Consider the following 115,343-nt stretch of genomic DNA (forward strand, 5'->3'; position numbering starts at 1 on the left):
GGATTTCGGTCATGATTCACCGGCCGCCTACATCATCACCGGCGTGGTGATGATTGGGCTATTGGTGGCGGCATTATTAGCACTGGTCAGTATGGTGACTTAACCGCGAGGAGTGACATCCGCTTTAGGCACATTCGATGCCACTAGGGGGTGGAAGGCGGAAGGAGAAAAAAGTGCCAATAATTCGTCCACTTTATTTCGACCGCTACCATTCCGGCTAATGGTCCGTTTAACTTTGACCACATTAAAAGAGGCGCCACGATACAAACGACGGGTGTAAGGGGTATCGTGATTCGAGATAAGAACGGGGATGCCCTGAGCCACAGACGCGTGCTCGGCATGCTCTGCGAGCAAGGCTTGATCATCCAGCGTAAACCCGTTAGTCGCATAAGTGGTAAAATTAGCCGTTGCGGTCAGCGGGGCATACGGGGGATCACAGTAAATCACATCCCCTCTCCTCGCGCGTGCAAAGCTCTCGGCATAGCCCTCACACACAAAGTCAGCACGCTGGGCCTTTTCAGCGAACATCGCTAACTCTTTTTCCGGAAAGTACGGTTTTTTATACGACCCAAACGGCACATTGAAACCGCCTTTTTTATTGTACCGGCATAAGCCATTAAAACCGTGGCGGTTCATGTACAAAAAGTAAAGCGAGCGCAAGTAAGGGTCCGTGGTAAGGTTAAACTCACGGCGCACATCCAAATAGCGCTCTTTTTGGTTGTATTCTTGGCAAAAGAAGGCGCGCGCATCCGCCACAAAACGCAGCGGCGTTTGCTTAATAATGTTGTATAGATTGATAAGATCTGGGTTGATGTCAGCCAAAATATAATGGTCGTAATCGGTGTTTAAGAATACCGACCCAGCACCGACAAAGGGCTCGATAAGCGTGTTCCCCTCGGGAAGATGACGACGGATGTCATCGACTAGCGAATACTTACCACCAGCCCACTTTAGAAACGCGCGATGCTTTCTCATTGCCCCTGATCTATCTCTGCGGTGTGAAAAGGGGCGGATTGTACCTTATTTTGCCTCATCAATCAGCGGATTTTACTGCCCATTTGCGCGGTTGATTTCGCGATGAATCTGGCTGAATGACTTCACAAAAGGCTGTAACGCACGCACGTTATCTGTCAATGTCAGTTCGGTACGACGCGCCGCTGTGACACTCGCGTAATCACCGAGTAAAACCATGTACCACGTCGTATTGTTCCGACGCGTTTGATAAACCTGTACGCGATCGCCCAGCTGGTAGTCATCGATCAAATCGATTGCATCTTGGCGTGATTGTAATGCGGCCAACTGTAAAGCATAGCGCTGCTCAGAAACATTGAGCAAAGCCTGAGTGGCTAACGGAAGGGCCTCTTGGCGGCTTGCCGTGGATATCGATGGCTCTGCTATCTCGGTCTCTGCCACCGTTTGAGTGTTAGTCGCGACGCCTTCATCGGTCATTTCTGGTGATGCCGGTGCGGGTACTGCCTCACTGATTTCACTGGCAAGCGGTTCATCGACAGCCTGGGTACCATCTCCTCCAACATCTTGCTCATCAATAATAGCGTCAACGACGTCATCAGGTACAACCACACGTTGTCCTTCGTCATTGCGGCCGACCGTTAACCCTTCACCGTTCACTTCTTCTGGTAAATTGGTTTTATCTTCGGTGATCGTTCCTGAGTCAGTCTGCGTCTGCACCGTTACCATCTTGCCTGATAACGTTTCCTCAGTGGCATTGCGCTCTGTGCCGGTAGTTTGTGGATCAATGGTCGCTTGCTGTTCATTCAGCAAATCATCCAAACTCTGCAGGCCCTCAGGCAAGATGCTTTCTGACGACGCGCTGTCTTGGCTGGGGAAAACCCACCAAATCACACCGGCACCCACAATCATCAGCACTACCGCCAAAAGCAGCATTAGGAAGGGTTTATTATTCTTTGCGGGCTTTTTATTGTCTTTACTCACAGCGCCTGTCTCCTGATTATCCTTTTCCATGATAGTGCCGGGGTACACGGTTTGATTGGCAAGTTTGGCTAACCACTGCTTCTTTTTCTCAGCATCAATACGCTGCGTGACCGCTAACACATCGATGAACATCTCTTCTTCACCGTCATTAAGCGGTGAGATTTCCAGTTCTAATGGCTTTTGATCATGGCCATAGGACACCTGACGTAACCACTTGTTCAACTTTCCTGGTAAGGCAAACAACACCACATTGATACGCAAATGGTCTTGATTCTGAGCATGTTGTACCAATGCCCATAATTCAGACAATAGCCCCGGCGTTAAGCGATGCGCATCATCAATCACCAACAGTGCATCGCATCCAGCACCATCTAGCATCATCGTCAAGCTGTCTAGGAGGGGGTCGGCTTCATTAAACACACCGTCTTTGACGACCTGGCGAAGCAGGATAGCGCGACGCTGTGCATCACTTTGTGCCGTGTGGCAAGCCAGGAGTGCATGAACGTGGGCATCCGCCCATTGCTCCATATAACGTTCACTGAGCCACGTTTTACCGGCTCCCTCTGGGCCGGTGACTTGGATCAAGTTAGCGCTAAATCGAGTGATAAATTGCAGTCGAGAAAGAAGCTGGGTTTGGCTTTCCAGATCCAACGCTAAGGTATCAAAAGTGTCTGTCATGCATTCAATGGTTAACCGGCATCAATCACATCAGCAATACACTGATGTGGTACATCTGCAACCACTTGAGCCTGGCCTATCGCTGTCGGTAAAACCAGACGCAACTGTCCTGAAAGCACTTTTTTATCACGCATCATGTGCTTAATAAAAGCATCGTAGTTCATCTCACTCGGGGACTGTACCGGAAGATGCGCACTTTCCAACAAGGCAGTGATGCGGGACACACTTTTTTCATCGAGCAAGCCGTGATGCAAAGCGGTTTTGGCGGCGAGGACTGTCCCTGCTGATACCGCTTCACCATGTAGCCAGTTGCCATAACCCATTTCTGCTTCAATGGCATGCCCAAAGGTATGACCGAGGTTGAGCAATGCACGTACGCCTGTTTCCCGCTCATCTTGAGCAACGACATCGGCTTTGATTTGACAACAACGCCGGATAGCATAACTCAATGCATCCGGAGAAAGCGCGGTCAGCGCCGCCATTTCACTGTTCAACCAATCGAAGAAGGGGGCATCAGCAATCACACCATATTTGATCACTTCTGCCATCCCCGCAGCAAATTCACGACAGGGCAAAGTGCTTAGCACTTGCGTATCAATCACCACCGCTTTGGGTTGATAAAAAGCCCCGATCATGTTTTTGCCAAGCGGATGATTTATCGCTGTTTTACCACCCACTGACGAATCAACTTGCGCCAATAAGGTGGTAGGCACTTGGATAAAATCCACACCGCGTTGATAACAGGCACTGGCAAATCCGACGATGTCGCCAATCACTCCGCCCCCCAAGGCAACGAGCACGACATCACGGTTATAGTTATTTTCTAATAGAAAAGTATTGATGGTGTTGAATGTTTCTAGCGATTTATACGCTTCACCATCAGGTAAGCTCAGGCACGCAACCTCTGCCGCACCCGCCAGTTTGAGTGTCGAGACCAGTGAGGCACCATAAAGCGGCATCACTGTCTCGTTGCTTATAACAGCAACCCGACGCGAATGGACGCCCTCAAATAGGCTAGCATCAGCTAAAAGCCCTTCACCAATCGAGATAGGGTAGCTACGCGCCCCTAGGTTAACGTCTATCCGTTCCATGGTCGGGTCCTGTGGTTGGTTATTGCTGCTCTAACAGCGCCATGATTTGATTAGCCACCACTTTGGCACTTTGATCATCGGTACGCACAACGTAATCCGCAATTTCTTGATATAAAGGATTACGCTCTTCCGCTAACGATTCCAGCACTTCACGTGGTTGGTCGGTTTGTAATAATGGTCGTTTCTTATCGCGTTGGGTACGTGCCAGCTGCTTCTCGATAGTGGTTTCCAAATACACCACTACGCCACGAGCTGATAGGCGGTTACGGCTTTCTTTGCTCATTATCGAGCCACCGCCAGTCGCGAGTACGATACCCTGTTCTTCAGTGAGGTCGTTAATCACGTTTTCTTCGCGTTTACGGAAACCTTCTTCACCTTCAACGTCAAACACCCATGCAATGTCTGCCCCAGTACGATCTTCAATCACTGAGTCAGAATCATAGAATTCCATATGAAGTTGCTGAGCAAGATGACGACCAATTGTGCTTTTACCAGCCCCCATAGGGCCTACCAAAAAGATGTTTCGTTTTTCAGCCATTTTAAGCAATTTTACGCGCGGTTAAATAAGACAACACCGCCCGCAGGCTTAATATAAAAAGCCCGAGGCGCCAATTCCTCACAGATATTTCGTGATCAGATTAAAAATTATCTCAGGACAGTGACCCCTTTGGCAACACCTAACCTACCCTGTGACGATTTTAGGGGTCACAAAGATCAGAAGTTCGCGTTTTGCATGGTCTTTTAATTGGTGCCGAAACAGTCCACCAAGCAAGGGAATATCCCCTAATAATGGCACTTTCGTTTCTTTATTGATCATCGTGTGCTGAAAAATACCCCCCAAGACCACCGTTTCACCATTTCGAGCTAAAACTTGGGTGTTGATGCGCTTGGTACTGATCGACATCGCCTCCCCTTTGCCTGCCACGACCGATTTTTCCGGCATATCCTGAGTCAGCTTTAAATCTAGCACTAAGGTATTATCCGGAGTGATCTGTGGTGTCACCGACAAGCTCAACACCGCTTTCTTAAAAGAAACCGCCACCGCGCCACTGGATGAAGCTTCTAAATAGGGTAGCTCCGTCCCCTGTTCGATATAAGCGGCCTTTTTATTCGTGGTGATTAGCCTTGGGCTAGAGACGACCTCAGCCTTCCTCTCACTTTCAAGCGCAGAAAGCTCCAAATCAAGCAGTAAATCGTTCCCCAGCTTCGCCACTTGAAAGGCCATGCTTGAGGCCGATGGGTTCACCGCCGCCAAATTGACATTGAGGAAATCACCAATCGTGCTGCCCTCATTTGCCGCATCGTTTAAGCTATCCGGCCCTTGTGCCGCCAAATCGCTATCCCACATCACGTTGCCTTCAATCGAAGGGCCTACCGTTGTTGAGCGGTTTCGATTCAATAACCCCCAACGCACGCCAAGCTCATCCACCGACCCCTGTTCAACCGTGACGATGCGCGCTTCGATCTCCACTTGCTTAACGGGCACATCCAAATGCTTCACCAAAGTGCGAATGCGGCCGATATTTTTATCGATATCCCGGATAATAATGGCGTTGGTCCGCGCATCAAGTGATACCGCTCCCCGCGGAGATAATAAACTCACTCCCTGACCTTGTCCGCGGATTAACGCCGCCACCTCACTGGCTTTGGCATAATTCACAGTGATCACGGCAGACGACAAGGGCAACAGCGTCTCAGCTTGTTGAGCCATTTCCAAATCTTGTTTTTCTCGAGCCATCAATTCGTTGCGAGGAGCCACCAGCATCACATCACCGCGTTGACGCTTATCTAAACCCTTCACTCTCAAAATGACATCTAGCACATCTTGCCAAGGCACACCGTCAATCCGCATCGTTACATTGCCCTGAACACTGTCCGAGGTGACTAAATTGAACCTATTTTGCTCAGCAATCAGCTGAAGCACCGCCCGTACGGGAATATCTTGGAAATTGATTGAGATCGGCGCATTACGATGGGTTGGCTGAGAAGACGCTGTGGCCTGTTCCGATGCGAGTACGGTCACGACTAACTGTTTTCCTTGTTGGTGATAGTCGAACTCCACCGCGTGCTCCGACTGAATGCGGAGTTGCGCATATCCAGACGGCTGAGAAACGTCGATAGCCATCACTGGCGTGTTGCTCTCTCGGGTATCCATACGCTGGATCAACACTGGCGAGACCTTAACTTGCGGTAAACGAATGTTCAGTTGGTCTGGGGTAGGCTGACGAAAGTCCGCCATTATTGCCGGATGGTCAAAGTCCAAAACTAATTGCGCCGCTCCCTGTGCTGAGCGCGTTATATTCACATTTTTCAGTGTCACAACCGTAGATGCCTGCACCGGTACACTGACCATGGCGCTCCAAATAACCATCAGCATCATGACAGCTCGTACCCTGCGCATACCAAACGCTATTGGTGCAGTGGAAATGATCATAATAGTACTCCTTTTACGACAAGTTTGGGGCGATTGATAGGGTAACGGTGCGCTGCTGCCAGCAACCCAAACCGTCGGGTAGTACTTGCTTTATCGCCACGTGATCGTGGTTAACCGCCATCACCCGCCCATGATGTTGACCCAGTCGGTCACCTTGAGCGACTTGCGTTACCACACCATTGGGTAAAGCGATGAGCGCATGCTTTTGTCCCCCTTTAGTTAAGCTCCCCTTCATGGCCAGTTGCTCTAGCGATAATGTTGAAAGCGGGGTCTCACGCCAGTAAAAAGAGGGCTGCCAACAGTCTCCGGGAGACACCCGTTGTTGGCCTGACGCAGCAGGAAGTGCAAACGGATCCCGATGATCATGCACAAATGCCACAGAGTGATACTTAGGGGGCGGAGGGATCCGAGTGGCAGTGACTGCCGCTTGTCCACGTACTTGTTGCATAAAATGGCGAATATCGCTGTCTTCGCCCTGACAGCCACTTAATATAAACAGTAAAACCCATACACAGACTCTGAACATCATGTGGCCCTATTCCCTATTGTGCGTGCTTTTTCGGCGTGGTACGGCCAGTGAAACGATATGTAGTCGCGGAGACAGAGAGACGTAATAGAGGAGATGATCGTTCTGTCTCCCGCGTAAGCACAAAGTCTTGCAGAGACACCAAACGAGTCATTGCCGCAATATCGGCACTAAAGGCACCAATGTCCTGATACTGACCTTGGAGCACAATGTTCATGGGGATTGCGTCTAACCAGCTACCGTGTATTCTTGGTTGCCACGCCAGCGTTTCGAATTGCAGCTGATGGCGCATTCCTACCTCGTTGACCCCCGCGAGTAGGCCTGCCAGCTCCTCTTCTTCCGGTAATTGCGCGATAAGCTGAGTGTATTGTTGGTTCAGCGCGACTAACTGCTCGTCTACATCCGGTAATGCTGCCACCTCGTAGGCCCGCTGCCGGTAACGCGTTTTTAGTTGCGACGTGTGCTCTTGAGCTTGCAGTAACGCTGCATGGTTGGGCTGCACAATTCCGACCCAAGCCACACTCCCAAGCACCATGATGACTATTCCCCATAGGCTTAATTTCACCCACAAAGGCGCAAACGGTAAGCGCCGCCAATCCCAGTCCATCATGACTCTTCCTCCTGGTCTCCTGGCAGCTGCGGTGCGACATAACGCGTCAGCGAAAAGTTTAATTTAAACCGCTTGTTGGGCCCGCTTACCTTTTCATCGGTGATCACGGTGTCAATGTTTAACCCAGAAACGTCACTCTGTTTCTCCAAGGCGGCCAACAGGCGGGCAAGCTCAGCGTTTGAGGTGACCCATCCCTCTAGACTGATCTGGCCTTCTTGTTGCACTAAACGGGTTAAATAGGCGCCTGGTGGGATCACCGTCGGTATAAAATTGAGCACAGCCGTCACATTGTTACGCTGCTGCTGGAGGCGGTTAACGAGCCCGAGACGAGATTGCAACGCCCGCCGTTTTTCATCTTGCTGTGCAAATCTCGCCAACGTATGTTCAAACTGCTCAATACCTTGCTCTAGTTGTTGGTGGCGGCTTTGCTGCTCATGGAGCCAATGCTGCTGCCATTGAGTGATCATCAACACTGTGATCAACGCACACACTACGACCATGAAAGTTTGCAAGATAAAAACACGCTCTAGGCGACGCTGTGCTTGCGCTCGCCATGGAAGTAGATTAATCCTCATGGCCTTACCCCACGAAATGCGAGACCCAGCGCTGCACAGCTTTGGGCACACAGAGAAGCCTGACCAAATGCCTCGCCAGGATGGATAAACGTGCACGATGTCGATGCCGGGCTAGTGACATGTGTGGGCCAATCCCCGCTGAGCCAAAGCGGGACAACTGAATGGGGGTGGTGGGTACCGTAACGTTGATACGCTTGGTCAAGATGTTGTTGCAGTACGCGAGAGCGCCCGAGGTCTCGTTCTCTCACCTCCGGGTTTGCATCCATCGTCATTGTGCTAACTGTCAAACGATGTTGATACAGTTCTCCATCAGGTAAAGCGCAGATGACCGACAGTGTCCCCGCGCTGAGGTGTAACCATAATGGTGCACTATCAGGCTGATAATGCTGAACCAACGCATGATAAACTTCTTGTAGCCCTTGTTGTTGCGTATCCACAATGCTGACATTCAGGCCTCCCTCTTTAAACGCCGCGAGTAAGGGCATCAATGCTTGTCGGCGGCACGCCACAACCTCGTAGGACACCTGCCCAGATTGAGGACACGATGAGCGCTGCTTCATAAAATCAAAAAATAGACCACTCATGTCCATATTAAGCGCCACACTTAATGCTTGGCCAACAACCACTTCCTGCTCGAGTGGGTCATCAATGTCTGCTGCTGTCAGGGTTTTTCTGATCACCGTTTCATCCTCAACCCCAACGACTACGGTTGGCGAAAACCGTTGATGCCAAGGCAGGTGGGAGAGCAGTGTTTTTTTGAGTGTTTTTATCGTCTCAGGCAAAGTGTCTTTATTATCACACTCAAAGGTATGATAAGCAGAGACAGTCAGGGTTGATGAGGCAGGGCGAACTGCGACAGCGTGGCTTATCTCTTGGCCCACAGCGATACCTAAAACTGCCGAACTTGGGATCATTTCGTGTTAGGCTCCAACGTCAGCGTAAGGTCAGTATTTATAAAACTGACCTCATCACGGGTTATTTTTAATGCTGGTGCCTTTATACTACTCACGTATGATTATTGAACGGCTCAACGGCAATAGAACGGGAAATTTCAGGTGAAGTTCATAAAGCGTTTGCTTATCTTTGCACTGGTTTGCACAGTGCTTGGAGTCACTACAATCTTTGGGTTTTACCTGTATGTGAAACCCGACCTCCCCGATGTGGCAACATTAAAGAATGTCGAGCTACAAACGCCGATGCAGGTTTATAGTGCAGATGGTGAGTTGATCTCGCAATTCGGCGAGAAGCGTCGCATTCCAGTCAAGCTTGAGGATATTCCTCAACCGATGATTGACGCCTTAATTGCTACCGAAGATAGCCGCTTTTATCAACACCCAGGTATTGACCCAATCGGTATTGTCAGGGCTGCGGTGGTGGTGGCGATGTCCGGTAGTGCCAAGCAAGGGGCGAGTACCATTACCCAACAACTGGCACGGAATTTCTTCCTCTCCAATGAAAAACGGATCATGCGCAAGATAAAAGAAATTTTTATCGCGGTGCATATCGAACAGTTACTCAATAAAGAAGAGATCCTCGAACTCTATTTCAACAAAGTCTTCTTAGGATACCGCGCATACGGTGTGGGCGCGGCCGCACAAGTGTATTTTGGCAAAACCCTCGATCAACTGACTTTGAGTGAGATGGCGGTGATTGTCGGTCTCCCTAAAGCGCCATCCACCATGAACCCTCTTTATTCACTCTCGCGCTCAACCGAGCGTCGAAACGTCGTGTTGGGGCGAATGCTCAAAGAAGGCTACATTTCCAACGCAGAATACCAGCAAGCGAAAAATGAGCCTATTGTCGCGCGCTATCATGGTGCTGAAATTGAACTCGCTGCGCCTTATGTCGCTGAAATGGCACGTGCCTGGGCAGTAGAACAATTGGGTGATGATGCTTACACCTCTGGGGTCCGTATTTTTACCAGTGTGAATGCCGATATGCAGCGGGCGGCCAATGACGCTGCGATGGATAACATTCTTGCCTACGACCGACGCCATGGTTTCCGGGGGCCGGTTGCAATACTTTGGCAGGCGTCTAGCGCACGCTGGCAACATCAACGTATTGTCGATCACCTTGCCAAGCAACCCAGTTATGGTCCACTGGAACCCGCCGTTGTGACTGACGTTCAGGCACAATCTGCCCAAGTAGTGGGTCCCAATGGTCGTGAAATATCTCTCCCTTGGGAAGGCCTAGACTGGGCGCGCCCTTATATCACCGATAGTCGCCAAGGCCCGGCGCCTCAGCGTGCTGATGAATTCCTCGCCAGTGGTCAGCAGGTGTTTATTCGCCAGGTCGATGACAGCTGGCATTTAGCCCAAGTCCCCAACACCAATACTGCACTGGTTTCCATGTCTCCATCGACGGGGGCCATCAAAGCACTGGTGGGTGGCTTTAATTTTGTCCACAGCAAGTTTAACCGCGCCACCCAATCAGTGCGCCAAGTGGGTTCGAGTATCAAGCCGTTTATTTATTCCGCGGCGGTGAATGAGGGCATGACACTTGCCACTTTGATTAACGATGCCCCCATTAATCGTTGGGATCGTAGCCAAGGGGTCGCCTGGCGGCCGAAAAATTCGCCCCCGCGCTATGCAGGACCCACCCGTGCACGACTTGGTTTAGCCCAGTCTAAAAACGTGATGGCAGTGCGCGTGCTACGTCGAGTAGGACTGGATGATACCTTAGATTATCTCACCCGCTTTGGCTTTAAACGCGACGACCTGCCTCGTGCCGAAGCCATCGCCCTTGGGGCGGGAAGCTTAACCCCGGTTGAAATGGCACAAGGCTTTAGCGTATTTGCCAATGGCGGCTACTTCATGGAGCCCTTTATCATTGATCGGGTCGAAACCCCATTCGGTGAGGAAATCTATCGCGCCAATCCACCCATCATTTGTGATAACTGCGAGCAAAAAGCCGACAAGTCCGATCCATTTAACGAGCAGAATTTGCTAGAGAACAACGACACCACCACACAGCGTCATGCCAAACAGGTCATTGATGAGCAAAATGCATTTTTGGTGCGCGAAATGATGCAAAGCAACATCTGGGGTGGCGGTGATTGGCGCTACGGGACAGGCTGGAATGGCACCGGTTGGCGCGCACAAGCACTCAAACGACGGGATATTGGCGGCAAAACCGGGACCACCAATGACTCCAAAGACACTTGGTATACCGGCTATGGCCCAGGCATTGTGACTACGGTGTGGGTCGGTTTTGATGACCACTCTCGCAAGCTTGGCCGCACCACCCGCAATGCCAACTTAAGTGACGAGCGCCAGCCTATCCGTGGTGCCGAGTCTGGGGCAAAAACGGCCGAACCGGCTTGGATTGATTTTATGCAGCATGCGCTCGCGGATGTGCCAGAGCAGAGTAAAGCCGCGCCACCGGGCATCGTCAAAGTGCGCATTGACCGCGAAACGGGCCTACTCACACGGAAAACCGATCATACTTCGATGTTCGAGTACTTCGTGAAAGGCAGCGAGCCCACCGAATATGTGTCGTCACAATCGGATGGCAACATTTATGAGTCAGGCACAGAGTCGCTGTTTTAACTCTGTTACATCGTCAATAGCCGCATAAAATCAAGACGCCCGCATTCACGATGCGGGCGTCTTTTTATCTACGCGTCACGCGCCGCTCTAGTGACGAGTTCGATCATTCATCACGGCAGTCATTTGTTCATGGATGGCGTCAGCCAACTGCTCATAACGGCCACGTAATGGCGAGCCAGGACGGTAGTCGAGGGTGATTTGTCGCGACGGCGTCGGCGAGGTGGTCGGAATATACACCACGCCATCTCGCTTATCAGCAGGCACAGACAATTGAGGCAACAAGGTGATCCCACTCCCCGCCGCCACCATGTTGCGCAAGGTCTCTAAGCTGGTGGCGCGAAAGCGCTGATCTTCGCGCGCGCCCACTTTAAAGCAAAAGCCCATCGCTTGGTCACGTAAGCAATGGCCATCGCCGAGCATTAATAAGGTTTCGCCTTGCAATACATCTAACGCCACCTCGGCACAATCGGCGAGGCGGTGTTTTTCGTTCACCGCGAGCAACATCGGCTCGTTGTAAAGTGGGAGCTCTTTTAAATGCTGAGCCTCTTCCACGGAAGCCAGAATAATACAATCGAGCTTGCCCTCTTCCAGCTGCTGCACCAACTGTTGCGTCTGCCCTTCGTGAATAAACAGCTCCAGATCCGGGAAACGATCACGCAGTAGCGGGATAATTTTAGGCAGCAGGTAAGGCCCGACCGTAGGGATCAGACCGATATGCAAAGGGCCGGTCATGCTTTCCCCTTGCTCACTGGCCAATTCGGTCAAAATTGTGACTTCCCGCAAGACGTTACGTGCCTGTTGTACTAACCTCATACCGGCATCGGTGAACAACACACGACGGCTGGTTCGCTCTAACAAACTCACACCCAGCTCATCTTCCAACTTGCGAATTTGCCCGCTTAAGGTCGGCTGGCTAACAAAGCAGGCTTCGGCCGCTTTACGAAAATGTCGATGTTCGGCCAAGGCGACCAAGTACTCCAAGTCACGAATGTTCATCTTTGTCTCTTCTATAGAGGATAACTATCAAAACCATAGCATTAAGCGATTAGAGCTATCAATCGCAATCGGTAATACTGATCCCATCAAAACGCGGCGAAGCACTCGCCCACTCACTTGAAGCAAAACTTGAATCAAAAAAGGACATCACCATGACAGCAACAAAAGAAGGTCAGCCAGTACCACAAGTCACCTTCCGTACACGCGAAGGCGACCAATGGAAAGACGTTAGCACCGATGACATCTTTGCCAACAAAACCGTGATTGTATTCAGCCTGCCAGGTGCGTTTACCCCAACCTGTTCATCGTCGCACCTGCCACGCTATAACGAGCTGTATCCGGTGTTCCAACAGTACGGCGTCGATGACATTGTCTGTGTGTCCGTCAACGATACCTTTGTAATGAACGCGTGGAAAGCCGACCAAGACGCTGACAACATTCATGTCCTACCTGACGGCAACGGTGAGTTCACCGATGGCATGGGGATGCTGGTCGACAAAAACGATCTTGGCTTTGGCAAACGCTCATGGCGCTACAGCATGCTGGTGAAAAACGGCGTGGTCGAGAAAATGTTTATCGAACCCAACGAGCCGGGCGACCCGTTCAAAGTGTCTGATGCCGACACCATGCTGGGCTACATCGCCCCTGAGCACAAACTGCAAGACTCGATCACTGTGTTTAGTAAGCCAGGCTGCCCATTCTGTGCCAAGGCCAAACAAGCCCTGATCGATGAAGGCCTTCAGTTTGAAGAAATCATCCTCGGTAAAGACGCCACCACGGTTTCTTTGCGTGCGGTGAGCGGTCGCGCCACCGTGCCACAAGTATTTATCGGTGGCCGTCATATCGGTGGCAGTGAAGAGCTCGACACCTATCTAAATCAGTAATCCGCTGTTTGGGCGGCCTCTTTGCCGCCCGTTATTTTCCCAGGAGAAAGCAATGAAAACATTAACGGTTGATGTGGCTGTGATTGGTGGCGGAACCGCCGGACTCGGTGCTTATCGCGCAGCCAAAGCGCATACGGATAACGTGGTGATGATTGAAGGCGGCCCCTATGGCACCACGTGCGCGCGGGTTGGCTGCATGCCTTCCAAACTGTTAATTGCGGCGGCTGAAGCGGCACATCATATCGACAAAGCCCCCGGCTTCGGTGTGTATCCCGGCGGCACCACGGAAATTAATGGCCGTGAGGTGATGGATCGGGTGAAACGCGAGCGTGACCGCTTTGTCGGCTTTGTACTGGAAAGTGTCGATGACATTCCCGCCCAAGACAAAATTGATGGCTATGCGCGCTTTATCGATGATCACACCTTAATGGTTGACGATCACACCACCATCCATGCTGATCGCATCGTGATCGCGACAGGTTCGCGTCCAAGCTGGCCGTCCGCTTGGGATCACCTTGGCGATCGTTTAGTGGTCAATGATGATATTTTTGAATGGGACGATTTGCCCAACTCAGTCGCCGTGTTTGGCCCGGGCGTGATTGGCCTTGAGCTCGGACAAGCGCTGCATCGCCTTGGGGTCGAGATGACCATGTTTGGCGTCGGCGGCCAAGTGGGCCCGCTGACCGATCCGGACATCATGGCCTATGCGGATAAAACCTTTAGCGAGGAGTTTTATCTCGACGCCGATGCCAAGGTGGAAGAGATGGTGCGTGAAGGCGATAAGGTGCAAATCTGTTATCGTGATAAAGAGGGCGAAAGCCAACTGCGCTGGGTCGACTATGTGGTTGCCGCCACCGGTCGTCGCCCTAATGTCGACAAGCTAAACCTCGATGCGACCAGTATCAAAGTGGATGCCCGCGGCGTGCCGGTTGCCGATAGTTACACCCTGCAAACCACGGCATCGCACATTTTTATTGCCGGTGACGCCAGTAACCAAATTCCGTTGCTGCACGAAGCGGCTGACCAAGCGCGCATCGCCGGTGACAATGCCGGACGCGGCAAAGATATCCGTGCCGGATTGCGCCGCAGCAAGCTCTCCGCAGTCTTCTCCGACCCACAAATCGCAATGGTGGGCGAAAGCTACAAAGCGATTACCGACCGTCTCGGCCCCTGTGGCTGCTTTGAAACCGGCGTGGTGTCGTTTGAAAACCAAGGCCGCTCACGGGTGATGCTGCGCAACAAAGGCTTGTTACACGTTTATGCCGAACAAGGCACTGGTCGCTTCCTTGGCGCCGAAATGATCGGGCCGAACGCCGAGCACTTGGCCCACTTGTTGGCATGGGCACATCAAAACCAAATGACCATTTCGCAAATGTTGGATATGCCCTTCTATCACCCAGTGATTGAAGAAGGGGTACGTACCGCGCTGCGGGATGTGAATGCCAAGCTCAAACTCGGCCCTGAAATGATCAAACACTGTTTGGACTGCGGCCCAGGCTGCTAATCCACTGCTCTTTTCGCCGACCTTCGGCGCTTTACAGGCGCTGCCTGTTGCTTCCCCAAGCACTTGCTTACCTTTTTTGCCCTCCTGATTGGAGGGCTTTTTTTGTATCCGGCGGCCCACTGCGCCACAATAGCGTATCGCCATCACCGACCAAGAGAAACCGCATGGCTTGCAAATACTGCCAGTCCGCGATTTGGCAACAAAAACTGGGACGCTGTACCCGTTGTATGAAACAACTGGCCGCCATCTGCGCGCTACTTTGGCCGCTTTGGTGGTGGGGCTATGCCGACACGCCACGGCAAGTGGAGTCGATTGCCTTGTTATTCGCCGCCGGCAGTGCCAGTGTGCTACTCACGCTGCATGTGGTGATTTATCCGTTTCGGCGCAATAAAAAACCCGCGCCGGGGCGCGGGTCATCAGACACACCAGACGATTAATCAGCCAGATCCGTGGCTTCGTTAATCACGTGGAAAATGTAGTTTTGCTCCACGGCCCCTTGGAACAACCACGCCATCGGACCACGCGCCATGATGGCCACATCTTCGCCGGAGTGGGTTTCCGAACCGAGCTTAATCAAAGATTGCTGTTTGTAATCCAGCTCACGCACCTGCCCTTCTTGCAAGTTTTCACGCTCACCTTTCACCGCACCCGGGCCGTTGCCATAGGTGATCGTGGTATAGGTTTTACCAAAATCATCCTGATTCAAGCGCCCTTTTTGGCGCGATAAACCGAGGATCGGATTGCCCCGCTCTGCGTAACCGTTCATCACCATGGTATGGGCGTGGTCCGCAGTAACGATCACTAGGGTGTCTTCTGGGTTAGTTTTCTCTAAGGCCACTTTAATGGCATCGTCATAAGCCAGCGTATCTTCTAACGCTCGCGCGGCGTTGCCCGCATGGTGGGCATGGTCGATACGTCCAGCTTCCACCATCATCACATAGCCATCTTTGTCACGGCTGAGCATATCAATCGCTTTGCTGGTCATTTGCGCCAATGACGGCTCATCTTGGCTTTCGCGGCGATCGGCTTCGTATTTCATGTGGCTGCTTTCAAATAAGCCGAATACCCGAGAGGTGTTAGCAGCGTCGATGGCATCAAAACCGGACTGATTAAAAATGTATTGGCCATCAGGATGGCGTGTTTGCCATTCTTCAATCAGGTTGCGTCCATCTTTACGCTTGCCCTTTTTGCCTTCAGGGTCGACGCTATCGGCAGGGATGAACTCACGGCGTCCACCGCCAAAGGCCACCTGAAAACCCTCCCCGGAGTCAAAATCGACAAATTGGCTGGCGATATCGGTACAACCTTGGTTTTTGGCAATGTTGGGCAACTTGCTATCGTTCTCCCAATTGCGATCTGCACTGTGCGCGTAGGTGGTGGCTGGAGTGGCATGAGTTAAACGGGCGGTTGATATCACGCCAAGGGCCTTACCCTTCTCTCCTGCCATTTCGAACAAGGTTTTTGCTTCATTACCTTTTGCGGTGCTACAAAAACCACGCTGGACGTTATCGTCAACGCTGATGATCCCCGCTTTGGTTTTCACCCCGGTGACCATGGCTGTCGCGGTCCCTGCCGAATCAGGCGTTTGCATGTCAGTATTATAGGTTTTTGCTAGCGCTACATGCGGCAAGCTTTCCATGCCGAGACGATTTTCTTCACCGGTTTTACCCTGTTGCTGTCCTTGATAGATACGTGCTGCCGTGACTGTCCCTACGCTCATGCCGTCACCGACAAAGAGGATCACATTTTTGGCTTTACCTGTGATAGGTGGATTGGCTTTGGCCGCCGCCAGTGCCGCTTGCGCGTCTTGATACCAAACATCATTTTGTTGAGGCACTGCCGCGTGTGCAGTCGCCGTTAATAACGCTGAGGCCACCGCGGCCGTAAGGATTGTTTTCACTACAAAATCTCCATCATTAATGAGAAACGCAGGCATGGTGACCACTGAGCGTGACGCTTCTGTGACAAACCGTACAATGTAACAACTTGTAAGCCACTCAATTTGATGAAGTTTTTATGACAGAGGTAGGTAAAAAGGCTGCAGCTTAATCCACTCGCAGCCTTAGGGGGCGCAATGACGACACGGACGCCGTCACGCGATCGACAGTGTCACCCTACTCCAATGCAGAGAAGGTCGATATTGTGGCCGGCCCAGCAATACTGTAGGTCAGAGCCACTTCGTCACAGGCGTGAAAACGCGGACAGATTTCACAATCTTTCATCACTTTCTCTGGCAGTTGCGATTTTGACACTGGGGTAAAGCCTAATTGGGTGAAAAATTCTGGCACTCGGGTGAGGACAAAGACTTGCTCAATCGCCATTTGCTTGGCTTTTTTAATCAAGTGCATCATCAACGCCGTGCCGTGTCCTTGGCGCTGCCAGCCCGCTTCTACGCCTAACGAGCGAATCTCTGCCAATCCTGAGTCGTAAATATACAGCGAGCCGCAGCCGGTCAAATCGCCTTGATGCTCTGAGACCGCAAATAGGCCAATATTGCGCACCAGTTCATGACGATCACGGGGTAAGTTCTCCCCCAATTTTGCCCAATACACCACCATGCCTTCGATGGTATCGAGGTCAGTGAGCCTTGCCGAGCGCACCGTGACTTTGGGGGTAAAGCGCTTATCTAAACGCTTTTGCGCCTCTTGAATGGCAAAGCTGACCTGTTCAGGTGCCACCCCACCCAGCGCCCGACGTTGGGCCAAGCAGGATTCAATCGTGAGCATCGCATACACATCGTCTTCAATCACCGGTGAGAATTGCTGCAAGGTGGCAAGCGGCAGCGCTTCTAATGCACAACCTTGCTCAATGGCGGATACCACCGCCACGCCCACAATATGGTGTGCTTCACGGAACGGGATCCCTTTACTCACCAAATAATCGGCCAGCTCGGTGGCATTGGCATGACCTTGCTGCGCCGCTTGCAAGGTTTTATCTTTATGGATGGTAATGCCTTCAAAGCACAGGGCAGCCATGTCCAAACAATCGTGCCAAGTGTCCATGGCATCGAAGAGTCCTTCTTTGTCTTCTTGCATGTCCTTGTTGTAGGCCAGCGGCAAGGCTTTCACTGTCATCATCATCGCCGACAAGGTGCCATACACACGGCCAGTTCTGCCGCGGATAAGCTCTAACGCATCGGGGTTTTTCTTTTGTGGCATCAACGAGGAGCCTGAGGTGACGGTATCCGCCAATTCAATAAAGCCCGATTCACCCGAGTTGTAGAAGATCATGTCTTCGGCCATCCGTGAGAGATGCAACATCGACATGGATGCGGCGGACATCATCTCCATCACATGATCGCGGTCCGAGACCGAATCCAAACTATTACGGGTGGCCCGTTTAAATCCCAGATTTTGTGCCAAGGCATCGCGGTCAATTGGATACGCGGTGCCTGCCAGCGCCCCCGATCCGAGTGGGCAGGTATCCAAGCGACTGAGCGCATCTTGCAAACGCGTGGTATCACGCTCAAACATCTCCAGATAGGCCAGACACCAATGGGCAAAGGTCACCGGTTGTGCACGCTGCAAGTGGGTGTAGCCAGGCAGCACGGTACCATGGTGCTGACCCGCCACATCCACCAGCTGCTGCTGAAGCTTGTCGAGAGACAGTAAGATTTGCTGGCCTTGCTGGCGACACCAGAGCTTGAGATCCGTGGCAACCTGATCGTTACGCGAGCGTCCGGTATGCAGCTTTTTGCCCAAATCCCCGACTTTCTCGATCAGTTGCTGCTCAACCCAGCTGTGAATGTCTTCGGCCTCTGAGCGTAAGATTTGCTTCGGGTTTTCCATCACCGACAGCTTGAGCTCATTAAGCGCGAGCTCCAATTGCTGTTGCTCGTCTTCACTCAGCACGCCCACTGAACGCAAGGCTTTCGACCAAGCAATGGAGCCCACAATGTCTTGCTCTGCTAGGCGATAGTCAAAGCGCAGCGAATCATTAAACGCTTGAAACCGTTTGTCTGCTGCTTGACTAAAGCGTCCGCCCCATAATGCCATGCTGTCTCTCCTTACTGCTCACGATGCTTTTTTAATTAGGATTGTTTTTGTTTGTTCAGTGTCCGAATCCGGCTCGACAGCGAATACAAACGGATAAAGCCTTCGGCGTGGCTGTGATCGTAGACATCATCATCCCCAAAGGTGGCAAAGTCTTCCGAGTACAAGCTATTGGTCGAGCGCTTTTGTACCACCGCCGCTTGCCCTTTATAGAGCTTGATTACCACCTCGCCCGTTACCGGCGCGGCGAGGGAATTGGCCGCGGCAACAATCGACTGACAAAGTGGCGTAAACCAACGCCCATCATAAATTAGGTGAGACGCTTTTAAACCGAGCTCCTCACGGAACTGATAACTCTCTTTATCCAATACTAATTGTTCAACACCGCGCAGCGCTTCCATGATGATGGTGCCACCTGGGGTTTCATAGCAGCCGCGGGATTTCATCCCCACCAAACGGTTCTCAACGATATCAATCCGTCCCACGCCATGTTCGGCACCTTTATCGTTCAGCAGCGTCAGCACGTCATAAGGCGACATGGATTCACCATCGACCGAGACCACTTCCCCGCTTTGTACCCCTAAAGTGACAAATTCGGGCGTATTGGGCGCGTCTTCTGGTGCGACGGTCCATACCCAGCAGTCTTGGTTAGCCGCGGTCCAGGTATCTTCCAGCACTCCGCCTTCGGTCGAAACGTGCCAAGCATTGGCATCACGTGAATAGATTTTCTCAAGGCTCGCTGTACAAGGAATATCACGGGCGGCCAAGTAGTCGAGTAAGGCTTCACGACTGGTGAGATCCCACTCACGCCAAGGTGCAATCACTTTAAGCTGCGGCGCCAGCGCGGAGAAGGTGCTCTCAAAACGAACTTGGTCGTTCCCCTTTCCGGTACAGCCGTGGCAAAGTGCATCCGCTCCAACTTCAAGGGCGCACTCGACCTGCGCTTTGGCAATGATCGGACGCGCCATCGAGGTGCCCAGAAGATACTTGCCTTCATACACCGCACCGGTTTTCAGGCTGGGGTAAATATAATCCGCCACCATTTCGTGTTTCAGATCGGCGATAAAACATTGCGATGCCCCGGAGGCGAGCGCTTTTTGCTCAATGCCTTCTAGCTCTTGTTCGCCTTGACCGACGTCGGCGACAAAGGCGACGACTTCACAGTCATAGTTTTCTTTTAGCCATGGAATGATGGCCGAGGTATCCAATCCACCCGAATAGGCCAGTACCACTTTGTTGATTTTGCTCATCTTGCTCTCCTTAAATCCTGAAATGACGGTTTGCGTCGCGTCGTTATACGTTTTATTAACTGGCGCTAAACCGGGTGCCGATTTGCTGGCCATCGAATAATTGCGTGAGTTTTTCTGGGTAACGCCAGGTGGCAATCTCCACCGGTTTACCTAGCTCGCGGGCGGCGGCAAACGCCGCGTTAACCTTGACCACCATGCCATCGGTGATCACGCCTTTTTCTATCAGGTGTTGCGCATCCAGCTCGGTCAGGCAAGGCAGTAAATGGCCTTTGCCATCTAACACACCACTGACATCCGACAGCAGCACTAGCTCCGCCCCGAGGGTGGTTGCCACCGCCACCGCCGCTTGGTCGGCATTAACGTTCATCAGTTCCCCTTGGTCACTGATACCAATCGAGCTAATAATCGGCACACAATCCGCGGCCAGTACCGCCTGCAGCAGGCTAGGATCACCGGCGCTGGCCTCGCCCACCGCCCCCAGATCAGGGTCCAGTTGGCTGACCTGACACAAGCCACCATCGGCCAAGCTCAAGCCACAGCTTTTAATCTTCGCCTTACGCGCCTCAGCTAACAGTAGCTTATTGGCCGTCCCGGCTAAGGCACCGGTGACATAATCAATCTGGTCAGCCGGCGTGATCCGTAATCCTTGTTTTTTCACACTGGTGAGGGCGAGCTTTTTCAGCAGATCATCAACCAAGTAGCCGCCACCGTGCACCAGCACTAGCGGACGCTCAGCCTCACTGCGATAGGTGTTTATTGCGCCGAAAACCTTGGCGAGAGTCTCGCTGCAGCTCAGTGCCGCGCCGCCTAATTTAATCACTAATGGCGTTTTCATCCGTTTCTCCTAGACAATCGCTGTGGTTTCGGCAAAGCCAAACTTAAGGTTTAAACATTGCACGGCTTGGCTGGCCGCGCCTTTCAGTAAGTTATCAATCGCACTGGTAAGGATCAGATGCCCATGCGCGGCCTGATAGCCTATGTCGCAAAAGCCGGTGTATTGCACCGCTTGTAGCTTGGCCACCTCACCGGCAGGAAGTACCCGTACCAGCGGCGCATCTTGGTAAGTCTGGGTCAGTGCCTGCCCCACCTCCGCCTCACTAACACCTGGCGCTAATTTGGCGGTAATGGTGGCAAGAATACCGCGTTTGTAACTGCCAAGGTGCGGGGTAAAAATCACTGGTGTATCAAGGTGCGCAGCAATCTCTGGCTGATGACGGTGAGAAAACACCCCGTAAGCATGCAAGCTCACTTCGCAAAAACTGTTGGTCAGGCTCGCTTTGCGCCCCGCGCCCGTCACGCCGCTGGTGGCATTGATCACCGGCCACATTTGTTTATCCAACAAGCCTGCATCCAGCACAGGTTTGAGCGCTAATTGGCTGGCGGTCGGGTAACATCCCGGCACGGCGACCAGCTGCGCTGCAGATAATGCTTCCTGTTGCCACTCCGCCAAGCCATACACGGCTTGCGCCAGCCATGCCGGTGACTGGTGCGAAAAGCCGTAATTGGTAGGATAAAAATCAGCTTGATTGACCCGATACGCCCCCGACAAATCAAACACCACGCAACCTTGAGCCAGAAAAGTCGGCGCCAAGTCATGACTAACCGCATGCGCAGTGGCTAAAAACACCACATCGGCTTGCTTGGCCACATCCTGTGGCGAGGTCAAAGGCATCAGTGGCATATCCACTACACCACGCAATTGGCCGTGCAACGCGCTCACGGGGAGGTTGGCGTCTTCACTGCCTGCCGAGACATATAAACCGGCCAAGTGCAGTTGCGGATGGCGATGGACAAGGGCGACAAGCTCGGCTCCTGTGTAGCCACTGGCACCGACAATAATGGTGTTACGTGTCATGGGTGTCTCTCTTTATGGGTGTTTACGGTGTGCTGCGGGGCAGCAGAGTATCGAGGGCGTAGCCAATAGCCACGCAAGGCAGGCTAGCGTCGTCGAGCAGAAAGGGCGTTGTGTTTGGTGGCGAGTGGCATCATGGGTCAACTCTCAAAAATATTTTTATTCATAAATAGTGAATGGTTATTTTTTATCGTATTCCCGTTTAGCCGTCAAGCCCTAAAAGCGTAAAAAGTCACTTTTAGTGTCTATTCATTCATATTAGAGCAGAAATTCCATTTAACCATGCAAATAACATAGTCGTCATTAACCGCGACATCACGATATCGCAGGCGCAGAGACGCTCTCTGGAAGTTGGCAAGCATGAAAGCTGAAACTTTTTTTCATCTTTTGGGGTGGCTCTATGATAAGCATCAAATCCGATGGCCAGTTTTCGCGCTAACTTGCGGTAAAGTTGACCCGATCGCGCAATATTCGCTAGATTGGTTCTTTACAGTCACAGTAGGATGTAACTTTGTTACAGAATGGATACGCTATGAACGAAAAGTACTCTGCCTTAAAAAGCAATGTCAGTATGCTTGGCCGTCTGCTGGGTAACACCATCCAAGATGCCCATGGTCCAGCACTCTTAGAAAAAGTTGAGGAAATTCGTCAGCTCTCAAAATCGGCTGCCGATGGCAATCAGGACGATCATGCTAAGCTGAAAACCGTGCTGCAAAACTTGCCGGCTGACCAACTGCTTCCGGTCGCCCGCGCCTTTAGCCAATTTTTGAATCTGACTAATATCGCCGAGCAATATCACACCGTCTCGCGTCAATGCGACGCGTTGGAGTGCAGCCCGGACGCTATTGACGATTTACTCCGCCGTGTCAGCCAAGGTGAAATAAATGCCAATGACGCGCAAAAAGCGATCGCCGATTTAAAAATTGAGTTAGTCCTGACCGCCCACCCGACCGAAATCGCGCGCCGTACCACCATTCATAACTTGGTGCAGATTAATAAATGCTTATCGAAATTAGAGCTCAGTGAACATTTGGGTGCCGGTGAGCGCGCCAAAACCGAGAAACGTCTCGAGCAGTTGATCGCCCAAGCGTGGCACACCGATGTGATCCGCCAAGAGCGACCAACCCCGCTTGATGAAGCCAAGTGGGGCTTTGCGGTGATTGAAAATTCACTGTGGCAAGCAGTGCCCGCATTTTTACGTCAATTTGATCAGCAGCTTGAGAATCACCTCGACATCAACTTGCCTATTGATGCCAAGCCGGTACAGATCTCCTCGTGGATGGGTGGCGATCGCGACGGTAACCCGTATGTCACCAGCGAGGTTACCCGTGAAGTCATGCTGTTATCACGCTGGAAAGCCGCAGATTTGTACTTGCGTGATGTGCAAGATTTGATCAGTGAACTGTCAATGACACAGTGTGATGACACAGTGCGTGAAATGGCCGGCGAGGCGCACGAGCCGTATCGCGCCATCCTCAAAACCATGCGCAGCCAGCTAACTCACACCTTAAGCTATTTGGACGCCAAACTGAAAGGCGAACGCGCCTCATCACAAGGGATCCTGACCGACACCCAGCAATTGTGGCAACCATTACTGGCGTGTTACCAGTCTCTCCATCAATGTGGCATGGGCATTATTGCCGACGGCAAGTTGCTTGACTTGCTCCGCTGCGTGCAATGCTTTGGCGTGCATCTGATCAAGCTCGATATTCGCCAAGAAAGTACCCGTCATGCCGATGTGCTCTCAGAAGTGACCCGTTATTTGGGGATGGGCGACTACGCCCAATGGAGCGAGCAAGACAAGCAAGCCTTCTTAACCCGCGAGCTGGCCTCTAAGCGTCCGCTACTGCCACGTGATTGGTCACCGTCGCCTGAGGTACAAGAAGTGATCGATACCTGCAAGGTGATCGCCGAACAGCCGCGCGAAGCCTTGGGCGCCTATGTGATTTCGATGGCTCGCACCGCCTCCGACGTGTTGGCCGTGCATTTATTGCTAAAAGAAGCTGGCTGTCCATTCCGTATGGACGTGTGCCCGTTATTCGAAACCTTGGACGATCTGAACAATGCCGAGGCAGTGATTGGTGAGCTACTGGCCATTGATTGGTACCGTGGCTTTACCCAGAACGTTCAAATGGTGATGATCGGTTACTCGGACTCAGCCAAAGATGCTGGAGTGATGGCCGCGGGTTGGGCGCAATACCGCGCCATGGAAGCCTTGGTCAATTTGTGTGATGAACAAGGGGTTAATCTCACCCTTTTCCATGGCCGCGGCGGGACAGTTGGCCGCGGCGGCGCCCCTGCACATGCGGCCCTGCTCTCACAACCTCCTCGCAGTTTGAAAGGTGGCCTACGCGTGACCGAGCAAGGGGAGATGATCCGCTTTAAATTGGGGCTGCCTGGTGTCGCAGTCAACAGCTTAAACCTGTATACCAGCGCCATTTTAGAAGCGAACTTGCTGCCACCACCTGAGCCTAAGCAGGAGTGGCGACAGCTGATGGACACCTTGAGTGATATCTCTTGCCAGGCCTACCGTGATGTGGTGCGTGGCCATGAGCAATTTGTGCCTTACTTCCGCTCCACCACCCCTGAGCTTGAATTAGGCAAACTACCGCTGGGATCGCGCCCTTCTAAGCGTAACCCGAACGGCGGTGTCGAAAGCTTGCGCGCGATTCCTTGGATTTTCGCGTGGAGTCAAAACCGCTTATTGCTGCCGGCTTGGTTGGGGGCTGGACAAGCGATTGACCACGCTATTTCAAAAGGCCACAAAGCACAGCTGGAAGAAATGTGTCGTGAGTGGCCGTTTTTCTCAACCCGCCTCGGCATGCTAGAAATGGTGTTTACCAAAACCAACCTAGACATTGCCAAGTACTATGATCAGCGTTTGGTCGACGAAAGCCTCTGGCCGTTGGGTGAATCCTTGCGAGATCAGTTGCGCCAAGATATTCAGGTGGTGTTAGCGGTAGAAAACAGCGATAACCTGATGGAGCAAAACCCGTGGGGTGCCGAAGCCATCCGCTTGCGTAACATTTATGTTGAGCCGTTAAACATGCTGCAAGCAGAGCTATTACACCGTACACGGCAATCGGAACAAGGGGATCAATCGCTCGACGATGCCTTGATGATTTCCATCGCGGGGATTGCCGCGGGGCTGCGCAATACCGGTTAGTCCTTGATAGTCGAGCCGTACCCTTGGGTGCGGCTTTTTTGTCTTGGCACATGAACGACGCTGAGGAAATCCTGACCACAGACTTTTTTATGCAAAGCCGCAGCTAATGCTTGCTGTTGCATTGATAATATTATTACTATTGAAGGTCGCACTGACGCGACCCTACAACGCAAAGGAATTGCCATGAAAGACGAAACCCTCTCGATTCATCACGGCTACCAGACCGACCCCACCACCAAATCGGTGGCAACGCCTATCTATCAAACCGTCGCTTACGAGTTTGATAATGCCCAACACGGCGCTGATCTGTTCAATCTCGATGTGCCAGGCAATATCTACTCACGGATCATGAACCCGACCAACGACGTGTTGGAACAACGGGTGGCGGCATTAGAGGGGGGTATTGCGGGACTGTGTGTCAGTGCCGGGGCGGCCGCCATCACCTATGCGATTCAAACCCTCGCCAAAGCCGGTGATAACATCGTCGCGACCCCACAGCTTTACGGCGGTACTTACACCTTGTTTGCCCACATGCTCCCCGAGCAAGGCATTGAGGTCCGTTTTGCTACGAGTGACGACGCCAGTGCGATTGAAGCGCTGATTGATGACAACACCAAAGCGGTGTATTGCGAGTCGATTGGCAACCCCGCTGGCAATATCGCGGATATACCCGGTTTTGCCAACGTCGCACACGCGCATGGGGTGCCTTTGGTGGTCGACAATACCGTGGCCACACCCGTTTTGTGCAAACCCATTGAGCATGGTGCCGATATCGTGGTGCACTCACTCACCAAATACATTGGCGGCCATGGCACCACCCTCGGCGGCATGATTGTCGATGGTGGCACCTTTGATTGGCTGGCGCATCAAGCGCGCTTCCCGCAATTCTCGCAGCCCGAACCGGCCTATCACGGCGTGGTCTACAGTGACACCTTCGGTCCGGCGGCGTTTATTGCGCGTGCTCGCACGGTGCCACTGCGTAACAGCGGCGCGGCACTCTCACCGATGAACGCGTTTATGTTGATGCAAGGATTAGAAACCTTGAGCCTGCGTATGGAGCGTCATTGTGAGAATGCCCAAGCGGTGGCGAACTATCTTGCCCGTCACCCTGCCGTCGCGTGGGTGAACTATGCCGGTCTTGAAAATCACTCGCATCATGCGCGCGCCCAATCCCTCATTCGCGGTGGACTGCCCGCGTCACTGCTGTCATTCGGCTTAAAAGGCGGCTTTGATGAAGGGGTGATGTTTTATGATGCGCTGAATCTGTTTAAACGATTGGTGAATATCGGGGATGCTAAGTCATTGGCATGTCATCCCGCCTCGACCACCCATCGCCAATTGAACGAACAAGAGCAAGCGAAAGCCGGGGTGACGCCAGAGATGATCCGTCTTTGTGTCGGCATTGAGCATCTCGATGACATCATTGCCGACTTAGAACAGGCATTGGCGGCGGTGAAATAGCCCAAAGAAGGCTAATCGTCCCCCATGCTAAACAATCGTTGTACAATAAAACTGTGGATATAAGAGATGTCACTCCCCCATGTAATACTGACAGTGCTGAGCAATTGCGAAGCCACGGGTTATGATATTACCAAGGCGTTTTCCACCAGCATCAGTAATGTGTGGAAAGCCAGCCATCAGCAGGTATATCGTGAACTGAATAAACTCGCCGAGCGAGGGGCTGTCACTTACCGACTTGAGCCGCAAGTCGGTAAGCCTGATAGAAAGGTCTATGCCATCACACCTGTTGGAACTGAGGTGCTTGAAGCGTGGTTTATTCAAGCCCCCAAGTTAGCCCCACCACGTGACGAGTATGTCGCCAGGTTACTCAGCTGTGATGTGCTCGACCCAGCGCCCATGCTCGACCATGTTAATAACTTGATTGTCGAGTCTCAGCAGCTGCTTAATCATTACACCCTGCTTGAGCAGCGTGAATACAGCCAAGGTGCCCGGCTCACATCACAACAACGTTTAATGCGCCTCGCACTGCGACGCAGCATCCATCAACGTCGTGCATGGATGGCATGGGCTGAGGAAGTACGCGACGAGCTAACCCTGCTGGCCGCCAGCGCCTAAGCGTTACAACAAACACAACACGTAACCCAATGCGCCCCGTCTCATCGGGGCGTATTTTTTTAGGGGGCAACCGCGAGCGGACGAACGCCTAAGGTATGACACAGTGCGTAGGTCAATTCAGCACGGTTGAGAGTATAAAAGTGAAAATCTTTCACGCCTTCGCGGCTTAGCACCCGCACCATATCAAGCGCAATGGACGCGCCCACCATCTGGCGCGTGACAGGATCATCTTCCAACCCTTGATACTGCTTGTGCATCCACTGTGGTACACGCACATGGGTCATTTTGGCAAAACGCGACGCCTGCTTAAAGTTAGACACGGGCAAAATCCCAGGCACAATCTCAACATCAATGCCGGCGGCGACGCAGCGATCACGAAAGCGTAGATAGCTTTCAACATCGAAGAAAAACTGGGTGATCGCCCGGCTGGCACCGGCATCCACTTTACGTTTGAGGTTAATTAAATCCGCTTGCGCGCTTTTCGCTTCAGGATGCACCTCAGGATAAGCAGCGACGGAAATATCAAAGTCATGCTCTTCTTTTAGCAGGCGCACCAAGTCCGAGGCATACATATCCGGCTTTTTCTCCGGTGACGGCAAATCCCCGCGCAATGCTACAATGTCCCGAATGCCATTCTGCCAATAGTCGCGGGCAATATGACGAAGTTCGTCTTCGCTGGCATCAATACAGGTTAAATGCGGCGCCGCGGCGATACCGGTCTGATCATGAATACTTTTCACGATGTCATGGGTGCGATCGCGCTCACCCGAATTGGCACCATAAGTCACCGACATAAACTTAGGTTTGAGCGCTTTTAAGCGATGTACTGAGTTCCAAAGGGTTTCTTCCATACTTGGGGTGCTGGGAGGAAAAAACTCAAATGAGACATTAATATCACCGTCTAAGTCGGCAATGTTTTGATTAAGTGCATCAATGTGGCCTGCATGCGTGTAGCTCATATCCTCTCCCTGACACCGAACGACGCGGTTAATAATGCCTGTGTCTGCTGTGTTTTCATTTATACGTTTAGACGTCCATATGTCTAAATGTTGTCGTTATACGGCTAAAATGTCAACGATTTCGTCCATGAAAAAAAATCATGGTGTTATGAAGATAGGCAAAACAGGCATAAATACCTGCTTTTAGGCATAAAAAAGCTGCCTAACCAACGTTAGGCAGCTTTAAACGGCGTAATGTCGTCTCTCAGTGAAGCCGCCCAATCAAACGGTTAATGTCGGATTGAATCGCTCCAGCCGTGACATCACGGCCTGCACCGGGACCTCGGATCACCAAGGGGTTTTCACGGTACCATTGGCTTTCTATGGCAAAAACGTTATCACAAGGCAATAAGTGTGCAAGCGGGTGCTCACTCGGCAGCGTTTCTAGGCTGACATTGGCTCTACCATTAGCATCTAAACGTGCCACATAACGCAACACAGCACGATCTTGCTTAGCTTTTTCCAGTCGTTCTTGTAAACATTGATCCATCTGGTACGCGTTATCAAGAAAGGCGTCTAGAGACAGTGACTGAAGCGCCTTAGGCACCAATGACTCTACTTTTACCTGCTCCGGCTCCAAAGGCATCCCTGCCTCTCGCGCCAAGATCACCAGTTTACGCACGACATCGGCACCAGACAGGTCATCACGCGGATCAGGCTCGGTTAAGCCTTGCTGCCAAGCTTGCTCGAGTAACGCACTGAAAGGCACCTCACCGGTAAATTGTAAAAATAGCCACGATAAAGTCCCGGAGAAAATACCGGACAAGGCTAAGATAGTGTCACCGCTTTCACGCAAGTCTTGAACCGCATAATTCACCGGTAAGCCCGCTCCCACGGTCGCGTTGTATAGCCAGTGACGCCCCGTTTTGGCGAAGGCGTGTTGAATCGCATAATATTGCTCTGCCGGCGCCGCACCCGCTTCCTTATTCGCGGAAATAAGGTGAAAACCGTGCTCCGCCAAACGGGGGTACAGCTCCGCCAATGAGACACTGGCCGTTACATCAAGGATCACGACGTCATCATATGGATGATTGAGTAATCGTGTTAACCACTCATCGTTAAAATAGGGGGCTCCGTTCTCGTCAAAATCATCCCGCACCTGAACTGGATCGATGCCCGCAAAGTCCAACCATTGGTTGCGGCTATCCACCACCGAAATCAGCGACACTTCTTTGCCATGGCGTTTTTCTAATTGCGCTTTTTGCTCGGCAAACAGGCTGAGCCAGCGCGCACCGATATTACCTTTACCCACTAACACCAAGCCAATACGACGTTGCGCTTGGAATAAGGCATCATGCAAGCTGGCCACCAGCGCCTCCGTTTGCACTTCACGCAAAATCGCCACCATACTCAAGCCAGACGCAGACTCACTGATAAATTCGACAGGCTGCGACTTCAGCTGTTGATAGAAACCGTGACAATGCACTGGGTTATTGACCACACCCGCCCCCACCGCAGCCACCATGGTAAAGCCTTCCCGCAATTTCAATTCGGCGGATAAACCGGTATCTTGGATCTGAGCCATCACTAAGGCGACAACCTCAGCAGTAAACGCAAGCAAAATACGGTACTGATCATCTTGATAATCCGTCGCCAGTGGCTGCACCTTAAGTTGAGACAATATCCGGCTGAGTTCTTGTTTAATCGCCTGAAAGTCTTGTCCTTTGGCAACGTCAAACTGCAACAAGCAGACGTCATCCAAGGACGTGATAATTTTGGCTCCACGCCCGGTGGCTAGCACACGCTCTATATGGGTAGATCCACTGTCTGGGGCCTGAGTACAGCGTAATGTCAGGTCTGTTGCACTTTGTGCCACTGGTTGTAAAGTTCGGCTGTGAAGGACTGGCGCGGCAAGGCGGGCTAACTCTCCCGCTTCATCAAGACGAATTAAGGGCAACAGGCAGGCGTTCTCCACATGCCGTGGATCAGCGCTGTACACCCCAGCAACATCACTCCAAATGGTCACACGACTCACGCCTGCGAGCGCCCCCAGAACGGTCGCCGAATAATCAGAGCCATTGCGCCCTAACAGCACCGTCTCTCCCGCTTGGTTTTGTGCCATAAAGCCGGTGATCACCACGTGGGTATGGCCATGTTGTGACAGCTGGCTTTGCAGCAAAGGCCAAGAGGCACCGCGATCCACTTCTGGCTGAGCCGCACGCTCGGCGCGTAAACACTGACGTGAATCTAACATCACCGCGGCACGTCGGTACTGATTCAGTAGCTGGGCTAACAAACGCGCAGACCAGACCTCCCCAAAGCCTTGCACGTAGGCTTTGCTGCTCTCGCTCACGCCGTTATCCCCCAGCGAGGCGATGGTGGCAATATCTGCATATAGCGCATCCACCAGCTGTTGCTTTTGCTCACCATCTATCAAATTCTCAATCAGGTCTTGCTGGAACGTACGCACACCTTGCAAGGTCTCGTGCGCAACACGCCCATCTTTACCTAACTGCGTCAGCCACATGATCAGCTGATTGGTGGTTTTACCCGCGGCAGACACCACAATGAGGTCTTGCGGGCTCGCATGCGCGATCAATACATCGACCACGCGACGATAGCAATCTGGGCTCGCTAAACTGCTCCCACCAAATTTATGCAATTGGCGTTGTGACTCGGGGGACGTCTCCGTCGGTTGCACGTGCATGACAAGGTCTCTCTTGATCTCAATAAATATCAGTAAAGCAAAGTGCGACGCTAAGTGGTTGTTAAAACGACAGGTGCACTTCATCAGCTAAATGGGCAAAGGCCTGAGCCAAATCAGTGACGAGATCCTCAGCATCTTCCAGCCCGATAGAAAAACGTAGCAAGGTTGGAACAATACCCGCTTCCGCCTGTGCTGCATCACTCATTGCACGATGCGTCATCGAGCCAGGGTGCGTCACTAAACTTTCAACGCCTCCCAAAGACTCAGCCAATGCAAATAAGGATAAGCCCTCAATAAATCGCGCCAAGCCTGCTTGGTCAGTCTCCAGCTCGAGACTCAGCATGCTACCAAACCCCGCTTGCTGGCGTGCCGCAATGGCATGGCCAGGGTGAGACGTCAAACCGGGATAGTATATTTTCCGTACCGCCGGCACCGTTTGTAGATAGCGAAGCACTGCTTCAGTATTTTGCTGGTGTTGTTTAACCCGCGCGCCCAATGTGCGCAAGCCTCTTAATGTCATATAACTGTCAAATGCATTGCCTGTGGCCCCTAAACAATTCCCCCACCATGCTAACGTGTCGGCAAGTTCTTGGGTGCCAGCAATCACAGCACCGCCCACGATATCCGAATGACCATTGATAAACTTAGTGGTGGAATGCACTACCATATCGGCGCCAAGCGAAAAGGGCTTTTGCAATGCCGGCGATAAAAACGTGTTATCCACGACGACCCAGGCGCCCACTTTATGGGCTTTTTGACATATTTCCGCGATATCGACCACGCGTAGTAGTGGGTTCGATGGGGTCTCCACCAGCACCAGCTTTGGCTGCTCAGCCAGGGCGCTATCCAAGGCATTATTATCCGATTGATCGACAAAACTCACCTGCCAAATCCCTTGTTTAGCACGTGATTCCAGCAATCGGTAGGTGCCGCCATAACAGTCATGTGGTGCCACAACCTTGTCGCCAGCATTCAACAGGGACAGCACCAAGTTTATCGCCGACATGCCGCAGTTGGTCACCACCGCCCCCGCGCCCCCTTCTAAATCGGTCAACGCCTGCTCTAATTGTGCACGTGTTGGGTTCCCACCCCGTGCATAATCGTAGGTCGGCACATCACCAAACGCGGGAAAGCGGTAATTGGTCGACAAGTACAAAGGCGGCACCACCGCATGATGTTGCGTGTCGGTGCCAATGCCTGTTCTCACGGCAATGGTATCGGTTTTTTTACGTGTCATGCTCCATCCTTGCTATTCTGAGGTGGGTGATCTCACCGTCATCATCCCACCTTACCTTGCACTTTTTGGGACGTCAACACTTCTAGACGTCTATACTCCTTTGCATGTGGCGGTTAATATAGCTAAAATCTCCGCAGCATCATTCTGGGTATTCCATAATCAAGATAGGTGAGACATGGCGCAGTGGAACGGCGATTACATTAATCCGTATGCCGAACATGGTAAAAAGAAAGAGCAGGTAAAGAAAATCACCGTCTCTATTCCATTAAAAGTACTAAAAATTCTGACTGACGAGCGTACTCGCCGTCAGGTTCATAACCTGCGTCACGCGACCAACAGTGAGCTGTTATGTGAGGCATTTTTGCATGCTTATACCGGTCAGCCTCTGCCAACCGATGACGATATCCGCAAGGATAAACCCGACAGCATTCCCGCCGAAGCGCGTCGGATCATGGAAGAGCTTGGTATTGAGTTCGACGATAGCGAATACTAAAAAAACCCGCCAATCGGCGGGTTTTTTTATTGTTTTCGGCATCAGTCGGCCTACTCACTCGGCTTTATAACATGTAGTTTTCTGGCATTTCGATACGAGCCACGCCAGTTTCAACTGCAGCCAACGCCACGGCTCTTGCTACCTTGGGCAATAAGCGCGCATCCATTGGCTTAGGGATGATGTAATCCGGCCCAAAGCTCAGTGAAGACAAGCCAGCCGCCTCCAACACCGTTTGTGGCACAGGCTCTTTCGCCAGGCTACGTATCGCATCGACGGCGGCCAGCTTCATGGCATCATTGATTTCACTGGCACGGACATCCAATGCACCACGGAAAATAAACGGGAAACACAGCACGTTGTTGACCTGGTTCGGATAGTCAGAACGTCCAGTCCCTATGATCAAGTCGTCACGCACCTGATGCGCAATGTCAGGATTGATTTCTGGATCTGGGTTTGAGCAAGCAAAGACGATGGGCTTGTCTGCCATGAGCTTAAGTGCATCAGGCGACAACAGATCAGGGCCAGACACACCAACAAACATGTCTGCGCCCTCAATCACCTCTTCGAGGGTGCGTTTATCGGTGTTATTGGCAAACAGCTGCTTATACTTATTGATGTCGTCACGACGCGTGTGAATCACACCTTTACGATCCAGCATGTAGATTTTTTCACGTTGGGCACCGCATTTGATCAATAACTCCATACAGGCCACGGCAGCAGCACCCGCGCCTAAACAGACGACGGTGGCCTCGCGAATATCTTTGCCTTGTAGCTCGAGCGCGTTAAGCATGCCAGCAGCGGTGACGATGGCAGTACCGTGTTGGTCATCGTGGAACACCGGCACTTCGCAACGCTCAATCAATTGCTTTTCAATTTCAAAACAGTCTGGGGCTTTGATATCTTCGAGGTTGATTCCGCCAAAGGTATCGGCAATATTGGCAACGGTATCGACAAACTCATCGATGGTGCGGTGTTTCACTTCAATGTCAATCGAGTCCAAACCTGCGAAACGTTTGAACAATAATGCTTTACCTTCCATGACGGGCTTAGAAGCCATAGGGCCTAAATTGCCTAGTCCCAAAATCGCGGTGCCGTTTGAGATCACCGCGACCATGTTACCTTTACCCGTGTACCGGTAGACGGCATCCGCATCTTGGGCTATCTCGCGCACTGGCTCGGCAACACCTGGGCTGTACGCCAAGGCCAGATCCGCCGCTGAATCGGCAGGCTTGCTCAATTCAACAGAAATTTTTCCGGGAGTAGGGTATGCATGATAATCCAGCGCTTGCTGGCGTTTATCGTCCGACATGTCGTATTCCTAGTTATTATCGTGAAGGGATAACCAATATCGACAGGGAAGTGTCACCGATATTAGCCAAACACTCTACAAACCACACAGGGAAGGTTTGTATAAGAGAAAAGATGGTAACGCAGGGAGCAAACGTCCACCAGTCTTAACCCCCTATTCGCGACGATGCTCGGACCTGTTACCCGAACACCAGAACGGTACGATCAAAAAAAGGGACGCGAATGCGTCCCTTCTCTGTATTCGGTCAATAGCGGCTTATTTTTTGCTGCTAAGGGCACCGAAACGTTTCTTAAAGCGGTCAACACGGCCACCGGTATCAAGGATACGCTGCTTACCAGTGTAGAATGGGTGACACTTGTCACACACGTCTAGGTTGATATCTTTACCTAGGGTGGTGCTGAACGCGAATTCGTTACCGCATGAGCATTTAGCATTAACGGCTTTGTACTCTGGATGGATACCAGCTTTCATAGGGATAACCTCATTTTAAAGGCCGTGTCGCTCTCCCGATCCTAAGCCGGGCACCACACGTCGTTAACAAACATTTTCTAAGGCGCGCAATTCTAATCAAGCGACCTCGATTTCGCAACTTTTTTGTGCAATCAAAAGAGCCCCTCACCCTGTAACAACGCTTTGCCAACCCAAGGCGAACCGTTACACTGGCATTCCTTACTGGTCAATAAGATGTTGTGATGGAATCATTTGCTCAGGTGGCCTTACCGGTCCCATTGGCGAAAACCTTTGATTACCGAATTGCTGACGAGCAACGTCCCGTTATCGGTGGACGCGTAAAAGTCCCTTTTGGTCGCCAGCACAAAGTTGGCATTGTCATGGGCCTGTCCTCAACCGCCAGTGTCGAGGCCAACCAGCTCAAAGCAATTGATACCGTCCTGGATACTCAACCGGTCTGGAGCCCTGGCGTGTATAACCTACTCCAGTGGGCCAGTCGCTTTTACCACCATCCTCTTGGCGATGCGATGGGAGCGGTAATGCCTACCCTACTTCGTAAAGGGCGCCCAGCGACATTGCAGCAACAAAAATGGTGGCAAATCACCGAAGCAGGACAAAACCAACCCCTATCAGGCCTGAGCCGTGCGCCCAAACAAGCCCGGGTATTGCAACTGCTCACTCACGGCCCTACCACTCATGCCGATTTAATCGAACAAGACATTGGCGCGCCGGTGCTAAAAACCGTGGCAGAGAAAGGCTGGATCGCGCCCTACTCGCCTCCAGTGCAGGCGAACGGCTGGGTGCGCGACTTTGCCGTGACCGAAGAAAAACCGACCTTAAATCACGAGCAAGCGATGGCCGTTGCCACCATCAATGCCAGCGATGGTTTTGCCTGCTCATTATTAGAAGGGATCACCGGCTCAGGTAAAACCGAGGTATATCTCAATGTACTAGAACCGGTGCTCGCGCGAGGCCAACAAGCGTTAATTCTGGTACCAGAAATCGGCCTTACGCCGCAAACCATTCGCCGCTTTGAACGCCGCTTTCATGTCCCAGTGGCCGTAATGCATTCTGGGCTCAATGACACCGACCGACTCAAAGCATGGCTTGATGCTCGAGAAAACCAAGCTGCGATCGTGATAGGGACACGCTCTGCCCTTTTCACCCCGATAGCTCATCTAGGCATGATCATTATCGATGAAGAACATGATCCGTCTTATAAACAGCAAGATAGCTTCCGCTATCATGCGCGTGATCTGGCGGTCATGCGGGGTCATGAAGAACAGGTTCCGGTGATTTTGGGCTCGGCAACGCCGTCGCTGGAAAGCTTACACAATGCAAAGACCGGCAAATACCAGTACCTTAAACTCACTCAACGTCCTGGTAACGCGGTCACCGCTCGGCAAGGCATACTCGATATAAAAGGTCATCACCTCGAAGCCGGCTTGTCTGCCCCACTGATTGCCGAAATGCGTCAGCACCTGCAACAAGGCAATCAAGTGATGTTGTTTTTAAATCGCCGCGGTTATGCCCCTGCCATGATGTGTCATGAATGTGGTTGGCTGGCTAATTGTCAGCGTTGTGACGCTTACTACACGCTCCACCAGCAGCATCAGGAGTTGCGCTGTCACCACTGCGGTCACCAAAAACGTATTCCCCATCAATGTGGTGACTGTGGCTCAACCCAGCTTATCAGTGTAGGGGTCGGCACCGAGCAACTCGAAAGCCAATTGGGGACACTGTTTCCAGAGTACAGCACCGTACGCATTGACCGCGACAATACCCGTCGTAAAGGCAGCTTAGAAAGCTACTTGGCCGACATTGAAAAGGGTGAGTATCAAATATTACTCGGCACTCAGATGCTCGCCAAAGGCCACCACTTTCCCAACGTCACCCTCGTCGCTTTAGTCGATGTTGACGGCGCGCTATTCAGCAATGACTTCCGTGCCCCAGAACGTTTAGCCCAACTGATGGTGCAAGTCGCCGGTCGAGCTGGACGCGCCAGCAAACCAGGGACGGTGCTATTACAAACTCACCATCCCGAGCATAGTCTGATCCAATCGCTGGTTCATCAGGGCTATCAAGCCTTTGCAGAATCAGCCCTCACTGAACGTCGCCAAGCTTGGCTTCCACCTTATACGTTCCTGAGTTTATTCCGTGCCGAAGGTCACGAAGAAGACAGTGTGCAACAATTTCTACAACAAATTCGCCAAACGCTCGCCGCCTCTCCGATCCAACAGGATGAGAGCCATATTATGGGCCCTATGCCTGCAGCAATGGCCAAACGGGCAGGCCGCTATCGCTGGCAACTGTTGATCCAGGCACCAAGTAGAAAAGTCATGCAACAGTGGCTAGCCGTCGCCCTTCCCGCGATCCATCAGTTACCACTGTCACGTAAGGTTCGTTGGTCGCTAGATGTCGAACCGCAAGACCTTTCTTAACATTCCCTTGCAGTAAAGCGACACTAGTCACACTTTCATTGCAATAAGTGTTAGCTTGTCCGTATTTAAATGGGGCAAGGCTAGGTAGAATAAGGCCGCGATTGGCTAAGAAAACAGGTCAGATGAGCTAATAACTGTTTGATCTAACAATATAGATAACAAGAGGACTGTCATTATGGCGACAATGAAGGACGTTGCCCACATTGCCGGTGTATCCACAGCAACCGTATCGCGCGCGCTGATGAACCCAGAAAAGGTCTCAGCCACGACCCGTAAAAAGGTCGAGCATGCTGTGGTAGAAGCCGGCTACTCCCCCAACTCACTCGCACGCAATTTGCGCCGTAATGAGTCAAAAACGATCGTCGCTATCGTACCAGATATTTGCGACCCCTATTTTAGTGAAATCATTCGCGGCATTGAAGAAGCCGCAATGGAACACGGTTACCTTGTCTTATTAGGTGACAGCGCACAGCAACATCACCGCGAAAATTCGTTTGTGAATTTGGTCTTTACCAAACAAGCTGACGGCATGCTATTGCTAGGGTCTGATGTGCCTTTTGATGTCAGCAAGCCGGAACAAAAGAACTTGCCACCACTGGTGATGGCCTGTGAATACGCACCTGATCTCGAGTTACCGACCGTTCATATCGACAACCTCACTGCGGCGTTTGAGGCAGTCAATTACCTGACACAAGTCGGCCATACTCGCATTGCCAACATCACTGGGCTGCCAGAGACGGCGCTGACGCAATTCCGCTCACAAGGCTACCAACAAGCATTACACCGTGCTGGCATCACCATCAATCCCGCCTATAGCGTGGTCGGTGATTTTAGTTTTGCATCTGGGGCGAGAGCGATGACCAGCTTATTATCACTCCCCGAACCCCCTACAGCCGTGTTCTGTCATTGCGATGTGATGGCGGTCGGTGCCATGCAACAAGCCAAACGCTTGGGGATGCGCGTTCCGCAAGATATCTCTATCGTTGGCTTTGATGATATTCAATTCGCAGAATATTGCGATCCACCACTGACCACCGTTTCCCAACCTCGCTACGACATTGGCCGCCAAGCCATGTTGATGCTACTCAACACCTTACAAGGACGAGAAGTGAATGCCGGATCGCGGCTATTAGATGCCAAATTAGTGATCCGTGAGAGCGTCGCTCCACCGTCTCGCTAGTAAGACTGGTCAGCACGGGCCGAAGCCAGTAACATGACCACTTTACTGGCTTCTTGATTTGATTATTTGCTGTGGCAACTCGTGATTACGTTAAACGTGGCAAAGCACCACGTAAAAAAAATACCCGTCGCCAACCCACGAAGGGCCGCACTGGGCTCCCATTAAAATGGGCGCTACTTGCAGTCGTACTGGTGGGGGCTTTCGGTTATGGCCTCTATTTGCTAAGCAAAACAGAGGCACCCACGCCTGAACCAACGCCCACCACGAAAGCCAAACCAGCGAGGCAAAACCAAGGCGAGAGTCTACCGAAAAAGCCTGAAGAAAAGTGGAGCTATATCGAAGAGCTGGAAAGTAAGAAAGTGGAGGTCAAAGCCAAAGCGCTGCCGCAGTCGACCCGTCCTTATTTGATGCAATGTGGCGCCTACCGGAGCCAAGGACAGGCAAACGAGCGCAAAGCAACGATCGCGTTTCAAGGCCTAGAAAGCCAAATAAAGGTCAGTCAAGGGGAAAAAGGCACTTGGCACCGTGTGGTATTAGGCCCTTATCCACGTAAGCGACAAGCTGAGCGTGATCGCAACATGCTACGTCGTGCGGGCATTGAACCTTGTGCTATCTGGTATTGGGAATAACGGTTAGTAAACATATCGATAACGAGGCCAAGAGCACAGCTCTTGGCTCATCCTCGCCTTGAAATCACGCCCCTCCCCTTGAAAAACCAGCGTAAAAGCCCAACCTTTTAGAGTAATCACCCATCTGGTGCACCAGACACAAATAAAGAGGTTTCCGTGACTACAATTGTCTCCGTCCGTCGCGAAGGTAAAGTGGTTATTGCTGGCGATGGCCAAGTCTCGCTTGGCAATACTGTCATGAAAGGTAATGCCCGAAAAGTGCGTCGCTTGTATAACGGCCAAGTATTAGCTGGTTTTGCCGGCGGTACGGCTGATGCCTTTACCTTGTTTGAGCGCTTTGAGCGCAAACTTGAGCTCCACCAAGGGCACTTAACCAAAGCGGCGGTAGAGCTCGCCAAAGAATGGCGAACCGATCGTGCGCTTCGTCGCCTTGAAGCCTTGTTGGCCGTCGCTGATGAAACCGCGTCATTGATCATTACCGGTAACGGGGATGTGGTTGAGCCAGAGAACGATCTAATCGCCATTGGCTCCGGTGGCAACTTCGCGCAAGCCGCCGCCGTTGCCATGCTAGAGAACACAGCGTTAGATGCCCGCGAGATCGCAGAGAAAGCGCTCACCATCGCTGGTGATATATGTGTGTTTACCAACCAACAGCACACCGTTGAAGAACTCGACAGTAATAAACAGGATTAGTGATGTCTGAAATGACTCCACGCGAAATCGTGCACGAACTTGACCGTCATATTATTGGTCAAGACAATGCCAAACGTGCGGTGGCGATCGCACTGCGAAACCGCTGGCGCCGAATGCAGCTCCCCGAAGACCTGCGTGCGGAAGTTACCCCTAAAAACATCTTGATGATTGGTCCAACCGGTGTGGGTAAAACTGAGATTGCCCGCCGTCTGGCGCGACTTGCCAATGCGCCTTTCATCAAAGTCGAAGCGACCAAGTTCACCGAAGTGGGCTATGTGGGTAAAGAAGTCGAAACCATCATTCGTGATCTTGCGGATGTGGCGATGAACCTGACCCAACAACAGGCGATGGAAAAGGTCAAATTCCACGCAGAAGAGCAAGCGGAAGATCGGATCCTCGATATCTTATTGCCGCCCGCTCGCGATGCCTGGGGCCAAAACGAAGAGAGTCAAGACGACTCCTCAACACGCCAAAACTTCCGTAAGAAATTACGCGAAGGCAAGCTTGACGATAAAGAAGTGGAAGTCGATGTCGCCGCCCCACAAATGGGCGTGGAAATCATGTCACCACCAGGCATGGAAGAAATGACTAACCAGCTTCAAAGCATGTTCCAAAACCTCGGTGGCAACAGCACCAAAAAGCGTAAGATGAAAATCAAAGACGCCATGAAAGCGCTGACCGAGGAAGAAGCCGCCAAGCTGGTCAACCAAGAAGAAATCAAAGAGCAAGCCATCCACATGGTGGAAAACAACGGTATCGTGTTCGTGGATGAAATCGATAAGATTTGTAAATCCGGCAACACCAGCGGTGGCGATGTGTCGCGCGAAGGGGTGCAACGCGATCTCTTGCCTCTGGTCGAAGGTAGCACAGTGTCAACCAAACACGGCATGATCAAAACCGATCATATCCTGTTTATCGCCTCGGGGGCCTTCCAGGTATCACGTCCATCCGACCTGATCCCTGAGCTGCAAGGTCGCTTGCCGATCCGCGTTGAACTTGAAGCACTCTCAACCAATGACTTCAAGCGGATCTTGACCGAGCCAAATGCCTCTCTCACCCAGCAATATTCCGCGCTGCTAAAAACCGAAGACATTGATCTGACGTTTGAAGAAAGCGGTATTGATGAGCTAGCCTCTGCGGCATGGCGCGTCAACGAGAAAACCGAAAACATCGGTGCCCGCCGTCTGCATACCTTGATGGAACGCTTGATGGAAGAAGTTTCATACGACGCCTGCGATCGTGCCGGCCAAAGCGTGACAGTCAATGCTGAGTACGTACGTAGCCATCTCGAAGAGTTGGTTGACGACGAAGACTTAAGCCGCTTTATTTTGTAAAGCTGCGTCACAAACCAGATTAAGGGCAGCAAACGCTGCCCTTTTTTGCATCAAAATTTGAGCTGACGCAATAGGACGTCGGATTTCGACCGGGAATCCGTTACTCCTTGTCCTGCTTGCGTAATAATAGCGACATTATTTTTTTGTCTTGAGGATCGCTATGCTGCACTCCACCCTCGCTATTTGGCTTGATGCTGCGCGACCCAAAACCCTGCCACTGGCGGTGACATCGATTTTATCTGGCAGCGCCGTTGCCGCCTCCCAAGGCAGCCTGTCTTGGTCAATTAGCATCATGGCACTGATCACCGCTTTGTGCTTACAGATCCTCTCCAATCTCGCGAACGACTACGGTGATGCGATAAAAGGGACCGACAATACCACCCGTTTAGGCCCGATGCGCGCCATCCAATCGGGCAAGGTTAGCCTGACAACCATGCGTCGCGCTTTAGTCTTCAATACAGGGTTAACGCTTTTGAGTGGTAGTGCGCTCATTGCGATTGCCTGCCAACAACCCACCGATATTATTAGCTTTTTGCTGCTCGGGCTGATGTCGATTGTCGCCGCCATCACCTACACCGTCGGCAATAAACCCTATGGATATCGAGGGCTGGGAGATTTATCGGTCCTGATGTTTTTTGGTTGGCTTGGCGTGGCGGGCACCTTCTACCTGCAAGTCGGGCATATCGATTCGCTGGTGATCTTACCCGCGACGGCCTGTGGCCTACTCGCCGTAGGTGTGCTCAACATCAATAATTTGCGCGACATTGATAACGACCGCGCCAGTGGTAAACATACGTTGGTGGTCCGCTTAGGGCCCCACCGTGGACGACAGTACCATGTTATTTTGCTCGCAGGGGCGATTATCTGCTACGCATTATTTGCTGCCCTCACCTTGCAAGCTTGGCTTGGCTGGTTATTTCTCGCCAGTGTGCCCTTACTGGTTCGCCATGGACGCGAGGTGTATCAAGCAGCCAGTGCCACCGCGCTGCGCCCAATGATGGGCAACATGGTTCGCTGCGCTTTAGTCACTAACGGACTGTTTATGACCGGTATGCTATTAGTGTAATCAGGCCACAGATTGTCCGCTTTTGCATTGCAAACCCTTATTGCCCCGTTATACTTGGACTAGCCATGTTGGCAGCGTAAGCTAGCCAGCCTTTTTCTGCCTCAACAAGAAGTTAGACTATGGAATACAATACCTCGGAACTATGCGACATGTACCTCGATCAAGTGGATGTCGTGGAGCCAATGTTTAGCTCTTATGGGGGCCGCAGTTCGTTTGGTGGCCAAATAACCACGCTAAAATGCTTTGAAGATACCGGTTTGATTCGCGAGATGGCCGAACAAGACGGCGAACAGCGGATTATGCTCGTTGATGGCGGCGGGTCGCTACGTCGTGCTCTGATTGACGGCGAGATTGCGCAGCTTGCCGCTGACAACGACTGGGCTGGCATCATTGTTTATGGTTGTGTCCGTGATGTCGATACCATTGATGAGATAGATATTGGTATCCAAGCCCTAGCGTCTATCCCTGTGGGTGCCGACGAGCAAGGCACAGGGGAAACAGACGTACCTGTGAACTTTGGTGGGGTCACTTTCTTGCCTGACGACCATGTCTATGCCGATACCACAGGCGTTATTTTATCGCCCGATCCTCTCAGCATGACCGACGTAGAAGAAGAGGACGACGAGGACTAAGTCCTCATCGATACCTAACCAATGAAAAACAGAGCCATTTGGCTCTGTTTTTGGTTTATTCGACGTTCTCAATCTTACCCAGCAAGTTACGAATGCGATCTTGCCATGCCTCTTGCTCTTCACGGAGCTTGGCATTTTCTTGCTCTAGCTGCTCACGGCGTTCTTTTTCAGCCACTGTCTCTTGCTCCAGCGACCCATTCTTTTCTTTGAGCTCTTCAATTTCCATTTGTAGCAGCGAAATGGTATCCACCGCCATTTGTACTTTAGCTTCGAGTTGTTCTAATACTTCCAATGACATCAAGGCCACCTTATTTCTGACGATTGATCCCGTTACTACCCAGAAGGCAGCAACCCGTGCAACTGGATGTGCACCCCGACTTTATTGTACTCAGGTGGTGCCAGACTGCCACTGTTCTAACCACCTGTTAACGTACAAGTGCGCAAAAATGCAGCGTCTTAGCGGTCTATTGCTCTACACATCCCAAAACCATCCATTACAGCACAACGCAAACGTTTTCTATTTCTGGTAGACTTGCGCGAAAATTGGGCGGCTTCCGCCCGAGTGGCTGATATTTCCGGAGTACTGATGAAACGTGATCTTGCCTTGGCTTTCTCTCGCGTCACCGAAGGCGCTGCTTTAGCTGGCTATAAATGGCTGGGCCGAGGCGATAAAAATGCGGCTGATGGCGCAGCCGTTGAGGTAATGCGTACGCTGCTTAACCTCACCGACATCGAGGGTGAAGTCGTCATTGGAGAAGGGGAAATCGATGATGCCCCCATGCTCTATATTGGTGAAAAAGTCGGCCTTGGTGGTGAAGCTGTCGATATTGCCGTGGATCCGATTGAAGGGACACGCATGACAGCAATGGGCCAAGCGAATGCCTTAGCCGTCCTCGCCGCCGGTGAAAAAGGCAGTTTTTTGAAAGCGCCGGATATGTATATGGAAAAACTGGTGGTTGGCCCTGGCGCTAAAGGCGTGATTGATCTCAATAAACCTTTGCTTGAGAATCTCGAACATGTCGCCACCGCGCTCGGTAAAACACTCGATACCTTAGTCGTCGCCACCCTCGCTAAACCACGCCATGACGAGATGATTGCCAATATGCAGGCACAAGGGATCCGGGTGTTTGCGTTCCCTGACGGCGATGTCGCCGCCTCCATTTTAACCTGTATGCCAGAAAGTGAAGTGGACGTTATGGTTGGGATCGGGGGCGCACCAGAAGGTGTGGTATCAGCGGCCGTGATCCGTGCATTGGGGGGCGACATGCAAGGACGCTTGCTACCTCGCCATGAGGTTAAAGGTGATACACCAGATAACCGCCTACACGGCGAACAAGAGATCGCACGTTGCGAGAAAATGGGTATCCAACCCCATCAAGTATTGGCACTCTCGCAGATGGCGAGCAGTGATCATGTTGTCTTTGCCGCTACCGGAATAACAAAAGGTGACTTACTTGATGGCATCAGTCGAAACGGAGACTTGGCCACAACAGAAACCCTGGTCGTCCGTGGCCAGTGTCGCACCATTCGCCGCATTCGCTCCACCCATTATTTAAGCCGTAAAGATGACGCGATCAAACCACACATCGTATAAGATTCGTCACGATGAATGCAGTCGCTGACTAGTCAACTCGACGGATTTCGATTACCCTTTTATAAATGCTTTACTTTATTTATTAGTAGATAGGCGATTGGGGGTAATCGGGATCCGGACTATGAAATCCACAGACCGCATTTTGGACACCATTAAACGTGAAGGAAGCGTAAGTGCAAAAGCCTTGGCTGACCAGCTAGGAATGACCACCATGGGCGTGCGTCAGCATTTACAAAGCCTTGAGCGGGACGACTTGGTGGATTTTGAAGATCACCGCGCCAAAATCGGACGCCCAACACGCCACTGGTCACTGACCGCCAACGGACACCGTCGGTTTGCTGACAGCCACAATGACTTATCCGTGACTCTCATCGATTCAGTACAGGAAGTGTTTGGCGATCACGGTGTTGCCAAAGTCATCGCGCAACGTGAAGCCGCAACCTTTGCCCAATATCAAGCGGCGCTCAAAGATTGCGATAATTTAGAGGCTAAATTGCAAACCTTGACGTATCTTAGAGAGAGCGAGGGATATATGGCCGAGCTCCACCGGGACGGCGCCGACTATATTTTGATTGAGCATCACTGCCCTATCTGTCACGCAGCGAAAACCTGTCCGGCGCTATGCCGTTCTGAAATCCAGTTATTCCAACATCTACTGGGCGATCACTATCGGATTGAACGCGAAGAGCACATTGTGTCCGGACAACATCGCTGCACATACCGCATTGGAGAAAAAACGTGAGGAGGTAATATGGCCACTTGGATCAAGGCTGACGTCGTGGAGAACCAACATTGGACGAAGGATCTCTTCAGCCTGGTGTTATCCGCCCCTGTCGCGCCGTTTACGGCAGGTCAGTTCACAAAACTAGGCATGGAAATCGATGGAAAACTGATCCAGCGCGCCTATTCGTTTGTGAATCCTCCTCAGAATAGATATTTAGAAGTCTATGCCACGCGTGTTGCCGATGGCTTGATGTCACCCCGACTCCATGCACTCGAACCGGGCGATAATGTAATGATCACCCAAGATCCTGCCGGTTACTTTACCCTCGACGAAGTCCCACAAGGCCAACACCTGTGGATGTTTGCTACAGGGACGGCAATCGGCCCTTACATCTCACTCATGGAACAAGGTGACGTCTGGTCGCGCTTTCGTAAAATTATCTTGGTCCATGCGGTGCGTTTTGCGGCTGATCTAACCTATCAAGCTCGCATTAACGCGCTAGAAGAAAAATACCCTGACCAGTTGGTGATACAACCCTTCGTCAGCCGCGAACCAACAGCAGGCGCGTTATCAGGGCGAGTGACCCATGCACTCGAAGATGGGCTACTCGAACGTGTAGTTGGCTTACCTCTCACCCCAGAACATAGCCAAGTCATGTTGTGCGGTAACCCCGCGATGGTGAAAGAAGTAAAAAGCTTACTCGAAGGCAAAGGACTGAGTAAAAACTTACGCCGTAAGCCGGGAAATGTCACGACTGAGCACTATTGGTAAACATGCTCCCTGCTTTTCTGGTATGCATACGGTAAAGCAGGGCATTTTTATTGACAATAATTAACCAAGAAAAGTGGTATTGATTCAGTTGATTGTTCGCCAGTGCGTCTGCATCTCCATTCAGCACGCCAATTTAGCCAGACAGCCTGAATTTGATCCCCCACACACTCCGACTCATAGTTAACTTAACGCTTTGGTAACACGGTCAGACGACCGACGGCGTGTAAGGAGTATGCTATGAAGACCCTACCTTCTTTTGATGAGTTAGCAGCCTTGGCTCAGTCCGACCCTCATGCATTAGAAGCCCTCCGGCTGAAAATGAGCGAAGACGTGATTGCGAATGCCTCCCACGCCACCCAGCCGCAACTTCATGCCATGTTGAGCCATATCAATAGGATGATCGACCATGGGAAAAATCCGTTGCACGTTAATATGATGCTATTCCAAGCACTCAGCCGCCAGTACTCGCGTTTTGCTATTGCGTTTACAAACCCAAATGCATTGCGCAGTCATCAGGCCGATGTCATGGATTTTAGAGTCGGACAAGCAGCCCGAGCGGCCTCCAATGTCACCGAACGCTCATAGACAAAACTGGCGCAACGAATTACATCGCTTGGTTTGAACCAACCCACTTGCGATAACTGTTGGTATCCATGTCTCGTATTTCGACCGTTAGGCTGCTCACATGGCCCGCATGCTCGCGCAATGGCTGGGTCAGTGCGTCACTGATATATTGTTTCTGTTGGTCACTGCGTCCGGCAAGTAACCTAAATTCTACATGAACAAACTCACCACGATCCGATTGGGCACCAACACGCCAAACCCCACAGGACACTGCACGCGATTTTAGTGCTTCTGGATCAAAACAGTCTGTTGCGATGGCGGCTCGATGGAGATCGTCCACCAGCTGATCGATGTTAACCCGCTCAGCCAACGCTTCGGTGTATTCCATCACCAAATGGGGCATACTTTCACTCCGTTGAAAACATAAACCGATATCGTGCCGGAATATGGCGTTCATCACGAGTGTTCCTGTCACACTTTTTGCGCCCGTCTCGGTCTCATTATGATGAAAATTTACTACGTGAAGGTTCCCTTTTAAACGTAAAACGGGTAAAAACGAAGGCATTCTCGCCATTCTATGATTTTAAACAGAGAAGGCCGCGCTACAATAGACTACCTTCTTTACATCTTTTGACTTCAAATCAACTAAACCGCGGAGGAATTCCTATGCGCCGTCCATTGGTAATGGGTAACTGGAAACTCAATGGCAGCAAAGCCATGGTCACTGAACTACTTAACGGCCTGAACGCTGAACTCAAAAGCGTTGAAGGTGTAGACGTGGCTGTCGCGCCACCAGCCATGTACCTGGCACAAGCCGAGCAACTTCTGGCAGACAGCGCCATTAAGCTTGGTGCGCAAAACGTCGACACACACAACAGCGGCGCATTCACCGGTGATATCTCTGCAGAGATGCTGAAAGACTTTGGTGCGACCCATATTATTATCGGTCACTCAGAGCGTCGTGAATATCACCAAGAGTCTGACGAGTTTGTGGCGAAGAAATTTGCCTTCTTGAAAGAAAATGGCCTGACCCCTGTGCTATGTATCGGTGAATCAGACGCGCAAAACGAAGCAGGCGAAACCCTGGCGGTTTGTTCACGCCAGCTAGATGCGGTGATCCAATCACAAGGCGTTGAAGCACTCGAAGGCGCCATTATCGCCTATGAACCTATCTGGGCCATCGGCACCGGTAAAGCAGCAACGGCTCAGCAAGCGCAAGATATCCATGCAGCGATTCGCAAGCACATTGCGTCGTACAGCGAAGACGTAGCAAGCAAGGTCGTGATCCAGTACGGCGGCTCTGTAAAAGCAGGTAACGCGGCAGAGCTATTCGCCATGCCTGACATCGACGGTGCGCTAGTCGGCGGTGCCGCGCTTGATGCAGCCGGCTTCGCAGCCATTGCTAAAGCCGCTGCAGAAGCGAAACAAGTTTAATCGATTGAAAAAGCTAATTGGCTAATAAGAAAACGCCCCCTCAGCCTAGCGAGGGGGCGTTTTTTGTTCTGCCTGTCGGGTTTTTATTAAGCGCCCTCAAACCCTAATTGACGCCAAGCTTCATAACCAATAATGGCCACCGCATTGGATAAATTAAGGCTGCGCGCATTGGGTTGCATCGGAATACGTAGACGTTGCGCGTCCGGTAACGCCTGGATCACATCGTGAGGCAACCCCCGTGTCTCAGGCCCGAATAACAGTACGTCCCCAGGCCTAAACTCGGCATCTGTATGAAACTGACTCGCTTTGGTCGTGCAAGCAAAAATGCGACGTCCCGCCATCGCATCGACAAATGCAGCATAATCCGCATGACGCGTGACCCGCGCTAGATCATGATAATCCAACCCCGCTCGGCGCACTTTTTTCTCTTCTAAGTCGAAGCCCAGTGGTTCAATCAAGTGCAAATTGGCACCACAGTTGGCACATAATCGAATAATATTGCCCGTATTAGGCGCAATTTCTGGTTCATAGAGCGCAATGTCAAACATGGTCAGTTACCACAGTGATAATCAGGCGCTTATTGTCGCAACCGCGGGAACCCAGCGCAATATTAACTGATCGGCCAACGGAGGGTGACGACCAACCCACCTGTCGGTCGATTTTGTGCCACGACCTGTCCACCATGTTGCTGAACCGCTTGAGCGGTGATCGCGAGCCCTAACCCTGTCCCTCCTGACTGCCGATCTCGAGCAGCAGAAACACGATAGAAAGGGCGAAAAATATCCACTAACATCGACTCAGGTACACCCGGGCCATCATCGCACACGCAGATCAAGAGCATGTTGCTGTCAGTCTGAACGTCAATCACGATGTGCGCGTCAGCGTAACGGATTGCATTACGCAGCACGTTGTCTAAGGCGCTGCAGGCCAACCGCACATTCACGCTCAGCATTGCGGATGGCCATGTGTTGACTGTTACCTGCTTCCCCTGCTGGTTAGCTTCAAAGCACGCGTCATCAACCACCGGCTGCCACAGTGACTCGGCGCTAACAGACGCCCGTTCAAGCTGTCCTTGTGCTTGCAGTTTGGATAAAGTGAGAAGCTCTGCAATTAAGGCTTCAAGCTGACTCGCTTCACGTTCTATCCTGGCCAAGGTGTCACTCTGCCCTAACTCTCGCTCAGCCAATGCCCTCGCCATCTGTAAACGCGTTAATGGCGATCGTAATTCATGAGAAATATCGGACACCAATTGCTGCTGTCCCGTCACCATTTGATTCACGGCACGGATCATATGGTTGAACCCCTTCCCTGCTTCACTAAACTCACGCGGTCCGCGTTCTAACTCTGGATCGGTCACCAACTCACCACTAGCAACCCGGCGACTGGCAGCCTCAAACCGGCGCGCGGGACGTGTCAGAGTATGCGCTAACCACAATAACAGGGGCGTACTGACCAGCATGGTGACAATCAACAAATGCTGTGGTTTTTCTAATATTTTCAGTACAAAAGGAAGCCTAGGCTGCCAACGCCGAGCATGATAAAGAGCACCTTGCTCCTTCTCGGTCATCACTGGAAACGGACCGGCGAGCATGGTTCGACGCACTAAACGTTGCATCGGCTTGTCAGCTTCAGTGGTTTGGGACATAAAGCGACGTAACTCTGAGGGAAAATCATCGAGCCGGGCCGCCTTTGGCACCCAGTAAAGCGTGTTCTTTCCACGGTTATGGCGGTGACCGCGATGTTGATTATGTCGAGCTACTACGGTCGCAATCGGAATATCTCGTGCCGCGGCGATGGCGACTAATGGGTTTAACTGGTCGGTAATGTGCGCTTGTTCTGAGATAGGCACGGGATGCAGTGAGCGAGGGTCACCACGCTGGGCCCAGATCACGGCGGCCAAAACCAGCAATAAGGTGAGCCAGAAAATCACAAAAACACGTCCATACAAACGGCTAAAAAAAGGGAAGCGAGACATGGCTTGCCAAATACGCTGACGACTGCGCCCTAGTCGACCCATAGATATCCCTTCCCTCGCAACGTTTTAATTCTGGGTTTTCCATCGAGACGCTCGGGTAACTTTTTACGTAAGTTAGAAATATGCACATCAACAGCACGATCAAAAGGCATCAGGCGTTTACCCAAAACGTGATCACTCAGGTGCGCTTTACTCACGACTTCTCCCGGGTGCGCCAATAAACACGCCAACATTTCTGTCTCCATCCCAGTAAGTTCAACGAGTTTATCTTGGCATAGCGTTTCCAGTCGCCGTGGATAGACGCAGACATCGTGATGCGCCAAGACAGGCTCTTCCTCTTGGGAAGGCGGCTCAGGATCCGGTAAACGCGTACGCCGCAAAATAGCCCGCATTCTGGCTAACAACTCCCGATCGCTAAATGGTTTGGCCAGGTAATCATCCGCCCCAAGTTCGAGCCCCATCACCCGATCTACTTCCTCGCCACGCGCCGTTAACATCAGGATTGCCACATTCGAGGTAGCGCGCAGTTGGCGTAAGGTTTCCATACCATTAAGCACCGGCATCATGACATCGAGCAAAATAATATCTGGCGGTGACGCATTGGCCATCTCCAAACCCACTTGGCCGTTATCCGCACAGCGCACCGAAAATCCCTCCAAGGACAGCAGTTCGCTCAGAAGGTCCGTTAACGCTGTGTCATCATCAATAATTAAAACCTGATGCATCGCCAGCCTATGTCTCCACTTAAAATAACCTACCCTGTGGGCTCTTTTTATCACAGCCACGCATTACCATAAGTGACTTTACCCATCTTTACATCGCATAACGTGACTTTACATCCCCGTCGTTAAGCTAAAAGGGTACACACTCAATCACGGAGAGAAAGAATGAAACGCTTAACCCTTGGCTTAGCAGCCGCGCTCATTGCGATTCCCGCCTTGGCTGCCCCGCATTTCGGTGGCGACTCCAACCGCGGGATCTGGCAGGATCTTGACTTAACGGCAGCACAACAATCACAACTCGACACCCTACGCGAAACCTATCGCGATCAGCGCCTCCAGGCGCGTGACGAATTCCGGCAGAAAATGGGGGCACTGCTGACTCAACCTGAATTTGATGAAGCGGCGGCCACCGAGCTATTCAATGCTATGCCACAACATGGCCGACAGATGAACGACCAAGGTATCGAGCGCGCTCGCCACATGCATGCCATGATGCAAGTGTTGACGCCAGAGCAGCAAGAAACCTTTTTAGATAAGATGCATGACCAACGCCAACACGGCAGCTGGAATAAAGAAACAGGCAAGCGCGGCCAAGGTCACCATGATCGCCGTGGCAATTGTTCACGATAAATCTGCGCCGAGTCATACGCATACCGTAAACAACCTATATACTAAGGGCTGCGTTTAATGACACAGCCCCTTTTATGAAAAAACAGTATGCTTTTTGGGTCGAAGCCGCAGCGTGGGCAGCGACTGCGGTAGCCACCACCTTACTGCTCGCCAAACTGATCGCATGGTGGCTGACGGGCTCAGTCAGTGTTCTTGCCTCGTTTGTCGACTCCCTGCTCGATTTACTTGCCTCGTTAACCAACTTGGTGGTCGTGCGCTACGCAGTCCAACCCGCCGACAATGAGCACAGTTTCGGTCATGGCAAAGCAGAATCCCTTGCCGCACTCGCACAATCGACATTTATCGTCGGCTCTGCTTCTTTTTTACTTCTCAGCGGCCTTGAACGTTTGTTCAAGCCAATGCCGATTGCATCACCAGAACTTGGTGTTGCCGTCAGCCTAGGGGCTACGGTCGTCACGTTCGGGTTAGTACTATTCCAAAAATGGGTGATCCGGAAAACCGCCAGTCCCGCCATTGCGGCTGATGCCCTTCACTATCAATCTGATTTATTGATGAACATCGCTATTGTCGTGGCACTGGTGCTAAGTTGGTATGGCTGGGTTCACGCTGATGCTTGGTTTGCGATCGGCATCAGTGTATTCATCTTATCCCAGGCAATAAAAATGGCTTACGAGGCGATTCAATCACTGCTCGATAGGCAGTTACCGCTTGAAGAGCAAGAAAAAATTGCCGTCCTCTCTAGTTCAGTGGTGGGTGTTCATGGCATTCACCAATTACGAACACGCCAAGCGGGCATGACCAAATTTATCCAACTGCACATAGAGCTTGAAGACGAGCTACCCTTAGTGGATGCACATACCATTGCCGATGAGGTAGAAGATAGGCTGTTGGTCGCCTTTCCTGGCGCCGATGTCATGATTCATCAAGATCCGAAATCCGTGGTAGCACGAGAAGCAAAGGCGTGATGAATGACATGAACAAAAGCTCGTCGGTCTGACATGTATCAACTTTTTTACTACAGCAATTGTAATACTATTACAGAAGTAGGAAAATTACAGTTTAAGCAATCGTCATTGCGGGTTCACTGGGGCAAGCAGGTTGCCATTACCGCAATCGGCACGAAATAAGTGACGAAGAGTCAGAGGGTAACCATGGTTAGAAAAATTGGTGTTTTGACCAGTGGCGGTGATGCGCCAGGTATGAACGCAGCCATTCGCGGCGTTGTTCGCAGCGCATTAAGCGAAGGCTTAGAAGTGTATGGTATTTATGACGGTTTTCTTGGCCTACACCAAAACCGTATCGAACGTCTCAATCGTACAAGCGTCTCTGACGTGATTAACCGCGGTGGCACATTTCTAGGTTCAGCCCGCTTCCCCGAATTTGCTGACGAAAAAGTCCGTGAGCAAGCGATCCAAAACTTAAAGATGCACGGCATTGATGCGCTCGTCGTGATTGGTGGTGACGGTTCATTCATGGGCGCAAAAAAACTGACCGAGATGGGCTATCCATGTATTGGTCTACCAGGGACCATTGATAATGACGTCGCCGGTACTGACTATACTATCGGCTATATGACGGCGTTGAACACGGTGATCGATGCTATCGACCGTTTACGTGATACCTCGTCGTCGCACCAGCGGATCTCGATTGTCGAAGTCATGGGTCGCCACTGTGGTGATTTAACCTTAATGGCATCGATTGCCGGTGGTTGTGAGTACATCATCACCCCAGAGATCGGTTTAGATAAAGACAAGCTGCTGGCCAAAGTCAAAGAAGGCATCTACAAAGGTAAAAAGCACGCGATCATCGCGATTACGGAGCTGATGACCGATGCCAATGAGCTGGCGAAGTTCATCGAGACCGAAACCGGTCGCGAAACGCGCGCAACCATCTTAGGCCATATCCAACGCGGTGGTCAGCCTGGTGCCTTCGACCGTATTTTGGCTTCACGCATGGGTGCTTATGCCGTCGACCTGCTGCAAAACGGTGAAGGTGGTCGTTGTGTGGGGATTCAGGATGACAAAATGGTGCACCACGACATCATTGATGCGATTGAAAATATGAAGCGTCCATTCCGCGACGACTTGTACGAAGTCGCAGAAAAGCTCTTCTAATTATCCGGCCAATATACCCATAATAAAACGGAGCCCTTTGGCTCCGTTTTTTGTGTTGTCGCATCACTTGGCGCAAGCGGTGATCGCATGACGGTCTCTTAGAAAGCGTTCTCGCTTATATCCCATCGCCAGAGATAAAGGTTTTATGTGAGCCGTTAAATTCTTGGTCCATATCCAGAGAAGGCATTTGCGAGCTCGGACGGCCGACAATTTTGGCGGGCACCCCCGCCACCGTGGTATGGGGAGGGACAGGATTGAGTACCACCGAGCATGAGCCGATTTTCGCACCTTCACCAATGTCGATATTGCCGAGAATTTTAGCACCGGCACCAATCATCACCCCAGTGCGGATCTTCGGATGGCGGTCGCCGCCCTCTTTGCCCGTTCCGCCCAAGGTGACGTCTTGTAGAATCGATACATTGTCCTCGATCACGGCCGTTTCACCGATCACGATACCCGTGGCGTGGTCAAACATAATGCCACGACCAATACAGGCCGCGGGGTGAACATCCACTTGGCTGGTCACAGAAATTTGATTTTGTAGGTACGTTGCCAGCTCTTTTCGACCTTGGTGCCAGAGCCAATTAGCCACCCGAAAGCCTTGCAGTGCATGGAAACCTTTTAGGTACAGCAACGGGGTCGAGTAAAGCTCCACCGCGGGATCCCGCTCTACCGTGGCACAAATATCACAGGCCGCATATTCAGTCACAGACGCATCACTGGCATAGACTTCTTCGATCACTTCTCGCACTGCCATGGATGGCATCGACGGCGTCGAAAGCTTATTAGCCAAAATATAGCTTAATGCACTGGCAAGGTTGTCGTGCTTAATGATGGTGGCATGGTAAAAACTCGCCAACATCGGTTCGCGTTCGGAATGCTCGCGTGCTTCCTTTTTCACCGCTTGCCACACACGGTACTGTTGGCATTCTTTTCTGGCCTGATTCACTGCCTTCATCCTTATCAAAAACAACCTACAACCAAGACGACTCAACGCCCGATGCCAGTGTATAAAAAAACGCGCGGTTCTCACCCGCGCGTTTATCCTTTATCTTTGCTATCACTCTGATTTTTTATCACGGGCCAGCAAATCTCGCGCAGCATGCTGGGCAAGTTTACCCTGATATAGAACTTGATAAATCTGCTCAACGATAGGCATCTCGACGCCCGCGCGCTGGGCGAGTGCCCATACTTCTTTGGTGTTGCGAAAGCCCTCGACCACTTGACCGATGTTGTCTTGCGCCACTTGCACATCTTCACCTTCGCCAAGCGCGAGGCCAAAACGTCGGTTGCGCGATTGATTATCGGTGCACGTCAGCACCAAATCACCTAAGCCGGCCATCCCCATAAAAGTGTCTCGGGAGGCACCCAGCGCTTCACCCAATCGGGTCATTTCCGCCAAGCCTCGCGTGATCAACGCCGTACGTGCGTTGGCGCCAAAGCCGATACCATCGGAAATCCCCGCACCAATCGCGATCACATTTTTCACTGCTCCTCCGAGCTGCATTCCAATGAAATCATGGTTGCCGTAAACACGGAAGCTATGTTGGCAGTGAATGGTGTCTTGCAAATCGCGTACAAACTCAGGGTCCGGAGAGGCAACCGAAATCGCAGTGGGCATGCCTGCCGCAAGTTCTTTTGCAAACGTCGGGCCAGATAGAACCGCTAACGAACGGGATTCACCCAACTGCTCGCGCGCGACATCTTGCAACAAGCGCCCAGTTTCGGGCTCAAGGCCTTTAGTGGCCCAACATACACGTGAATCTGCCCGTAAGTAGGGGCGAATTTGGCTCAATACCTGCCCAAAAACGTGGCTAGGCACGACCACTAACAAATCACGACTGGCATTCACAGCCATGGGAAGATCGGCGCATACCACGAGTGAGTCGGGGAAAGTGACGCCTGGCAAAAAGGCTTCATTGGCGCGATCCATTTCTAACTGCGCGATATGACCAGGATCGTGCCCCCATAATACGACGGTGGCACCGTTTCTCGCCAATGAAATTGCTAGCGCTGTTCCGTACGAGCCAGCGCCCAATACCGCAATGGCTGCGTCTTGAGTGGGAGCAAGATCCGTCATCATATCCTCTTAGGCTTGAACGTCTTCGCCAGATTTTTCATCGGCCTGCTGTTGCAGGTAGTTCATGAACAGGGCATCAAAGTTCACTGGCGCTAGGTTAAGCTGCGGGAAGGTGCCTTTTACCACTAGGCTAGAAATCGTCTCACGTGCATACGGGAATAAGATATTAGGGCAGAAAGCCCCCAAGCAATGCGCCAGTTGCGGCGATTCCATACCGGTCACTGAGAAAATGCCACCTTGTTGTACTTCACACAAGAACGCGCTGCTTTCTTGGTTTTTGACCGTCACGGTCAAACGTAGGATCACTTCGTAAATCCCTTCACCTAGCTCACGGCTTTGTGTATCCAAATCGAGGTTAACGTCTGGCGCCCAATCTTGTTGAAAAACATCGGGGGAATTTGGCGCTTCAAAAGACACGTCCTTAAGAAAAACGCGTTGAATGGCAAAATTTTGCTCGGCTTGTTGGTTGTTTTCGGCTTCAGCCATGATGGTTCGTCCTTATTTAAAAAATTGCTAATGCGCCAAGCACATTAAAAAATGCGAGCCACCGCGTCATGCGATCGCTCGAGATTTGGGTGAGGGATCACTTTTTCTTTTTGCCTTTGCCTTTGGCACTTTTTGCGCGCACCAGCGGCATTTTGGCATCGTTCCAAGAGGTTAATCCGTCTTTAAGAACATAGACAGATTCAAACCCCGCCTTGGCAAGCTGGTTGGCACTCTCTGCCGCGGTTTGACCTGTTTTACATACCACGATGATGGGGGCATTTTTGTGTTTTTCAAGTTCGCCAAACGACTGCGACTTAATTTCACTAGGCAATAAGTTAACCGACCCTGTGATATGACCGGAACGAAACTCGTCATGGCTACGAATGTCGACAAACACCCCGTTCTCACGGTTGTTAAGAATGGCGGCATCGTTAGGCGTAACCACTTTATAAGCGGCGGTTTTCTGTTTGATTAGCGACATTAATAAGGCGGCAACCAAGCCAACCCATACCAGTGCCATAATCATGTTGTTGGAGACAAAATCGATATATTCCTGCATAACCTTTGCTCTATACTGCTTGTTTGTCCCGCATGGCGAGAGTCCATCAAGGGGTGAAAATGGTGTCGAGTATAACCTGCTCGCCAGGGTTTTACAGCCTGCCAAGACGAAATCGCGCGCTTGCTCACTCGCCGTATTCAGTCAACGCTTTTTCTCCCCCCTCAATAAGTTGAAAAGAAAGAAGGTTTCATCAATCGCAAACATCGAGTGAAGCCATTCGCGTATACCGACAATCTTCGCCATAATGAGGGGAGTCAAGGGTCGAAGGCAAGTAAAGCAACGCTTGCTGGTTAACTTGCCAGCTGGGATAATTGATCTTAGCCTACTTATCTTTGCGTAAAATGTTGTAAAATTACGCACACTGCACCACTGAGGCCTGATGCTAGCCAAATCTCTGGCACCAAGCCTCAGTGGCTGCTCCATGACATACAATGTCAGTGGCATCCAATGTCAGTCTTTAGCTTGAATTAAGAGGACGTAATATGTCTGCGAAAAAACCACTTGCTCTGGTGATTCTCGATGGCTGGGGCTATCGTGATCCACAAAGCGATAACGCCATTACCAATGCGAACACCCCTGTGATCGACAGCCTGATGGCCGATAATAGCACCTTGATTTCAGCATCAGGTTTTGACGTTGGCCTGCCTGACGGGCAAATGGGTAACTCTGAAGTGGGTCACGTGAATATCGGTGCAGGTCGCGTGGTGTATCAGGAGCTCACACGTATCACCAAATCCATCGCCGATGGTGAATTCAACCAGACCCCTGCGCTCACTGCTGCGGTCGATAAAGCCGTCGATAAAGGCAAAGCCGTACATATCATGGGCCTGATGTCACCGGGTGGCGTTCATAGCCATGAAGATCACATTGCTGCCATGGTGGAGTTGGCTGCTGAACGTGGCGCAGATCAAATCTATCTTCACGCCTTCTTGGATGGCCGAGATACGCCACCACGTAGCGCAAAAGCGTCACTTGAGCGTTTCGACGCCCTTTTTGCCAAGTTAGGAAAAGGACGCACCGCCTCGCTAGTGGGACGTTACTACGCGATGGACCGCGACAATAACTGGGACCGTGTTGAACGCGCATACGACTTACTGACTTTGGCTCAAGGTGAGCACCGTGCAAACAGTGCCGTTGAAGGTCTAGAAGCGGCGTACAGCCGTGAAGAAAACGACGAGTTTGTGGCACCAACAGAGATCCATCGCGACGGCGATAATAAAGCGACGATTAATGATGGTGACGCGGTCGTCTTTATGAACTTCCGTGCCGACCGTGCGCGTGAAATGACCCGTGCCTTTATGCCTGATTTTGATGGTTTTGCGCGTAAGAAGTACGCGGAACTGTCTGATTTTGTGATGCTGACTGAGTACGCGGCAGACATCGATACCACGGTAGCCTTCCCACCGACAAGCCTGTCTAACACCTTGGGTGAGTGGCTATCGAAAAAGGGGAAAACCCAGCTACGTATTTCAGAAACTGAGAAATATGCGCACGTGACCTTCTTCTTTAACGGTGGCATGGAAACGGTCTTTGAGGGCGAAGAACGCTCTTTGGTGGCGTCACCAAAAGTCGCAACCTATGATCTTCAGCCAGAAATGAGCTCGGAAGAACTCACCGACAAGCTGGTCGATGCGATCAAATCAGGTAAGTTCGACATGATCATCTGTAATTATCCAAACGGTGATATGGTTGGCCACACTGGGGTGTATGACGCGGCAGTTCAAGCTTGTGAAGCCGTCGATCATTGCATCGGCCGTGTCCTGGAAGCGATCAAAGAAGTGGATGGTCAAATGCTGATCACCGCCGACCACGGTAACGCCGAGATGATGGTTAACGAGGAAACCGGTGGTGCATACACCGCGCACACCAACTTGCCCGTTCCACTGATGTATGTGGGCAGTAAGCCAGTGCGCTTGAAAGATGGCGGTAAGCTATCTGACCTAGCCCCAACCATGTTGTCGCTATCAGAGATGCCTATCCCTGAAGAGATGACTGGCAAGCCACTGTTCGATCTGAAATAATCACCCCCATGCGGGAGATACGAACACGCTTAGCTCAAACCCTCCGCGCCAGTGCTTTATGCACTGGCGTTTTTCTGTGTCTGTTGGTTAGCCCAGTCCATGCCAACTCTGAGCTAGAGGGCGTGAGCGATGAAATTGCACGTCAACAATCACAACTGGCTGCACATAATAAGAAATTAGACGCGCTCCAAAGTGACTTAAAAGCCCAGTCCAAGCGTATTGATGCCTTATCCAAACGTATCCGCCAAGCACAACGTACCCTGAAACACACAGACACAAAAATCGCCCGCCTGACCCAAAAACAGGCTCGACTCAAGCAAGAGGTGATCGCCCAGCAAGCACGACTGGGGGAGCTACTCGACGCCCAGTATCGTCAGGGAGAGCATGACCAACTCAAACGCCTACTTAGCCAAGAGTCACCCACCAAGCTCGACCGACTCACGAAGTATGCTGAAGTGCTAGCAAGCACCATGCAGGAGGCGATCGAATCATTAGCTGCGACCCGCACCGATTATCAGCTCACGGCCCACCAGCTCAAGCAGCAACGTAACAAACAAGCGAGCCTCGTGGCTGAATTAACCGACAAAAAACGAGATCTTGAGCGTGAGCAAACCTCGCAAAGCCAGACTGCGAAAAAAATCCGCACCAAAATTGCCAGCGATAGTGCGTATTTGGCGGAACTAAAAGCCAATAAACAACGCTTACAAGAACAAATAGCGGCTGCAGCACGACGAGCGCAAGTAAACATGGCCGGTATTGGCCACGCTAAAGGAAAACTCGGTTGGCCAACCCCTGGGAAGCTGCTCCACCGTTTTGGAGAGCGTCAATCCGGTGAGGTAACCTGGAACGGGATTGTGATCAGTGCCAAGCGTGGCACCGAAGTGAAGGCGGCTCATGCGGGGAAGGTGGTGCTTTCTAGCTGGCTGCGCGGCTATGGCCTTTTGATTGCCGTAGACCATGGCAAAGGCGACATGACGTTGTACGGCTATAACCAAGCATTACTCAAAGAGGTAGGTGACACAGTGACTGCCGGTGAGCCCATCGCATTGGTCGGCGACAGTGGCGGACAATCGCAACCGTCGCTTTATTTTGAAATTCGCCGCAAAGGCAATACCACCAACCCCATCCCTTGGTTGGATTAAAAACGCCCACCACGTTGGCGGGCGTTATCACGCAATGACACGCAACGGGTTATGCTTGCCAGTCGAGGATAACCTTGCCAGATTGCCCCGAACACATCATCTCAAAGCCTTCTTGGAAGTCATCCACGCGGTAGTGGTGAGTAATGATCGGGGTCAAGTCTAACCCTGATTGGATTAACGAGGCCATCTTGTACCAAGTTTCAAACATTTCACGGCCATAGATACCTTTAATCACTAGGCCTTTAAAGATCACCTGATTCCAATCAATCCCCATATCACTGGGTGGGATCCCAAGGAGCGCAATGTTGCCGCCATGGTTCATGGCTGTCAGCATGCTATTAAATGCCGCCGGTACCCCTGACATTTCTAGACCAACATCAAAGCCTTCTGTCATTCCCAGCTCTTCCATCACCGATTCCAGCGAGGTATTGGCGACATTGACCGCACGGGTCACGCCCATTTTGCGGGCCAGTTCGAGGCGATATTCGTTCACATCGGTGATCACCACATGGCGTGCCCCGACATGGCGCGCCACCGCAGCGGCCATGATCCCAATCGGGCCTGCACCGGTGATCAGCACATCCTCGCCCACCAAATCAAATGACAGTGCCGTATGCACGGCATTGCCGAATGGGTCGAAAATCGAGGCTAAATCATCCGAGATCTCATCGGGGATTTTGAACGCATTAAACGCAGGGATCACTAAATACTCCGCAAATGCGCCTGGGCGATTCACCCCCACCCCTTCGGTGTTACGACAAAGATGGGTGCGCCCACCTCGGCAATTACGGCAGTGTCCGCAGGTAATATGCCCTTCGCCAGATACGCGATCACCAAGCGAAAACCCTTTAACTTCTTGGCCAATGCCCACCACTTCACCGACGTACTCGTGGCCGACCACCATAGGGACAGGAATGGTATTTTGCGACCACTCATCCCACTTATAAATATGCACATCGGTGCCGCAAATGGCGGTTTTGCGAATTTTGATCAGCAGATCGTTATGGCCCAGCTCAGGGAGCTCGGCCTCTGTCATCCAGATCCCAGGCTCGGCTTTTAGCTTCGCTAGGGCTTTCATGGTTGTTTGTGTCATGACATTACCCAATCAGTTGCATTTCTTTACCGACCTTGATGAAAGCATCAATGGCACGATCCAGTTGCTCACGCGTATGCGCCGCCGACATCTGGGTACGGATACGTGCTTGTCCTTTCGGTACCACCGGGAAGGAGAAGCCCACCACATACACGCCTTCTTGCATCATCCGCTCGGCAAACTCACTGGCCACTTTGGCATCGCCGAGCATCACGGGAATAATGGCGTGATCAGCGCCCGCCAGTGTAAAACCAGCGTCGCTCATACGCTTACGGAAATGGGCGCTGTTGTCCCAGAGCTGAGCACGCAAGTGATCACTTTCGGCCAGCATATCCAGTACCCGGATCGATGCCGACACAATCGCGGGCGCCAGAGAGTTGGAGAAAAGGTAAGGACGCGAACGTTGACGCAACCAATCAATCACCTCTTTTTTCCCTGAGGTGTAGCCTCCTGATGCACCGCCCATGGCTTTGCCCAAGGTACCGGTGATGATATCGACACGATCCATCACTTGATGGTATTCGTGCGTGCCTCGACCGTTCTGGCCCATAAAGCCGACCGCGTGAGAGTCATCCACCATCACCAACGCGCCATATTGCTCCGCCAGATCGCACACAGCCGGCAAATTCGCTACCACGCCGTCCATCGAGAAGACACCATCAGTCACAATCAAGATATTCGCCACACCGGCCGCTTTCGCCGCTTTTAACTGGGATTCCAACTCGTCCATATCATTGTTGGCATAACGGAATCGCTTGGCTTTACACAAGCGCACACCATCAATGATCGACGCATGGTTGAGCGCATCAGAGATGATCGCGTCGTCAGGGCCGAGGATGGTTTCAAATAAGCCCGTGTTCGCATCGAAGCATGACGAATACAGAATGGTATCTTCCATTCCCAAAAAGTCAGAGAGTTTAGCCTCAAGGGTTTTATGGGCGTCTTGCGTGCCACAAATAAAGCGCACGGACGCCATGCCAAAGCCGTGCTCATCCATCCCCGCTTTGGCAGCTTCAACCAAGGCGGGATGATTGGCTAAGCCTAGGTAGTTATTCGCGCAGAAGTTGAGCACCTGTTGCTCATGATTAACGGCCACACTGGCCGATTGCGGGGAAGTAATAAGGCGTTCACTTTTGTACAAGCCATCAGCTTTTACTTGCTCAAGCTGATGACGGATTTGCTGATAGAAGGCAGCCGTCATCGCAATCTCCATGCTGTGATGATTACTTTGGGAAGGCCGCCGTACATAAAATGTACGGCGAATGATTGGTGGCTATCATGGCACGTTCATGCGTTCTGTGCCAACAGGGGGCGCGAGACAGTGATTCATATCGTGTAATCACTTCTCTGCTGGGCGAATATCGCGCAACGCGACACCAGCCTAGAGAGATAGCTTAGTTCAATGTATCCAGCGATCGTGAGTCTTGGCGAACTAATTGCTGTTCATAATGGTCTACTAATGCATTGATGGCCGTTTGTCCCTGTGCCGATGTCAGAGGGTGGAGCAATGCCAGCATCTGCAAAACGCCTTTGTAAATCACTCCCGCATGGATTTGTGTTTGTGGGGCTTGTGCACTTTGGTAGAAAATCCAGCTTGACGCCACCTGCTTAAGCGTTTCTCCGACCGCAGATAAGGCACTGTCATTAAGGCTCAGCCAACCAGCTTGGCGATAATGGAGCAAGATGGTCATCAAGTTGGTTTGCAGTTGTTGCTGTGCTCCCAAGTATTTTTGCTGCAGCGCGTCATCACGGCGCAAAATGTCCGGCAGATTGGCGTAAAAAAACCGGTAGCGCCACATCAAGCTAAAGGTCGCGTCTAAGTAATGCTGCAACAAGGCTTGGGTATCGTCGCGAGGCTGACTAGGATCAAAGGCAAGAGCAAGATCTTGCGCGTATTGGTCGAATATACTGTGTATAATCGCCTCTTTATTACGGAAGTGATAGTAAAGGTTCCCAGGGCTGATCCCGAGATCTGCCGCGATATGGTTGGTGGTGATATTCGGCTCACCGTGTTGATTGAATAAAGCCAGTGCAGCATGGATAATTCGGTCTCGGGTTTTCATGTATGGTTCAGTCCTCTGCCCGGTTGATGCTCAACCATACTATCACAGTCAACAGTAATGGCGACGGGGTCGGTCGCCATATAGAGATGAATTAGGTAACGATATGATTTTTGTGACTGGTGGTGCTGGCATGATTGGCAGCAACTTAGTAAAAGCACTGAACGCGCAAGGCTACCGTGACATCGTGGTGGTCGATAACCTCAAAGATGGCACCAAATTCGTTAACCTGGTTGACCTCGACATCGCGGACTACATGGATAAGGAAGATTTTCTTACCCAAATCATGGCCGGTGAAAACTTCGGTCCTATCGAAGCGATATTCCACCAAGGCGCCTGCTCGGCGACCACTGAGTGGGACGGCAAATACATGATGCTCAACAACTACGAGTACTCGAAAGAACTGTTGCATTATTGTATTGACCGCGATATTCCCTTTCTCTACGCCTCGTCAGCAGCCACCTATGGCGGCCGCGACAGTGACTTTATTGAAGCGCCAGAGTATGAGGGCGCGCTGAATGTTTATGGGTATTCCAAGCAGCAATTCGACAACTATGTCCGTCGTGTGCAAGAAGATGCCAAGGCCCATGGTGAGACACTGCCACCGATTACTGGCTTCCGTTATTTTAATGTGTATGGTCCTCGCGAACAGCACAAGGGCAGCATGGCGTCAGTGGCTTATCACCTCAATCAACAAATTCTAAAAGGCGAAAATCCCAAACTTTTTGAAGGCAGTGATACCTTCAAGCGTGACTTTGTCTATGTCGGTGATGTTTGCGCGATGAACATTTGGTTCTGGCAACAACAAATCAGCGGGATTTACAACTGTGGTACCGGCCGGGCCGAGCCCTTTAGTGCGGTTGCCAACGCAGTTATCGACTTCCACGGTCAAGGAGAGATTGAAGAGATCCCCTTCCCCGAACACCTAAAAGGTCGCTACCAAGCGTACACGCAAGCGGATCTGACCAAAGTGCGTGAAGCGGGATACACCGCCTCCTTTAAGACAGTGGCGGAAGGTGTTGCCGCTTATCTAGCCGAAATCAATCGCTAATAAAAGCAATTCGTCCTCCTTGATGGTGGGACGCGAGAAAGAGCAATGACAAAACAGCGACACGATTACGACACGCACGCGTATAACCCAGAGTTCTCGCGTGCTTACTTAGCGCCCAAATACTGGGGCACGTGGCTGATGCTACTCATCGCAATGCCCTTCAGTCTTCTGGTGCCGGCGCGCGGTAAGCATCGCTTCGCACAATGGGTGGCGCGCAAACTGGTTAAAAAGAAAAAAGGCACGATCCTTAACGCCTGGCTTAATCTGGAAGCCTGCTTTCCCGAGAAATCGGTGCAAGCACGCGAAGCCATATTAGTCGACACCTTGACCACCGCAGGGGCCTTTTTGCTGAGCTTTCCGCTGATCACCTTGCGCAGTCGCCAGTGGTTTCAACACCACTGTGATGTGACTGGCATGGAACATATCACTCGGCACACTGATAACGACGAAGCAGTGATCCTCTTTGTGCCCCATACTTGGGCCATCGATGCAGCCGCGATTTTATTTGCCTCGCAAGGGCTCCCCGTGGCGGCATTCTCAAAACGACAAAAAAACCCGCTACTAGACTGGCTGATGCATCGCCAACGCGTACAATATGGCGGTAACTGTTATGAGCGCGAGGCAGGGATTAAGCCCTTTATCCGTGCAGTTAAGCGCGGATTTTTGGGCTACTACTTGCCCGACGAAGATATGCGAGATGAGAGCAGCGAGTTCGTGCCGTTTTTTGCCACCACCAAAGCGACCTTGCCGAGTCTAGGCAAGTTAAGCAAAGTCACCCGCTCGCATATTGTCCCTGTGCTGTCAGGCTTTGATGCCCAGACGGGTCGGTTCGTCATCGAGGTGCACCCTGCGTTTAACGACTTCCCAACGGGAGACAGTCGCACCGACGCACGCATGATGAACCAGCAAATCGAAACCATGCTCGACGGTCAGCTGGATCAATACATGTGGATCTTGCAGCTACTTCGTACTCGCGAGGACGGCCGTAATATCTACCAAGAAGCAAAGAGGAAACGGGCATCATGACCAGCGTATTAATCATTGGCCCATCATGGGTCGGCGATATGGTGATGTCGCAGTCTTTGTATAAAACCCTCAAGCAACAGCACCCGGATGCCAAGATTGATGTCATGGCACCCGCTTGGTGCGCGCCGATTCTCGCGCGCATGCCCGAGGTTAATCGCAGCATTGAAATGCCACTCGGCCATGGCGAATTGGCACTGGGTAAGCGCTACCAACTGGGGAAACGCTTAGCAAAGTACGGTTATGATCGCGCCTACGTGTTGCCTAATTCCGCTAAATCCGCACTGATCCCGTGGTTTGCGGGGATCCCGACGCGTACGGGTTGGAAAGGTGAAATGCGTTATGGCTTGCTCAACGACCTGCGTCCCAACAAGAAAGCGTTTCAATACATGGTTGAGCGTTATGTTGCCCTCGCTCACCCGCGTACCGAGATGCAAAGCTATGCCTCGCTGGGCGGGCTCGACAACCTCCCTAAGCCGGCGCTAGACATCGACCCAGACGCCCAAACGACTGTCATCGCCAAACTGGGATTAAACCAAGACAAACCCGTGATTGGTTTATGCCCGGGTGCCGAGTTCGGGCCGGCCAAAAAGTGGCCTGAGCAGCACTATGCTGAGGTCGCACGCCAAGCGCATCAACAAGGCTACCAAATCTGGCTATTTGGCTCGGCGAAAGATGTTGAAACCTGTGAAAAAATTGCCGCTCTCGCAGAGCATGCGCCTAATATTCATGTATTGGCAGGCAAAACCAACTTAATCGAAGCCGTCGACCTTTTAGGCGCATGTCAAACCGTGGTCAGCAATGACTCGGGGTTGATGCACATCGCCGCGGCAGTCAACTGCCAAGTGATCGCCATCTACGGCTCGACATCCCCTGATTACACCCCGCCGCTGACCAGTAAGGTCGATATTGTGCACACGGATATCGAGTGCCGTCCTTGCTTCCAGCGCGAATGTCCCCTAGGGCACTTAAAATGTTTAAACGATCTCGCCCCGAGCCGAGTTGTAAAAAGGATTCTACCGTGAGCACCAATAGTACGACACCATCCGTATCTCGATACTTTAGACATCAGTTGTATTACCAAATCACCCGTTTTTTCCTGTTCGGTTATGCCTTGTGTGCAATCGCATTTCCTGACGTGGGTGAAGTCTTCCGCGCAGGCTTTTTGTTGTTAAGCTTACCCTTGCTTTATACCCATTGGCCTCAACTGAAAAAAGACCCCATTATGTGGGCCTTGTTCGGTGTCATTATTGTCCAATGCCTGAGTTGGGCAAATAGCTTGATACAGATCCCTGATATTGCCAATGCCTATCCACATGTCGACCGGCTGGCAAAACTGTTTTTGTTCGTCCCCATCGGCCTCGCCTTGCAAGGGCGAAAAGACACCGTGATTGGGCTCGCCGCCTGCTTTGTTCTGGGCGTGTTCATTGCTTGCTATACACAAAGCGACTTCTCAAACCAAATTCAGCAACTGCTCCACACGCACCGCGTAGACTTTGGCTTAAAGAATGCTCAATACACCTCCATGCTGGGCGGTGTGATCGCGATTATTTCGGCGTTTAGCTTTTATCTCGTCGACAAAAGTCGCTGGACGCTTCGCGCGTTCTTTGCACTTTCAGCCATCCTAGGCCTCGTATTGACACTGGTCAGCCAGTCGCGACAAGTGTGGCTTGCCCTCGCGATCGTCAGCGCATTAACGCCGATACTGCTGTTCTTTGTGGGCGTCATTGAGGGAAAGAAGAAGTTGCTCCTAGGCTATGCGTTTGTCGTCGTCACCCTGTTTGCAGTCAGTCAATCTGACTATATTCAAAACCGCGCGCTAAAAGAGAGCGCGGTTATTTCGAGCGTGGTCCAGGGCAACCTCGATAACATCCCGATGACCAGTGTCGGTGTCAGGCTCAACTCTTGGTTAGCCGCTTGGGATGTATTTCAAAAGAGTCCCTTGGTAGGCCTGGGGGAAAATGGTATCGGGCATGTTATCTCTTCATCTGAAAAGCTATCTGCATTAAAGGAGAATACTCCTAGATACAAAAACCTATCTCATTTACATAGTAGCCATATTGAATCGTTAGTCGCATATGGCTTAGCAGGCTTTGCGTTGATTTTGTTTACCTACTTCCAGCTTGCTAAGCGTTGCTTTGTCGCTCGCGATACGTCGGAGAACGGTAAGGTAGTCGCATTCTTCTCTATCGCCTTTTTTATCTACTGGCTAACGATCAATGCCTTCGAAACCTTTAACAGCCGAAGCCTTGGCGTATTTGCTTTTGTGATTGTGTCAGGCTGTTTTTACTCACTAGCAAACATAAAAAACAACACACAGGATGAGCATTGATATGCGTGTCGCGATTGTCGTCAATTGTCTGAAACTCGGTGGTATGGAGAGAGTCGCGGTTAATTTATCCGGTGCATTCGCCGCCAATGGTGACGATGCCACGTTAATCTATCTCAAAAATCGACCTCAAGATATAAAGCCGACGTCGGATGTTGACGTCCGCCTTTTTGATCTTAAGAAATCAGTGTTAAAAACTGGCATAGGTGCGCTTTATTATTTGATTTGTAAACTGGTTAATGCACTGGTCAGCAAAACCTTCCCACTGCTATTTGCCTATCCCAGTGCTTTTTTCTTCAAGCGAAAATTACGGCAGCTCGAAGCGGAAAAAGGACCGTTTGATTTGGTCATTTTTCGTGGCCAAGGCACCTTTGAACAACTCTGGCCGCTGCATGATGACCGCTTTGTCTATGTCTGTGAAAACATTATCAAGCCACAGCAATATGGCGTTTTATCCGGTGTAGTTTACCGAGCGCTGTTCGATAAGAAACGTATTGTCTGCGTCTCAGATGGTGCCTACAACACGTTCCAATCCCTGACTCAAACACATGTCATCACGCCGTCTCAAGCTAGAGTGATTAGCAACCCTAACAACGACGTGTATATCCGTGAGCAGGCGGACAAGGTAGAGCCCGATATGCACCCTCGACCTTTTATTCTTGGCCTTGGGCGACTCACTCAAGTAAAGAACTTTACATTACTGGTCGAAGCATACGCGCACCTTGTTAAGACATATGATATCCATCACGATCTGGTTATCGTGGGTGAAGGTAAAGATAGAGACAATATCGAGGCGTCAGTAAAAGCACTCAAGATTGAACATCGCGTGTTTTTCAAAGGCGCACGTAAAAACCCCTTCCCATGGTTTAAACACGCCGATCTTTTTGTATTGAGCTCAAGGTTTGAAGGGCTCGGCATGGTATTACTTGAAGCTCTGGCCTGTGGCACACGCATCGTCTGTACGGACTCCCCTGGCGGTGTTCGTCAAATAATGAATGGCGAATTAGAGAAGTATCTGTGTAATCAAGAGCAAATATCGATGTCAGATTGCATGAAAAAAGCACTCGATACCGGCTGGTCTACGGAAGAACAAGCATACGTTCACGATAAACTCGCTGAATTCAACCAAGCCACGATCGTCCAAAAGTACAAAGAGCTAAACCAAGATGTCTTTCAGAGCACAGATAACAAAGGATAAACTCATGATCACAGGCGTCGTCATTACGCTCAACGAAGAAAAAAACATCAAAGCTTGTATCGAGTCGCTCCAGAAGGTGTGCTCTGACATTGTGGTGGTTGACTCGCAAAGCACAGATCGCACGCTTGCCATTGCAAAGCAACTCGGTGCCACCGTAGTCACTCAAGCTTACCTCGGTGATGGCCTGCAAAAAAACGTTGGCTTAGCGCACACTGACAATCAATGGATCCTGAGTATTGATGCTGACGAACGTCTTACCGAAAAAGCAGTGCAGCAAATCCAAGCGCTAGATTTGGTCAATACAGCGCATGATGCCTTTGCCTTTCGCCGTCGTAACCATATTGGTAGCCGCTGGGTGAAACAGTGCGGCTGGTATCCAGACTACTGCATTCGCTTGTATAACAAATCAAAAACTCGTTTTGCCGAGGTTAAGCAACACGCGGCAGTACAGGCTAAAAATCCTAAACAGCTTGATTGCGATCTCATCCACTACTCCTTTGAGAACATCGGACAGCTCTTTGCCAAGCCTGGGCGTAACTTTAGCGGCCGTGCCGCGAAAATCATGTATCAAAAGGGCAAGCGCGCCAACGCATTCTCACCGTTTATACACGGACTCAATGCATTTATTCGCAAATATCTGTTTCAGCGGGGCTTTTTAGGCGGTGTTGACGGGATGACAGTCGCACTGAGCTCAGCCGTCAATAGCTACCTTAAGTATGCCAAACTCTTGGAGTTTCAACGCGATCCGAAAGTATTGGAAAACGAAGACTTCAATAAGGTGTGGTGACAATATGCACATTTGTCACGTCAATCTCGCGTCAGGTTTTAGCGGTGGTGAACGTCAAACCCTCACCTTGATACAGCAACAAGCCCAAATGGGCTATCAGCTCACCGCAGTGGTGAACCCCAAAAGCCCGCTGGTCCACGAACTTCGTGCGATACCTCAATGCCAGATCGTGCTTTGTCCGCACTATACTCGGCGACACGGGCGCTCAATCACCGCAACATGCGATCTGGTCCATGTCCACGAAGGCCGCGCCATTTATTGGGCGTTGCTTCAACACCTATTGCATCGTGTTTCCTACATAGTGACACGCCGTATTGATAACCCTTTAAAGAAAAAGTGGTTATCTCAACTTGCTTACCGCAAAGCCAGTGCGCTGGTCGGCTTGAGCTCGGAAATTATCCATCAACTAGAAAAACGCCATCCCGATGCCAAGTTAGTCAAAATTCCTAGCTCTCCTGTCACGTACCCTGTATCGCAAGATAAAGTTGAGCAAATCAAAGCGCACTTTCGTGGGAAATTTTTGGTCATTCATGCCGCCAATATGTATGCGCATAAAGGCTTTGATGTCACTATTGAAGCTGCACGCTTACTTGCTGACACATCACCTGACATCCAGTTTTGTTTACTGGGTGATGGCAAAGAGCGCGCGTCACTCGAGGCGCAAGCTCAAGGGCTCACGAATGTGCATTTTATGGGTAAACAAACCAATATGGGAGATTGGTTTTCGGCGGCAGATCTGCTCGTTCACCCGTCCTATACCGAGGGGTTGGGCTCAGTCATTTTAGAAGCAATGGCAGCAGGGCTACCCGTGATAGGCGCTCGAGCCGGCGGGATACCTGATATCATTGAAGACAGCATCAGCGGCTACTTAATCACACCAGGCGATAGTGCATCTCTCGCCGCGAGGACCCTCAAAATCAGCAAAGATGATGTCATACTTTCCCAAATAAAAGAAAACTCCGCAGCTAGAATAAAACAGTTTGGCATATCTGAGTGCGCTAAAAAATATGAAGTCTTATATAAAAAAGTAAAGAGTTAACCTTTCAACTGGTCGAGGCCATTAGAAGCCCAAAACGCTTTTGCTTGAACGGTTCTTTGAAAGATTTCTTTGTTAGTTGACGGCCTCGGTAATTCGTGGTGATACATGTGTAATAACGCCGCACCAAATTTGATAGCCTTGGTTCGCACGCCCACACCTTTCAGCCTGAATTCTATATCAGTATCTTCACCCACTGCTGGCGCCTCATAGTTCATATCAAAACCGTTTATTCTTTCTAAATCTTTCTTATATATGGAAAAATTACATCCTATAATCGATCTTGGCTTCGAGGAAAGGCTCGTTAAACGTTGCAACCAAGGCAGACACAGGCCATTTTTAAGGTGTTTACCCGTATACTCTGTCGTGTTTTTCTCATATCGATTACCTAGATAGTCGACCAGCATGGAGAGTATATACTTATGACTAAATGTAGACTTATTATTAGCTTTCACCAGTAAATCCGTGTACTTCTTAGACAGCTCAACTCTGCGCCCACAAGCGACAACACCCGATTCAGCAGCCTGTAGATGATCTCTGACAAATCTATTTTGAGGAACGCAATCGCCATCAATAAATATTAAGTAGTCGCTTTTGGATGCAAGTACAGCCTTATTAAGAATTCTATTTTTCCTAAAACCCTTATCTTCATGCCAAACATGTGTAACAGAAAATGGCAGTTGCTCTACTCTTACAGATAACCAGTCTTTCACTTCTTCTTTCGAACCATCATCGGCTATCACGACATTAAAATCATGATTCCATTGCTCAATCAATGATTGAAAGATCAGTTCCAAAGCGTTTTTGTTATTGTAAAAAGAAATAATCAAGGTTGCAGATGTCGTTTTCATAGCAGTCGTTGTTCATAAAATGCTGCGGTAACTGTATCATATCATTCCTATGTGTGGTCGGTATGAGGGCCTACTTGTGCGCTGGATATATACACTATTACTCACGCTTTCCGCCCCTTTTTTGCTTGTCGGACTTTATCGTAAACGGCCTGGTAAGCCTGCTGTTGGCGAGCGATGGCGTGAGCACTTTGGCGGTACGCCCAACGTAGACGGTCAGCCTATTTGGCTCCATGCGGTGTCGGTGGGAGAAGTACTCGCGGCAAAGCCGGTGATCAGCGCACTGCAACAAGCCTATCCAGACGTGCCGATCCTGGTCACCACCACCACCGCCACCGGCGCAGAGCAGGCCAAGCATCTTGATGGGATCATACACCGCTATATGCCGGTTGATTTTCCTTTTTCGGTAAAAGGTTTTCTCCGCGCGGTGTCACCACGGGTGTGCGTGATCATGGAAACTGAGCTTTGGCCAAATACCTTGCATCATGTGGGTCGAGCGGGCATTCCCATTACGGTTATCAACGCCCGGCTTTCTCAAAAAGCTTGCCAACGCTATCAGAAAATCGCACCGCTCTTTCAAGCCATGAGTAAACATATCGACTTAATCGTTTGTCAGCATCAAAACGACCAAGCGCGCTTTGCAAGCCTCGGTGTCGCTGACGACAAGCTTGCGGTGGCTGGCTCGGTGAAATTTGATATTAAAGCCGTGGATCCGGCGTTGGGTGCCACACTTCGCCAAGCGCGCGGTGATCGCCCTTGCTGGATAGGTGCCAGTACTCACGCGGGAGAAGACACCACCTTGCTCGCCGCTCACAGTGTATTACTGCGCGATTATCCAGACGCGCTACTGATACTGGTCCCTCGCCACCCTGAACGTTTTGATGATGTTGCCCAGCAAGTGGCTAGCCAAGGCCTCAGTGTGCAGCGACGCACCGAGGGTGAGCCGCTGGCACTCAGTACTCAAGTTTATCTTGGCGACACCATGGGAGAGATGATGACCTACCTTGCTGGCGCAGATGTGGTAGTGATGGCGGGTAGCTTTCTGGGTACCAAAGTAGGTGGGCATAACCTGCTTGAACCCGCGGCGTTAGGCAAGCCCCTTTTAACGGGCCCAAGCTATTATAATTTCCAAGTGATCGGCGATGCGCTGATTGACGCTGGCGCCCTACAGGTGTGTAACGACAGCCAAGATCTCGCTGCCAAAATCGGCGCCTTTTTCAGTGCCCCATCCCTTGCCGCACAGGCCGGCAACGCTGGGCTCTCTGTGGTAGAGCAAAACCGCGGCGCGGTCGAGCGCACTTTGCAGGCGATCGCGCCCTGGCTTAATCATCCACGCTAGTGCGCTACTTACGGATATGATTGTAGCCTTTTAATACGGCAGCCCAATCTTCGGGTTGCCAACGGATCTGACGCTTCTCTTTTTCTTTTTTAAACGAGCGGTGGAGGCGGGCAAGGTTATCCTCTTTCCACTGCTCTCCATCACGCTGCTGGCACTTATCGAAGTCAATCAACCACAGCTTTCCTTTTCTATCACGCAGGATGTTGTGGATATTCAGATCGGTATGACACACGCCGGCGTCGTGTAGGCGGCGAACCAGCCGACCAATGGCACGGTAATCATGGGTAAGTAAGCTATTCTCACTCAAGACAGCAACTAGATCACGCGCGCCTGGAATTTTCTCCACTAAGATATCGGCACGGTAGGTGCGGCCATTTTTTATCGCGCGCGCGGCGACAGGGCGAGGAACAGGCAGCTTTTTCTCGCGCAGATAAGCCAGTAAGTTGAGCTCCGCACCACAACGGGTCGCCTCCCATCCTTGAAACCAGTACTGATCTTTAACGAATTTACCAAACAAACCACCGCGATAGTAATGACGTAACGCCATCTCCATTTTCGGTCCTCGGATAAAAAACGTGGTACCGCGCCCTTTGGCTGAGCCAGTGACCGCCGCTTGCTGGTGCCAAAAATGAATATCAAAATACTGACGAGGATCGCCTTCCACCAAGGCAGAGTCATACCAAATACATTCGTTCTCGCGTTGCTCGACTTCTATACTCACGATTTTTCCTGTTTGCACACTGACGCTGGCGCGCATCAGTGTACCTTGCTCGTCAATGGATTCACAGACAAGACCTCGCGGGGTTGCAAGAACAATGCGTGATGAACAAGGATTTGATAACCTCTTCCCATAACAACGTTTTTAAGGATAAACCAGTGACACACAAACAGCATACACGCGTGATTTATCCGGGCACATTTGACCCCATCACCAATGGCCACCTGGATCTGATTGAACGTGCGGCACGAATGTTTGATGACGTGATTGTGGGGATCGCGGCCAGCCCGAGCAAAAAACCATTGTTCGATCTGGATGAGCGAGTGGCACTCACCCAAGCCGTTACCGCACATCTTCCCAATGTTTCTGTGGTTGGTTTTTCAGGGTTACTGGTCAATTTTGCCAAGCAGTACCAGGCCAACATTCTGGTGCGAGGCTTGCGCGCGGTCTCCGACTTTGAGTATGAATTCCAACTCGCCAATATGAACCGCCGGCTGATGCCCACACTGGAAAGCGTCTTTCTTACCCCATCAGAGGAGCATTCGTTTATTTCCTCTACTTTGGTCAAAGAGGTCGCGTTGCACGGCGGTGATACCCGTGAGTTTGTCGCGCCTAGTGTGTTGACGGCCTTGCAGGCCAAGCTGCAAGGCAAGACACCGTCATAAGGGCTGGCATTGCGGGCAAAATACGGTTGCCCGCTGGCCGATAATGATACGTTCAAGCGCCGAACCACACACTGGGCAAGGCTGGCCCGACTTGCCATAGACACGCAGCTCTTGGGCGAAATAACCCGCTTTACCGTCTACCTGAGTAAAGTCTTTCAGCGTCGTGCCGCCTTGGGTAATTGCCGCCGCTAGCACCGTTTTAATTTCGTCCACCAAGCGCGTTGCTTCAGCTAAAGAAAGGCTACCTGCGGGGCGTTTGGGGTGGATCCCGGCACAAAAAAGCGATTCATTGGCGTAAATATTCCCCACGCCTACCACTACCGCGTTATCCATAATAAAGCTCTTCATCACCATTTTTTTCCCTTTCGCTTTCGCTAACAGGTACTCGGGATCAAACGCATCCGTTAATGGTTCAGGGCCTAATTTGCCTAAAACGGCATGAGGCGTCTCACCCTCTTGCCATAACCAAGCGCCAAAGCGGCGTGGATCATGATAACGGATCAATCGTCCGTTACTAAGAATGACATCAACATGATCGTGCTTCTCAGGTGGTTGTGACAGGGGGAGGACACGCAAGCTTCCCGACATTCCCAAATGGACAATCGCGGTGCCTACGTCAGTTTCCAGTAATAGGTATTTGGCGCGACGGGTCACCCGGCGGATCACCTGCCCTTTAAGTTGCTGCAACGTATCAGGAATGGGCCAACGCAGCTTAGGCTGACGAATCGTTATGTCGGTCACCGTTTGTCCTTCGACATACGGTATGATGCCTAAGCGGCTCACTTCCACTTCTGGTAATTCTGGCATAGGGATGGCTCTGGGTTCTCACGATTTCGATAACGGGAAAAGATACCGACTATCAACAGAAACTGCTAGCCATTGGCCTTGCTCATTTTGCATTAACCAAAACTGGGGTTGCTGATAATAGGTAATGCGGATCGGCTCTTTCTCTGGGCCAAAGGTCAACTCAAGCGTACGCGGAGCCGTTAATTGGAGGCGCAATGACTGTAAGGTGGTTTCATCCACTTGTGTCCCCGTTAATCCAAGCCAGCGCTGAGCCAGCTCCGTCGGACTAATCACGAGAGCCTTGTCGGTTTGCCAACCATCCAGAGTGCGGGTCAAGGTTAAATGCGCAAAACGTAGTGACAGGACCTCACTACGCGATTCCACCAGCGCGATCACCCCCTCAGGCATAGCATGGGATTGACGCTGATGACGTAAATAATCGGGTAACAGCATTAAGCCAAAAAAAACCACCACTGAAAAAATCAGGATGTTGTTCCATGTCTGCCGTTTTAGCTTCATGCTTATCCACCCACCGATAATGCCATGCTTACCTTTCGCAGTATAACCGCAAACGCTGGCAGATTTTAGTTATAAAAAAACCCAGCCGAGGCTGGGTCTTTTTCAAAGCATCCATCAAATTACTTGATTTTAGCTTCTTTATACATAACGTGCTTACGAACTACAGGATCAAATTTCTTGATCTCGAATTTACTCGGCATGTTACGTTTGTTCTTATCTGTAGTGTAGAAGTGACCAGTACCCGCTGAGGATACTAGACGAATCTTCTCACGAACGCCGCTTTTAGCCATTCTCTAATTCCTCTTATACTTTCTCACCGCGGGCACGCATATCTGTCAGTACAGATTCGATGCCTTTTTTATCGATGATGCGCATACCCTTAGTGGACAGGCGCAGTTTAACGAAGCGTTTTTCGCCTTCTACCCAGAAACGATGAGTTTGCAGGTTCGGCAGAAAACGACGCTTGGTGGCGTTCTTAGCGTGAGAGCGGTTGTTACCAACTACAGGACGCTTGCCAGTTACTTGGCATACTCGTGACATGAAAGTCTCTCCAAAATCGTTTCGGCTCGATATCAACCTTGTCCGCCAGTCCTGCAACGTTAAGGTCAGGTCGAAGGTCAAGGCTATCAAAGGTGGCGCATTATACTAACAGAATTCAGATTGCTCAAGTCCCGAGCAGATCCTTTTATACGCTTTTTGATCGTTTTTTTCGCCAAAGGCGATCTTTAGGGGGATAACAACCAACCTCTTTCGGCGAACGATACCACATCTCCATCCCCAACCACCAGATGATCTAGCACGCGAACATCCACTAATGACAAGGCATTGGCGATTTTATCGGTAATGTGTCGGTCCGCTTGACTCGGCTCAGCAACCCCAGAAGGATGATTATGGGCCAAAATTAACGCCGCCGCATGCAGCTCCAACGCGCGACGAACAATTTCTCTCGGATAAACACTCGCCGCATTATGGGTTCCTTCAAATAATTGCTCATCCGCGATCACCCGATGCTGGTTATCAAGGAATAATACATAGAAGGCTTCACGCGGTCGGTCGCGAAGTAACGTAGAGAGGTAACGCCGAGTGTGATCGGGGCTGGTTAGGGCATCGGTTTTACTCAAAGTCTCTTTTAAATAGCGCCGACTGAGCTCAAGCACGGCTTGAAGCTGCGCATATTTCGCACTGCCTAACCCCTTCCGCTGGCAGAAGACGGATTGCTCGGCCCCCATCAACGCTCGCAACGAACCAAAATCATTGAGTAAGTGGTCAGCCAATGCGACGGCACTCATTCCCGTCACGCCCGTGCGTAAAAATATCGCTAACAGCTCAGCATCGGACAAGCTGTCTGCGCCACGCGCCAATAAGCGTTCTCTTGGGCGGCAGTCTAAGGGCAAGGTTTTTAAGCTCATTATTATTCCTCTTCAACGTTGCCGCCAGTTAAAGTAAGCGTCTACCATGCCGCAATCTCTTTTCCTTTTAACTGCGGCGCGCTCGTGGTTTTATCATGTGCCACCGTCAACGCTTTCAGCCACGCGCTAGCCATATCACATGCAACGCACGTCACACCCCATGCGGATTCATGCGCTCAAACAAGCTTTTTGCGCTAAGGATTATGGTATGGTTTCGTCATTGTCGTTCAAACACACAGAGCATTATGGCCAATAGTTCACAGCAGCCAGCCCAGACGCTGGCCGGTAAACGTATTCTGCTTGGCATGGGTGGCGGGATTGCCGCGTATAAGTGTGCCGATCTCACCCGCCGCCTCATCGAGCGTGGGGCCACCGTCAAGGTGGTGATGACCCATGCCGCAAAAGAGTTTATTACACCATTGACCATGCAAGCCGTTTCTGGGCATCCCGTGTCTGATAGCTTGCTCGACCCGGCTGCCGAAGCCTCAATGGGACACATTGAACTGGCTAAATGGGCGGATCTCGTGCTGATTGCCCCGGCAACTGCCGATTTGATGGCCCGGATCCACGCTGGCATGGGCAATGATTTGCTCACCACCGTATGCTTGGCCACCGATGCGCCTCTGGCGATTGCGCCAGCGATGAACCAGCAAATGTACCGCGCCCAAGCCACCCAGGCGAACTTAAGCGGGCTGCGGGCTCGTGGCTGCCTGATATGGGGGCCCGATAATGGTGCGCAAGCCTGTGGCGATGTCGGCCCAGGGCGCATGCTCGAGCCTCTGGCCTTAGTGGCCGAGTGTGAGCACTGGGCAGGTCCCAAACCGCTTTCTGGCAAACGAGTGATGATTACCGCCGGCCCCACCCGAGAAGCGCTGGACCCTGTTCGTTATCTGTCTAATCATAGCTCTGGGAAAATGGGCTATGCCCTCGCCGAGGCAGCCGTAAGTTTAGGGGCCGACGTGACCTTAGTCTCTGGCCCAGTCGCGCTGTCAGCGCCGGCAGGTATCACGCGTATTGATGTCACCAGCGCCCAACAAATGCATGATGCGGTGCATGAAAGCATCACCGACCAGGATATTTTTATCGGCTGTGCCGCGGTCGCGGACTACCGTCCACAGACCATGGCCGAGCAGAAGATGAAAAAGCAGGCTGATAAAGACATGATGACCGTCACCATGGTGAAGAATCCCGACGTTATCGCCTCGGTAGCGTGTCTCACCCAGCATCGTCCGTTCACTGTCGGCTTTGCTGCCGAAACCCAGGATGTCGCAGCCTACGCGCGCGATAAACTGGCGCGCAAAAAACTGGATATGATTTGTGCTAACGATGTGTCTCAATCCGATCAAGGCTTTAACAGCGATCGCAATGCCTTGCATCTGTTTTGGCCTGGGGGAGACAAGGCCCTGCCTGTCGCGGAAAAGCGCACATTAGCCCACGAGGTGATGACGCACATACATGCACGCTATTTACAGCAAACCATCCAGGATGAGCATTGACGCGGGTGAGAGGGGCAACCTACTTATCGCCAAAATACAAGTTCAAAAGCGTGCGCCATGGCCACGCTTTTTGCTTTTAATACAGAGACCTCGTCGCTAAGATAGCCATAAAGACTGACACTCGGCGGCACCTCTCCATGATGCCTCTTTTAAACGTCGCCAGAGTGATAGATAAAAAGACAAAGGAATCGCATCCATGGCAGCCCCAAAAAAAAGTAATCGCCGCGAAGAGATCCTCCAAGCATTAGCGCAAATGCTGGAGTCAACCCAAGGGAGCCAACGCATCACCACCGCCAAGCTTGCCGAGCAAGTGGGTGTATCAGAGGCCGCGCTTTACCGTCACTTTCCCAGCAAAGCACGCATGTTCGAGGGTTTGATCGAGTTTATCGAAGATTCACTGTTATCCCGTATCAACCTGATCATTGAAGAAGAAAAAGACACCTTGGTCCGCCTCAAGTTGATTCTGCAATTACTGCTGGTGTTTGGTGAGCGTAATCCGGGGCTAACACGCATCATGACAGGTCATGCATTGATGTTTGAGCAAGATAGATTGCAAGCGCGTATCAACCAGCTGTTTGAACGCGTCGAGGCACAGCTTAAGCAAGTACTGCGCGAGCGTCGTTTACGTGAAGGAAAGGGGTTTCCATTGGATGAGGCGGTGCTTGCCAGTCAATTGATTAGCCAAGTGGAAGGCGGCTTTTGTCGCTACGTACGCTCGTCATTTAAACAGCTACCGACCGCCAATTTCGAGCAATACTGGCAACTGCTCACCAATCAACTGCAGTAAATAGCAGTGCAACGAGCGTAGTGCAGCTGGCGCACTCAAGCCAGCCAGCTGCACACGTGTGACTTAAATCCCGTAGCTCGCCTGGTACGCTTTCACCGCCGCTAGATGAGCCGGATCCGCTTGGCTTTGCTCCAAATAGGCGACCAAGTCCGACAAGCTGATAATGGAAACCACCTGGCAACCGAAGTCACGCTCCACTTCTTGAATCGCCGACAACTCTCCTTGGCCACGCTCTTGGCGGTCAATCGCCACCAACACCCCAGCAAGCTGCGCCCCTTGCGCCTGAATCAGTGTCATTGACTCACGAATAGCGGTACCTGCAGTGATCACATCATCCACCAACATCACACGGCCACTCAGCGCGCTGCCTACCAAGTTACCGCCCTCACCATGGTCTTTGGCTTCTTTACGGTTGAAGCAATAAGGCGTATCCACATTATGGTGCGCAGCAAGCGCTACCGCGGTGGTCGTTGCAATCGGGATCCCTTTGTACGCAGGACCAAACAACACATCGTAATCAATCCCTGCATCCATCAACGCGGCCGCATAAAATTCACCCAGTTTTGCCAAGTCTCGCCCAGTGTTAAACAAGCCGGCATTAAAAAAGTACGGACTTTTCCGCCCTGATTTAAGGGTAAACTCGCCAAACTTTAACACCTCACGCTCTAGGGCAAACTCAATAAACTGGCGCTGATAGGCTTTCATTCGTTCCTCTCTTGGTTGTCTTGGTGACACGCCACATGTCACCCGGGGTCGGATAGATAAAAAAATAGCCCCCGATGTGGGAGCTATTCAATCTGTTATGCGTCGGCGAGTGCCGATTTTTGCGCGACGACAATGTCATCAATGCCCTTACTGGCCAACGCGAGCATCGCGTTCAGCTCATCTGGCGTAAACGGCTCCGCTTCGGCAGTGCCTTGCACCTCAATCATGCGGCCATCTTCGAGCATCACCACATTCATGTCGGTATCTGCCGCCGAGTCTTCCACGTATTCGAGATCGCAAATCGGCGTTTGCTGATAAATGCCCACCGACACGGCGGCCACATGACCACGCATGGGGTTAGCCGCCAGCTTGCCATTACGTACCAGTGCATTAAGCGCGTCCGCCAGTGCCACACTCGCTCCAGAGATGGACGCGGTACGCGTGCCACCGTCGGCTTGAATCACGTCACAGTCAACCGTAATGGTGCGCTCACCTAAGGCTTTTAAATCCACCGCGGCGCGCAAACTGCGGCCAATCAAGCGCTGAATTTCGACGGTACGGCCACCTTGTTTGCCGCTTGACGCTTCACGGCGGTTACGGGTGTGGGTCGCACGTGGCAACATGCCATACTCGGCAGTCACCCAACCTTGGCCCTTGCCTTTTAAAAAGCGCGGCACGCCCTCTTCAATCGTGGCGTTACAAATCACCTTGGTATCACCAAAGCACACCAACACAGAGCCTTCTGCGTGGGCCGTAAAACCGCGGGTAAAGCTAACGGGACGGATTTGGTCGAGTGCTCTTCCACTTGGGCGCATGCAAGTTACCTTATTGACTGACAGAATGTGGTCGCGATTATACGTGTTTCTCCGCTCGCTTGCGATCCCTGTCCGCCCCTCACACCAAGACAGCTGACGCAAGAAGAGCAGATGCGTATACTCTTAACTATTCACTCTAAGCACACAAAGCAGGTACACATGATCCACAGTATGACCGCCTACGCCCGACAAGAACTTAAGGGCGACTGGGGCAACGCGGTTTGGGAAATCCGTTCCGTTAACCAGCGCTACCTCGAAACCTACATTCGCATGCCTGAGCAGCTACGTAGCCTTGAGCCTGTGGTACGCGAGCGTTTTCGCAAGCGCCTTGCCCGCGGCAAAGTGGAATGCAACCTGCGCTTTGATACCTCACAAGCCAGCCAAGATAAGCTCACTATCAATGAGGCGCTGGCCAAGCAAGTGATTCACGCCGCCAAATGGGTAAAAGAGACTGCAGGTGAAGGCAACATCAATCCGTTTCAAGTACTGAATTGGCCGGGTGTAATGGAAGCGCCGGAGCAAGATACCGATGAGTTGCACCGTGTTTTACTCGAAGGTTTAGATGACGGACTAGAGGCCTTTATTGCGGCTCGAGCCAGCGAAGGCGAGAACATGAAAGCCCTGATTGAACAGCGACTCGATGCCATTAGCGCCGAAGTGATCAAAGTGCGTGAAAAGATGCCCACCGTGATTGAGTGGCAGCGTGAACGCTTAACCACACGTTTGGAAGAAGCCAAAGTGGAACTCGACCCAGCCCGCGTTGAGCAAGAAATGGTGATGCTGGCGCAAAAAGTGGATGTTGCAGAAGAGCTTGACCGCTTGGACTCACACGTTTCAGAAGCACATAAAATCCTCAAAAAAGGTGGCGCTTGCGGCCGACGCTTGGACTTTATGATGCAAGAGTTCAACCGCGAAGCCAACACCCTCGCCTCCAAATCAATCAGCACCGAGATCACCGCCTCCGGCGTCGAGCTCAAAGTGCTTATCGAACAAATGCGCGAGCAGATCCAGAATATTGAGTGATAAATAGCGGTTCGCGGCACTTAACTATCAGTCATATAAAGACAGCTCGGCTCTACAGGTCGGGTTGTTTTGTATTGCCTATAGCGTTATGCGAGTAGGCCCCTTTTGCGGGAGCGGTAAAGCAAATCTGTATTAACCGCTTGTGTTATCCCGCTTTTCACTGTTTTGACTCATTTTTTGGATTTTTAGGCTAAGCCCGCACCACGCGAATACCGCAGTAAAAAATAGCCAGAGCCCAATCAATGCCCACGTATTCTCAGTCATAGCTTGCTCTACCCTCCCACATTATTCATCCAACCAGTGTCTACAAAAGATTCGCCATCCCCTAGCCTACCGCCAACTTCGCCGCTTGCTGCCACATAAAGTTTGGCATCGGAGTGATTAGCTCCCACGTAATATCCATCGGCTGAGATCCAGTGTGGGAGATATAATTCACTTCGCCAAAGTTCACAAATCCCATGGTACGCCCGTATTCATCCTTGGTTTGCTCACGTACAAACAAAAACAGGCGCTTCCCTATTTTTTGATGTTGAATGTAATCTTTGCCTCGGCCTTTATCAGGACGCGAGCTGTTTTGCGATTGCCAGTGAAAGCGTGACGCGTTGATCGCATAATCGTGATACATGGTTGTCGGGGAAAATTGCTTTTCATTTTTATCCAAGGTGACAAATAGCAACTCAATGTTTTGATCTTTAAGCGCATAAAGCCCCTCTCGTGCAGGTGGCTGCCGCTCAAAGATGGTAGCGCCAAAGCCAACTAGAATTTGCTCACGCGAATATCGCGCATGAAGCCGCAATGGCACATCAGGCAAATCGTCCATCCGCGACTGCTCGTGCTTGGTTTGTGATAGTTTCCAGTCCACCACATCCACTAATTCTGCTTTGATGCCCAGCCGCCTTAACGCGGAAAAGCTTTGCGCAATGGATGAAAAGCCAAGTGCTGGCCCTGTTTGTTGCCAAACATCATAATGACACATGAGTCGATGCCGTTCGCTACCCGTATCAGATGAAAAATCTGTTTGGCAAAGCTGCTGTAAAAACTGTAGATACGCATGATCATCCGTAGTTAAAATCCGCTGAAAAATCGCCTTTTTGATTGTTTTAAGTGCACTTTCATCAAAAGGAGAATCATTGACCTGTAGATCTGCTTTGAACACCAATTCTGACCAACAGCCTCGCTTATATAGTTCGTTCAAATCAATATGCGGATACAAGGTTAGGAAGTTCGCTAGCGTCAGCGGCAGGTGGGTGTGCTGAGGATATTGCCGAACCATTGCCACTAAGCGCCTTAGCGTTAGCGACGCTTTGCGGATGTTATCCAAGACCATTTCTTGGGTGCGCTTAGTAAGCTCAATACGACAGCCCAAAGGCGCATGGGGGAAGCCTTGTTCAATCTCATGGTTAATCGCTCGAGCGCTCTTGCCCACCAGCGCCCGAAACTTGTTTGCAAAGTCATACTCGGGACGCGAATGACCGACAAAGTCGAGGACGGTGCAGCACTCCTTGTCCTCAGCTAAACGTAAACCGCGGCCTAGCTGCTGAAGGAAAATGGTTAAACTCTCGGTAGGACGTAGAAACAATAAGGTATCTACTTCAGGGATATCGACCCCCTCGTTGAAAATATCAACCACACAAAGCACATTGACCTCACCGGCGCGCAGCGATTGCTGCTTTCGCTGGCGCTCATGCCGATTGTCGCTGGTTAACACATCCGCCTTAAGCCCTTGCAGTGAAAACTGTTGAGCCATGTATTGAGCGTGTTCTTTACTCACACAAAAAGCGAGTGCTTTCATACGGCTAAGATCCGTGATGATCTCGTTCATGCTGAGTAATATCTTATCCACCCGTGCTTGGTTGGAGGTATAGAGGTTAGTCAGCTGTGCAATATCATAGCGGCCACGCTGCCAAGGAATGGTCCGTAGATCGGTATCATCATCAATACCAAAATATTGGAATGGGCAAAGATGACGACGGTTAATCGCCTCTGGCAACCGAATCTCAGCCGCAATAACACCACCAAAATCCGCGAGAATATCGCCGCCATCGTGACGCTCGGGTGTCGCCGTCAGACCCAGTAGTATTGACGGCGAAAAGTGGTGCAAAACCGCTCGATAACTGCTCGCAGCAATATGATGCACTTCATCAATCACAATGTAGTCATAGTAATCGGCCGTCAAGTTGAGCGTATCGAGCTGGTTGTTCAATGTTTGAATCGAGACAAATAGCTGCCGGTAATGATCTGGCGTGAGACCACCGACCCACAGCTCGCCAAAGGTACTGTTACGTAATACGCCTCGATAGGCCGCACGCGCCTGCTTAAGGATTTCTTCACGATGAGCCACAAATAAAAAGTTGGCATCAGGGTGTTTTTTCAAAAAACGGGCGAAATCAAACGCAGAGATCAGTGTCTTACCAGTGCCTGTTGCCGCCACCACTAAGTTGCGAAAACGTTGATGCGTCTGACGCTCAACCGTCAGCTGCTCCAAAATCTCCTTCTGGTGAGGGAAAGGAGAGAGATCGAAGAAAAACGTAGTACCATCTTCTTCGCCACCGCGCTGCTGCCGAAGGGCTTGATTCAGTTTTTCGGTACTTTTTGCATCTCCGTCAAATCGTTCAAATTCATTCGACGCCCAATACGTTTCAAAGGTGCTGTGTGATTTATTGATAATGTGGGGAATTTCTTGCGAGGTAATTTTGAGATTCCACTCCAACCCATTCGTCAGTGCAGAATGAGAGAGGTTTGACGATCCGATATAACCGGTGTGATAGCCGGTCTCGCGTAAAAACAAATAGCTTTTAGCGTGAAGGCGCTCGCGCTCAGTATTGTAGCTTAACTTCACCTCGGTATTGGGTAGACTGGCTAAATACTCCACCGCTTTCGCATCTGTCGCGCCCATGTATGAGGTGGTGATGACCTTTAACTCGCGACCACTGCGAGTAAAGGCTTCCAGCTCTTTACGGAAAATTCTTATCCCCGCCCACTTGATGAATGATACCAACCAATAGATTTTGTCTGCGGATAAAATCTCTCTTTTCAGCTCTGACTCCAATGAAAGACCCGCATTACTGCCACAAAAAAGCTCACTCTGCGTTAAGCCGGTGAGTGGGAAAATATCTTGCACATAGCGCGCTAAATCAGATGCTATCGGGTTTTCAAACTCATAAAGGGCCGTCAGGATTTTTCCCTGACTCGCGAGCAAATTATCGTCGATAATGTCTTTATCGTGGATCTGGGTTTTCAGCCACAGCAAGAATTGGTTGGATAGTGTGATTTGCTGCTCTAGGCGATCATCACTGGCAGGCACGGCGTCGAGTACATGGTGCAAAACATGCGATAAAAAACGAGACAACCAAACTGACGCCTCGTTGCTGGTAAGCGCTCGCTCGCCAACATAGAATCGCTCTCGATCAATACGGCTCTCAATAAGCTGCGTTACCAGCTGCTCATAAATTCCGATCTGCTGCATTTTTCCTTCCACGCTATGAGCCTGCATCACCTTACAAACCACGGGGTGTAGGCGCTATGAAAGGATCACTTTTCTATACTTTTCAAACAATAGCAACAAAGAGTTAAGTCAGACTCTCATCTGGGGTCTACACAAAGTGACTTAATAGGTAACAATGTGTAGACCTAGTGGCGGACATAAAGGCTTTCAACCAATCAAAACTCAACAATATTTTTTGCGAACAACGCTTCACGACGGCTATTGGCTGCTACAAAGCGCTTAAACCGCAATTAAAAGAACGCAGAATAATCGTGCAGCTGATGCAAATAGCGTGATGCCGCATCATCGCCACTGGGGCAAGTCTGATTTGCTTACTCGTACGTTTGCTGGCAGCCATACTCACGCTAGCGATAAATAGCGGTTAACGCGTTCGCAGACAACGCCTCATCGCTGTGTCATGATCCCTGCCTCAAATACTCTCCCCGTGTTCGATGCGGTAGCCAAGATCGATGTGGCTCGGCCAGGTGTCGGCGCCGCGGAGTCGGGCGATAAGCTCGGTGGCGGCGACGCGGCCGATTTCTTCTCGAGGGGTGATCACTGTCGCCAGTTTGGGGAGCATGGCTTGGCTGATGTCGTGGCCATGAAAACCGGCAATCGCAATGTGTTCCGGCACCTTGATCCCGCGTCGTTGGCATTCATATAAAGCGCCAATCGCCAAATCATCGTTGGTGCAAACAATGCCATCCACCTCGGGATGTAATTCAAGGATCTGGCCGAGTAACTTGGCCCCTAAGGTAAATGACGAGGCGTCTTCAGTTTGCAGGCTGATCGGCGTTTGCTGGGTTTGAGCAATCGCTTGATGATAACCATCAAGCTTTAACCGCGTGCGCTCATCCATACGGGCGGCAAAATACGCAATGCATCGGCGCCCTTTTTCAATCAGGGCGTTGGTCATATCGCGCGAGGCTTTGGTGTTGTCAAAGCCGACCGCTTGCTCGAGGCGTGGCGACACGCTGTCCATGATTTCAATCACCGGAATCGAGGCGGTTTGCAGCATTTTACGCGCTCTATCGGTATGGACATTTTCGGACAAAATGATCGCATCGACGTTATACGAGAGCAAAGACTCAATGCTCTGCTCCTCAAGCGCGGCGCTGTAGCTGTAGTGGGCAATCATGGTTTGATAGCCCTCTGGTGAGGTAACGGATTCAATCCCGCGGATCACTTCGGCAAAGACTTGGTTGGTCAGGGAAGGTACCAGTACGCCAATTGCATGGGATTTTGCATTGGAGAGAATATCGGGGGCGCGGTTGGGAATGTAACCCAGCTCCTCTACCGCCAATTGGATTTTTTCACGGGCGGCGTCCGAGACCATCGCCGGATCGCGTAAACAGCGGCTTACTGTCATTTTGGTGACGCCGACTCGATCGGCAATGTCTTGTAATGTCGGTCGCTTTTTCTTATTCGCCATCTGGGTCTTTCATTGATGCAGTCTTGTTTTGGCTCCATCATACCCACTCTTTGGCCCTTTTTGTTGTTACGTGTAACAAAAAGGCGCGCCCATCACAGCGCGCGTTGGCTTATCGTGTTTGTTGTCGCTTTGGTTGCTCACTCCAGGTCAAATGGTACTGGCGTGACCCATCATCATCGACACGTGCATAACCATGGGCGCCAAAATAGTCGCGCTGAGCCTGAAGCAAGTTAGCGGGTAACACCTCGCTATGAAGAGCATCAAAATAGCTCAATGACGCCGCCATCGCGGGAATAGGCACCGCCGCTTGCGCGGCACTGGCAACGGTCGCACGCCAGCCGGGAGCTTGGCGGCTCATCGCCTCGGCAAAGGGCGCGACGAGAAGTAAGTTAGCAACATCTGGCGTCTGTTGATACGCACTAGCAATCTCGCTTAAACATTGTGCGCGGATAATGCACCCTGCGCGCCAGATCTTGGCAATTTGCGCAAAGTCTAGTGTCCAGCCTTGTTGCTGCGCGGTGGTGTTGATCAGATCAAACCCTTGGGCATACACCGATAATTTGGCGCAATACAGGGCGTCGTGGAGGTTTTCAAGCTGTGTATCAATATCATCATACGCAACAGACGCTGGGTTGATGCGAGTTTTCGCAGCCGCCACTCGCACCGCTTTTAAGCCACTTTGGGCGCGTGCAAACACCGCCTGGGCAATGGTCGGGGCTGCGACACCGGTTTGCAGCGCATTCACTGCCGTCCACATGCCTGTCCCCTTTTGGCCGGCTTTATCCAGTACCACCTCGACGAACGGCTTACCTGTGATAGGGTCTGGGGTTTGTAGGATCTCGGCGCTGATTGCCATCAAGTAGCTATTGAGTGGCCCTTGGTTCCAACGAGCAAAACATTGGCCAATTTCCACCGCCGACAGTCCTAATGCTTGCGACATAAAATGATACGCTTCCGCAATTAACTGCATGTCCGCATATTCAATGCCGTTATGTACCATCTTGACATAATGACCCACGCCCGCCCCGCCGAGATAAGCGGCACACGGCTCCCCCTGCTCAAACTGGCCCACAGGCTGACCGGTGTGATCCACTTTTGCCGCAATCGCCAACCACATGGGTTTAACCTGCGCCCACGCTGACGCATCGCCACTGGCCATCAGCGAGGGGCCGGTACGCGCGCCCACTTCCCCACCGGAGATGGCGGTGTTAAAAAAGCGCAACTGCCCTTGGTAGTCGCGGGCGCGCCGCTCACTATCTGTCCACAGGCTGTTGCCGGTATCGATAACAATATCGTCAGGTGCCAGGCCCGCCGCCAACAACTCATCGATCACCCGATCAACAACCTCGCCGGCGGGCACCGACAAGGCGATAACACGCGGCGTTTGCAAACTGGCCAGCAGCTGAGATAGCGAATCGACCACCGTTAGCTGGCCTTTTCCCGACGCCTGATTCAGGGGTAGCGCGGCCTCATGCGCCGCTTGCCGGTGATGCGGATCAATATCAAAGCCTGCGACATTAAAGCCATGATCGACAAGGTTTAAAGCCAGGCTTTTCCCCATCACACCTAATCCAACCAGACTTATCTGTGATGGCATCATGACTCCATCTCCTTTATTTGTTGCAACGCGTGCCCGACCACGGTGTCGACGGGGTAAGAGATATCGACAAACAAGGCCTCTTCAGCGCTGGGCTCGACCAAGGCGTCAAATTGGCTACGCAGCATGGCTTCACCATGAAAATAGTGGTTAGCCCGTTTTTGTAGCCGCGACCAAATCGTAGCGTAGTCACCCTGCAGGTAAACAATCACTAACTCTGGGTTGTTTTGTCGTAGAACGTCGCGGTATTCCGACTTTAATGCTGAGCAGGCAATCACCGCCGCCTCGTTGTCGGTATACAGGCGGTTCAAGGTACGCAACCAGCCACTGCGGTCAGCATCAGTCAGAGGGATCCCTTTCCGCATTTTTTCTACATTGTCAGCGGGATGATAGTCGTCACCGTCATAAAAAGGCAGGTCGAGCGCACGGGCAATTTCACTGCCAATCAGGCTTTTGCCGCACCCTGAAACCCCCATGATTAATAGTTTTTTTACTTTCATTGCACACCACAACCCTTAGCCAGGCCACACGCCAGCGATAACACCTTGAGAACTCGATATTGCTGTTTTAATATCATGATCATTGCCACCACATTGCCAACTCAGGGAAGATAATCACCAATGACAGCACGAACACTTGCAGGGCGATAAAAGGCAGGAGTGAGGTAAAAATCTCACCAAGACTAATGTCTTTCGGGGCGACCGATTTAAGGTAGAAGGCAGCGGGTCCAAATGGTGGCGAAAGGAACGACACCTGCATGTTGAGGCAGAACACCACCCCGAACCAAATGGGGTCAAAACCAAGCCCGGTGATGATGGGCACAAAAATCGGCATGGTTAACAGCGCCACCCCGACCCAATCTAAAAACATCCCCAGCACGAGCAAAATAGCCATCATGATGAGTAAGGTACCTATCGCACTGCCGCCACTTAGGCTCAGGATCACTTGTTCAACAAAATCAATCCCACCCATCAGGTTGTAAATCCCGACCAATGCGCTGGCACCAATGCCAATCCACATGATCATCCCGCAGGTGCGCATGGTGGCAATCGCACTCTCTTTAAGCATCGAGAGGTTCATTTCACCGCGGACAATCGCAGACAGCATAATCCCCACCACGCCAAGCGCCGAGGCTTCGGTGACCGAGGCCACCCCAGTGTAGATACTGCCAAGCACTACAACCACCGAGAAAAGGGGGAAAAACAGCGCTTTAAAGTAGCTCACTTGCGGTGCGTCTTCTTCGCCGCTGTCGCTTGGGAGCGGCGCCAGCGACGGGTTTAACTTACAGCGAATCAACACATAAGCGATGTAACAGGCAGCAAGAATAAAGGCAGGGAGGAAAGATGCCTTGAACAAATCGCCAATCGACACACTGGCGGTCATGCCGTAAATAATCAGTACGATACTGGGCGGCAACATGGTCCCCAGCGCGCCCCCGGCACAGGTAGTCCCGATCGCCAGTTTGCGATCATAACCAAGGCGGAGCATTTGCGGTAACGCCAAAATCCCCAGCAACACCGTCTCACCGCCAATTACGCCAGACATAGAAGCCAGCAGCACCGCGACCAAAATGGTTTGAACTGCCACCCCGCCTCTCACCTTGCGCCCTAGGGACTTCATGGCATCGAAAAGATCTTTGGCGATGCCTGATCGGTCAAGCAGTGCCGCCATTAATACGAACATCGGCACGGCTAAAAAGACGTAACCGGAGGCAAAACTGTAGGTACGACTGGCAATTAACGGCATCGCCTCGGGGCCAAACCAAAAGAGGGTAAAAAAGATCGCCACAAACCCAGAGACAAACGCCAATTGCATTCCAGTGAGTAGTAGCCCAATCAACATCACCAACATGAGGAGACTTCCCCACGCCAGTCCAATCGAAGATAAATCAAACATCATCTTTATTCCTCAGTCCCATCAGCTCTTGGATGAGGTGCAATACAAACTGGATCACGAGAATACACAGCGCGATAAAAATCAGCCCTTTAAGCAGCGCCGGATAGGGAGCATTGAGCACGGACCCTGAGGTCTCAAGCCGCAATTCTCCCCAAGGTGCAAACCAGGCTTCTTTGGCCAACAGGTACGCGGCATAGGCCAGCATGCTGGCAAACGCGAGTCCGACGAGGTGATGAACCAGGTTGAGGTACTTGCGCGTTTGTGACGACACTGCGTCGTAAACCAGGACCACACGCACATGACGATTGGCCGCGAAAGCATAAATGCCACCGATAATGAACAGTGAACCGCCGATAAATGAGGCCGTTTCATGCACCCAGGTGGTAGGCGAATCAAACACGTAGCGCATCACTACTTCATAAAAAGAGATAAAGACGGTGGCGATAAATAACCAACTTAATAGGTGGCTCGCCTTAATGATTGCCTTGTCGAGCACGTTTCTTGGGTGCTCTTCGGGCTCGGGCGGCGTATGAGGCGTTTGTTCAGTCATAAAATAGGTCCACAATCAGGAGGGCAACGCCCTCCTATCACTGACAAGGGGTTAGTACTTACAACAAGCCATTGGTTTCTAAGAACTCGGTGACTGAGTCATACACCTTTTGCGCATTCGGTGAGCGCTCGGCAAACACCTTCCATTGGGTTTTGGCGATTTCACGAAACTTCTTGCGTTCTTCGTCAGACCAATCGTGGATAGTGATCTCTGGGTTGGCTTTGGCCTCTTTCACGGCTGCCATATCTGCCATTTTCAGTTGGGTGGTCATGTCGTAAGAAAAGTCACGAACAGAGGTTTTCAAAATGGTCTGCAAGTCTTCCGGCATCTTGTCCCATTTTTTCTGCGCAATAGAGATATCAATCAGTGGCAATGAGTGGAAGCCTGGCTGCACCGGATGCGAGGCAATATCGTTCATCCCCGCTTTTTGGTTGGTGGAAAACACGGTGTAATCGGCTGCATCAATGACGCCTTTACTCAGACCGGTAAAGACTTCCGAGCCCGGCAAGTTAACCGGTGTGGCGCCGGCGGCGGCAAACACTTGCTGCACCAAGCCTTCTGGGGCACGCAGCTTGAGTCCTTTCAGATCAGCCACGCCATCAATCGGTTTTTTAGAAATAAACGACTCAACGCCTGTGGTCGATGCGCCTACAAACTGCACACCATACGGGGCGTAAAGCTCGGTCATCAGCTCATTCCCGCCACCGTAATTCATGTATTGCAGCAGCTGGGTGGTATCGGACCAGGCACCGACCATATTACCAATCAAGCCAAAGGCCGGATCTTTGCCCGAAAAGTAGCCCGTGGCGGTGACATGGCCGTCCAGGATCCCCATTTTTATCGCCCCAAGGGTCTCGGTGTGTTTCACCACAGAGCCGACAGGCAATAAATCGATATTGATTTGGCCATCAGACATGGTCTCAACACGATCCGCCCAGCGCTGCTGAACCTTAAAGTTGAGATCACCTGAGGGATCAGAGGATTGGATTTTCAGATTAAAATCCGCCGCCATCGCTGACACAGAGAACAAGCCAGAGATAGAGGCAGCGAGCAGGGTTTTCGTTATTGCTTTCATCGTAGTAGGTCCTTGTTTTATTTCCATTTGTTCCGCGTTATTGGAATGCCGATTAACCCGAACACTGGATGTAATTGTTATGTTACCAGCCTTCCTTTCACAAAAGTTACCGGTAACACTAAGCAATGAACAGAGATCAAACTCACAGTTATTGACTAACTTGTCACAAGCGATAACGGGAAGGAGGGAAATGTGAGGCAAGCCACATGATGGGCTCACCGTTTACTTGGCTCTCATCAAATCATTAGACATGAAAGGAGCCCCACCCTGAAATTGGGTAGGGCGACACTTAACCGATAGTTTCAGGCTTTTTTTCGGCCACCGGTTGCTCGGCGCGGCGTTTGTGTTTGCGGTATTTGGGATGGGTGATCGGAATCGCGGAGAGTAGCGTTTGCGTGTACTCGTGCTGCGGCTGATGGTAGACGGTTTCGGTCGGTCCTTCTTCCACCACATGACCAAAGTACATCACCGCCACCTTATCGGAGATATGACGGACCACCGATAAGTCATGGGAGATAAAAATCATCGCCAAGTTCATCTCTTGCTGTAACTTCAGCAGTAAGTTAAGAATCTGTGCCTGCACCGACACATCCAAGGCAGAGACGGATTCGTCACAAATAAGCAGTTTCGGTTTAAGGGCGATCGCCCGCGCAATACCAATCCGCTGACGCTGGCCGCCCGAGAACTCGTGCGGATAGCGGTTGACCGCATCGTGGGGCAAGCTGACTTTATCTAGCAGCTCAAGCACCCATTGGCGGCGTTCTTTCGCACTACCAACACCATGAATGATAAAAGGCTCTTCTAAGATCCCACCAATGGTATGACGCTGGTTTAGCGACTCGAGCGGGTCTTGAAAGACAATCTGCATATCTTTACGCAGTGGACGCATCTGACGTGGCGACAAATGCGTGATGTCTTTACCTTCAAAAAAGATCTTACCTTCGGTGGGCTCAAACAGCTTAAGTATGGTGCGGCCAAGGGTGCTTTTGCCACATCCCGATTCCCCCACCAGCCCGAGCGTTTCACCTTGTGACACCGAGAGCGATACGCCATCGACGGCTTTAATGGTGTAGCCTTGACGAAGCAGGCCTTTGCCCGAGACAAAATACTGCTTCAGACTTTCTACTCTGAGGACTTCCTTGCTCATCTCGTTCTCCTGCAACTACGTGGATGATGGCGCGGCATCAAAGTCTTCCAACGGCCGAATATCAATCATCTGTTTGGGTTGATGAGTACGCCCCGGCATTAATCCCAACAGCCGCTTGGTATACGGATGGGATGGGTGATCAAAGAGTGTGAAAATATCGGCCCGTTCGCGAATTTGCCCGTCATACATCACCGCCACATCGTCACACACCTCGGCGACCACTCCCAAATCATGAGTGATAAAAATCACCGCCATACCGGTTTCTTCTTGCAGCTCGTTAATCAGATCCAAAATTGAGGCCTGCACCGTCACATCTAGGGCAGTGGTTGGCTCATCACAAATCAAGAGGTCAGGCTTGCAGGCCAGTGCCATCGCGATCATTACCCGCTGACGCATCCCGCCGGATAGGTTATGCGGATACTCGTTCAGTCGCTTTTCTGGCATCGGGATTTTCACCTTAGCCAGCATATCGAGCGCACACGCCGCACGTGCTTTTTTGTCGAGCTCTGGGCGGTGTAGCGTCAAGACTTCATTGATTTGCCGGCCAATGGTGTGCACAGGGTTCAGCGCCGTCATCGGGTCTTGAAAGATAATCGAGATCCGATTGCCGCGCATCGCATAGCGCTCTTTGGCGGGCAAGGTCACCAAGTCGGTCCCGCGGTACAAGATTTCACCGCCCGTCACCTGCCCGTAAGGCTTAGGCAGTAAGCCCATGATCGACATCGCTGTAACACTTTTGCCGCTGCCCGACTCGCCCACTAAGCCGAGCGTGCGCCCGGCTTTCACCTCAAAGCTTACCCCGTGAAGTACCTCACGGGGGCCATCGTCAGTGGTAAAATTAACGGTCAAATCCTTAACCGAAAGAATGACATCCTGGGTCATAACCGCCTCTACAGCTTGTATCTGTCATCAATGATGGTCACCGGCTCAAAGGCTTTGTCCTCGTCCATGGCCTCTTCGGTGGCGTCTTTCATTTCTTCATCAATCCAGAAGGTGCCAAAGCCCATCACGCGGCCGCTGGTCACCATCTTCTCGGTGCGCTTGGTCATCGCGTTATCTGGGATTTGCACATAACGCCAAAAACCTTGACGCACATAGGGCACCATGTACCCGGGCACAATCACACTGGCTTCTGAGATCTTAGCGCGGATCTGGTGCGACAGCTGGTATTTCTTCGCCATGTCGAACTCGGTCTTGTACGCCATGATCAGCTTATCCAGCGCCGGGGAGCTATAATTGGTGTGGTTATTGGTTTGCTTTTTATTGGCGTTATCCGAGTGGAAGTACTCCCAATAGGCCGGGATTTCTGAGGTGCCCATATTAAGAAACGCTAGCTGATGCTTTTTCTCCAGCACGTATTTAAACGCCGATGAGCCATCAACCAGGTGAATGGTAAAATCCAACCCCGCTTGCTTCGCTTGCTCTTTCAAATAGGCAATACGCGGCGTGTGATGCTGATACCCATAAGTGATGGCAAAGCTTAAGCGCTCACCTTTGTCATTAACACGAATACCGTCGGGCCCCACTTGGTCAAAGCCGGCTTTTTCGAAATAGCTGATCGCTTTTTCAGGGTCAAACGGTGGTGGCGTCGCACCATCGTTGTCGTACTCACCATGACCATGTCCCATTGCATGCGGCTTGCGTGAGTAATCACCGCGGGTAATGTTTTCAATCATGCCATCAAAGTCGGTGGCATAGATGATGCCTTTGCGCACATTGATGTCATCGAGCAGCGGCATGGCGGTATTCATCCATAAACCACCCGCGCCAACCGGCACCTCGTTGTGGCCCCAGAATTTGGTGATATAGCCTTTTCTATAAGGTTCAGATTGGGTTTTGTCGTGCCACACATCCGGTAATAGCAAGTCGAACACATCCAAGTTGCCTTTTTCAAAGTGCTTCATGGCGATATCGTTATCCCGGATCACACGCAGGCGAATTTTGTCGACGTTATAGCGGTGCTGATAATAGGGGTTGGTGTAGCCCCACCAGTCATCGACATGCTCAAAGGTGACGCTGCGGCCTTTTTGCACCCGCGCTAATTCGTACGGACCCAGGGTGGGCGTCGCTTTGAAGTTATAACGACGCACAAAGTCGTCGGCAATGCCGTCTTGGTTTTCATCTTTACGCGGATTGGCGTAAAAATGCGCGGGACGTGGGACCAAACTACCCAAGGTGTACATCAGATCTTCGTCACTTTTCTCTATCGCGGTCGATATCGCAATGGTGTGTTGGTCAATTTTCTCTACCCCACCAATGGTGTTGGTGTAGTAGTCGTTGTACCAAGGGGCAACAATGTCTTTCGAGCGGTAGAACTGCATCATAAAGACAAAATCATCAGCGGTGACGGGCTCGCCATCCGACCAGGTCGCCTCTGGGTTAAGCTTAAAATAGATGGTTTTATGGTCGTCGCCATAGGCCCACTCGTTGGCCAAATCCGGGATCCATTCCAGCGTGTCAGGGTGGCGCTTTACCAATGAGGGCATTTCATCGAGAAAATAGCTGCGCAGGCCTGAGTTGGAGTCTGGGCCTACCGTGCGCAGCGTCTGGGGAAAGGAGCTTAAGTGTGAGCGCAGAACGCCGCCGCGCTTGGCGTCGGGAGAGCCGATTTTAGGCGCATCCCAGTTGGTTTGCCAATTGAGGTTTTCAGGCAAATCCGCCGCCCAGCCAGTCAGGCTAAACATTGAGATTGAGGTCGCAAGGATCAGTTTTTTCATCGTGATTTCCTTATCGTGATTCAAACATTGCACATTGTGTTTAACGTTAGTCGTAACGGGTGAATTTTTTCGGGTCGAACGCGGCGCGCACCGCTTCACCAATGAAGGTCACCATCACCAATACCACCACCAGTGAGGTCACCACGGACGCAACAATCCATGGCGCGTCCAAATTTGATTTGCCTTGCTGCAACAGCTCGCCCCAACTTGGCGTCGGCGGCATCAGTCCTAGGCCGAGATAATCCAGCGCCGTTAGCGCGGTAATATTGAGTGCGATGGTAAAGGGCGCCAAGGTCACAATCATCACCATGGTATTGGGCAAAATATGACGGAATAAGATCCGGCTGGTCGAGGCACCGAGTGCACGCGCGGCCATCACATAATCACGCGCTGACTCTTTATAGGTCATGGTGCGCATATACCAAGTAATCGCCATCCAGCCAAACAACACGTTAATCCCCACAAACAGAGAAAAAGTGGGCTGGAGAATCGAGACCAAAATCATGATCACGTACAAAAAAGGCACCATCGACCAGATTTCGATAAAGCGTTGGAAGAAAAGGTCAAACTTGCCGCCCCAAAAGCCCATCGCACAGCCGACAGCCGTGCCAATCGCATAGGAAGCGGCCATGGTGAGCAACGCAAAGCCCATGGCGATACGAAAGCCGTACACCAAGCGGGCGAGGATGTCGCGACCAATCTCATCCGTGCCAAGGTAATGCTGATGCTCAGCACTGGGCGCTGTCGGCGGGAAATCACCGCTAAAGTCTTGCTCAAGCGGGTTCCACGGCACTAGGGGCATCACCACATAATTATCGCCACCTTGCGCGGCAAAGGCTTTGGCGAGCTGACGATAGTTGGCCTCACTGGTTCCTACCTGCCCAAAATCGCTCGCCAAGTGCACATCACTCAATACGGGGAAGTAGTAATCGCCGTTGTACTTAACCATTAATGCTTTACTGTTGATCAACAGCTCGGCAAACAGCGACAACACCAGCATGGTGGTCAAGATCATAAACGACCAGTAACCGCGTTTAATTTGCTTAAAGCTGCGGATTTTCTTTTGAGTTAAAGGGCTAAGCGTCAACATATCAAGATCCAAACTTCACGCGAGGGTCAACCATAGCAACACAGATATCAGAGATAATGTTGCCGGCCAGCAGTAAAAGCGCATTGATGGCGACAATGCCCATTACCACCGGATAATCGCGCTCCATAATGGACTCATAGCCAAGCAAGCCAATGCCGTTGATATTAAAAATCACTTCAATCAAAAACGCGCCAGTCATAAAGAACAATAGAGAGTTGCCAAAATGGCTAGCTATCGGAATTAAGCTGTTGCGCAGCGCGTGCTTGCGTACTGCCGAGCGGAACGGTAATCCTTTGGCGATGGCAGTACGGATATAATCGGCAGATAAATTTTCCATCAGGTTGTTTTTCATCGTCATGGTCAAAGTAGCGAAGTCACCAATCAGATAACAAATCAGCGGCAGTACCGCATGCCACATCACATCTTTGGCGCGCTCCCAAAAACTGGTGGCGTCGTAGTAAGCGTCCCCCACAAAGCCCCCCATCGGGAACCATTCGAGGTGATAGCTAAACAAGGTGATCAGCAATACCCCCACCACATAGCCGGGTAAGGCAAACCCAATAAAGATCAGCACAGAGGAAGAGGAGTCAAACACCGAACCGTGTTTGAGGGCTTTGTAATAACCAAGCGGAAGAGAAATAAAATAACTGATAAAGAAGGTCATCCCGCCGTAAAACAGCGAGACGGGCAGACGCTCGGCAATCATATCGGTGACCGGCTCGTAGTAGCGGGTCGACTCGCCCAAGTCCAAGTTGGCCAGTTTGCCGAGCCAATCCACATAGGCCTCGAGTACGGGTTTATCGAGGCCGTAAAATGCCTTGAGTTCAGCAATCTGATCGTCTGATAACGCTGAGCTATCGCCAGCTCGCTGCAAGCTCGAGCCTCCATCGGCCTGTGCCTGCATTTGCGTCATCATCCGCTCGACGGGCCCCCCGGGCACGAGGCGGGTGATACCAAAGATCAAAATGGTAACGCCAAGAAACGTCGGCACCACCAACAATAACCGGCGTAAAAAGTACGACAGCATAGTCCACTACTCCCTGTCCACTGTCTGATATTTTTGCAGACCACTGCGCCTGCCGTTGTGCTCTCTTGGCCATCCTAAGCACTGAAAGCAACACTACGTATTACACACTTACATAAAGTGGTCTATATTTATCTTGAATCTTGGTCACAATCAACGATAACAACCTGTCAGAAGTGATTTTTTTGCTACAAGACGATGAACATCACCCCGTACATTTTACCGCGTTGTGCTAACTTACTTATCACCAAAAGCAATAAATATTTCACTCAATAGTCAAAAAAGTTTGGTTTAAAATGCAATAAAACTGACATTTAATCTATCTATCATATCCAGCAATGTCTTCTCTCATTAATACCCCACCACTATGCCTGCCTTGTTTAAAAGACAGAAACCTCCGACTTAAATGCGCATGTCCATATCCATTCATCAGGCTCATCGCGTAATAGATAGTGACTTGTCCGGCAGTAACCTCAAATAACCAGCATTAATCACTAGCACTCATCGTTGTTTGCGGTTGAGCGCTTTATCACCACCCAGCCGCCAAGATCATGCTGATTCCTTCAAGCACGGAATACCCGCATTTATTAGGGGTTGGTAATTTTTAGCAATCCTCTACAATTGGTTGGGTCATGCCGAGCCTCTCCCTGCTCGGCTTTTTTTCATCCTATTAAGCAAAGAGTGCCTGATGGAGTCTGCTTCTCGCGCCAAACGCCTGTTTTCTACCACCCTGCCCATGCTGTTCGGGGTGCTGTCACTGATGAGTTTTCAGCTCGTTGACAGTGCATTCATTGGTCAGCTGGGTGTACTCCCGCTCGCCGCACAAGGCTTTACCTTGCCGATTCAGATGATCATTATTGGGCTGCAAGTTGGACTCGGGATTGCCACGACCGCTGTTATCTCTCGGGCGCTTGGGGCAGACCAGTGTCGCTATGCCAAACAATTAGGCGGCCTGATTTTATTTATTGGCACCACAGGCGTTGCTTTGTTTGCCGGCTTGCTTTATGCCTTGCGCCATCCGATCTTGATGTTGCTCGATGCACCGGACAATGTCTTTCCGGTGATTGATAGCTATTGGCCAATTTGGTTAGTCAGTGCTTGGGCAGGCGCGGTGCTGTACTTTTTTTATAGCTTGGCACGCGCCAACGGGAACACCATGCTACCCGGCTCCATGATGGTGGTCACCAGCTTATTAAACCTCGCCCTCGACCCGGTGTTTATCTTTTGGCTTGATTGGGGACTCAATGGTGCCGCCGTCGCCACCTTGATTGCGTTTGGCTCTGGCATCGCCATTGTCGCGCCTCGCGTGTTCGGCAAAGGTTGGATCGCTTTTGACTGGCATGACGTAGACATCAAGCAAAGTGTGGGCTCGATTGCCCACATTATGGGGCCAGCGATGATCAGCCAGCTGCTGCCACCCGTGTCATCCATGCTCGCCACCAAATTGCTCGCCAGTTTTGGCTCAGCCGCGGTGGCCGCCTGGGCACTGGGCTCGCGTTTTGAGTTTTTCGCGATTGTCTCGGTGCTGGCGCTAACCATGTCGATGCCCCCCATGGTGGGCCGCTTGCTGGGTAAAGGCGATTTAACCGAAGTAAAGCACTTGGTGAAACTCGCATGCCAATTCATTCTTGGCTCTCAACTTCTGATCGCCGTGGTCACTTGGCTTGCCGCCGCTCCCTTAGCGGACTTGATGACCAGTGATCAACAAGTCACCGATATCTTGCACACCCACCTTACCCTGGTCCCCTTTAGCCTTGGCGCGCTTGGTGTGTGTATGTTGATGGTGTCGATTACCAATGCATTAGGCCGCTCATACACCGCACTGACCATTTCTGCGCTCCGTCTATTTGCTTTTTTCCTGCCCTGCCTCTGGCTGGGGGCACAAATTGGCGAGCTGTTTGGCCTGTTTGCTGGCGCCTTAATCGGTAACCTCCTTGCGGGCGCAGTGGCTTATACCATGTACCGACGTACGCTGGCTAAACTGATGGCGCACCAGCCCCGCTAAACTGAGTCGATACTCACTGCTATCATCGACTGGATTCGCTTAGCAGACCCTCCGCGCCAAGGATGGCGCGGCGGAGCCTCCAGGGATGGATTAACGGCGTGTCTGCGTGCGACTCCAGTCGATGCACATAACTAAAAAAGCCCGCTAATAACAGGCGGGCTCAAAAGGTAAATACAGTTAACGCGCGGGGTTAATAACCCAGTTGCGTTAAGGTCGCTTCAATGTCCTTGCCGTCACTGTCGGTTAAGGCGGTGACTGCCACGTTAGGACGGTTGGTAAAGAAACCATCCACGCCGCGCTCACGGTAACGGATCAAATCTTCGCGATCGTCCAAGGTATACATGTGCATCAGCAAGCCTTTTTCATGGCTCATATCCACCATCCAAGACTTCGCCAAGTCCATATAGCTAAACTGGCTTGACCAAGCATCATCAAAGTTGGCTTGGGTGCCCGATGGCCCCACACCGATGGCACCGTGCTCCCTGGCATAATCCAACCATTCTGCGTAGCCCGCTTTCGAGGCCACTTCTTGACGCGCGTAGTACTGGGCGTAAGACTCATCATCCGCTTTCGGCGCGCTGTCTTTGGTCGGAATGTAGCCATCGCCTGCCCATAGCAGCAAGATTTTTGGCACATTCGGCATCACATCTTGCAGTGCTTCAAGGCTCGATTTATTAAAGGTCTGCAGGATCACTTTGCCTTTGGCGTCCTCATCCAACCAACCATGCTCGGTCAAGTCTTGCTTCAAATCCTTCTCAATCCCCGGGAAGAACTCAGGCACCTTGGTTTCAATATAAAGCCCTGGCTGGTGCGCACAGTCTTCAGCAATTTCACGTACCTGATCCAGCGTCACTAGCTTCAAACCGCGGAAGCTTTCACGCGCACGCTCTGGGTACGCTTGGTTATACCAGCTGCCTGCATCCAGTTTTTCCAGCTCTGTCCAGGTAAAGGTGTTGACCGGATCGTCAGCACGCTCAGGATAGACCGTCTCAATATTGGTGTTGCGCTTAAGGTTGTCGTCATGCACGGCGATCAGTTTGCCGTCTTGAGTACGTTGCAAATCAAGCTCGAGATAATCTGCACCCACTTCACAGGCAAGCTGATAAGCCGGCAAGGTAGATTCTGGTGCATTGTAGGAATCACCACGGTGGGCAATCACGGCGTGATCGGCAATGCCAAGCTGTTCACTTAACGCACTGTCACTGGCTTGGGCAAAAGAAGAGAAAGATAGGGCACTGGCCACGCTCAGGGCAGTAACAGTTACGCTCAGGGTCGCGTTCGATGATGTGTTCAACGGATACTCCTTAATGTCGTTGAAATTGGCGAGATAATTGAATGCTTGTTCAATTATCGAGACAGCATAGCAAAAGCCTGATTTAAAGAGAAAACAAACTAAAAACGCCCACAAGCATGTGGGCGTCAATCTCGCTACGAGGCCAACGGCCAGAGTGACTCAACCGCCTGTAAAGGCCGATGATCAGGGTTAGATAAATAGTGGGGACGCGGTGGCAAACCGCTATATGGCTTCCCTGTTTTATTCTCCACACTGTTATAAACAAACATTAAAATTGAGCGTGGATCGTTGGCAATATTATCCGGTGAACCATGCATTAAGTTGCAATCATGGAACACCAATGTACCGGCTTGTCCCGTTACAGAGGCAATGCCATTGTCTTCTAACAATGCCTCCATGGTCTCCGGCTTGGGCACACCCAGCCTTTGCTTTTTCAGTGATTGCTGATAATTCTTCTCGCGGGTGTTGCCTTCACAAGACGCATAGTGATGGTGCGAGCCTGGGATCACATACAAGGGTCCATTGTGCTCGGTGTTATCGGTGAGCATCAGCCAAACGGTAACTGCTCGCATCCGTGGCATTCCATCCTCAACGTGCCAAGTCTCGAAGTCAGAATGCCAAGGAAACGACTGACCTTTAAACGCAGGCTTAATATTGATGCGCGACTGCATCAAATACGCGTCCGAGCCCAAAATTTGCCGGACTTTATTCAAAATGCGGGGATCACGAGAGAAACGATCAATGAGGTCACTATAAGCAAACGGCTTAAAGATCGTGCGCAACTCGTCGCTATCCGACTCGGTATAAAGCTCTTCACAGCCGGCCATATCATCGCGTAAACGGGTTATTTCGCGTTTAAGCGGTGCCACCATTTCCGGCAGGTAATTGTCCATCACCAGAAAGCCGTGACGCTCAAAGTGATCTAACGCGTCCAGGCTCAAACTATGCGGGATGTTTGGTTGAGCGTTGCCGTAAACAACAGGATCCAAGCGGGGAGATAAGGTTTCTTGTCCATTGACGCGTGAGGGATACAAATCAGGTGTACCTTCCATTATTGACACCTCCTTCATGTCGTTCGTTTTTTGGTGATATCTTCTCGCTGTTTGAGGCCCTAAAGGGGCGTGAATTGAACACAACACAGGTGTGGGAGGCTAATCAAAAATCACCCCCCAACGCGTGCTATGCATCTTCTTGGATAACTGCGAGCTACCCTACCAGCTCAACATCGAACAGTGAACCTTTGTAAAATAGAGGAAATTTTTCTTACGCGGATAAGGGTCATGCACTTTCCCCTTAATCTCGTTCAAATTCCGGCCGGTTCATGCTAACCTGCACGCCTCCCACGGGAGACAAACATCTATTCGTCGTTCGACGCCTGTACGTGTACGCTATACTGCGGATGGGCATCAGCCAGTGAAAGTGATCAATCCATGAGCCAAGGTACGCTTTATATTGTTTCCGCCCCCAGTGGTGCGGGCAAATCCAGTCTGATTTCAGCGTTGCTGAATGATAACCCTCGCTATGACATGAAAGTGTCTGTGTCTCACACGACGCGCGCCATGCGTCCGGGTGAAGAAGATGGCGTGCATTATCATTTTGTCTCGGTAGAAGAATTTCAGTCACTGATTTCACAAGAAGCGTTTTTAGAGCACGCACAAGTGTTTGGCAATTACTACGGCACCTCGCGCGTCTGGATTGAAAAAATGCTCAATAATGGCGTCGATATTTTTCTCGATATCGATTGGCAAGGCGCTGAGCAAATTCGCCAGCAAATGCCAAACAGCAAGAGTATTTTTATTTTGCCGCCGAGCCGAGAAGAGCTTGAGCGTCGTCTCACCACTCGTGGCCAAGACAGTGATGAGGTCATAGCCAAACGCATGCAAGAAGCACGTTCGGAGATTTCTCACTATGCTGATTATGATTACCTGATTATTAATGATGACTTTGACGTCGCATTAATGGATATTAAAGCCATTATCCGTGCCGAGCGGATGGGTCAAGCCAAACAAGCCAGCAAATATCATGCAATGATCGACGAACTGCTGGCCGATTAACCACCACATTAAGACGTGGCCGGATTGCAACAGCCAAGGCTGGCAATAGGTCGCGGCCTTTTGTATACTTTTCGGTCATTTTTAATGACCTGTTTATTACATAGCTGGAGTCCTTCATGGCACGCGTAACTGTTCAAGACGCCGTTGAAAAAATTGGTAACCGTTTCGATCTCGTTCTGGTTGCGGCTCGCCGCGCCCGCCAACTACAAACAGGTGGCAAAGACGCTTTGGTCGCAGAAGAAAACGATAAGTACACAGTGATCTCTTTGCGTGAAGTTGAAGAAGGACTGATCAACAAAGAAGTGCTCGACGCCCGTGAGCGCAAAGAAAAACAAGAGCAAGAAGCCGCCGAAATGGCCGCGGTGAGCACCATTTCTGGTCAACGTTAAACGCGTCATTTATCAGGGACAGGCCGTTTGTACCTATTTGATAGCCTGAAAGAAGTCGCTAGTCGGTATTTGCCGGAGTCACAGCTTGAAGCACTCCGGCAAGCTTACTTGGTGGCTCGGGATGCCCACGACGGGCAAACACGCTCGACCGGCGAGCCTTACATCATTCATCCCATTGCGGTGGCACGGATCCTAGCCGAAATGCGCTTGGACTGTGAAACCCTGATGGCAGCCTTGTTGCATGACGTGATTGAAGACACGGAAGTGACCAAGGATGATCTGCAGCAACGCTTCGGTGATGTGGTGGCCGAGCTGGTCGACGGGGTATCCAAGCTTGATAAGCTCAAATTCCGCGATCGTAAAGAAGCCCAAGCGGAGAACTTCCGTAAAATGGTCATGGCGATGGCCCATGACATCCGCGTTATTCTGATCAAGCTCAGTGATCGGACCCATAATATGCGAACACTGGGTGCATTACGCCCAGATAAAAAGCGCCGCATTGCGCGTGAAACGCTAGAAATATTCGCCCCTCTCGCCCACCGCTTGGGTATTCATAATATTAAAGTCGAGCTCGAGGAGCTGGGCTTTGAAGCCCTCTACCCAAATCGCTACCGCGTCCTTAAAAAAGTCATCGCGCAAGCACGGGGTAACCGCAAAGAGATGATCCAAAAAATCCATGCGGAAATTGAAGGTCGTTTGGAAGATGCCGGGATTAACGCGCGTGTGCTGGGGCGAGAAAAAAACCTGTATTCCATCTATAACAAGATGAGAAACAAGGAACAACGCTTCCATACCATTATGGACTTGTATGCGTTTCGCGTCATTGTGGGTGATCTCGACACTTGTTATCGCGTTCTTGGGCAAATGCATAATCTGTATAAGCCCCGACCTAGTCGCGTCAAAGACTATATTGCCGTCCCCAAAGCCAACGGCTATCAATCATTGCATACCTCTATGATTGGCCCCCATGGCGTGCCCGTTGAAGTGCAAATTCGTACCGAAGACATGGATCAGATGGCGGATAAAGGGGTGGCCGCACACTGGGCGTATAAAAACGGTTCCGATCGTCCATCAGGTACCACGGCACAAAAACGTGCTCAACGCTGGATGCAAAATATTATCGAGCTGCAGCAAAGTGCAGGGAGCTCGTTTGAGTTTATCGAAAGTGTTAAGTCCGATCTGTTCCCCGACGAATTATACGTGTTCACGCCCAAAGGGCGGATTGTCGAGCTGCCTGTTGATGCCACCGCGGTCGATTTTGCCTATGCTGTCCACACCGATGTCGGCAACACCTGTGTCGGTGCGCGGGTTAATCGCCAGCCATACCCACTGAGCCAACCACTGAAAAATGGTCAAACGATCGAGATCATTACCGCGCCGGGCGCACGCCCTAATGCGGCATGGCTCAACTATGTGGTGACCGCTCGGGCTCGGACAAAAATCCGCCAAGTGCTAAAAACCATGCGTCGTGAAGAGTCGGTGACCTTAGGTCGTCGCCTACTCAACCATGCACTTGGAGATAAAAACCTACCAGATATCGACGCTGAACGCCTTGGTGCTGTGCTAGGTGATCTCAAGCTCAAAACCAGCGATGACCTATTAGCGTCCATCGGCTTAGGTGAGTTAATGAGTGTGGTAATTGCTCGACGCTTACTCGATAAAGACCCAGCCGCACCGACAGAAGGTAAAATGGCCATTCGTGGTGCCGATGGCATCTTGGTCACCTATGCCAACTGCTGTCGCCCCATTCCCGGTGATCCGATTATTGCCCATGTCAGTCCCGGTAAGGGCTTGGTCATTCACCGTGAAACCTGTGCCAATATTCGTGGTCATCGCCAAGAGCCGGACAAATATATGCCGGTAGAATGGGCGGATGATTTTGAACAAGAGTTCAGCACACGAGTGCGGGTGGATATGCAGAATCATCAAGGCGCATTGGCGGATTTAACCAATACCATTGCATCAACCGGCTCCAATATCCAAGGGCTAACCACCGAAGAGCGTGATGGCCGCTTGTACACCATCTTTGTGCGATTAACGACAAAAGATAGAGTGCACCTAGCCAACATTATGCGCCGACTTCGTGTGATGCCAAATGTGGTGAAGGTCAGCCGTCAGAAAAACTGATCCTAACGATACATTGTTTTATGTCGCCCGCCTTTTGGCGGGCGCATCTGTCTTTCGTCTTGTCATTTACGGAATTACATCATGACACCTGAACGCTTTGAACGCATTCACCAGGTGCTGACAAAGCGCCAACCTGATCTCACCGTGTGTATGGAGCAAGTTCACAAGCCCAACAACATTTCAGCCATCATTCGCACCGCCGATGCCGTTGGCATCCATCGCCTGCATGCCGTGTGGCCCGAAGACACCAAAATGCGTACCCTCGGCGGCACCTCTGCTGGTTCACGCAATTGGATTGATGTGGTCACCCATGACACCACGGCAGAGGCTTTCGACGCCATGCAAGCACAAGGGATGCAAGTGTTGGTGACCAACCTCTCAGAGACCGCGGTCGATTTTCGCGAGATTGATTACACCCGCCCTACGGCCATTGTTTTAGGTCAAGAAAAACAAGGCATTAGTCGCGAAGCGCTGGATAAAGCAGACCAAGATATCCTCATTCCAATGGTGGGTATGGTACAGTCGCTAAATGTATCAGTGGCCAGTGCGTTGATTTTGTATGAAGCCCAGCGCCAACGCCAAGCGGCGGGCATGTATCAGCAAGATAAGACCCGCTTGCCCGACGATGAGGTACATCAAATATTATTTGAACGCGGACACCCAGTTCTCGCCCGCGTAGCAAAACAAAAAGGCCTGCCTTATCCGCCACTGGATAAAAACGGACAAATTATCGCTGATGAAGCGTGGTGGGCAAACATGCAGGCCGCCAAACACACTCGTCGATAAAGCGAACGAGCTGAAACGGACGGATAAATAGACTGATGCGATCTTCCATGCTTAGCGCGGTAACCGTCGACACGCTTAGTGGTGTTGGCAGCAAAATGGCTGAGAAATTAGCGAAAGTTGGCCTGCACACGGTGCAGGACGTGTTATTTCATCTGCCGTATCGTTACGAAGATCGCACCCGCGTTTGGCCAATCGCCAGCTTGCTGCCGGGTCAGCACGCCACGATAGAGGGTGAAATCACCCATAACGATACCGTCTTTGGCCGACGTCGCATGCTCACCGTCCGCGTCCACGACGGCAACGGCGCGCTCACTTTGCGCTTTTTTAACTTTAACGCCGCAATGAAAAATAGCTTGGCAGTAGGCAAACAAGTGAAAGCCTACGGCGAGCTTAAACGGGGCAAACATGGGTTAGAAATTATTCATCCTGAATACACGGTTTTTTCCGAGCCTACCGAGCTGGTGATGGAAGAAACCCTGACCCCCGTGTATCCCACCACGGAGGGGCTACGCCAAGCGACCCTACGCAGCCTGACCGATCAATCGCTGGCGTTGCTGGATAAAAGTGGTGTCGACGAGCTGCTGCCCGAGGGCTTGTACGATCGACAACTCTCATTGCGCGAGGCGTTGCACCTATTACATCGCCCACCGCCAGATACCGCGCTAGAGGATCTATTAACCGGTCAACATCCCGCCCAGCGGCGCTTAATCATTGAAGAGCTCCTTGCCCAGCACCTGTCGATGCTGTCTGTGCGCCACCAGGCACAGCAAGTCAAAGGGTTTGCGCTCGTCCCCAGTCAGTCGCTGGGACAGCGTCTTTTAGATAACCTGCCTTTCACTCCCACCGGCGCACAAACCCGAGTGGTGAGCGAGATCAGCGCCGATTTAGCCAAACCATTTCCAATGATGCGACTCGTGCAAGGGGATGTCGGCGCGGGTAAGACCTTGGTGGCCGTTCTCGCCGCCTTGCAAGCCATTGAGCAAGGCCATCAAGTGGCCTTGATGGCGCCAACCGAGCTCTTGGCTGAGCAACACGCCACGAATTTTACCCAATGGCTGACACCGCTAGGCATTCAAGTCGGTTGGCTGGCTGGCAAGTTAAAAGGAAAAGCACGCGAGGACACCCTAGCACAAGTTGCCGACGGCAAAACACAAATGGTGGTCGGTACCCATGCGTTATTCCAAGCCAGTGTTCACTTTAAAAGTTTGGCGTTAGTAATTATTGATGAACAACACCGGTTTGGTGTCCACCAACGGCTTGCCTTGCGTGAAAAAGGCGAGCAGCAGGGCATACATCCACACCAGCTGATCATGACCGCCACGCCGATCCCGCGTACCTTGGCGATGACCGCCTATGCGGACTTGGAAACATCCGTCATTGATGAACTGCCGCCTGGACGAACACCGATACAAACGGTTGCCGTCCCCGACACCCGCCGTGACGATATTATCGCTCGCGTCAGTGCCGCCTGTGCAGCCGGTCGACAAGCGTATTGGGTATGCACCTTGATTGAAGAGTCCGACGCCTTAGAAGCTCAAGCCGCTGAAGACACGGCCACCGCACTCAAAGAAGCCCTGCCCAATCTTGAAATTGGTCTGGTTCACGGGCGAATGAAAGCGGCGGACAAGCAAGCGGTGATGGACGCTTTTAAACAAGGCGAGCTACAATTATTGGTGGCAACCACAGTGATTGAAGTCGGGGTCGATGTACCTAATGCTAGCTTGATGATCATTGAAAACCCGGAGCGGCTGGGTCTGGCGCAACTCCACCAACTACGCGGCCGCGTCGGCCGTGGATCGGTCGCCAGTCATTGTGTGCTGCTTTACCATGCCCCCTTATCTAAAACCGCGAGTCAGCGGCTTGGGGTGCTGCGCGACAGCAATGATGGCTTTGTGATTGCCCAACGCGACCTCGATATTCGCGGACCAGGGGAGCTATTGGGCACCCGACAAACGGGCTTGGCCGAATTTAAAATTGCCGACTTGGTCAGAGATCAAGCACTGATCCCGGAGGTTCAAAAGCTGGCGACTCACTTACACCAGCACTACCCTCGACATGCTGAGGCCATTATTCGCCGCTGGCTCGGCCATAAAACCCATTATTCCAACGCCTGATCATCACTATAGGCCTCCCAATATGTCATGACCAGTGCCATGGCTTCAGACTTACTGTACCCAGCTTCACTGGTGGCCTGAACAAAATGCGCCAACGCCCCTTCGACGTATTGCAAGCGCTGCTCAGGCTCTGCCGGGCGTATGGTTGCACTCACCTGCATCCCGATCCCACGCACACGCTCTAACCAACCTTCTTCCGCAAGCTGTTGATAGCTACGCGAGACCGTCATGGGGTTCATACCAAGCTCACGGGCCAGCTGACGTACCGAAGGTAATCTCGCCCCCGGATACAAGGTACCACTGGCAATATGACGCTGTATTTGCTCAATCAGTTGCTGAAATTTCGGCGTGGCGTCCTTGCTGTCTAACGATAATCGCATTCATCCTATCCAGTGTATTGAGTCTCTATGACAGTATGGACAATGCTGCCTTGGCTGCGACGCTGTGACCCAGAAACGTGTGAGCGCGCACATTAGCGACTACCCGTCTTTCCGCTAACGGGGAACGTCAGTTGAATACGAAGTCCTCCTTCCGTGCGCGACGATAAGCGAATATCACCATGCAGCTGCTCGACAATCCGTTTAACAATCGCCAACCCCAAGCCAGTCCCCTCACTACCGCGCGCGGTATCGCCACGGGTAAAAGGCTGAAACAGCGAGTTTTCGAGATTGGCGTCAATGCCAGGACCATTATCTTCCACTTCCACCCACTGGTAGGTGTGATCGGCATTGCTGCCGCAGCGCAGTCGCACCCAGCCATGGCCGTAACGCACTGCGTTGACCACCAGGTTAGTCACCGCACGCTTTAAGGCCACCGAGTTGGCAAACAAATCCCCGTGCAGCGCCCCTAAATCCAACTCAATATCAACGCCCATTGGATACTGATTACTTGCCACATCACGGCAGATACTAGCTAAATCAACCGGATCGGGATCTTGCTGTTGCACCGCACGTAAGTAATCCATGAACTGATTGATGATTTCGTTACATTCTTCGGTATCCTCGGTAATGCTGTCGGCCAAATAGGCGTCATCCGATGACATCATTTCGGTGGCAAGCCGGATACGTGTCAGAGGGGTGCGCAGATCATGGCTAACTCCGGCCATCAGCAAGGCGCGATCTTCTTCCAGTTTGCGTATGCCTGCCGACATCTTATTAAACGCCACCGTGACAGCCTGAATTTCCGAGGCTCCCTGCGGGGGGACCGGATCAGGAAAACGGCCATCCGCAACATCGAGTGCCGCCCGCTCCAACGCCACCAAGGGGCGGTTTTGCATTTTGATAAACAGCCAACCTCCAGCAATCACCAACAAGGCAATCACCAAGCTGTACTGAAACAAAGGGGCAAAGTCATCTTGATGCAGTTCGGAGAGGGGAATACGCATTAAAAAGTCATCAATGGCATCAAATTTGAGCCAAAGCACATAACTTTCTTCACCACTGACTAATCGTACTTCAGTCTGCGTTCCAAGCTCTTCGCTGATATGCTCACTTAGGTAACTGATTTCCATTGCATCTTTGAACGCCAACGCTTGTTCGCTGTTAGGCGCATGCAAGGTCACACCGATTTGCTCCAGCAATTGCCGACGTACGGGGGCCCCCAAATGCAGCACTTCCCCATCTTTAAGGTACCAGTCTTCTTCGAGCATCAAGCGGACTTCAAACGCTAAGATTTTATTGAACTGTTGCAGACTCGGGAGCAGCGCATAATTGACAATGGTCAGGTAGGAAAAAACTTGGCTGGCAATTAATAAGCCAGCCAAGATAAATAAGGTACGCGCAAAGTTAGTCCGCGGCGACATTCGCATCGCTATACCTCACCATCCGGAACAAACACATAGCCGAGCCCCCATACGGTTTGAATGTAACGCGGTTTACTCGGATCCTCCTCAACCATGCGACGCAGGCGGGAGATTTGCACATCAATGGAACGCTCCATCGCCGAGTATTCCCGGCCACGCGCCATGTTCATCAATTTATCACGTGACAAAGGCTCACGTGCATTGGTCACCAAGGCTTTGAGTACCGCAAATTCACCAGACGTTAATGTCATCGGTTCATCATTGCGAAACATCTCACGGGTGCCTAAGTTAAGGCGGAACTCACCAAAAGTGACCGTGGTTGAGTCGGCACTCGGTGCGCCTGGTGCCTCTACGGTTTGTCGACGCAGTACCGCCCGTACCCGTGCGAGTAACTCTCGCGGATTGAATGGCTTAGGCAGATAGTCATCAGCACCGACTTCCAACCCAACAATCCGGTCGATCTCATCGCCTTTTGCCGTCAGCATTAAAATCGGTAACTGATTGTTAGCTTGGCGAAGCCGACGACATATCGACAAACCATCTTCGCCCGGCAACATCAAATCAAGAACCATAAGATGAAACGCTTCACGGGCCAATAATCGGTCCATTTGCTCGGCATTGGCTACGCTGCGCACCTGAAAACCTTGCTCGGTCAGGTAGCGTTCCAGTAGCGAGCGCAGACGCATATCATCATCCACCACTAGAATTTTATAGTTCTCTTGCATGCTAAGCCCTCAATGCTTTTTCTGCCTGACAATCAAGCAGTCGTTGCCATCATCATATTGAATTTTGCCACAGTTGTGCGCCAGACCGCGTATTTGTCAGCACACAACCGCGCGGTAAATTGTTACCGAGTGTTGCCTCGACAAGCTTGCCCGCTTCTTGTACTTTCCTGGACAAGGTTATATCGCGCGACGCCGAATGACTAGCGAAAGGAGAGGTAACGTGAAAACCAAATTGGTGACCCGAGAAGGGTTTAACGCGCTCAAAGCCGAGCACGATTACCTGTGGCACGAACGACGCCCAGAAGTGACCAAAATTGTCAGCTGGGCCGCCAGCTTGGGTGATCGCTCAGAAAACGCTGACTACACCTACAACAAGCGGCTGTTACGTCAAATTGATCGTCGCGTCCGTTATCTGCGCAAACGCCTCAATGACTTAACCATTGTTGATTACGCACCAGAGCAAGAAGGGCGAGTCTTTTTTGGCGCCTGGGTGGAAATAGAAAACGAGGCCGGCGACACCAAGCAATTTCGAATCGTTGGCCCTGATGAGATTTATGAACGCAAAGATTACATTTCTATCGATGCCCCTATGGCGCGGGCGCTATTAAAAAAAGCCGTTGATGACGAAGTGGTGGTCTCAACCCCTGAAGGTGAAAAGCAGTGGTTTGTTAATACTATTACCTACTCAAAGCCCAATGACACCGACGCTCAGTAATCACGGAGGGAACCTTCGCCCCCATCGCGGTCAAAAATGCTATCCCTTGGCAGGGTATCCCCTGCCGTGCTTGTAGAGAAAAGGAAACACATGCACACATCGATTACACAAACCCTGGCGCACGAACTCAATGTGGCACCAGGTCAAGTTAAGACAGCCGTTGAGCTGCTTGATGACGGCAACACTGTCCCTTTTATCGCTCGCTATCGTAAAGAAGCGACCCAGGGCCTGGATGACTCGCAGTTGCGTACCCTAGAAACGCGATTGGTCTATCTGCGCGAATTGGATGCCCGGCGCGACACCATCCTCAAATCGATTGACGAACAAGGCAAACTCACCGAGAGCCTGCGCCGCGATATTCTCGCCGCGGAGAGTAAAAACCGATTAGAAGATCTCTATCTGCCTTACAAACCCAAGCGCCGAACCAAAGGACAGATTGCGATTGAAGCGGGCCTTGAGCCCTTGGCCGACGCGTTGTGGCACGACGCCTCACACAATCCTGACGCGCTTGCCGAGCAATACATCAATGCCGACAATGGCATCACCGACACCAAAGCGGCACTGGATGGTGCGCGCGCCATCATGATGGAACGCCTGGCCGAGGATGCGAGCTTACTTGAGGCGCTGCGCCAATACCTTAAGCAATATGCGGTGCTACGCGCCACTGTGATTGCGGGTCAGGAAGAGAAAGGGGCAAAGTTCAAAGACTACTTTGCCCACCAAGAGCCGATTGCCAAAGTGCCCTCTCACCGCGCACTGGCGATGCTACGTGGTCGCAATGAAGGCGTACTGCAGCTGGCGCTGGTTGCCGACCCCGACCAAGCACCAGACAGCAAGCAAAGCGTATGCGAGACCATGATTGCTCAACATTACCAGCTGTCTTTAGATACCGCACCGGCAGACCGCTGGCGCAAGCAGGTGATTGCCTTTGCGTGGCGGGTAAAAATCTTGATGCACCTTGAAACCGAATTCATGGCCAACCTGAAAGAGCGTGCGGAAAATGATGCCATTGATGTGTTTGCGGCGAACTTAAAAGATGTATTGATGGCTGCACCGGCTGGCCCTCGCTGCACCATGGGCATTGACCCAGGTTTGCGTACCGGCTGTAAAGTGGCGGTGGCGGATGGCACCGGCAAGCTACTTGATACCGCCACCATTTACCCCACCGCGCCTAAACACGATATTGAAGGGGCAAGTAAAACACTACGCCGTTTTATTGATCGCCATGGCGTGAACTTGATTGCCGTCGGCAATGGCACCGCCTCGCGTGAAACCGAGCACTTTGTCACCACCATGCTCAAGCAAGCCGACTTAAGCATTCAAACCGTGATGGTCAGTGAGGCCGGTGCCTCGGTTTATTCGGCGTCAGAGCTGGCAGCCAATGAGTTTCCCGATCTCGATGTCTCGCTACGTGGCGCGGTTTCCATTGCCCGTCGCTTGCAAGACCCCCTCGCCGAGCTGGTTAAAATTGATCCTAAATCGATTGGCGTCGGTCAGTATCAGCACGATGTCTCTCAAAGTCAGCTTGCCAAAAAGCTCGATGCCGTGGTGGAAGACTGTGTGAACGCTGTGGGGGTCGACTTAAATATCGCGTCCGCGCCACTGCTCACCCGGGTGGCGGGTCTTAGCCAAACCATGGCGCAAAACATTGTTGCCTTTCGCGACGAAAATGGCCGATTTGGCGATCGTAAAACCTTGCTGAAGGTGCCGCGCCTTGGCCCGAAAGCCTATGAGCAATGCGCTGGCTTTTTACGGGTGATGGATGGCGCTAACCCGCTGGATCGCTCGGGTGTCCACCCAGAAACCTACCCTTTGGTTAAACACATCGCCCAAAAGACCGGCAAAGCCATCGATGCCTTGGTGGGCAATGCGGGTATGCTACAAAGCTTAAACGCAAGCGATTATGCCACCGAGACCTTTGGACAGATCACGGTCACCGATGTACTGAACGAGCTGGCCAAGCCAGGCCGCGATCCGCGCCCTGAGTTTAAGACGGCCACCTTTGCCGAAGGCGTCAACAAAATCAGTGACTTAAAACCAGGCATGCAACTCGAAGGCGTGGTCACTAACGTCACGCACTTTGGTGCATTCGTCGATATCGGCGTCCACCAAGATGGCCTCGTGCACATCTCCGCTCTATCAAACCGCTTTATCAGCGATCCTCGCGAGGTAGTGAAGGCCGGTGATGTGGTGAAGGTGAAAGTCATGGAGGTGGATGCGCCGCGCAAGCGAATTGGGTTATCGATGCGCCTCGACGATACTCCAGTCGCCAGTGAGAACACGGCAGCCGCCCCTAAGCATCGAGAGAAAGGCCCGACAAAACGACAGGAAAAACCAGCCACGGCCGGGAGTATGGCAGATGCCTTCGCCCGCGCGAAGCGCTCTTAACCACGCAAAAAGCCCCGCGAGAATTCGCGGGGCTTTGGGGTCAATCGGCTGAAGGCGCGAACTTAAATAACGATCAACACTTCTGAGGGCATGTTCGCCACGGTCGCTTGCTGATAACGCATCGCCACCACTGCACGGGTTTGCTCGAACCTTTTCAGCTCTTCCACTTTTTCAAGCACTTCTTCCGGCATTTTCAAGCCTAGCGGGTAGCCGTTGTCTTTACGTGCTTGCTCTCCCGGCTCAGTACGCGCCATGGCATCGACACGGCCGGCAATATTGGCCCCGTCGTAATCAGCATCGGATAAGGATTCACGGCTATAGTCGAGCGAGTAGTTAGGGTGTTGTGACGGATCCCAAGACGACCGACCCAGTTGCTTACCTTGATCGGTAGCCGCTTTTCCCTGTTCCGGCTCGGGGGCTTGCTTGGTCGGGACAATTTTTTCGCGCATGCGATTGTCCCGCGCAACTTGCTCGGTTGGCGGGTTCACCGATGGCGCGACAGTTGGGATACTGACGCTGGCTGGCGATATATTCATCTGATGCTACCTCCCAACATCAGCTGAAGGCCTAATTGTCAGTGCGGCCTTGTCTTCTTATAGTTTAGACGACAACCGCGAGTATTGTGCCTATTGTTCCAAGCGCAGACAAAAACTGCCCAGCGCTATAGGCGCTATCATCGTTTTCTTTCACTTTTTCCGGGTGGTCCATGCCCAACGCACCATAGGTAAAGGATTCAACCGATGATTTCTCTTCTGGCTTGTTGATACCTTCAGCGTTTTTCGCTGCTTTCACATCTTTGCTTTCTTTTGCCGCATCGGCAGCTGAAAGCTTTTCAACGGGTTTCGCTTCTTTCGCTTCTTTGGCCGCGTTGTCCGCATTTTGTTGCGGCTGTGTCGGCGCTTTTGGCTTCATCGCTTGTTGATGATACGCCTGAGACTGCCCAACGTTACCTACGTTCATTATGGTCTCTCCTAATGTCAGAGCAAGTGACATAGTTAACTTATCGGCAGAACCATGACAGGATTTAGTCAATTCTACCAAAAAACGATCTGCGCACACTATTTAACCGGCAATACGTTGCCTAAAAAGGCAAGTAGCTTGTCCACCACCACGTCAGGCTCCGTCACAAAGGGGGCATGAGCACTGTGTGCTAATACCTCACATTGTGAGTGAGGCGCCAACGCAGAAACGGCATCCGCCACCGACGCTGGCACCAAACCGTCTAGCCGCCCGTATAACCGCAACCAAGGCACCGCTATCGCCTCACACTCCTTGCGCAGATCCGTGGTTGCCAGCATCGACAATCCATCTGCCAAAGCACGAGGGTCGGGCGCCGGCCGCGAAAAAACCGCTTGTTTGAGCGCTTTCACATCTTTTCTCGCCGTGGGTGACCCCATGGCTTGCAGCGCCATAAAGCGTTCCACCGTTTGCGAAAAATCACGCTCAAGCTGATCGGCAAAGTCGGTCAATACCGCTGGCTTGATTCCGCGCCATCCTGGCTCTGCGACAAACTTGGGTGAACTGGCCAAGGTGACTAAACCACTCACACGCTGTGACGATAAGTGTGCCGCTTGTGTGGCCACTAATCCGCCCAGTGACCAACCGATCCAAGTTGCATGCGCTGGTGATTCTTTAAGCAACACTTGTGCCAGTTTCTTAATATCTAGATCCGGTTGGTGTGCGCTGTAGCCAAAACCTGGCAGATCAACACAGTGAACGCGGTAATGCGCCGTCAGGTAAGGAAGTAGCAGCGACCAGACAGCACTGTTCATGCCCCAGCCGTGAATGAGAACCAGATCGGGGCCTTGACCGTGAGATTGCCAATCACATAACGCCATGCTTTACACTGCCTTGGTTGCTTTTCAATCAAGGTGCCTATGATATCAGCAATCAACCCACTGCGCTTTACACGTTTTCTTCCCCACTGGAGAGGCAAACTGTTGCCCTTTCAATGTCCAGTTTGCCACCTATCATTGGGTGCCACACAAACGCTATGTTGCAATGCCTGCTGGGACGCTCATTACCAATATAGCCTGTGCCAGTGTTGCGGTTTGCCGGTGACCGACCCCCAAGCGCGATGCGGTGCCTGCCTGAGCCACCCACCGGCGTGGGATCACCTGTTTGCCATCAGCGCTTACTATGATCCCTTGCCGCAACTTATCCATGCATTCAAATACCAACAGGCC

108 protein-coding genes (2 of these 108 running past the window's edge) are annotated in these 115,343 nt (G+C 51.5%); 47 read left to right on the forward strand and 61 right to left on the reverse strand.

Going from position 1 to position 115,343, the window contains the following annotated elements; genetic code table 11:
• Positions 1-103, forward strand: partial view of a DUF2970 domain-containing protein gene (locus tag BUQ98_RS09900; protein WP_074213697.1) — the 3' portion only. Its footprint begins 86 nt before the window's first position; the window shows 103 of its 189 coding nt (coding positions 87-189); its start codon lies beyond the left edge, outside the window; the stop codon is at positions 101-103.
• Here the strand turns inward: BUQ98_RS09900 and BUQ98_RS09905 are convergent.
• The 9 genes from BUQ98_RS09905 to BUQ98_RS09945 all read right to left on the reverse strand — a co-directional run bounded on the left by BUQ98_RS09905 (position 100) and on the right by BUQ98_RS09945 (position 8,781).
• Positions 100-975 (reverse strand): Dam family site-specific DNA-(adenine-N6)-methyltransferase, encoded by an 876-nt coding sequence (locus BUQ98_RS09905; protein WP_074213698.1) that lies wholly within the window; start codon positions 973-975, stop codon positions 100-102. The genes BUQ98_RS09900 and BUQ98_RS09905 overlap by 4 nt on opposite strands.
• Before the next feature lie 72 nt (positions 976-1,047).
• Positions 1,048-2,631, reverse strand: a complete 1,584-nt coding sequence (locus BUQ98_RS09910; protein WP_074213699.1) for an AAA family ATPase — start codon at positions 2,629-2,631, stop codon at positions 1,048-1,050.
• 11 nt (positions 2,632-2,642) lie between these two features.
• The gene (gene aroB, locus BUQ98_RS09915) at positions 2,643-3,722 is read right to left on the reverse strand and encodes a 3-dehydroquinate synthase (protein ID WP_074213700.1); all 1,080 of its coding nucleotides are present in this window, start codon (positions 3,720-3,722) and stop codon (positions 2,643-2,645) included.
• A gap of 19 nt (positions 3,723-3,741) precedes the next feature.
• Positions 3,742-4,260: a shikimate kinase AroK gene (aroK, locus tag BUQ98_RS09920; RefSeq protein ID WP_025739049.1), complete on the reverse strand. Its 519-nt coding sequence runs from the start codon at positions 4,258-4,260 to the stop codon at positions 3,742-3,744.
• 144 nt (positions 4,261-4,404) lie between these two features.
• Entirely contained in the window at positions 4,405-6,156 is a 1,752-nt protein-coding gene (locus BUQ98_RS09925; RefSeq protein ID WP_254813918.1) for a type IV pilus secretin PilQ, read from the reverse strand.
• 13 nt (positions 6,157-6,169) lie between these two features.
• A complete protein-coding gene (locus BUQ98_RS09930; RefSeq protein ID WP_074213701.1) occupies positions 6,170-6,685 on the reverse strand; it encodes a pilus assembly protein PilP in 516 nt (171 codons plus the stop codon).
• Positions 6,686-6,698: 13 nt separating this feature from the next.
• Positions 6,699-7,292: a type IV pilus inner membrane component PilO gene (locus tag BUQ98_RS09935; RefSeq protein ID WP_074213702.1), complete on the reverse strand. Its 594-nt coding sequence runs from the start codon at positions 7,290-7,292 to the stop codon at positions 6,699-6,701.
• Entirely contained in the window at positions 7,289-7,867 is a 579-nt protein-coding gene (locus tag BUQ98_RS09940; RefSeq protein WP_074213703.1) for a PilN domain-containing protein, read from the reverse strand. The genes BUQ98_RS09935 and BUQ98_RS09940 overlap by 4 nt, the downstream gene beginning before the upstream one ends.
• Positions 7,864-8,781, reverse strand: a complete 918-nt coding sequence (locus tag BUQ98_RS09945) for a type IV pilus biogenesis protein PilM (RefSeq protein WP_074213704.1) — start codon at positions 8,779-8,781, stop codon at positions 7,864-7,866. The genes BUQ98_RS09940 and BUQ98_RS09945 overlap by 4 nt, the downstream gene beginning before the upstream one ends.
• A 141-nt stretch (positions 8,782-8,922) precedes the next feature.
• Between BUQ98_RS09945 and BUQ98_RS09950 the strand changes: the two genes are divergently transcribed.
• A complete protein-coding gene (locus BUQ98_RS09950; protein ID WP_074213705.1) occupies positions 8,923-11,415 on the forward strand; it encodes a penicillin-binding protein 1A in 2,493 nt (830 codons plus the stop codon).
• Between the two features lie 87 nt (positions 11,416-11,502).
• On the opposite strand, the gene oxyR is transcribed toward BUQ98_RS09950, so the two are convergent.
• Positions 11,503-12,411, reverse strand: coding sequence for a DNA-binding transcriptional regulator OxyR (oxyR, locus tag BUQ98_RS09955; RefSeq protein WP_074213706.1), 909 nt, complete (start codon positions 12,409-12,411; stop codon positions 11,503-11,505).
• A gap of 152 nt (positions 12,412-12,563) precedes the next feature.
• Here oxyR and BUQ98_RS09960 point away from each other — a divergent pair, with 152 nt between their 5' ends.
• The 3 genes from BUQ98_RS09960 to BUQ98_RS09970 all read left to right on the forward strand — a co-directional run bounded on the left by BUQ98_RS09960 (position 12,564) and on the right by BUQ98_RS09970 (position 15,236).
• Positions 12,564-13,295 carry a glutathione peroxidase gene (locus tag BUQ98_RS09960; RefSeq protein WP_074213707.1) on the forward strand — a complete coding sequence of 244 codons (732 nt, stop codon included), beginning with the start codon at positions 12,564-12,566 and terminating at the stop codon, positions 13,293-13,295.
• 52 nt (positions 13,296-13,347) lie between these two features.
• Positions 13,348-14,799 (forward strand): dihydrolipoyl dehydrogenase, encoded by a 1,452-nt coding sequence (locus BUQ98_RS09965; RefSeq protein WP_074213708.1) that lies wholly within the window; start codon positions 13,348-13,350, stop codon positions 14,797-14,799.
• Between the two features lie 164 nt (positions 14,800-14,963).
• Positions 14,964-15,236, forward strand: coding sequence for a DUF3624 domain-containing protein (locus BUQ98_RS09970; RefSeq protein WP_074213709.1), 273 nt, complete (start codon positions 14,964-14,966; stop codon positions 15,234-15,236).
• Here BUQ98_RS09970 and BUQ98_RS09975 read toward each other — a convergent pair.
• The 5 genes from BUQ98_RS09975 to argC form a co-directional block, all read right to left on the reverse strand.
• Positions 15,233-16,699 carry an alkaline phosphatase gene (locus BUQ98_RS09975; protein ID WP_254813919.1) on the reverse strand — a complete coding sequence of 489 codons (1,467 nt, stop codon included), beginning with the start codon at positions 16,697-16,699 and terminating at the stop codon, positions 15,233-15,235. The two genes, BUQ98_RS09970 and BUQ98_RS09975, sit on opposite strands and share 4 nt — an antisense overlap.
• Positions 16,700-16,913: 214 nt before the next feature.
• Positions 16,914-18,794 carry an argininosuccinate lyase gene (argH, locus tag BUQ98_RS09980; RefSeq protein ID WP_074213711.1) on the reverse strand — a complete coding sequence of 627 codons (1,881 nt, stop codon included), beginning with the start codon at positions 18,792-18,794 and terminating at the stop codon, positions 16,914-16,916.
• A 35-nt stretch (positions 18,795-18,829) separates the two neighbouring features.
• Positions 18,830-20,041: an argininosuccinate synthase gene (locus tag BUQ98_RS09985; protein ID WP_074213712.1), complete on the reverse strand. Its 1,212-nt coding sequence runs from the start codon at positions 20,039-20,041 to the stop codon at positions 18,830-18,832.
• A gap of 55 nt (positions 20,042-20,096) precedes the next feature.
• The gene (gene argB / locus BUQ98_RS09990) at positions 20,097-20,876 is read right to left on the reverse strand and encodes an acetylglutamate kinase (protein WP_074213713.1); all 780 of its coding nucleotides are present in this window, start codon (positions 20,874-20,876) and stop codon (positions 20,097-20,099) included.
• A gap of 9 nt (positions 20,877-20,885) precedes the next feature.
• Positions 20,886-21,896: an N-acetyl-gamma-glutamyl-phosphate reductase gene (gene argC, locus BUQ98_RS09995; RefSeq protein WP_074213714.1), complete on the reverse strand. Its 1,011-nt coding sequence runs from the start codon at positions 21,894-21,896 to the stop codon at positions 20,886-20,888.
• Positions 21,897-22,425: 529 nt separating this feature from the next.
• Here argC and ppc point away from each other — a divergent pair.
• The 3 genes from ppc (at position 22,426) to BUQ98_RS10010 (ending at position 27,135) form a co-directional block, all read left to right on the forward strand.
• A complete protein-coding gene (gene ppc, locus BUQ98_RS10000; RefSeq protein WP_074213715.1) occupies positions 22,426-25,059 on the forward strand; it encodes a phosphoenolpyruvate carboxylase in 2,634 nt (877 codons plus the stop codon).
• A 183-nt stretch (positions 25,060-25,242) separates the two neighbouring features.
• Entirely contained in the window at positions 25,243-26,520 is a 1,278-nt protein-coding gene (locus BUQ98_RS10005; RefSeq protein ID WP_074213716.1) for an O-acetylhomoserine aminocarboxypropyltransferase/cysteine synthase family protein, read from the forward strand.
• Between the two features lie 66 nt (positions 26,521-26,586).
• Positions 26,587-27,135: a PadR family transcriptional regulator gene (locus tag BUQ98_RS10010; protein WP_074213717.1), complete on the forward strand. Its 549-nt coding sequence runs from the start codon at positions 26,587-26,589 to the stop codon at positions 27,133-27,135.
• Positions 27,136-27,194: 59 nt separating this feature from the next.
• Here the strand turns inward: BUQ98_RS10010 and metF are convergent, their stop codons facing one another.
• The 3 genes from metF to metB form a co-directional block, all read right to left on the reverse strand.
• Positions 27,195-28,094, reverse strand: a complete 900-nt coding sequence (metF, locus tag BUQ98_RS10015; RefSeq protein WP_074213718.1) for a methylenetetrahydrofolate reductase — start codon at positions 28,092-28,094, stop codon at positions 27,195-27,197.
• A gap of 244 nt (positions 28,095-28,338) precedes the next feature.
• On the reverse strand, positions 28,339-30,780 hold the full coding sequence (locus BUQ98_RS10020) for a bifunctional aspartate kinase/homoserine dehydrogenase II (protein ID WP_074213719.1): 2,442 nt from the start codon (positions 30,778-30,780) through the stop codon (positions 28,339-28,341).
• Positions 30,781-30,841: 61 nt separating this feature from the next.
• Positions 30,842-32,017 carry a cystathionine gamma-synthase gene (metB, locus tag BUQ98_RS10025; RefSeq protein ID WP_074213720.1) on the reverse strand — a complete coding sequence of 392 codons (1,176 nt, stop codon included), beginning with the start codon at positions 32,015-32,017 and terminating at the stop codon, positions 30,842-30,844.
• 175 nt (positions 32,018-32,192) lie between these two features.
• On the opposite strand from metB, the gene metJ reads away from it, so the two are divergent.
• Complete coding sequence (gene metJ / locus BUQ98_RS10030) at positions 32,193-32,510, forward strand: met regulon transcriptional regulator MetJ (protein ID WP_025673335.1); 318 nt, start codon at positions 32,193-32,195, stop codon at positions 32,508-32,510.
• Between the two features lie 64 nt (positions 32,511-32,574).
• On the opposite strand, the gene BUQ98_RS10035 is transcribed toward metJ, so the two are convergent.
• The gene (locus BUQ98_RS10035; protein WP_074213721.1) at positions 32,575-33,819 is read right to left on the reverse strand and encodes a malic enzyme-like NAD(P)-binding protein; all 1,245 of its coding nucleotides are present in this window, start codon (positions 33,817-33,819) and stop codon (positions 32,575-32,577) included.
• Positions 33,820-34,074: 255 nt separating this feature from the next.
• A complete protein-coding gene (gene rpmE, locus BUQ98_RS10040; RefSeq protein WP_074213722.1) occupies positions 34,075-34,290 on the reverse strand; it encodes a 50S ribosomal protein L31 in 216 nt (71 codons plus the stop codon).
• A 218-nt stretch (positions 34,291-34,508) separates the two neighbouring features.
• Here rpmE and priA point away from each other — a divergent pair, with 218 nt between their 5' ends.
• The 7 genes from priA to rraA all read left to right on the forward strand — a co-directional run bounded on the left by priA (position 34,509) and on the right by rraA (position 42,244).
• The gene (priA, locus tag BUQ98_RS10045; protein WP_074213723.1) at positions 34,509-36,710 is read left to right on the forward strand and encodes a primosomal protein N'; all 2,202 of its coding nucleotides are present in this window, start codon (positions 34,509-34,511) and stop codon (positions 36,708-36,710) included.
• A 151-nt stretch (positions 36,711-36,861) separates the two neighbouring features.
• Positions 36,862-37,890, forward strand: coding sequence for a DNA-binding transcriptional regulator CytR (gene cytR / locus BUQ98_RS10050; protein WP_256359497.1), 1,029 nt, complete (start codon positions 36,862-36,864; stop codon positions 37,888-37,890).
• A 71-nt stretch (positions 37,891-37,961) separates the two neighbouring features.
• Positions 37,962-38,519 carry an SPOR domain-containing protein gene (locus tag BUQ98_RS10055; RefSeq protein WP_074213725.1) on the forward strand — a complete coding sequence of 186 codons (558 nt, stop codon included), beginning with the start codon at positions 37,962-37,964 and terminating at the stop codon, positions 38,517-38,519.
• Positions 38,520-38,675: 156 nt separating this feature from the next.
• The gene (gene hslV, locus BUQ98_RS10060) at positions 38,676-39,212 is read left to right on the forward strand and encodes an ATP-dependent protease subunit HslV (RefSeq protein ID WP_074213726.1); all 537 of its coding nucleotides are present in this window, start codon (positions 38,676-38,678) and stop codon (positions 39,210-39,212) included.
• A gap of 2 nt (positions 39,213-39,214) precedes the next feature.
• Complete coding sequence (hslU, locus tag BUQ98_RS10065; protein WP_074213727.1) at positions 39,215-40,546, forward strand: HslU--HslV peptidase ATPase subunit; 1,332 nt, start codon at positions 39,215-39,217, stop codon at positions 40,544-40,546.
• 160 nt (positions 40,547-40,706) lie between these two features.
• Entirely contained in the window at positions 40,707-41,612 is a 906-nt protein-coding gene (locus tag BUQ98_RS10070) for a 1,4-dihydroxy-2-naphthoate polyprenyltransferase (RefSeq protein ID WP_074213728.1), read from the forward strand.
• A gap of 119 nt (positions 41,613-41,731) precedes the next feature.
• Entirely contained in the window at positions 41,732-42,244 is a 513-nt protein-coding gene (gene rraA / locus BUQ98_RS10075; protein ID WP_074213729.1) for a ribonuclease E activity regulator RraA, read from the forward strand.
• A 55-nt stretch (positions 42,245-42,299) separates the two neighbouring features.
• On the opposite strand, the gene zapB is transcribed toward rraA, so the two are convergent.
• Complete coding sequence (gene zapB / locus BUQ98_RS10080; protein ID WP_074213730.1) at positions 42,300-42,542, reverse strand: cell division protein ZapB; 243 nt, start codon at positions 42,540-42,542, stop codon at positions 42,300-42,302.
• A 288-nt stretch (positions 42,543-42,830) separates the two neighbouring features.
• On the opposite strand from zapB, the gene glpX reads away from it, so the two are divergent.
• The 4 genes from glpX to BUQ98_RS10100 all read left to right on the forward strand — a co-directional run bounded on the left by glpX (position 42,831) and on the right by BUQ98_RS10100 (position 45,918).
• The gene (glpX, locus tag BUQ98_RS10085; protein WP_074213731.1) at positions 42,831-43,838 is read left to right on the forward strand and encodes a class II fructose-bisphosphatase; all 1,008 of its coding nucleotides are present in this window, start codon (positions 42,831-42,833) and stop codon (positions 43,836-43,838) included.
• 121 nt (positions 43,839-43,959) lie between these two features.
• Positions 43,960-44,580 (forward strand): helix-turn-helix transcriptional regulator, encoded by a 621-nt coding sequence (locus BUQ98_RS10090; RefSeq protein ID WP_074213732.1) that lies wholly within the window; start codon positions 43,960-43,962, stop codon positions 44,578-44,580.
• A 9-nt stretch (positions 44,581-44,589) separates the two neighbouring features.
• Entirely contained in the window at positions 44,590-45,333 is a 744-nt protein-coding gene (locus BUQ98_RS10095) for an FAD-binding oxidoreductase (protein ID WP_074213733.1), read from the forward strand.
• A 237-nt stretch (positions 45,334-45,570) separates the two neighbouring features.
• Positions 45,571-45,918: a DUF3135 domain-containing protein gene (locus BUQ98_RS10100; protein ID WP_074213734.1), complete on the forward strand. Its 348-nt coding sequence runs from the start codon at positions 45,571-45,573 to the stop codon at positions 45,916-45,918.
• Between the two features lie 19 nt (positions 45,919-45,937).
• Here the strand turns inward: BUQ98_RS10100 and BUQ98_RS10105 are convergent, their stop codons facing one another.
• A complete protein-coding gene (locus tag BUQ98_RS10105; RefSeq protein WP_175566314.1) occupies positions 45,938-46,354 on the reverse strand; it encodes a 5-carboxymethyl-2-hydroxymuconate Delta-isomerase in 417 nt (138 codons plus the stop codon).
• A gap of 209 nt (positions 46,355-46,563) precedes the next feature.
• Between BUQ98_RS10105 and tpiA the strand changes: the two genes are divergently transcribed.
• On the forward strand, positions 46,564-47,331 hold the full coding sequence (gene tpiA / locus BUQ98_RS10110; protein ID WP_074213736.1) for a triose-phosphate isomerase: 768 nt from the start codon (positions 46,564-46,566) through the stop codon (positions 47,329-47,331).
• 86 nt (positions 47,332-47,417) lie between these two features.
• On the opposite strand, the gene BUQ98_RS10115 is transcribed toward tpiA, so the two are convergent.
• From BUQ98_RS10115 to BUQ98_RS10125, 3 genes are all read right to left on the reverse strand, one after another.
• Positions 47,418-47,879, reverse strand: a complete 462-nt coding sequence (locus BUQ98_RS10115) for a tRNA (cytidine(34)-2'-O)-methyltransferase (RefSeq protein ID WP_074213737.1) — start codon at positions 47,877-47,879, stop codon at positions 47,418-47,420.
• A gap of 62 nt (positions 47,880-47,941) precedes the next feature.
• Complete coding sequence (cpxA, locus tag BUQ98_RS10120) at positions 47,942-49,348, reverse strand: envelope stress sensor histidine kinase CpxA (protein ID WP_139294732.1); 1,407 nt, start codon at positions 49,346-49,348, stop codon at positions 47,942-47,944.
• The gene (locus BUQ98_RS10125) at positions 49,336-50,031 is read right to left on the reverse strand and encodes a response regulator (RefSeq protein WP_074213738.1); all 696 of its coding nucleotides are present in this window, start codon (positions 50,029-50,031) and stop codon (positions 49,336-49,338) included. Before BUQ98_RS10125 ends, cpxA begins: the two co-directional genes overlap by 13 nt.
• Before the next feature lie 162 nt (positions 50,032-50,193).
• Between BUQ98_RS10125 and BUQ98_RS10130 the strand changes: the two genes are divergently transcribed.
• From BUQ98_RS10130 to pfkA, 3 genes are all read left to right on the forward strand, one after another.
• Positions 50,194-50,658 carry a Spy/CpxP family protein refolding chaperone gene (locus BUQ98_RS10130; RefSeq protein ID WP_074213739.1) on the forward strand — a complete coding sequence of 155 codons (465 nt, stop codon included), beginning with the start codon at positions 50,194-50,196 and terminating at the stop codon, positions 50,656-50,658.
• A gap of 74 nt (positions 50,659-50,732) precedes the next feature.
• A complete protein-coding gene (fieF, locus tag BUQ98_RS10135) occupies positions 50,733-51,623 on the forward strand; it encodes a CDF family cation-efflux transporter FieF (RefSeq protein WP_074213740.1) in 891 nt (296 codons plus the stop codon).
• Between the two features lie 186 nt (positions 51,624-51,809).
• Positions 51,810-52,772: a 6-phosphofructokinase gene (pfkA, locus tag BUQ98_RS10140; RefSeq protein ID WP_074213741.1), complete on the forward strand. Its 963-nt coding sequence runs from the start codon at positions 51,810-51,812 to the stop codon at positions 52,770-52,772.
• 115 nt (positions 52,773-52,887) lie between these two features.
• Here the strand turns inward: pfkA and cysE are convergent, their stop codons facing one another.
• The 4 genes from cysE to BUQ98_RS10160 all read right to left on the reverse strand — a co-directional run bounded on the left by cysE (position 52,888) and on the right by BUQ98_RS10160 (position 55,897).
• Positions 52,888-53,721, reverse strand: coding sequence for a serine O-acetyltransferase (gene cysE, locus BUQ98_RS10145; protein WP_254813920.1), 834 nt, complete (start codon positions 53,719-53,721; stop codon positions 52,888-52,890).
• Between the two features lie 111 nt (positions 53,722-53,832).
• Positions 53,833-54,852 carry an NAD(P)H-dependent glycerol-3-phosphate dehydrogenase gene (gene gpsA, locus BUQ98_RS10150; RefSeq protein WP_074213743.1) on the reverse strand — a complete coding sequence of 340 codons (1,020 nt, stop codon included), beginning with the start codon at positions 54,850-54,852 and terminating at the stop codon, positions 53,833-53,835.
• A gap of 9 nt (positions 54,853-54,861) precedes the next feature.
• A complete protein-coding gene (gene secB / locus BUQ98_RS10155; protein WP_074213744.1) occupies positions 54,862-55,338 on the reverse strand; it encodes a protein-export chaperone SecB in 477 nt (158 codons plus the stop codon).
• Positions 55,339-55,435: 97 nt separating this feature from the next.
• Positions 55,436-55,897: a rhodanese-like domain-containing protein gene (locus tag BUQ98_RS10160; RefSeq protein ID WP_074213745.1), complete on the reverse strand. Its 462-nt coding sequence runs from the start codon at positions 55,895-55,897 to the stop codon at positions 55,436-55,438.
• A 482-nt stretch (positions 55,898-56,379) separates the two neighbouring features.
• Here BUQ98_RS10160 and gpmM point away from each other — a divergent pair, with 482 nt between their 5' ends.
• Positions 56,380-57,918 carry a 2,3-bisphosphoglycerate-independent phosphoglycerate mutase gene (gene gpmM / locus BUQ98_RS10170; protein WP_074213747.1) on the forward strand — a complete coding sequence of 513 codons (1,539 nt, stop codon included), beginning with the start codon at positions 56,380-56,382 and terminating at the stop codon, positions 57,916-57,918.
• Positions 57,919-57,926: 8 nt separating this feature from the next.
• Entirely contained in the window at positions 57,927-59,060 is a 1,134-nt protein-coding gene (locus tag BUQ98_RS10175) for a peptidoglycan DD-metalloendopeptidase family protein (protein WP_074213748.1), read from the forward strand.
• Positions 59,061-59,109: 49 nt separating this feature from the next.
• Here BUQ98_RS10175 and tdh read toward each other — a convergent pair whose 3' ends face one another.
• From tdh to BUQ98_RS10190, 3 genes are all read right to left on the reverse strand, one after another.
• Positions 59,110-60,138 (reverse strand): L-threonine 3-dehydrogenase, encoded by a 1,029-nt coding sequence (gene tdh / locus BUQ98_RS10180; protein WP_139294748.1) that lies wholly within the window; start codon positions 60,136-60,138, stop codon positions 59,110-59,112.
• Positions 60,139-60,157: 19 nt separating this feature from the next.
• Positions 60,158-61,354 (reverse strand): glycine C-acetyltransferase, encoded by a 1,197-nt coding sequence (locus tag BUQ98_RS10185; RefSeq protein WP_074213750.1) that lies wholly within the window; start codon positions 61,352-61,354, stop codon positions 60,158-60,160.
• Positions 61,355-61,547: 193 nt separating this feature from the next.
• Positions 61,548-62,216 (reverse strand): TetR/AcrR family transcriptional regulator, encoded by a 669-nt coding sequence (locus tag BUQ98_RS10190; RefSeq protein ID WP_074213751.1) that lies wholly within the window; start codon positions 62,214-62,216, stop codon positions 61,548-61,550.
• A gap of 103 nt (positions 62,217-62,319) precedes the next feature.
• Here BUQ98_RS10190 and rfaD point away from each other — a divergent pair, with 103 nt between their 5' ends.
• From rfaD to BUQ98_RS10225, 7 genes are read left to right on the forward strand one after another with little or no spacing between them, the layout of a single operon-like run.
• Positions 62,320-63,264 carry an ADP-glyceromanno-heptose 6-epimerase gene (gene rfaD / locus BUQ98_RS10195; RefSeq protein WP_074213752.1) on the forward strand — a complete coding sequence of 315 codons (945 nt, stop codon included), beginning with the start codon at positions 62,320-62,322 and terminating at the stop codon, positions 63,262-63,264.
• 45 nt (positions 63,265-63,309) lie between these two features.
• On the forward strand, positions 63,310-64,290 hold the full coding sequence (lpxM, locus tag BUQ98_RS10200; RefSeq protein ID WP_074213753.1) for a lauroyl-Kdo(2)-lipid IV(A) myristoyltransferase: 981 nt from the start codon (positions 63,310-63,312) through the stop codon (positions 64,288-64,290).
• The gene (waaF, locus tag BUQ98_RS10205; RefSeq protein WP_074213754.1) at positions 64,287-65,312 is read left to right on the forward strand and encodes a lipopolysaccharide heptosyltransferase II; all 1,026 of its coding nucleotides are present in this window, start codon (positions 64,287-64,289) and stop codon (positions 65,310-65,312) included. The genes lpxM and waaF overlap by 4 nt, the downstream gene beginning before the upstream one ends.
• The gene (locus BUQ98_RS10210) at positions 65,309-66,619 is read left to right on the forward strand and encodes an O-antigen ligase family protein (protein WP_074213755.1); all 1,311 of its coding nucleotides are present in this window, start codon (positions 65,309-65,311) and stop codon (positions 66,617-66,619) included. The genes waaF and BUQ98_RS10210 overlap by 4 nt, the downstream gene beginning before the upstream one ends.
• Positions 66,609-67,814: a glycosyltransferase gene (locus tag BUQ98_RS10215; protein WP_254813921.1), complete on the forward strand. Its 1,206-nt coding sequence runs from the start codon at positions 66,609-66,611 to the stop codon at positions 67,812-67,814. The genes BUQ98_RS10210 and BUQ98_RS10215 overlap by 11 nt, the downstream gene beginning before the upstream one ends.
• A gap of 4 nt (positions 67,815-67,818) precedes the next feature.
• The gene (locus tag BUQ98_RS10220) at positions 67,819-68,601 is read left to right on the forward strand and encodes a glycosyltransferase family 2 protein (RefSeq protein ID WP_074213757.1); all 783 of its coding nucleotides are present in this window, start codon (positions 67,819-67,821) and stop codon (positions 68,599-68,601) included.
• Positions 68,602-68,605: 4 nt separating this feature from the next.
• Positions 68,606-69,640 (forward strand): glycosyltransferase family 4 protein, encoded by a 1,035-nt coding sequence (locus BUQ98_RS10225; RefSeq protein WP_074213758.1) that lies wholly within the window; start codon positions 68,606-68,608, stop codon positions 69,638-69,640.
• Here BUQ98_RS10225 and BUQ98_RS10230 read toward each other — a convergent pair.
• Positions 69,637-70,488, reverse strand: coding sequence for a glycosyltransferase (locus BUQ98_RS10230; protein WP_074213759.1), 852 nt, complete (start codon positions 70,486-70,488; stop codon positions 69,637-69,639). The genes BUQ98_RS10225 and BUQ98_RS10230 overlap by 4 nt on opposite strands.
• Before the next feature lie 76 nt (positions 70,489-70,564).
• Between BUQ98_RS10230 and waaA the strand changes: the two genes are divergently transcribed.
• Complete coding sequence (gene waaA / locus BUQ98_RS10235) at positions 70,565-71,824, forward strand: lipid IV(A) 3-deoxy-D-manno-octulosonic acid transferase (protein ID WP_074213760.1); 1,260 nt, start codon at positions 70,565-70,567, stop codon at positions 71,822-71,824.
• A gap of 4 nt (positions 71,825-71,828) precedes the next feature.
• Here the strand turns inward: waaA and BUQ98_RS10240 are convergent, their stop codons facing one another.
• Entirely contained in the window at positions 71,829-72,539 is a 711-nt protein-coding gene (locus BUQ98_RS10240; RefSeq protein ID WP_074214201.1) for a 3-deoxy-D-manno-octulosonic acid kinase, read from the reverse strand.
• 161 nt (positions 72,540-72,700) lie between these two features.
• Here BUQ98_RS10240 and coaD point away from each other — a divergent pair, with 161 nt between their 5' ends.
• Positions 72,701-73,207: a pantetheine-phosphate adenylyltransferase gene (gene coaD / locus BUQ98_RS10245; protein WP_074213761.1), complete on the forward strand. Its 507-nt coding sequence runs from the start codon at positions 72,701-72,703 to the stop codon at positions 73,205-73,207.
• On the opposite strand, the gene mutM is transcribed toward coaD, so the two are convergent.
• The 5 genes from mutM to radC form a co-directional block, all read right to left on the reverse strand.
• Positions 73,202-74,014, reverse strand: coding sequence for a bifunctional DNA-formamidopyrimidine glycosylase/DNA-(apurinic or apyrimidinic site) lyase (mutM, locus tag BUQ98_RS10250; RefSeq protein ID WP_074213762.1), 813 nt, complete (start codon positions 74,012-74,014; stop codon positions 73,202-73,204). The two genes, coaD and mutM, sit on opposite strands and share 6 nt — an antisense overlap.
• Positions 74,015-74,032: 18 nt before the next feature.
• Complete coding sequence (locus tag BUQ98_RS10255) at positions 74,033-74,512, reverse strand: hypothetical protein (RefSeq protein ID WP_074213763.1); 480 nt, start codon at positions 74,510-74,512, stop codon at positions 74,033-74,035.
• A 119-nt stretch (positions 74,513-74,631) separates the two neighbouring features.
• Positions 74,632-74,802, reverse strand: a complete 171-nt coding sequence (gene rpmG / locus BUQ98_RS10260; RefSeq protein WP_025673846.1) for a 50S ribosomal protein L33 — start codon at positions 74,800-74,802, stop codon at positions 74,632-74,634.
• Positions 74,803-74,815: 13 nt separating this feature from the next.
• Positions 74,816-75,052, reverse strand: a complete 237-nt coding sequence (gene rpmB / locus BUQ98_RS10265; RefSeq protein ID WP_025673845.1) for a 50S ribosomal protein L28 — start codon at positions 75,050-75,052, stop codon at positions 74,816-74,818.
• Between the two features lie 185 nt (positions 75,053-75,237).
• Positions 75,238-75,921, reverse strand: a complete 684-nt coding sequence (radC, locus tag BUQ98_RS10270) for a RadC family protein (RefSeq protein WP_074213764.1) — start codon at positions 75,919-75,921, stop codon at positions 75,238-75,240.
• Between the two features lie 245 nt (positions 75,922-76,166).
• On the opposite strand from radC, the gene coaBC reads away from it, so the two are divergent.
• Both coaBC and slmA read left to right on the forward strand, forming a co-directional pair.
• On the forward strand, positions 76,167-77,417 hold the full coding sequence (coaBC, locus tag BUQ98_RS10275; protein ID WP_074213765.1) for a bifunctional phosphopantothenoylcysteine decarboxylase/phosphopantothenate--cysteine ligase CoaBC: 1,251 nt from the start codon (positions 76,167-76,169) through the stop codon (positions 77,415-77,417).
• A gap of 196 nt (positions 77,418-77,613) precedes the next feature.
• Positions 77,614-78,204 carry a nucleoid occlusion factor SlmA gene (gene slmA / locus BUQ98_RS10280; RefSeq protein WP_025744387.1) on the forward strand — a complete coding sequence of 197 codons (591 nt, stop codon included), beginning with the start codon at positions 77,614-77,616 and terminating at the stop codon, positions 78,202-78,204.
• A gap of 63 nt (positions 78,205-78,267) precedes the next feature.
• Here slmA and pyrE read toward each other — a convergent pair whose 3' ends face one another.
• Both pyrE and rph read right to left on the reverse strand, forming a co-directional pair.
• Positions 78,268-78,909: an orotate phosphoribosyltransferase gene (gene pyrE / locus BUQ98_RS10285; protein ID WP_074213766.1), complete on the reverse strand. Its 642-nt coding sequence runs from the start codon at positions 78,907-78,909 to the stop codon at positions 78,268-78,270.
• 95 nt (positions 78,910-79,004) lie between these two features.
• A complete protein-coding gene (rph, locus tag BUQ98_RS10290; RefSeq protein WP_074213767.1) occupies positions 79,005-79,724 on the reverse strand; it encodes a ribonuclease PH in 720 nt (239 codons plus the stop codon).
• 159 nt (positions 79,725-79,883) lie between these two features.
• On the opposite strand from rph, the gene BUQ98_RS10295 reads away from it, so the two are divergent.
• A complete protein-coding gene (locus BUQ98_RS10295) occupies positions 79,884-80,747 on the forward strand; it encodes a YicC/YloC family endoribonuclease (RefSeq protein WP_074213768.1) in 864 nt (287 codons plus the stop codon).
• A gap of 325 nt (positions 80,748-81,072) precedes the next feature.
• Here the strand turns inward: BUQ98_RS10295 and BUQ98_RS10300 are convergent, their stop codons facing one another.
• From BUQ98_RS10300 to BUQ98_RS10355, 12 genes are all read right to left on the reverse strand, one after another.
• Positions 81,073-84,213, reverse strand: coding sequence for a DEAD/DEAH box helicase (locus BUQ98_RS10300; RefSeq protein WP_074213769.1), 3,141 nt, complete (start codon positions 84,211-84,213; stop codon positions 81,073-81,075).
• Between the two features lie 448 nt (positions 84,214-84,661).
• A complete protein-coding gene (gntR, locus tag BUQ98_RS10305) occupies positions 84,662-85,663 on the reverse strand; it encodes a gluconate operon transcriptional repressor GntR (RefSeq protein ID WP_074213770.1) in 1,002 nt (333 codons plus the stop codon).
• A gap of 109 nt (positions 85,664-85,772) precedes the next feature.
• On the reverse strand, positions 85,773-87,263 hold the full coding sequence (gene gndA, locus BUQ98_RS10310) for an NADP-dependent phosphogluconate dehydrogenase (protein ID WP_074213771.1): 1,491 nt from the start codon (positions 87,261-87,263) through the stop codon (positions 85,773-85,775).
• Positions 87,260-87,760 carry a gluconokinase gene (locus BUQ98_RS10315; RefSeq protein WP_074213772.1) on the reverse strand — a complete coding sequence of 167 codons (501 nt, stop codon included), beginning with the start codon at positions 87,758-87,760 and terminating at the stop codon, positions 87,260-87,262. The genes gndA and BUQ98_RS10315 overlap by 4 nt, the downstream gene beginning before the upstream one ends.
• Positions 87,761-87,839: 79 nt before the next feature.
• Positions 87,840-89,156 (reverse strand): TRAP transporter large permease, encoded by a 1,317-nt coding sequence (locus BUQ98_RS10320; RefSeq protein WP_074214202.1) that lies wholly within the window; start codon positions 89,154-89,156, stop codon positions 87,840-87,842.
• Positions 89,149-89,706 carry a TRAP transporter small permease subunit gene (locus BUQ98_RS10325; RefSeq protein WP_074213773.1) on the reverse strand — a complete coding sequence of 186 codons (558 nt, stop codon included), beginning with the start codon at positions 89,704-89,706 and terminating at the stop codon, positions 89,149-89,151. Before BUQ98_RS10325 ends, BUQ98_RS10320 begins: the two co-directional genes overlap by 8 nt.
• Before the next feature lie 58 nt (positions 89,707-89,764).
• Positions 89,765-90,781: a TRAP transporter substrate-binding protein gene (locus tag BUQ98_RS10330; RefSeq protein WP_074213774.1), complete on the reverse strand. Its 1,017-nt coding sequence runs from the start codon at positions 90,779-90,781 to the stop codon at positions 89,765-89,767.
• Positions 90,782-91,070: 289 nt separating this feature from the next.
• Complete coding sequence (locus tag BUQ98_RS10335) at positions 91,071-91,928, reverse strand: ABC transporter ATP-binding protein (RefSeq protein ID WP_074213775.1); 858 nt, start codon at positions 91,926-91,928, stop codon at positions 91,071-91,073.
• 15 nt (positions 91,929-91,943) lie between these two features.
• Positions 91,944-92,810 carry an ABC transporter ATP-binding protein gene (locus BUQ98_RS10340; protein ID WP_074213776.1) on the reverse strand — a complete coding sequence of 289 codons (867 nt, stop codon included), beginning with the start codon at positions 92,808-92,810 and terminating at the stop codon, positions 91,944-91,946.
• A gap of 8 nt (positions 92,811-92,818) precedes the next feature.
• Complete coding sequence (locus BUQ98_RS10345) at positions 92,819-94,645, reverse strand: extracellular solute-binding protein (protein WP_074213777.1); 1,827 nt, start codon at positions 94,643-94,645, stop codon at positions 92,819-92,821.
• A gap of 46 nt (positions 94,646-94,691) precedes the next feature.
• A complete protein-coding gene (locus BUQ98_RS10350; protein ID WP_074213778.1) occupies positions 94,692-95,735 on the reverse strand; it encodes an ABC transporter permease in 1,044 nt (347 codons plus the stop codon).
• A 1-nt stretch (position 95,736) separates the two neighbouring features.
• Entirely contained in the window at positions 95,737-96,762 is a 1,026-nt protein-coding gene (locus BUQ98_RS10355) for an ABC transporter permease (protein WP_074213779.1), read from the reverse strand.
• A 685-nt stretch (positions 96,763-97,447) separates the two neighbouring features.
• On the opposite strand from BUQ98_RS10355, the gene BUQ98_RS10360 reads away from it, so the two are divergent.
• Entirely contained in the window at positions 97,448-98,764 is a 1,317-nt protein-coding gene (locus BUQ98_RS10360) for an MATE family efflux transporter (RefSeq protein ID WP_074213780.1), read from the forward strand.
• A gap of 190 nt (positions 98,765-98,954) precedes the next feature.
• On the opposite strand, the gene BUQ98_RS10365 is transcribed toward BUQ98_RS10360, so the two are convergent.
• Both BUQ98_RS10365 and BUQ98_RS10370 read right to left on the reverse strand, forming a co-directional pair.
• Positions 98,955-100,058, reverse strand: a complete 1,104-nt coding sequence (locus BUQ98_RS10365; RefSeq protein ID WP_254813922.1) for a glycerophosphodiester phosphodiesterase — start codon at positions 100,056-100,058, stop codon at positions 98,955-98,957.
• Between the two features lie 134 nt (positions 100,059-100,192).
• Positions 100,193-101,110 carry a phytanoyl-CoA dioxygenase family protein gene (locus BUQ98_RS10370; RefSeq protein ID WP_074213781.1) on the reverse strand — a complete coding sequence of 306 codons (918 nt, stop codon included), beginning with the start codon at positions 101,108-101,110 and terminating at the stop codon, positions 100,193-100,195.
• 378 nt (positions 101,111-101,488) lie between these two features.
• Here BUQ98_RS10370 and gmk point away from each other — a divergent pair, with 378 nt between their 5' ends.
• The 5 genes from gmk to recG all read left to right on the forward strand — a co-directional run bounded on the left by gmk (position 101,489) and on the right by recG (position 107,528).
• Positions 101,489-102,112, forward strand: coding sequence for a guanylate kinase (gmk, locus tag BUQ98_RS10375; protein ID WP_074213782.1), 624 nt, complete (start codon positions 101,489-101,491; stop codon positions 102,110-102,112).
• Between the two features lie 116 nt (positions 102,113-102,228).
• Positions 102,229-102,501 carry a DNA-directed RNA polymerase subunit omega gene (gene rpoZ / locus BUQ98_RS10380; protein WP_074213783.1) on the forward strand — a complete coding sequence of 91 codons (273 nt, stop codon included), beginning with the start codon at positions 102,229-102,231 and terminating at the stop codon, positions 102,499-102,501.
• 27 nt (positions 102,502-102,528) lie between these two features.
• Positions 102,529-104,628, forward strand: a complete 2,100-nt coding sequence (gene spoT / locus BUQ98_RS10385; protein WP_074213784.1) for a bifunctional GTP diphosphokinase/guanosine-3',5'-bis pyrophosphate 3'-pyrophosphohydrolase — start codon at positions 102,529-102,531, stop codon at positions 104,626-104,628.
• Between the two features lie 81 nt (positions 104,629-104,709).
• A complete protein-coding gene (gene trmH, locus BUQ98_RS10390) occupies positions 104,710-105,414 on the forward strand; it encodes a tRNA (guanosine(18)-2'-O)-methyltransferase TrmH (RefSeq protein WP_074213785.1) in 705 nt (234 codons plus the stop codon).
• A 35-nt stretch (positions 105,415-105,449) separates the two neighbouring features.
• Entirely contained in the window at positions 105,450-107,528 is a 2,079-nt protein-coding gene (recG, locus tag BUQ98_RS10395; protein WP_074213786.1) for an ATP-dependent DNA helicase RecG, read from the forward strand.
• Here the strand turns inward: recG and BUQ98_RS10400 are convergent.
• The 3 genes from BUQ98_RS10400 to ompR form a co-directional block, all read right to left on the reverse strand.
• Complete coding sequence (locus BUQ98_RS10400) at positions 107,513-107,908, reverse strand: GntR family transcriptional regulator (protein WP_074213787.1); 396 nt, start codon at positions 107,906-107,908, stop codon at positions 107,513-107,515. The two genes, recG and BUQ98_RS10400, sit on opposite strands and share 16 nt — an antisense overlap.
• Before the next feature lie 92 nt (positions 107,909-108,000).
• Entirely contained in the window at positions 108,001-109,335 is a 1,335-nt protein-coding gene (gene envZ, locus BUQ98_RS10405) for a two-component system sensor histidine kinase EnvZ (protein ID WP_074213788.1), read from the reverse strand.
• A 2-nt stretch (positions 109,336-109,337) separates the two neighbouring features.
• Positions 109,338-110,054 (reverse strand): osmolarity response regulator transcription factor OmpR, encoded by a 717-nt coding sequence (gene ompR, locus BUQ98_RS10410; protein ID WP_074213789.1) that lies wholly within the window; start codon positions 110,052-110,054, stop codon positions 109,338-109,340.
• A gap of 220 nt (positions 110,055-110,274) precedes the next feature.
• Between ompR and greB the strand changes: the two genes are divergently transcribed.
• Positions 110,275-110,769 (forward strand): transcription elongation factor GreB, encoded by a 495-nt coding sequence (gene greB / locus BUQ98_RS10415; protein ID WP_074213790.1) that lies wholly within the window; start codon positions 110,275-110,277, stop codon positions 110,767-110,769.
• Positions 110,770-110,859: 90 nt separating this feature from the next.
• Positions 110,860-113,157, forward strand: a complete 2,298-nt coding sequence (locus tag BUQ98_RS10420; protein ID WP_074213791.1) for a Tex family protein — start codon at positions 110,860-110,862, stop codon at positions 113,155-113,157.
• 62 nt (positions 113,158-113,219) lie between these two features.
• On the opposite strand, the gene BUQ98_RS10425 is transcribed toward BUQ98_RS10420, so the two are convergent.
• The 3 genes from BUQ98_RS10425 to bioH form a co-directional block, all read right to left on the reverse strand.
• Positions 113,220-113,693 (reverse strand): ATP-dependent Lon protease, encoded by a 474-nt coding sequence (locus BUQ98_RS10425; protein WP_074213792.1) that lies wholly within the window; start codon positions 113,691-113,693, stop codon positions 113,220-113,222.
• Between the two features lie 64 nt (positions 113,694-113,757).
• On the reverse strand, positions 113,758-114,117 hold the full coding sequence (locus BUQ98_RS10430) for a hypothetical protein (protein ID WP_074213793.1): 360 nt from the start codon (positions 114,115-114,117) through the stop codon (positions 113,758-113,760).
• A 98-nt stretch (positions 114,118-114,215) separates the two neighbouring features.
• Complete coding sequence (gene bioH, locus BUQ98_RS10435) at positions 114,216-114,995, reverse strand: pimeloyl-ACP methyl ester esterase BioH (protein WP_074213794.1); 780 nt, start codon at positions 114,993-114,995, stop codon at positions 114,216-114,218.
• 219 nt (positions 114,996-115,214) lie between these two features.
• Between bioH and BUQ98_RS10440 the strand changes: the two genes are divergently transcribed.
• Positions 115,215-115,343 carry the beginning of a ComF family protein gene (locus BUQ98_RS10440; protein ID WP_074214204.1) on the forward strand. 408 nt of this gene lie beyond the right edge of the window, so the window shows 129 of its 537 coding nt (coding positions 1-129); it begins with the start codon at positions 115,215-115,217; the stop codon falls past the right edge of the window.

This window comes from Salinivibrio sp. ES.052 (assembly GCF_900141775.1).
Classification (GTDB): domain Bacteria; phylum Pseudomonadota; class Gammaproteobacteria; order Enterobacterales; family Vibrionaceae; genus Salinivibrio.

What these genes read in the sequence shown, in the direction of transcription:
- ompR (WP_074213789.1), bottom strand. Translation starts at nt 110,054, where the DNA reads ATGCAAGAGAACTATAAAATTCTAGTGGTGGATGATGATATGCGTCTG.
- gpsA (WP_074213743.1), bottom strand. Translation starts at nt 54,852, where the DNA reads ATGACGGATCTTGCTCCCACTCAAGACGCAGCCATTGCGGTATTGGGC.
- rraA (WP_074213729.1), top strand. Translation starts at nt 41,732, where the DNA reads ATGGAATACAATACCTCGGAACTATGCGACATGTACCTCGATCAAGTG.
- BUQ98_RS10430 (WP_074213793.1), bottom strand. Translation starts at nt 114,117, where the DNA reads ATGAACGTAGGTAACGTTGGGCAGTCTCAGGCGTATCATCAACAAGCG.
- mutM (WP_074213762.1), bottom strand. Translation starts at nt 74,014, where the DNA reads ATGCCAGAATTACCAGAAGTGGAAGTGAGCCGCTTAGGCATCATACCG.
- tdh (WP_139294748.1), bottom strand. Translation starts at nt 60,138, where the DNA reads ATGAAAGCCCTAGCGAAGCTAAAAGCCGAGCCTGGGATCTGGATGACA.
- BUQ98_RS10160 (WP_074213745.1), bottom strand. Translation starts at nt 55,897, where the DNA reads ATGCAGGAATATATCGATTTTGTCTCCAACAACATGATTATGGCACTG.
- BUQ98_RS10010 (WP_074213717.1), top strand. Translation starts at nt 26,587, where the DNA reads ATGTCACTCCCCCATGTAATACTGACAGTGCTGAGCAATTGCGAAGCC.
- metB (WP_074213720.1), bottom strand. Translation starts at nt 32,017, where the DNA reads ATGACACGTAAAAAAACCGATACCATTGCCGTGAGAACAGGCATTGGC.
- BUQ98_RS09940 (WP_074213703.1), bottom strand. Translation starts at nt 7,867, where the DNA reads ATGAGGATTAATCTACTTCCATGGCGAGCGCAAGCACAGCGTCGCCTA.
- BUQ98_RS10335 (WP_074213775.1), bottom strand. Translation starts at nt 91,928, where the DNA reads ATGAGCAAGGAAGTCCTCAGAGTAGAAAGTCTGAAGCAGTATTTTGTC.
- BUQ98_RS10020 (WP_074213719.1), bottom strand. Translation starts at nt 30,780, where the DNA reads ATGCACGTGCAACCGACGGAGACGTCCCCCGAGTCACAACGCCAATTG.
- gmk (WP_074213782.1), top strand. Translation starts at nt 101,489, where the DNA reads ATGAGCCAAGGTACGCTTTATATTGTTTCCGCCCCCAGTGGTGCGGGC.
- BUQ98_RS10345 (WP_074213777.1), bottom strand. Translation starts at nt 94,645, where the DNA reads ATGAAAAAACTGATCCTTGCGACCTCAATCTCAATGTTTAGCCTGACT.
- BUQ98_RS10115 (WP_074213737.1), bottom strand. Translation starts at nt 47,879, where the DNA reads ATGTTTGACATTGCGCTCTATGAACCAGAAATTGCGCCTAATACGGGC.
- BUQ98_RS10130 (WP_074213739.1), top strand. Translation starts at nt 50,194, where the DNA reads ATGAAACGCTTAACCCTTGGCTTAGCAGCCGCGCTCATTGCGATTCCC.
- BUQ98_RS10330 (WP_074213774.1), bottom strand. Translation starts at nt 90,781, where the DNA reads ATGAAAGCAATAACGAAAACCCTGCTCGCTGCCTCTATCTCTGGCTTG.
- BUQ98_RS10185 (WP_074213750.1), bottom strand. Translation starts at nt 61,354, where the DNA reads ATGACGGCTGCCTTCTATCAGCAAATCCGTCATCAGCTTGAGCAAGTA.
- BUQ98_RS10230 (WP_074213759.1), bottom strand. Translation starts at nt 70,488, where the DNA reads ATGAAAACGACATCTGCAACCTTGATTATTTCTTTTTACAATAACAAA.
- pfkA (WP_074213741.1), top strand. Translation starts at nt 51,810, where the DNA reads ATGGTTAGAAAAATTGGTGTTTTGACCAGTGGCGGTGATGCGCCAGGT.
- BUQ98_RS09970 (WP_074213709.1), top strand. Translation starts at nt 14,964, where the DNA reads ATGGCTTGCAAATACTGCCAGTCCGCGATTTGGCAACAAAAACTGGGA.
- BUQ98_RS10360 (WP_074213780.1), top strand. Translation starts at nt 97,448, where the DNA reads ATGGAGTCTGCTTCTCGCGCCAAACGCCTGTTTTCTACCACCCTGCCC.
- BUQ98_RS10425 (WP_074213792.1), bottom strand. Translation starts at nt 113,693, where the DNA reads ATGAATATATCGCCAGCCAGCGTCAGTATCCCAACTGTCGCGCCATCG.
- BUQ98_RS10340 (WP_074213776.1), bottom strand. Translation starts at nt 92,810, where the DNA reads ATGACCCAGGATGTCATTCTTTCGGTTAAGGATTTGACCGTTAATTTT.
- pyrE (WP_074213766.1), bottom strand. Translation starts at nt 78,909, where the DNA reads ATGAAAGCCTATCAGCGCCAGTTTATTGAGTTTGCCCTAGAGCGTGAG.
- BUQ98_RS10125 (WP_074213738.1), bottom strand. Translation starts at nt 50,031, where the DNA reads ATGCATCAGGTTTTAATTATTGATGATGACACAGCGTTAACGGACCTT.
- BUQ98_RS10070 (WP_074213728.1), top strand. Translation starts at nt 40,707, where the DNA reads ATGCTGCACTCCACCCTCGCTATTTGGCTTGATGCTGCGCGACCCAAA.
- BUQ98_RS09965 (WP_074213708.1), top strand. Translation starts at nt 13,348, where the DNA reads ATGAAAACATTAACGGTTGATGTGGCTGTGATTGGTGGCGGAACCGCC.
- BUQ98_RS09985 (WP_074213712.1), bottom strand. Translation starts at nt 20,041, where the DNA reads ATGAGCAAAATCAACAAAGTGGTACTGGCCTATTCGGGTGGATTGGAT.
- BUQ98_RS10320 (WP_074214202.1), bottom strand. Translation starts at nt 89,156, where the DNA reads ATGTTTGATTTATCTTCGATTGGACTGGCGTGGGGAAGTCTCCTCATG.
- BUQ98_RS10295 (WP_074213768.1), top strand. Translation starts at nt 79,884, where the DNA reads ATGATCCACAGTATGACCGCCTACGCCCGACAAGAACTTAAGGGCGAC.
- lpxM (WP_074213753.1), top strand. Translation starts at nt 63,310, where the DNA reads ATGACAAAACAGCGACACGATTACGACACGCACGCGTATAACCCAGAG.
- cpxA (WP_139294732.1), bottom strand. Translation starts at nt 49,348, where the DNA reads ATGGGTCGACTAGGGCGCAGTCGTCAGCGTATTTGGCAAGCCATGTCT.
- BUQ98_RS10215 (WP_254813921.1), top strand. Translation starts at nt 66,609, where the DNA reads ATGAGCATTGATATGCGTGTCGCGATTGTCGTCAATTGTCTGAAACTC.
- BUQ98_RS10370 (WP_074213781.1), bottom strand. Translation starts at nt 101,110, where the DNA reads ATGGAAGGTACACCTGATTTGTATCCCTCACGCGTCAATGGACAAGAA.
- BUQ98_RS10350 (WP_074213778.1), bottom strand. Translation starts at nt 95,735, where the DNA reads ATGTTGACGCTTAGCCCTTTAACTCAAAAGAAAATCCGCAGCTTTAAG.
- gndA (WP_074213771.1), bottom strand. Translation starts at nt 87,263, where the DNA reads ATGATGCCATCACAGATAAGTCTGGTTGGATTAGGTGTGATGGGGAAA.
- radC (WP_074213764.1), bottom strand. Translation starts at nt 75,921, where the DNA reads ATGAGCTTAAAAACCTTGCCCTTAGACTGCCGCCCAAGAGAACGCTTA.
- BUQ98_RS09945 (WP_074213704.1), bottom strand. Translation starts at nt 8,781, where the DNA reads ATGATCCCAAGTTCGGCAGTTTTAGGTATCGCTGTGGGCCAAGAGATA.
- BUQ98_RS10220 (WP_074213757.1), top strand. Translation starts at nt 67,819, where the DNA reads ATGATCACAGGCGTCGTCATTACGCTCAACGAAGAAAAAAACATCAAA.
- BUQ98_RS09935 (WP_074213702.1), bottom strand. Translation starts at nt 7,292, where the DNA reads ATGATGGACTGGGATTGGCGGCGCTTACCGTTTGCGCCTTTGTGGGTG.
- BUQ98_RS10175 (WP_074213748.1), top strand. Translation starts at nt 57,927, where the DNA reads ATGCGGGAGATACGAACACGCTTAGCTCAAACCCTCCGCGCCAGTGCT.
- BUQ98_RS10315 (WP_074213772.1), bottom strand. Translation starts at nt 87,760, where the DNA reads ATGAAAGTAAAAAAACTATTAATCATGGGGGTTTCAGGGTGCGGCAAA.
- BUQ98_RS10325 (WP_074213773.1), bottom strand. Translation starts at nt 89,706, where the DNA reads ATGACTGAACAAACGCCTCATACGCCGCCCGAGCCCGAAGAGCACCCA.
- ppc (WP_074213715.1), top strand. Translation starts at nt 22,426, where the DNA reads ATGAACGAAAAGTACTCTGCCTTAAAAAGCAATGTCAGTATGCTTGGC.
- rpmB (WP_025673845.1), bottom strand. Translation starts at nt 75,052, where the DNA reads ATGTCACGAGTATGCCAAGTAACTGGCAAGCGTCCTGTAGTTGGTAAC.
- BUQ98_RS09960 (WP_074213707.1), top strand. Translation starts at nt 12,564, where the DNA reads ATGACAGCAACAAAAGAAGGTCAGCCAGTACCACAAGTCACCTTCCGT.
- envZ (WP_074213788.1), bottom strand. Translation starts at nt 109,335, where the DNA reads ATGCGAATGTCGCCGCGGACTAACTTTGCGCGTACCTTATTTATCTTG.
- aroK (WP_025739049.1), bottom strand. Translation starts at nt 4,260, where the DNA reads ATGGCTGAAAAACGAAACATCTTTTTGGTAGGCCCTATGGGGGCTGGT.
- argC (WP_074213714.1), bottom strand. Translation starts at nt 21,896, where the DNA reads ATGACACGTAACACCATTATTGTCGGTGCCAGTGGCTACACAGGAGCC.
- BUQ98_RS09930 (WP_074213701.1), bottom strand. Translation starts at nt 6,685, where the DNA reads ATGATGTTCAGAGTCTGTGTATGGGTTTTACTGTTTATATTAAGTGGC.
- BUQ98_RS10095 (WP_074213733.1), top strand. Translation starts at nt 44,590, where the DNA reads ATGGCCACTTGGATCAAGGCTGACGTCGTGGAGAACCAACATTGGACG.
- BUQ98_RS09910 (WP_074213699.1), bottom strand. Translation starts at nt 2,631, where the DNA reads ATGACAGACACTTTTGATACCTTAGCGTTGGATCTGGAAAGCCAAACC.
- rpmG (WP_025673846.1), bottom strand. Translation starts at nt 74,802, where the DNA reads ATGGCTAAAAGCGGCGTTCGTGAGAAGATTCGTCTAGTATCCTCAGCG.
- BUQ98_RS10100 (WP_074213734.1), top strand. Translation starts at nt 45,571, where the DNA reads ATGAAGACCCTACCTTCTTTTGATGAGTTAGCAGCCTTGGCTCAGTCC.
- gpmM (WP_074213747.1), top strand. Translation starts at nt 56,380, where the DNA reads ATGTCTGCGAAAAAACCACTTGCTCTGGTGATTCTCGATGGCTGGGGC.
- bioH (WP_074213794.1), bottom strand. Translation starts at nt 114,995, where the DNA reads ATGGCGTTATGTGATTGGCAATCTCACGGTCAAGGCCCCGATCTGGTT.
- tpiA (WP_074213736.1), top strand. Translation starts at nt 46,564, where the DNA reads ATGCGCCGTCCATTGGTAATGGGTAACTGGAAACTCAATGGCAGCAAA.
- rpmE (WP_074213722.1), bottom strand. Translation starts at nt 34,290, where the DNA reads ATGAAAGCTGGTATCCATCCAGAGTACAAAGCCGTTAATGCTAAATGC.
- trmH (WP_074213785.1), top strand. Translation starts at nt 104,710, where the DNA reads ATGACACCTGAACGCTTTGAACGCATTCACCAGGTGCTGACAAAGCGC.
- BUQ98_RS10090 (WP_074213732.1), top strand. Translation starts at nt 43,960, where the DNA reads ATGAAATCCACAGACCGCATTTTGGACACCATTAAACGTGAAGGAAGC.
- aroB (WP_074213700.1), bottom strand. Translation starts at nt 3,722, where the DNA reads ATGGAACGGATAGACGTTAACCTAGGGGCGCGTAGCTACCCTATCTCG.
- BUQ98_RS10420 (WP_074213791.1), top strand. Translation starts at nt 110,860, where the DNA reads ATGCACACATCGATTACACAAACCCTGGCGCACGAACTCAATGTGGCA.
- hslU (WP_074213727.1), top strand. Translation starts at nt 39,215, where the DNA reads ATGTCTGAAATGACTCCACGCGAAATCGTGCACGAACTTGACCGTCAT.
- metF (WP_074213718.1), bottom strand. Translation starts at nt 28,094, where the DNA reads ATGAGCTACACGCATGCAGGCCACATTGATGCACTTAATCAAAACATT.
- coaBC (WP_074213765.1), top strand. Translation starts at nt 76,167, where the DNA reads ATGGCCAATAGTTCACAGCAGCCAGCCCAGACGCTGGCCGGTAAACGT.
- waaF (WP_074213754.1), top strand. Translation starts at nt 64,287, where the DNA reads ATGACCAGCGTATTAATCATTGGCCCATCATGGGTCGGCGATATGGTG.
- zapB (WP_074213730.1), bottom strand. Translation starts at nt 42,542, where the DNA reads ATGTCATTGGAAGTATTAGAACAACTCGAAGCTAAAGTACAAATGGCG.
- BUQ98_RS10005 (WP_074213716.1), top strand. Translation starts at nt 25,243, where the DNA reads ATGAAAGACGAAACCCTCTCGATTCATCACGGCTACCAGACCGACCCC.
- recG (WP_074213786.1), top strand. Translation starts at nt 105,450, where the DNA reads ATGCGATCTTCCATGCTTAGCGCGGTAACCGTCGACACGCTTAGTGGT.
- rfaD (WP_074213752.1), top strand. Translation starts at nt 62,320, where the DNA reads ATGATTTTTGTGACTGGTGGTGCTGGCATGATTGGCAGCAACTTAGTA.
- BUQ98_RS10355 (WP_074213779.1), bottom strand. Translation starts at nt 96,762, where the DNA reads ATGCTGTCGTACTTTTTACGCCGGTTATTGTTGGTGGTGCCGACGTTT.
- fieF (WP_074213740.1), top strand. Translation starts at nt 50,733, where the DNA reads ATGAAAAAACAGTATGCTTTTTGGGTCGAAGCCGCAGCGTGGGCAGCG.
- BUQ98_RS10035 (WP_074213721.1), bottom strand. Translation starts at nt 33,819, where the DNA reads ATGTCGGACGATAAACGCCAGCAAGCGCTGGATTATCATGCATACCCT.
- BUQ98_RS09925 (WP_254813918.1), bottom strand. Translation starts at nt 6,156, where the DNA reads ATGATCATTTCCACTGCACCAATAGCGTTTGGTATGCGCAGGGTACGA.
- slmA (WP_025744387.1), top strand. Translation starts at nt 77,614, where the DNA reads ATGGCAGCCCCAAAAAAAAGTAATCGCCGCGAAGAGATCCTCCAAGCA.
- BUQ98_RS10400 (WP_074213787.1), bottom strand. Translation starts at nt 107,908, where the DNA reads ATGCGATTATCGTTAGACAGCAAGGACGCCACGCCGAAATTTCAGCAA.
- rph (WP_074213767.1), bottom strand. Translation starts at nt 79,724, where the DNA reads ATGCGCCCAAGTGGAAGAGCACTCGACCAAATCCGTCCCGTTAGCTTT.
- glpX (WP_074213731.1), top strand. Translation starts at nt 42,831, where the DNA reads ATGAAACGTGATCTTGCCTTGGCTTTCTCTCGCGTCACCGAAGGCGCT.
- metJ (WP_025673335.1), top strand. Translation starts at nt 32,193, where the DNA reads ATGGCGCAGTGGAACGGCGATTACATTAATCCGTATGCCGAACATGGT.
- BUQ98_RS10105 (WP_175566314.1), bottom strand. Translation starts at nt 46,354, where the DNA reads ATGAACGCCATATTCCGGCACGATATCGGTTTATGTTTTCAACGGAGT.
- BUQ98_RS10255 (WP_074213763.1), bottom strand. Translation starts at nt 74,512, where the DNA reads ATGAAGCTAAAACGGCAGACATGGAACAACATCCTGATTTTTTCAGTG.
- secB (WP_074213744.1), bottom strand. Translation starts at nt 55,338, where the DNA reads ATGGCTGAAGCCGAAAACAACCAACAAGCCGAGCAAAATTTTGCCATT.
- rpoZ (WP_074213783.1), top strand. Translation starts at nt 102,229, where the DNA reads ATGGCACGCGTAACTGTTCAAGACGCCGTTGAAAAAATTGGTAACCGT.
- BUQ98_RS10225 (WP_074213758.1), top strand. Translation starts at nt 68,606, where the DNA reads ATGCACATTTGTCACGTCAATCTCGCGTCAGGTTTTAGCGGTGGTGAA.
- argH (WP_074213711.1), bottom strand. Translation starts at nt 18,794, where the DNA reads ATGGCATTATGGGGCGGACGCTTTAGTCAAGCAGCAGACAAACGGTTT.
- BUQ98_RS10190 (WP_074213751.1), bottom strand. Translation starts at nt 62,216, where the DNA reads ATGAAAACCCGAGACCGAATTATCCATGCTGCACTGGCTTTATTCAAT.
- oxyR (WP_074213706.1), bottom strand. Translation starts at nt 12,411, where the DNA reads ATGAACATTCGTGACTTGGAGTACTTGGTCGCCTTGGCCGAACATCGA.
- argB (WP_074213713.1), bottom strand. Translation starts at nt 20,876, where the DNA reads ATGAAAACGCCATTAGTGATTAAATTAGGCGGCGCGGCACTGAGCTGC.
- BUQ98_RS10300 (WP_074213769.1), bottom strand. Translation starts at nt 84,213, where the DNA reads ATGCAGCAGATCGGAATTTATGAGCAGCTGGTAACGCAGCTTATTGAG.
- gntR (WP_074213770.1), bottom strand. Translation starts at nt 85,663, where the DNA reads ATGGCGAATAAGAAAAAGCGACCGACATTACAAGACATTGCCGATCGA.
- BUQ98_RS09905 (WP_074213698.1), bottom strand. Translation starts at nt 975, where the DNA reads ATGAGAAAGCATCGCGCGTTTCTAAAGTGGGCTGGTGGTAAGTATTCG.